This window comes from Drouetiella sp. (assembly GCF_059504425.1).
Genome location: NZ_JCACIN010000010.1, coordinates 1 through 88396, shown reverse-complemented (window position 1 = coordinate 88396; position 88396 = coordinate 1). Strand labels below are relative to the sequence as shown.

The following is an 88396-nucleotide window of genomic DNA, read 5'->3' as shown; positions in this document are numbered from 1 at the left end:
GACTATTTTCCAGGTAGACTGAAAACTAGCTTACATTATCTACAACTGTAATACTTAGGACGCAATGCTAGAAAGCAACGTAGAAACAAGCATGACCCCGATCGCAAAGTTCACCTATTGGAAACCGATCGGGGTTGGTTGCGTCATGCCAGACAGGGCTTGTTGAAAGATCCACGCCACAGGAGCGCTGTATTGCCTAGAAATCAGCCGTACAGTCCCGTGACCAGTCACCTCTGAAAATGGTGCCATAGGTCTTGAAGCAGCTGCCATCATTGGCAGTTTGATTGAACAGCTCTCGCTTAGGCTCCCAGAACAAACCTGTGAGCATTTGTCCCCGAACCCTGATGCTTTGGCTGCCCACAGGCAGTGTGACGGTTTGTTTTTTACCGACCACCAGACCAGAGACTTTGACTTCGTTACGTTGTCCATTGGCGGTGTAGCTAACTTGGTAGTCCGCAACATAGCCGCCCTGGTTAAAGACGGTGACTTTGGGGCCAGACAAGGCTAAGGCAGACATGGAGATTGCAGGAACAGCGGCGAGAATCAAAGCTGAGACTGAAGCGATTTTACGTAGCATGTTGTTTCTCCTAGTTTTGTGTCAGTGTTCTTGGGCTTCTGAGGATAGGAACGATCGAAAGTTTTGACTTATGCAAGGTTAGGAAAAATTAGCTAAAGGTTGCGATCGCGTTCTAGAACGTTCCGAAATGTTTGGAGACAAACCTTGTCAATGACACGGGAAAAAATCCAACCCAGAGCGAGAGATTGAGGACTACCGAATTATGAATTGACCCACCTTGAATATTTAACCGTCTGGGTTTGGCATTCGATAGACAGATTCTGTCTAAGTTTCAAAGCTTTTGCCCGAATGCTGAACCTCTCCAGGTCATGGACTGATTAAATTGTTGTCCAATCATTCCTCTGGATCACCCCGATGGGGGAAGGGCGATCGCTCTTCTCCCAATTATTCTGGAGCTATAGCTGATTGCACAGACAAAACGATGTAACCCCAGTGACACAAACCTGACTACCCTATCGTCTAACTGTTCAGCGTTTACTGAACATTCAGAATATGATAGATTTAAGGTTACAAAAGGTTACACATTCACCTGTCGTCATCGTCTGGGAAGGGGTCTGAAATTGAATAGCGATCAACCCTTTGAGCAAATGCACTTTGTTGAGGAAGTGGGTTTAATGTTTGAGCTGGTGGGAATGCCGCGCATGTCAGGTCGAATTTTTGGCTGGCTCCTGATTTCTGAGCCTCCCCAGCAGTCCAACAACGCGCTGGCAGAGGTTTTGCAAGCCAGTAAAGGATCGATTAGCACCATGACTCGGTTCCTAATTCAGCTTGGGTTGATCGAGCGCGTCAGTATTCCGGGCGATCGCCGTGACTATTTTCAAATCAAAGATCATGCTTGGTCGCAGTTGACCAAACAGCGGCTAGTTCAAATTGGTGCATTTCGCAAGCTTGCCGAGCGCGGGCTAGATCTAATGTCAGCGTTCCCCACTCAGCACAAGCGCCGCCTACAGGAGATGCATGACATTCATGCCTTCTGGGAACGCGAACTGCCCCTGATAGATGAACGCTGGGAGCAAGAGCAGGAAAATCGGCGAATGTCTGAAGGCACCTAAAGTCGGTTCAGCAGGCTGGCAAGTTGACCGAGATTCTGGGAACTCTGGATTCAGCGATCGCAATTCAAATTTCAGCTCAAATTCTCATTCAAATCCTCGTTATTTAATTTGCACCTGAGCTTTATGACCATGCAACTCCCTTTGATTGGCAAACTTCAGCGGCCGAATCCCTGGATGGTCGGGTTAATCCTGACGGGATTATTGGGTACAGGAGGCATTGCCTATTCCGTATTGCAGCAGAAGGCGGCAGTTCCAGATATTGCAAGTCTGACGGTGCCTGTTAAGTCTGAGCCACTACAGGTTCAGATTGATGCTAGCGGTACGGTGCAGCCGATTCAGACGGTCAACCTTAGCCCCAAAAACGCAGGCATTGTAGCCAAGCTGTTTGTAGAACAGGGCGATCGCGTCAGCAAGGGTCAGGTTGTGGCGCGGATGCAAAATGATGACATTGATGCCCAGCTCACGCAGTCTAGAGCTAGAATCGCGCAAGCTGAAGCTAGGCTGGCTCAGTTCAAAGCAGGGAACCGCCCTGAAGAAATTGCCCAAGCTGAAGCTAGAGTCTCTCAGGCACGGGCGCAGGTGACAGAAGCTCAGGCTCGCCTCAATCTGGCACAAGACAAACAGCGTCGTAACCAGTCCTTGGCAGACGAAGGGGCGATTTCTAGCGATCGCTTCAATGAGTTCTCCAGCGAAGTTGCAACTGCCAGAGCTAGCGTTGAGCAGTCGCAAGCCAATCTTGCGCAGTTGCAGCGCAGCCTCGACCTGTCTAGAAATGGCAGTCGTGTGGAGGAAGTTGCTCTAGCCCAGGCTCAGCTTGATGAGGCGATCGGCAATCTGCAGTCAGTGCAGGTGAATCAGGAGGATACGCTGGTGCGTGCCCCTTTTAGCGGCACAATTACCCAAAAGTTTGCCAATGTGGGTGCGTTCGTTACTCCGACAACTTCCGCTTCAGAAGCCACTTCTGCGACTTCTACGGCGATCGTGGCGCTTGCCGAAGGGCTGGAAGTTTTAGCAGAAGTCCCTGAAGTAGATATCCAGCAGCTTCAGATCGGTCAGTTGGTAGAAGTCCGAGCTGATGCCTACCCAGATCTGAAGTTTCAGGGGAAGGTACGGCGAATTGCTCCAGAGGCGGTTGTTAGGCAAAACGTCACCTCCTTCCAGGTGCGGATTTTGTTGGTGACAGGGCAAGAGAAGCTGCTGTCTGGCATGAATGTGGATGTTACCTTCTTGGGCAAGCAGATAGACAGCACTCTGGTCATTCCCACGGTGGCGATCGTCACCCAGGAGGGGCAAACGGGAGTTCTCGTTCCCGACAAATCCAACCAGCCAGAATTTCGTCCGGTGACGTTGGGTGTAGCAGTAGGCAACCAAACCCAGGTGCTAGAAGGAGTTCAGCCTGGAGACAAAGTATTTACAGACATCCCGCCCAACAGCAATTGGGGCAAGCAGGAGTAGCGCATGGATATTCTAGAAAGCATCAGTATGGCGGTTAAAACCCTGACCGCAAACAAGATGCGCAGCACCTTGACAATGCTGGGCATCATCATTGGCAATGCCTCGGTGATTATGATGGTGGGCGTGGGGCAGGGGGCACAGCGCTACGCCTCTGAGCAGTTTGAGTCTCTAGGACCTAACGTTCTGTTTATTATTCCGGGCAGTGAAAAAGCGCAGAATCGAGCAACCGATCGACCCCGATCGCTGACCTTAGAGGATTCTGAGGCGATCGCCTCTCAGGTGCCTACCGTCAGCGCCGTTGCGCCACAGTTGCAGAGTCAGCTCTTGGTCACTTATCGCAACAAAAAGGCAGACACCTCGATCACAGGCATCACACCAGATTTCACCGTCGTGCGCGACTTTAACGTAGCGCGAGGGCGGTTCATTACCGACCTGGATGTACAGCGCCGCAACCGAGTCGTGGCGCTAGGTTCAGACCTGGCGACAAAGCTGTTTGATGGCTCCGATCCGATCGGTCAAGAAATTCGCATCCGCAACATCAGCTTTCAGGTGGTGGCTGTCATGGAGGCAAAGGGCGCATTTTTGGGCAGCAACCAGGACGATGTAGCGCTGATCCCTATTACCACTATGTCTAGCCGCTTGGTGGGACGCACCTCACCCTATGGCACCTCTATCAGCTTTATCAACGTCAACGCTAGGGACGAAGCTTCGATCAATGCGGCGCAGTTCCAGATCACCAACCTGCTGCGACGGCGGCATAAGGTCGTGACTGAAAACGATTTCACGATTCGCAATCAGAAAGACGCGTTAGAAATTGTTGGCAATGTCACCGGAGCTTTGACGCTGATGCTGGCAGCGATCGCCGGGATCTCTCTTTTTGTCGGCGGCATTGGCATTATGAATATCATGCTGGTGTCGGTGCGGGAGCGAACGCAGGAAATCGGGCTGAGAAAGGCGATCGGCGCGGCTCCTAACGATATCTTGACGCAGTTCATGATTGAGGCAATTATTTTGTCGGCGATCGGCGGTCTAATTGGCACCACGATTGGAGTGGGCGGCATTACCCTTGTGGGAGCCGTGACTCCGCTCAAAGCAGGCGTCTCTGTACCTGCGATTCTGGTGGCGGTGGGTGTATCGGGTGGCATTGGTCTGTTCTTTGGCGTATTCCCGGCGCGTCAGGCGGCAAAACTCGACCCGATCGTGGCACTCCGCAGCGCTTAGGCGATTTATAGATAGCGATTGATACATACGGATATTCCATGCAAAAAACGATTATTCGCCTCGAACATATCTCTAAAACCTACGGCGCTGGCGATATCCAGGTCAATGCGCTCTCTGACGTTAATCTGACGATCGAAGCCGGGGAATATTGCGCCATCATGGGTCCTTCGGGTTCGGGCAAATCGACTGCCATGAATGTGATTGGCTGTCTCGATCGCCCCACTTCAGGCGCGTATTTTCTGGATGGTCTGGATGTCTCAACTATCCCAGATGGTCAGCTAGCCAAGATTCGCAACCGCAACCTAGGCTTTGTCTTTCAACAGTTTCACCTGCTGCCCCAACTTTCGGCATTGGAAAATGTCGTGCTGCCCATGGTTTACGCCGGGGTTTCTAATGCCGAGCGGAAGGAGAGGGCTGCCGAGGCGCTGACTCGCGTTGGACTGGCAAATCGTATGGGCAATCGTCCCAACCAGCTTTCGGGGGGGCAACAGCAGCGGGTGGCGATCGCCCGTGCTATCGTCAACCGTCCTGTTGTGCTGCTGGCAGATGAGCCGACGGGAGCGCTAGATTCTCATACTACCCAAGAGGTAATGAATATTTTTGCAGAGCTGAACGCCTCCGGAATTACGGTCGTCATGGTGACACATGAACCTGAGGTGGCGCGTCTAACCCGACGGGTCGTTTGGTTCCGAGATGGGCAGGTGGTTGAGTCGCATCTTGCTCCGACCGAGTTGGGGCATATGTTGGCGGCTTAGAGCGATTGGGGTCTGCGGTGGCGATCGCCCCATCTCAGCCTTGAGTTCATCCAGCTTTTGCTTAGCAGGTTTTGAAGATTGAGAGTAGAGTAAGTAGATATACATAAGCAGATCTACGCACTCGACGGATAAGACTATGGCTAGCAGCGAAGCTCAAAATTCGGGGGCGCTCTCAGGGGGAACACTCTCAGGGGGGTCGCTCTCAGGGCGCGAACTACAAATTGTCGAATTGGTTGCTGCTGGCTTAACAAATCAGGAAATTGCTGAGAAGTTAGAAATCAGCAAGCGCACAGTTGATAACCATATCAGCAACATTTTGACCAAAACTTCAACAGGTAATCGCGTCGCTCTGGTACGCTGGGCATTGCAGTGGGGCAAAGTTTGCATTGATGAGGTCAATTGCTGTACGCTACCCATTTTTACTGCCGATCTGCCTCCTGCCCAGCCTTGAGCCGCTGAATAGCCGCCAATTAACCCGCGATCGCTATGGATACCCCAACGCCTCTCGCCTCTTCTCACTCACCGATTTGCTGTCCTCAGCTTCCCTTAGCGGTCTATCAAGAGGTAGCAGCCCACCTGCGTCAGGTGTTGGAGGTTACGGTAGAGATATTGCCGCAGCAGTCCCGGCAGTTTGACTATGCCCAAAGCCAGGTGGGCGGACTGCAAATTTTGTATGCTTCCCCCGTAGATTCTGCCTCTTTACGGCGAGTCGAACAGATTTTGGCGTATTATGGCGATCGCTACGGAGCATGGCAACCGTTAGAAGAACAGAGTTAAGCAGGGTGAATCCGCAAGTGCTAACCTGCATGACACCCAGAAGAAGCCCCCAAAACTATGTTATGAGCGCCATTCAAGCAACACGCGGCACAAGAGACATTTTGCCAGAGGAAATTTCTTACTGGCAGCAAATTGAAGCGATCGCCAGAGATATTCTGGGCAGAGCGGCCTATCAAGAAATTCGTACCCCTCTATTTGAGCAAACCGATCTGTTTGCGCGGGGAATGGGCGAAGCGACTGATGTAGTCAGTAAGGAAATGTACACTTTCCAAGATCGAGGAGGGCGATCGCTGACCTTACGCCCTGAAAATACGGCAGGTGTCGTGCGCGCCTTCGTGGAGCATAACCTCCAGGCTCAGGGGGGCGTACAGCGGCTCTGGTATTTAGGAGCTATGTTTCGCTACGAGCGTCCCCAAGCCGGACGGCAGCGCCAGTTTCACCAGCTCGGTCTGGAGTCAATAGGCAGCGCCGATCCCCGTGCTGATGCTGAGGTAATTGCCATTGCCAACGACTGGCTTCAGGCGATCGGTCTTGAAAATCTGCGGTTGGAGTTTAACTCAATTGGCGATCGCGCCGATCGCCAAAACTATCGAGAAGCCCTGATTGCTTATCTGACTCCGCACAAAGCCGATCTTGATCCCGACTCGCAGGATCGGCTGACCCGAAATCCGCTGCGCATCCTGGACAGCAAAGATCAGAACACCCAAAAGATCCTGCAAGATGCTCCTAGCATTGTGGATTATCTCAGCCCAGAGTCTCAAACGCGTTTTGAGCAGGTTCAGAGCCTCCTCACGGACTTAGGCGTAAGCTATCGCCTCAACGATCGCCTCGTGCGTGGACTCGATTATTACACCCACACTGTCTTTGAGATTCAGTCCGATGATCTGGGCGCACAGGCAACGGTTTGTGCGGGAGGACGCTATGACGGGCTGATTGCAGAGCTAGGCGGTGCAGAAACCCCTGCTGTAGGCTGGGCAAGCGGCATTGAGCGGCTAGTGCTGCTACTGCAACAAATGCAGAAGCCCCCAGCTCAGGCTCTAGATTTTTATCTGGTGTCACGGGGCGATCGCGCTGAGGCTCAAGCGCTGAGGCTGGCGCAAGCCCTACGGCAATCTGGATTTTCGGCAGAGCTAGACTTAAGCGGCAGTGCCTTTGGCAAGCAGTTCAAAAGAGCCGATCGCAGTGGAGCCGCAGCCTGCCTAATTTTGGGCGACGCTGAAGCCGATAGCCAAACCGTACAGCTCAAATGGCTAGCCTCTGGACAGCAGGCAGCTATTTCCCAGGCTGAACTCTTGGCAGATGCCGACGCATTGCGTCGGCAGATTCGGGATGCTCAAGCTGAAGCATAATACTTTGCCGTAGGCTTACGATTCACACGAAAAAGTTTTGTGGTGTGCCTGGTATAGATATCGCCAGTTTTCTTAGGACATTTAGGGTGGGGCGCGAAGCGCCCCACCCTAAATGTCCCCATCTTAACCGCCTTGGCGGTTGCCATATCTCTACATCGCGTCCTGATATATTTTCCACATCTGAGTATAGGCTTGCTCAATTTGTTGGGCAAAGGCTGGAGTATTCCAGAGCGGAGCGGTCTGGCGAGACTGACGAAGGCGATGGGCAATGTTGCCGCGTAGCGCTGTGTCCTGCCCTAGGCGAATCCCCCACTCAATATATTCATCATCACTCCAGGCAATCCCTTCAGTGATTCCTGCATTGATCATCATGGTGTAGCTGTTACGAGCCGCGAACTGTTCACCCACGCGAGTCACGATCGGTAACTCCATCCAGAGGGCTTCGAGTGTAGTTGTGGCTCCGTTGTAGGGATAGGTGTCGAGAACAATATCGGCTAAGCCCAAGTTGGCGCGGTGAGTTTCGTTAGCGACTACATAAGGCGAAAAGTGAATTCGATCGCGTTCCACTCCAGCATCATCTGCGAATTGATGAAAGAACTCTGCCAGTAAAGCGTGATCAATTTGAAAGTTTTTGACCAGAAAATGGCTGTTGGGAACCGCCTTGAGGATTTGCATTTGCAGCCGAATATTGTCTGGATTTGCCTTTAGCCCGGTCTGAGAATTAAGGTAGACGATCGCTTCTGAAGGAATGCCCAATTGGTCGCGTCGTAGAGAGGGCGTACCCACTTCAAAACCATCTACAGCAATATAGGTGTGGGGCAACCGCCAAATTTTTTCGGCATAGTAGTCTTGGGCAGAGGCAGGTAGCACGTAGGGGTCTGCCAAGTAATAGTCAATCGCAGGCAACCCAGAGGCATCATAGCCCAGCCAGCTCACCTGAATGGGTGCAGGTTTAAGGGAGGTGACGGCACAGCTGCCGAAAGCGGTGATGCTGTCGAGTTCGACTAAAATATCAATGCCGTCTTGATGAATCTGATCGGCAATTTCACCAGCAGAAAAAGGAACGAGATGAAAGCGATCGCCATAAGCTCGAATAAAGGCTTGCTGAATCTGATCGTTAGATTGGCGAGTAGAGTAAAGATGGATGTCGAAGCGCTGCCGATCGTGATGCTGCAATAGCCAACGACAGAGCCAGCCAACTGAGTGCAGCCTCAAGCAGTCTGACAAGTAGCCAATCTTCAGGGGTTTTGTCTCAGTGCGGCGGATGAGATGGCGCTGGGAGTAACGATTGACGCGATCAACATGGTAGGTTTGCAGCTCGGCTTGACTTACGGCTGCGATCTGATTGCGAATGGGACGGTTGACGCTTGGATTATCCTCAAAGTAGTTGAGAATCATCCCCATTGCCATTGTATGGTGAATATTTTTTATCTTTAGTGTATCTGGAATTTTAATTGACTGTAGTAACGCTTTATGTTTTTCATAATATTCATAAGTGTCCTGCCAGGGTTGACAGTTCATGATTAGGCTGGTCAAAATATACTGCGTTACAGTAACCTCCTCTATGATATTGCTGGCGCTTTGTAGCAGCCACTTTGCGAGAGGAAGGCTTTCCAGCAGATCAACAGCATTGCCACTCTGCATGAAAAACACCGCTTTAGACACGACCCTAACATCTTCTGGAGCCATCTTCAGACAGAACTTTGCCAGCTGAATAGCCGTCGCATAATGAGATATTTTATGGCTACGATCGGCGATTTCCATCAATCCACGAATCAGCTCTATCAGTTGCCCTTGGGCTGTAAAGTGAGGTTCGCAAGCTGAGAGAAATTCATAAGCTTTAGGATGTTCGTCATCACTTTTGAGCAGGAGGGATATGATCGATCGCAAGGTTTCCAAAGGCACAGCTTCTGAGGTTGGCTCAGTCGATGTTAAGACTGTAATCGCTTCTTCTACCAGCGCATTGTCCAGGCCAATAGCTCCCGCCTTCAGCCCCGAAGCCAGTGCTTTTAGCAGCGTTGCTCGCTCGTTTCCCGCTTCCAGCCTAAACTCGCGCATGTGCTGATGCAGCAGCCACGCGGACTCGTAGGATTCGTTTGCTTCTTGGCGATCGGCTTCAGCTTGCAACACCTGCAACAGTTCTGCCGTCCATTGCTCTGCCTGTTCAGGCTCGGCTTCCATCAGCGGAGTCATCCAGGTCAACTGCGCCTCAGCTTCCTCTCCTTGAAGCAACAGAGCAAGACCTAAATACCAGTAGAGTGTGGCATTGCTAGGGTCATCAGCGATCGCCTGTTCATAGGCTATTGTCGCTTCCGAATAGTTACCCTGTATCCTGTAGCTATCTGCTTGCAATCGCACGTTGTCTATCATGATTAGTTCTCAATCCACACACCTGTTAATATCTTTCCCACATCTGCTGATAGGCTTGCTCTAAGTTGCGAGTAAATGCAGGAGTATTCCACAACGGCGATGTATGACGCGCTCGCTTTAGTCTATGGGATATCTCCTGACGCAATCCAGTATCCTGACCTAAACGAATTCCCCATTCGATATATTCATCATCGCTCCAGGCAATTCCTTCAGTGACACCTGCATTCATCATCATGGTGTAGCTGTTGCGAGCTGCAAATTGTTCACCCACACGAGTAACAATGGGCAATCCTATCCAGAGTGCTTCTAGGGTTGTCGTTGCACCATTGTAGGGATAAGTGTCTAGCACGATATCAGCCAGGTTCAGGTTTGCGCGGTGGATAAACTCAGAGGGTACGCCCGGTAAAAACCGGAGACGATCGCGGTTTAACCCTACTTCATCGGCAAATTGTCCAAAAAACTCTTCTAACTGAGCTAAGTCAGCACGCCAGCTTTTAATCAAAAAATAGCTATTAGGAACTGCCCTAAGAATCTGCATTTGCAGCCGGATGTTGTGGGGATTTCGCTTTAGCCCGCTCTGGGAGCTGAGATAAACGATCGCCTCTCCGGGAATCCCCAACTGATCGCGTCGTAGGGAGGGCGTATGCACCTCAAAGCCATCGACCGCAATGTAGGTCTGTGGCAAGCGCCAAATCTTCTCGGTGTAGTAGCTCTGTGCCTCCTCTGGCAGAACGTAGGGATCGGCAATGAAGTAATCAATTCCTGGAATGCCTGCTGCATCGTAGCCCAGCCAATTGACCTGAATCGGTGCTGGCTTGAGAGCCATTGTTCCGCAGCCGCTTAAACAGGTAAGGCTGTCTAGCTCCACCAAAATATCAATCTGGTCGGCGTAGATGCGATCGGCAATATCTACGGTGGTAGGAGGCAAATCGTGAAAGCGATCGCCGTAACTCATTCTGAGACCGTTTTGAATCCAGTCGTCAGACGGCATGAGCGAATAGAGATGTACTTCAAAATGATGGCGATCGTGATGTTGTAACAACCAGCGAATTAGCCAGCCGATGGAATGCTGGCGTAAACATTCTGAAAGGTAGCCAATTTTCAGTGGCTTAACGGCAGCCGTCCCCAAAGGCACAAAGGACTGATGATATTGCTTTCCCTGCTGCGCTGCCTGCTGCCGAAACGACGCCTGACAGGCTGCCGCAAATTGGTTCCGAATAGGACGGTTGGTGTGCGGACTGTCCTCGAAGTAGAGCAAAAAAGCTCCCATACCGAGCAGATTGGGTAATGCAGCACGATCGCCCTCATTCAACTTCGGCTCCGCTATGGGGCGAACCGCTCTGCCCTCATCCCCTAGCTCCTTCTCCTCTGGGGAGAAGGGGAACTGATCCTGGCTCCCCTCTCCCGTCGGGAGAGGGGTTGGGGGTGAGGGCATCTTCAGCGATGCCAGCAACTGCTTATGAATTTGATAATAATGCCAGGAGTCCTGCCAACTGCCGCAGGTAGACATCAGAGCCGACAGGATCAGATGAGTTGCCAGCACCCGATCAACATAGCTGGACGATCGCTCCAGACAAGCCGCCGCTAGCGAAATACTCTCGGTCAGATTTTCAGTTAGCCCGGTGTGCTGCATCCAGCTGGCGAGCGGCAGCAGTACCTTCACGTCATCGGGTGCAAGCTCGACGCAAAAGCGCCCTAGATCCACTGCCGTATCATATTGTCCGGCGAGGTTGAGGGCTTGAGCTTGAGCTAACAAGAATTCTATGAGGCTTTGTGATCGCGCTACTTCCAATTCAGGCGATTCTAGCAGCGGACTCATCCAAGCCAACTGAGCGTCAGCACCCTCGCCCTGGAGAAATAGCGCCAGTCCAAGCTGCCAGTAGTGGGAGAGATAGTCTGGCTCTAGCGCGATTGCTTGCTCATAGGCAATTGCTGCCTCAGCATAATTGCCCTGCGCCATATGTTGATCTGCCTGCACAGCTATTTCCATCTTTTAGCCTTTTGCCCTTTCAACTACAATCTTTCCCACATTTGCTCATAGGCGCTCTCCATGTCTTGAGCAAATTGTCTGCCGTTCCACAAGGGTGAAGTGTGCCGTGATCGCTTTAACCGATAAAAAATATCCTGCCTCAGCGCTGCGTCCTGACCTAGCTTGATTCCCCATTCTAGATATTCATCATCATTCCAGGAAATCCCTTCAGTGATTCCTGCATTCATCATCATGGTGTAGCTGTTACGTGCCGCAAATTGTTCACCCACACGGGTGACAATGGGCAATCCTGTCCAGAGAGCTTCTAAGGTGGTCGTGGCACCATTGTAGGGATAGGTATCTAGCACCACATCTGCGATCGCCAGATTTGCTCGATGGACAAACTCAGAGGAGACATCGGGCAGAAACCGGAGGCGATCGGCACTCACGCCTTCAGACTCAGCCACATCTTGGAAGAAAGTTTTAATAAATTCGGGATTGGCTAAAAAGCTCTTAATCAAAAAATAGCTGTTGGGAACTGCTTTAATCACCTGCATTTGCAATCGCACATTGTCAATATTCCGTTTCAAGCCTGTTTGAGAACTAAGGTAGATGATCGCATCCCCAGGAATCCCCAACTGATCGCGTCGCAAGGAAGGCGTATGAGTTTCAAAGCCATCTACTGCAATATAGGTGTGGGGCAATCGCCAGAGTGTCTCAGAGTAATAGCTTTGCGCATCTTCTGGCACAACGTAAGGATCGACAATGAAGTAATCTACACCTGGAATGCCAGAGGCATCGTAACCCAGCCAATGAACTTGAATTGGCGCAGGCTTGAGTGCCACAACCCCACAGCCGCCAAAGTTAGTCAGGCTATCCATCTCCACTAAGATGTCAATTTGGTCGTCATAGATTTGATTAGCAATATCCGCAATGTTGGAGGACACATCATGAAACCGATCGCCATATTCTTGCCGAAATTGCTGCTGAATGGGATCTTGTGATGGTCGAGGCGAGTAGAGGTGAATATCGAAGCGATCGCGATTGTGATACGTCAGCAGCCAACGAGAGAGCCAGCCAACCGAATGCTGCCGTAGAGTTCCAGCAAAATAGCCAATGCGGGGTAAGCGCTTGCGATCGGATGCAGTGAGTAAAAGGGGCGATCGAGATTGGTATTTGCTAACTTCATCGCTCAGGACAGTTCGTAAATGAGACTGAGCAATTTGAGCAATTTGATTCCGTAAGGGGCGGTTAGTTTTCGGCTCGTCTTCAAAGTAGAAGAACAGTGAACCTACGGGAGCTAAGTTGGAGAGAAATCCTAGTTTCTGTTCTACGTCCACTACTTCCCCAATAGCATTTGGCATTTGTGCATAAGACTTAATCAGGGCTTGCAACAGCGCCTTGTAGGTTTGATAAATTTCTACGGCTTGCTTCCAGTCGCCGCCACTATATAGCCAACTCGACAGTAGCGCATTGGTTGCAGAAATTTTTTCTGATGGATTAGTCGCTAACTCTAAACATCTCTCCGCCAGCTTGATGCTTTCTAATCGATCGACAATGCTTCCTCCCTGTAGTTGGTAAATAATATTGAGCAATATTTTGATGTTATCTAGAACCAAAGGGATCGCTAGGTAATTTAGTTTTGAAGCGATCGTGAATTGAGAATTTTGAGAATGTCGCGTAGCAGCAGCTAGCACCCAATCAATCCACTCCGTGAGCTGTTTACCCGACAGGTACGGAATGCAAGACTCCAGAAAATTAAGCGTAGCGGCATGTCCAGGATTGAGCTGAAGCAGCAGTTGGCTGACTTGCAGTAGGCGATCGGGACAAAGAGCTGCCGCAGAAGAAACCGTTTGCAGACAGTGGATTATTTCTGGCAGCAAACTGTCTTCAAAGCTAAATATTTTTGCTTGCAATGCCAACCCCAGAGTTCGCAATAGATTGTCTGTATTGTTAGGGGCAAACTCTCGTAGGTGCTGCCGCAAGAGCCAAGCCGTCTCGTAGTTAGAAAGAGTCTCTTGCCGATCGGCTTCCACGCTCAATACATTGATGAGTTCAAGCGTCAATTGTTCTTGCTGGACTTCCGATTCTGCTTCCAAAATAGGTGTCATCCAGGTAAATTGGGCTTCAGCTTCCTGACCTTGCAAAACAAGTGCTAAACCCAGATGCCAGTAGTAAGAAGCCTGTGCAGGATCGTCTACTAACATCTGCTCATAGTGCTGACTTGCCGCCTTGTAATTTCCTCCTGAGAAATAGATATGGGCTTGTTGTTCTATTTCGGTTAATGAGGGGGCAGTAAGAGAAGAATCAGCATTCATGATTATTTTTCAAAGGGGGATGACCATCGGTGGCTAGCCCGTATTATGCCCTGAAATACAAAAAAGCTATCCAGTGACTCCTGGATAGCTTTTTTAAGTAAGTTGTGTTGTGAAGTATTACGGCTCAACAGCACAGATCTGCGAATACATTTGCTGAGGTTTCAAACCTAGCGCATGTTGTTGTCAGGGGTAGCGCAGGTTGTGTCAGCCGCTCCAAAGGTGATGGCAGGAGCTGTACCACTGGGGGCAGTAGATTGACAAGCGGCTGCGGAAGACTGACCAGTCGTAGAAATTACCTGAACACCACCTGCATAGGAACGCAGCGTGGTTGAATCATTAGGTATCGCTGTAAAAGTGGTGTTCGCTGCTGCCGCAGGGGTAACCGCGTAATCGTAATCAACGGTGGAGGTAGGAATACCAATTTCCAAAGCAGCGATCGTACCTGAAAAAGCGGTCTTCTCAATCCGGTAAGCTTGCTGAGCACGGTTTACGGAACCGACATAGCTCTTGGCTTCAGACTGTTTCGCTTTAGCAGCTTGGTTCAAGAAGGAAGGCAGAGCGATCGCAGCTAGAATACCGATGATGATGATAACGACCAAGAGTTCAATCAGCGTGAAGCCCTGTTCGCCTTTCTTGCGACCGAGCATGTGCTGAAGAAATTTGGCTTGAAATTCAGATTTCATGGGGTGAGTCTCCTTGAGTTGCGGGATTTTGTGGATTTGTAGCTCCTAGGTATAACTTGCCCACCTTTGTCGGATTTTATATCACCCTGCTGAAGAAATTGGAAAATTGATTCTGTCTAGTTGAGCGTTATCTTAGGGCAGCCAGGGATATTGGCGAAAATCGGGCGATCGCTTTTCTAAGAACGCCTGTTTGCCCTCGGCACCTTCTTCGGTCATGTAGTAGAGCATGGTGGCATTGCCCGCGAGTTCTTGCAGCCCCACCTGTCCGTCACAGTCGGCATTGAAGGCGGCTTTGAGGCAGCGAATGGCGATCGGGCTTTTTTCTAGGATTTCCTGCGCCCATTGGATGCCTTCGGCTTCGAGTTGGGCGATCGGCACCACACAATTAACCAGACCCATTTCTAATGCTTCTTGGGCGTTGTACTGGCGACAGAGATACCAGATTTCCCGCGCTTTCTTTTGTCCAACGATCCGCGCCATGTAGCTAGCCCCAAAGCCACCATCAAAACTGCCGACTTTGGGACCTGTTTGTCCAAAAATGGCGTTGTCTGCGGCGATCGTCAGATCACACAATAAATGCAGCACATGCCCACCGCCGATCGCATAGCCCGCCACCAGCGCAATAATCACCTTGGGCATGGAGCGAATCAGCTTTTGCAAATCCAGCACGTTGAGCCGGGGTACGCCTTCCTCATCGATGTAGCCTGCATGACCTCGGACGCTCTGGTCGCCGCCAGAGCAAAAGGCGTGGGTGCCGTCGGGGTGAACGGCTCCCGTCAGCAGCACGACCCCAATGCGGGGATCTTCGCGGGCGTTGATGAAGGCATCGTAGAGTTCAACGATCGTCTTGGGACGAAAGGCGTTGCGCTTGTGGGGTCGATTTATGGTGATTTTGGCGATGCCGTCGGCTTTGTGGTAGAGAATGTCTTCGTAGGGTTTGGCTTCGTTCCAGTCGAGGGGCATGGATCAGAGGAGGAAGGACGAAGCTCATTATCCTCAGCAATGCGTCCTAGATACAACCATTGATGATGATCTAGGTGGGTGATTATCGATCGCGGCTAGTGGTCAAGGCAGTGATTACCATGTAGGCAACCCCCGCAGCCAGCCCAATTTGCCAAGCGTGAGGCACCAAGACATATCTCACCCAATAGCCGAAGCTGTTGGCGATCGCGGCAATAGAGGTTAGACCCCAGCCCAATGCCTGTAGAAGAAAGTAGCAAATGGCGAAGATTCCGGCAGCGCGAACGAAGGGGTTGTTAAACATAAAATTGCTCTATCAATACTGATACCGATTTAAACGAATTTGTGGGCACATCGAACCTCGGAAGGGGCTTGGCATTGCCAAGCCCGTACCGGGATCTGTCGTGGTTCCAATTCAAATTAGTATGACTTTGATGGGAAGTAGCCTGTAAGTTGGTTGTCGATCATCACCTAAGACGTAGCCAGATCACTTGCTGATACGTCGTTAATTTAGCTCTAAAGTTCCCTTAGCAGAAAAATCGATATCGTGACTTTACTGATCCGGCAATTCTCGCTGCACAAATCGCCCCAGGTACAGCACCAAAAATTCTTGAACGGCTTCAGGATGGAGCTGATCAAGGGCTTCCAAAATGTCTGGGATAGATTCAGCTAGAGGATCTCGGAGTTCATTTACCCAATAGTGTACAGTTGAGCGTCCTATGCCCATGGTGATTGCAAGCTGGTTTTGATTAATACCGTAGGTATCAAGAACTTGTTTAAGGGCTTTCCCAGCTTTTCCCATGTACTCGGTTGCGTCAGGAGAGCATAATTCAGCAAATGTTCACAACTAGGAATTTCTGATAAGATAGATTTGTTCCTACTTGTGAGCAAATGCTAAAGACATTTGATCCGAGTTGAGGAGCAAGCTCAGTCAGAAGCCAGTCCGGAACCGTGGAAAGTAAGGGACTGGCTCTGATGTTCCTAGTTGGAGACATTCACCATTATGCCGTATCGGGAACGCCTAAATTACTGGGCGATCGCTCGTCTTTTGCCTGCCCAAAATTGGGTGATTATTGCGCGATTTCATCGACGATCGGATGCTGAGGGGCATTGTGCTTTCTTGAGGCGATCGATCCCTGATGCGCAGTTCAGAGTTGTGTTTGAGCTTGCGGAGGAGGCTTAAAGATACAAACCTACTGCACGACCTGAAATCCAAACTTCGCACCTTGGGGGGCAGCGCTTCCGGAAGCGGCTTCTACTAGAATCGGTTTCTCGGTGCGATCGCCTGTGGGGGTAAATTGCAGTGGCTCTCCGGCGGTTTGGTCGGCAGGGAGGTTGAGCGATCGCAGGGCTTGAAGTACGGCAGGGCGATCGATGGCGGTGGCTAGGGCGGCAGTCAAGGCCTTTGCGGCATCAAAGCTGCTGGCGGTGCGCCAACTTACCTGACCAAGCCAACGCTGAGCTGCGGTTTGGGCGTAGGCATTTTGGGGATACCAGGGCACGGTGAGAACTAGCCCTTTGACGGCATCGCCCCCGTCGGTGAGCGTAGCAGGGTTATAGAGGGCATCGCCACCCAAGAGCTGCATCTGCTGAGCGGCTGGAAGCTGGGCGTTTTCGCGGGCTACGGCGATCGCCACTGAGGTGGTTTTGGTGCTGGGAAAAAGCAGGGCGGCTCGGACGGTACCAGCCGCGCCTGTGACGGAGTTTTTGATATCCAGCGAGGGGCTAGAGAGATCGATGGGGGGCTGGGGCACCTGTCCGCCTAGCTGGGTAAATTTTCCGGTGAAGGCTTGCTGAATGCTGTTGCTGTAGTTGCTGGCAGAATCGTAGAAGACGGCAACTTGCTTGATATTCAGCCTGTTGCTGACATAATCAGCAAGGGTTTCACCCGCGAGTTGATCGGAGGGGACGGTGCGAAAGAAGGTTTTGCCGGAGAGGACGGTGCTGGTGCTTGTGGGGGAAATCATGGCGAGTCCGGCACTCTCGTAGATCGGCAGGGCTTTGGCGGTGGTGTCGCTGGAGTTATGCCCAATTACGCCCAAAATATTGGGGTCGCTTGCCAACTGTTGGGCAACGGCGGCGGCTTGCACAGGGTCGTTGCTATCGTTGACTAACATGACTTCTAGGAGGCGCTGGCTGGCTCCTCCTGCGGTGTTGAACTGGGTTTGAGCATCGGCAACGCCGCGCAAGATTTCCTCGGCTGAGGTTGCCTGGTTGTCGATCGGCACGACTACGGCGATCGTTAGCGGGTTTCCAGTTTGGCGGGCGCGGGCGTTGTTGGCGTAGAGTTGCGGTTCGGGGTCGTTGGGGGAGCTGCGGGTGGCTTTCTCAAAGGCAGTGATAGCCTGGGCGTAGTCTCCTTGGGCAAAAGCTGCGATGCCTCGATCGCGGTCAAAGTTGCCTCGGTAGGTGAATAGAGTGCGTTCGCCGCTGCTGAAGCGATCGGTGGGAGCGGCGGTAAGGGGGGGAGCGGGAGAATTAGGGGAGGGGGAATTGGTGGCGATCGGGGAGGGGGATTTGCCTTGGAGCTGTTTCCACACAAACCAGGCTCCTGCTCCCAAGAGCGCCAGAAGTAAGGCAGTGATTAGTCCTGCGGCAAGTCCTACGCCTGTCCGATTGCCTGATGGGTTGGGTGCGGCGCCTGCGGCTGGGCGTTTGCCTTTGGTTTCGATCGCTTCTCTGGGTAAGCCGCAAATGGCGCAGTCGGGGCCAAAGTTTTCGTAGGGCTGGTGGGCGAAGGCGTTGGGGTAGTCTTTGCCGTCTTTAGGTTTGCCTTCGCAGAGCCAGCTTTTTGAGGTTGTCACGATCGGTTGCCCTGATGAGTGGTGGTGGGGTGTTGGAGAATGCTGAACCTGGGATTTAGGGTAATTAGGTTTTAGGTGATTAGATTATCTCATAATCGTTTGGGGAAACAGCCAACAGCCTTGGGGGTCTCCCCCAAACCCCCGGCAGGGGACGATGCGCGTCCCCCACACCCCCTCCGCATGAGATGGGTGTCTGTAGTCGGGGGCGCTTTGCATTGAGGGGCGATCGGGCGTTTGGGTGGGCAATCAGTCTGGGGCTTAGTCAAGCTTTAGGGTTAGCTGACCTTTGTGAGTTTTGTGCCGCATTTGGCGCAGAAGTTGGAGGTGGCTGGGTTTTTGAAGCCGCAGCTTGTGCAAAAGACTTGGGTTGCAAGATCAACTGCTGTAGGGGGGGCTTTTGCAGGGCTATTACTTACGGTTGGGGGCTGGGAGGGTTCTGGTGATTCTGCTCGGTCTGGGGTTTCGAGGGGGGCGATCGCCGTTTGTAGTTTATTCTGCCGAATTAGCTCCAGCAGAATGTCGGATTCGCGGCGATATTCCAGGCTGTCTTTGCCGCCAGCTTTGGCGAGGTCTTGCTCTCGCTGCTGGAGGTAAGTCATGATTTGCTGAAAGAGGGCCTGTTTTTGCGGTGGGGTTTCGGTGAGGGAGAGGCGGCGCGTCACTTGCTTTTGAATTTCTTCGCGATCGGGTCGGCAGGCCAGCACTTCTAGCACCTGGGCGGCTTCTTCCCAGCTTGAGGCAAGGTCAATATTTTCGGTGCCAATTTCGGTGCCGCGCGTGTAGCGAATCACCTGTTCCTGGGTGCTTTGGTTGACATCTTGCCGCATGACGCGCAGGGCGCGGGCTTGGACGACGAGCCTCAAAATATTGGGATCTTCGGGGAAAACATCCCAGAAGGGCGGCTCTTTTTGGATATGGACGGGAATGGGCAGGTCGCGGTTCTCGCCTCTAAGCTGGGCGCGTTTTGCCAGAATAATTTGCCCTTTCCAGTCCTGGTAGGACTGGCGGAGCTGGGGCATGCCTTCGATGCAGCGTAGGGAGAAGCCGCCGATTTCCTGGACGAAGACGACGCGGTGGCGTTCGTTATCGCCGAGAGGGGTGATGGCATCGCTGCTAGGGACAAACTCCTGAATCATTGGGATCAGCTTTTTGGCGGCTTCGTTGGCGGTGTTGCGTCCGCCGATTAGGGCGACTTTGGTGTTTTGGGCGGGGGTGAAGCCTGCGTCTTGTCCGGTCATGACGGCACGAGACAGCAAGATCATCGGCTTGGATTTGTTGTAGGCAATCCGCAGGTTGTTGGTGATTTCGGCTTCGTCGTTTTTGTAGAGCTTAAAGAGGCGATCGCAAGCCGATAATTCCGTCTTCAGCCGACTGCTTTCAGGCGCTTTGGCAATGACTGACTGGGCGCGATCGTGAATAATTTCGCGGAAGTCGTCTTCCTGCACGTCCGAGAGGCTGGGCAGGTCGAACAGCCGCATTACCTCGTCGTTAGCGCGCGTTTCCTTCCAGAGGGGGCTGGCTTGCCGCAGAATGTCCTGAGACAGGGTGCTGCACAGCCCGTTCATGCCGATTTCGTAGCGGGTTTTGCTGCCTTCGGTGGCTCCGGCTTGCTGTTCGATTAGGTCTTGGTAAAGGGTGTTGAGTTCCTGGCGATCGAACAATTTAATCCCATTAATTTGCAGCGCGTCGGCGTTGTCGGCTTGCTGATTGGCTTGGTTAAAGAAGTGGTCGCGGGTCTGGTTCAGCTTTTGGGTAAAGCGGGCGAAACGCTGTTCTAGGGCCTGCAGGTGCTCTTGCAGACGGGCGATCGCCTCTAGTCCCAAAGCCCGCGACTTGCGTTGAATCGTTGCCGATAAGGTGCCTTCAATGCCCTGGAGCGCGGCATCGCTGAACTCCTCCATCTTGGCCTGCTTGGTCACGCCAAATTTGTCTTTGAAGTGGGTGATATCTTGCAGCGCGGCTTCGTACTGACTCTGGCGGTTGGTTTCGTTGGGCTGCCAGGTCTTTTCCATCTCGCGGCGATAGCGTTCGGCGGCATTGTCGAAGATTTGCCGCACCGCCAGGATAAAGGCATCAGCAAATTTAGGCCCTTGCGTCCGGTCTTCCAAGATGCGGTAAAACTCGGTTTCCAATGCCTTTCTACCCTGCTGAATCACCTTATTGCGGTTGTCGTACATCTTTTGCAGGTAGTCGCCATGCAGCCGCTCGTCGGGGCTGAGTTCGCGGAAGTGCGCGGCGCGGTAGTCGTCTACTTTGGGCTTCAGATAAGTCTCCACAAAAGAAAGGATCTTGCCCTTCTCTGCGCCAATCATGTTCACCCCTTGCTGGGTGCATTGCAGCTTATTGTCGGTAGCAATCTCGTTGCGAATGCTGTTCACCCAGGCAGAAACTTCGGCGGTATAAGGGCGATCGCCAGCCGAGGAAATATCGGTCAGCAGCTCCATATCCGTCAGCCGCATGGTTTTGAGGGCAGCCTGTACGGTTTCCAACATGCTGGGCGGAAGCTGCACGTCAGGATTGAGCCACCAGCGGATAAAGTCTGTGGAGAGGCGATTTGCCATCGAGGTGCGAATCTGGGCGATCGGGATCTCGGCAGTCGAAAGCCCAAAGCTCATAAAGTTCTTGGGATAGCCGCGCCCACCCGGATCTTGCGATGCCCAAGCCGACTTAATGTTGTCGCGGATCGATCGCTTGTGGGGGGCAAAGTCGGAGGTCAAGTCCAGAAAGATATTCTGGGCGATCATTTCCCGCAGCTGCTCTAGCGAAAAATCGGACTCGCCGTTTTTAGTGCCCACCAGATAGGTGTAGTCGGCAGGGGCAGAGGCGTTGCGAACTTCATCGATCAGGCTTGCGCCAAACTGCCCGACATATTCGGTGCGGTGGTCAGAAAAATAGCTCAGCTCCATCAAGGCCGCGTAGCCGTTTGCCAAAACGCGATCGCCCACATCAATGCCCGAAAAGGCCGTCGGCATCGGCACGATCGCTGTCACCAGCGGGCTAGATTGCCCCTTTAGCCAATGCCGCGCACAGTAGCAGAGGTCAATCAACATACCGCTGCCTGTACCGCCCGACAGTGAGCCTGTGACAAACACGTTGATCTGGTTGTTGCTCACTTTCACGCCGTAGCGATCGAGCATGAAGTTTTCTTTGCCCTTGACGCGATCGCAAGCCTGGATAAATTTCTTCTGAATCGCGTGATAGTTGCAAAAGAAGGCAAACCGACCGCAGGCGCGAATCTGTCCGGCTCCTGCCTCCAGGGCGTTGATGTTGCGCTCTAGCTCGCGGGGAAACCAGCTATCGATCCAGGGATAGTTATCCATGTTGGCAATCATGTCTTTTACCTGACTGCCGCTGACGCTCGCCCAATGCTTTTCGGTGTCTTTGAAGGGCGACCCGGCGGCTAAGGGATTGGTGACTTTATAGTCGCGATCGGTATCCACTGTCAAGAAGCTGAGAATAGGGAAGTTCTTCAGGCTGCCGTAGGTTTCCTCGACGAGCCGCCGCACCCGCGACAAAATCTCTGTCCCCGTCCCGCCAATGCCAATAATGACGGTCGGAACCATCGTTTTTTCTTCAACCGCAGCCATGAGGAAGTTCTCCCAACAAATTGTTTAGCTTTGAATGAGGCGATCGGGCGGCAGAACAGATGCTGACCCCAGGATAAGCTTCTATCTTACCGATTCAGCCTCAAATTCGACAGAGTAATGGTTGAGAGCTATCTTTCTATAGCTGGGGCGATCGCCCTTGTGGTTAAAATTGAGGCACTGGACTTGAGAATGCCATGAGAACTTTCACCGCAATTGTTGAGCGAGATGCTGACACCCATCTCTATGTCGGCTATGTTCCTGGCTTCCCTGGAGCGCATTCTCAGGGCGAAACTTTAGACGAGTTACAAACCAACTTGCAAGAAGTAATTGAAATGCTGCTGGAAGATCAGCAAATTGTGTTTAGCACAGAGTTTATTGGCACTCAACAGATTGCAGGGCTATTTCATTCTAGTTAAGTGCTTGATAGGGTAGTTATGTCATCTCTCCAACTGTGATACCAGATGTCCCAACTTGCCATTGTCGAAGCCTTTGCAGACCTTTGTGATACTCGTCGCACAGCCGGACAGCGACATCAGCAGGCACTTTGTCTTGCCCTGTTCACCCTAGCAGTTACGGCAGGGAATCGAGGCTTTTTGGCAATTGGGGATTGGCTGAAAGCGTATCACGTTGAATTAGTTGCCCTGTTTCACCCCCCCAAAGACCGCTTGCCCTCTTACAGCACAATTCGACGGGCACTTTTGCGTCTAGATTACCGCGAGTATGCGGCTCGTTTAGCTCAATTCTTCGGCATCGACCCCTTGCCTGGAGAAACCCTTGCCGTCGATGGTAAAGTGTTGCGTGCTTTTTGCTGCCCCGTCCACACTTGACAGTAACTCACCATTTACAAACATTCTCTTACTGACCATCATCGTAATCAGGCATAATTTCTTCAGCATTCCGCAAGTGTTGGACTGCAAAACCACTCACGCCTAATACAATGATGCCGATTGAGACTATGACATAGAGAAGTGCAATGCCGCTACCTGGGCCGACGCCCAAAATGGGAGAAACAAGTGAGGATAGAGTCCCTCCAGATCTTAGGGATGGCTCAAAAATCTGATCGGCAAGCGGCCCAGCCAGCAGGCTAGCGATCGCCGCAATCACTAGCCCAATGAAGTGATCAGCCGCAAAGACCCGTCCCTGTAATTTTGGAGCAACTTTGGCATACCAAACCGCCGTGTAGGAACTGAAGACAAGCGGTGAATGTAGCGATGCACAAAACTGGGCTGTAAACCAAATCAAAGGTTGCTGACCCATACCAAATATCATGTTGCTCACGCCTGTTCCCACGAATCCGATCAGCATCCCTCGAATTTGAGATCGAAATCCTCCCCAAATACTCAAAATTAGTCCCCCAATGACTCCGCCCACCCCAGAGGCAGCAACCGCCATCCCTAGCACTTGAGCGTTACCCTGCGTGCGAGCCAGGATCATCGGTTCATATAGGGCTTCTCCCAGTTGACTCATAAAGACAAAAGCAGAAAGTACAACTACCATCGACACTAAGCTGAGCCTAGACCCGATGTAGCGAAAGCCAAAGGTGATTTCTTGCCAAATTCCCTCGATTCGCGGTTCCTCTGATCCTGGTTCTGAGTCATTTTTAGAAGAAGGAATACGCACCAGCAGTACCGTAGAGATGGCGATCGCAAAGGTGGCTAAATCAATCAGCGTAATGCCTGATAAACCCAATTTGGGATAAAGTATTCCTGCCAAAGCGGGGGCAACAATCGCGGCACCTGATCCAACGAGTGACCCCATGCTGTTCGCACGGAGATACTGCTGTTTGGGCACAATCAAGGGAACGGTTGTAGTGTAGGTTAGCATCTGGATATGCCCAAAGCAGCCGTAGATTGCTGCAATGCAGTAAAGATTCCAAATCTGTAGATGCTGAGCGGCAGCGAGTAGCCCGACGGAGAGAGTGCAGCCCGCAGCCACTCCATCACTTAGCACTAAGAGCAGCTGACGCGGAACGCGATCGACCAGGATGCCAGAAAATAAAGCAATCCCAATTTGCGGAAGTTGAAAAAAGAAAGCGATTAGAGCGATCGCCGTTACAGATTCTGTAAGGTGCCAAACCCAGAGGGTGAGAGAAAAGTAGGTCATGCCGCTGCCGATGGAAGAAGCCATCTGCCCCAGCCAAAGAATGACAAAAGTACGCACGTTGAATTATTGAAAGTTGCTGTCAGCCTCAAATCCTGAAATGGCGATCGCACTTGCTGCTGCATAGCATGAAGTATGACTAATGCTCAGTAACCAGCGGTCAATTCCAAGCTTTGCGGCGATTTCCTGACCCCTAGCCGACAGGACAATAGTAGGTTCACCCCTGGAAAGCTGTTGGATCTCGATGTCATGCCATAGAAAATGCCAATTTTCTTCAAGATCGAGGATTTTGAGAACTGCCGTTTTGGCGGCAAGGCGACTTGCAAAATACTGCATGGAGTTTGCGCTTGTTTTAGACATTTGGCGTTCTATAACTGTAAAGTATTGCTGTTCAAATCGTTCACCAATTTGTTCTACAAACTCTTTAATTTGCGATACTTTTACAACCTCAACGCTGTTAATACTACACATCAGGCTGTAAAACCAAGTTAGTTAGCATTGTATTCATCTTATTGACCGATTCAACATATTCTTTCTGGGTATCTGACTCAGCCACAATACCTGCCCCAGCGTTCAGATGAATTTCATTGCCGTATTGATAAACCGAACGGATAGCGATGGCTAAATCGGCTGAGCCATTGCTGTCTACCCAACCAATACCGCCCGCATAAATGCCTCTGGGTTCATCCTCTAGGCGATCGATCCAATCCAACGCCCGAAGTTTATCAATACCCGTCACGGTAACGCCGGGAAACAGCACCTTCAATGCATCCCACAGGGTATGGTCAGGCTTCAGCTTGCCGCCTACTCGCGAAGATAAATGCTGCACGCAGCGATATTTCTTGACTTCCATGAAATTGAAAATCTGCACCGTTCCGGGTACACAAACTGAGGTAAGTTCGCTTTGCGCTAGCCAAATAGAAAGGGCATGTTCTTTCACCTCTTTGGCATCCGTAAAGAGTTCAGCTTCCAAACGAGCATCTGCTTCGCTGTCCTCTCCACGCGGACGAGTGGCGGCTAACGGATTAGTGATCACCGCTCCATCTTCGTAAACTTCCATCAGAATCTCAGGGCTGAACCCAACGGCACGCACCTCTCCCAAGTTGAAACAATAGGAACGTGCTGAGTTGTTGGCGGCGGCTCCAACGACATAAGTTCCGAGCAGATCTAAATTGCCAGTCAGCTTTTTCGATCGCGAGATAATGGCCTTGTGCAGTTTGTTCTGTTGAATGGCTTCAATCAGCGTTTTAACCCGCTGAGAATACGGCTCACAATCTGCCGCGTTTTGCTCTAAGCAGATAGGCACGTAGTTGCAGGGTTGGCGATCGCTTTTTATCAGCTCAAGCAGGGGTTCCAGAGGTTCCACACTTCTGACATAAACCCCGGCTGCGGTAAAGCGAAGTTCAGTTTCGGGAACTAAAAAATAAAGCAGCGGCTGCTGAATGGCCTTGGAGTAAGACGAATAGAAGCCAACGAGATCAAACGCTACGTAGCCATAGGCAGTCCAGTGTTTAATCGGCAAAGATCTAAGCAGATCCCCAACCTGCTGGAACGGATCGGTGGCTGCTTCAGTGTGGGTTTTTCCCATACTTTGAAGCTGTACCGTGTCCTGGCTAACCGACACGATCGCCAGCTCATTTCCGGCGATGCGAACCTCATCGTTCTTTTCATACATCACATAATGATCAAAAATCCCTGCTTGCAAGAGGGTCTGTAGAACGGCGATCGCGTTTCTTTTGCCCGGTATAAATGTTTCCTTATAAGTCGTAACAGGCTTTAATTCCGTGACCATTAATTTCTCCTAATTTATTCCTGATTAATCCTGTGTTAGCGGTAATTGGCAATTGCTTTACGATGAATTTTTCCCGTTGGGGTACGCGGTAAATGCTCTACAAACCGGACGACTTTGGGAGCCTTAAAATGAGGCAACCGCTGTTTGGCAAACTGGCAGAGGTTCACTTCCAGTTCGGGCGATGGAGTTTGCCCCGACTTGAGGCTGACATATGCCACGACCTGCGTCAGTTGTTCGCCGTCCGCCGATTCAGGGACGATCGCCACCTCTAACACCTGGGGATGCTGATGCAGGACATCCTCAATCTCCATCGGAGACACCCACTGGCCATTCACCTTAAACAGATCGTCCTGACGACCCATAAATTTGAAATAGCCGTCTGCATCGAACTGATACTTATCCCCCGTTCGCATCGTGGTGCCATAGAGCGCCTGCCGGGTTTCTCGCAGCCGATTCCAGTACCCCAACATCAGGCTTTCGCCGCTCACTACCAGGTTGCCAATTTCACCCGCAGCACAGGGATGGCCTCGGTCATCGAGCACTTGAACTTCGTAACCGGGCACCGGGCGACCCGAAGTGCCGGGTTTGCACGCTCCTGACGGATTCGAGAGGAAGATATGCAAGAACTCTGTGGTGCCAATTCCCTCACAAATCTCCTGGTTATAAGTCTCTTGCCACTGTCGCCAGATGCTTTCAGGAAGTTGTTCGGCGGCCGAAACACATAGGCGAAGGGACGAGGCATCGAGCGGTGCAATCTCCTGTACGGCCAGCAGATTGGCGTAAACGCTAGGAATTCCAAAAAAAACGGTCGGCTTGTACCGCTGAATATCCGCAACAATGTCAAAGGCGTTACTCGCGTCTGACAAAATCGTTGCAGATCCGACTGCCATAGGCATATAAAGTGTATTACCCAAGCCATAGGCAAAGGGCATATTGGCGACTGAATAAGTAATGTCCTCTCGATGCAGTTTCAATGTGGACTTAGCATAATTTTCTGCACAAACCACCATGCTTTGATGCAGATGGATCACCCCTTTAGGCTTACCTGTACTGCCAGAGGTATAAAGCCAGAAAGCAGGTTCATCCCGCAAGGTTTTGGCGCAGGGAACAGCTTCATCGGCCTGCTGGGTAAGCAGAGATAAAAATGGGGTTTCTCCATCCTGGAGCAGCCTGTGCTGCAAGAACGCAGACGAGATAGGAGCCAGTTTCGCTTGCCAATCCTGAGTCGTAATTAACAGCTTGGCGCGGGAGTCTTGGAGAATATATTGCACTTCATCCACGCTACAGGCGGTGTTGATCGGCACAGGAATGATGCCCAGCCAAATGGCACCCCAAAAGGCAAAAACTAGCTCAGGCGTGTCTGGAAGTAAGATGGCAACTCGATTTTCCTGCTCCAGTCCAAAATTTAGAAACACCTGTGCTGCCCGTTGAACAAAGCAGTTCAGTTGGCTATAGGTGTAAGTCTTATCCTGATAAAACAGAGCGACTCGCTGGCTGTTTTCCGCTGCTAGGCTGCTCTCCAGGAAGTATGCCGCCACATTGAAGACTTTGGGTAATCGTTCAGAAATGCTTTCCATTCACTTTCCTTTTAACCTTAGCGCTGCCAAACCGAGAATATGGACGAGGATGTGTTGATCCCATTCGCACCAGGTTGCTATCCAAGTCTCAATGCCATTCTGTTTCGCTTGACTGTCTGCTTCTCCATATAACTCAACTGTCAATTGATCTTGAATTAAAACGGCTTCGATTTCATCCCAGGCAATGTCTACCAATCCAGTTCCTAAAGCCTTGCCGATCGCTTCTTTTGCCGCAAAACAGATTGCGAAGGCGCGATCGCGTTTCGGATCAGATTGACACCGATCCATTTCACCCGCAGTAAACAACAACATTAATGTGTGGCGATCGTATCGCTCGGTGAGTTGGGCAATCTGGGGAATAGACACGATATCAATCCCGACTCCCTTAATTTCAGGCGCTGGCAATTTTAGGAATGATTTATTTGTGAAAGGGGCGCGGAGCGTTCCTCTCACAAACAAATCCTCCCCCAATTGAGCAATGCCAATCTCAGGTGCCATGATTAGGCGATCCCATGATGAGGATGAGACTGGGCAAACTGCGCAGCTTCAATCTGATGACAAACCTGAGTGAGCGTCATATCCTGCCTACTTTCCAACTTCACACTCACTCCCAGCCTCCGTTTCAGTCCTAGAGAAATTTCGACGATTTCAGTCGAGTCAAGCTGGAGATCCTGATGCAGCCACGTCTCAGGGTGAAGCAATTCTTCTGGAATGCCCAAGTCAGTCAGGATGACTTTTAAGGTATCGATCGAATTGATAGGGGTGTCATCTGCCTCACTCATGCCGCAAAATCCTTCAAGACTCTAGTACATCGAAAACCATAAAAAGCTGCGAGACTCTAACTTCGGAATGGACAACCCGCAGCCGCTCGGCGGTTTGGGTCAAGCAACTGCCAACGGCTTTGAGTAAATTTATCCAGCGTGCTTGTTGCCGTACTTCGATCGCAACGTAAGCTCCCCATTTCACCCCCCCCAAATTTTTGGCAAACTGCTTTGTGGGCATGAGATAAGCTAAAATAAGCTGCCACAAAGCTGTCATGCTGAGCCGTAAGCGCCGCAGGCAAAGCCTCAAATACAGGGCGAAGTCGTTTCCAGACTTCAACCAGAGCAGCATGTTCCCAGGACATCAATCCGCTAAAGTCCTGTGATTTCACATGCGGCGGCGACATGGTTGGGCGAACTTGATGCTCATACTCCTGTGGGCTAAAGCTACCTGCTAGCTCCATTGCCGCGCCGGATGCCAACATCAGAGTCGTCGCTGTCTCAAGTTCAATTTGCGCCTGAGCCATGTTGTTGGCCGCGAGGCTGAGTTCAAAGCGACGTAGACAAATAATCAACCCCTGAACATTAATAAAAAACAACCAGTGGCAGTTTTTCCAAATTTGCTGTGGATTAACGTTCGTTATCATAAGATTAAGTATTCAATTCACTCTAAATTGAGATTAAAAACTCTGGCTAATAAGTAGACATAGCCTTTAAATCCTTGTCTTTGTTGTTCTACTTGAGTTTGGTCAAAATCACTCCCGCGATCGCTCAAGATCAGAAAAACTTGATACGCAACTAGGAGGCTCCACACCATACAGACAGCAGGTTCTTGGGTTTGCACATGGCTGACTTCAAAATAGCTGTCAAAGTCTTCAACTTCCCAGGCATTAAGGGGAGTTTGAGTCGAAGAAAGTTGGATAGGAACAACGGCACTGATATCGAGATAGGCTAACTCCTGGTGAATGATTGCGATTGCCTCCTGAACGGAATGTTGCTCTAACGCTTTTAGGAACTGTTTGAGCGATCGCTGTAATTTAACGTTGTCAATATCACTCAAAGGTTGTTGAATCGGTAAATCCCAAGGAACCAGCAAATAGAGTTTGGAGGGAAGAACAGGATAGGTCATGGGTCTGGGAAAAATCCTACTTCCTGGAGTTCGGCAATACTGTCTTTCATGGCCTGGAGAATACGATGAATATCTTCATCAGTGTGAGCCGTTGACAGAAAGCCGCCCCCTTCGCCGCGCAGCAAAATTCCTCGATCGCATAGGTGATAGCGCAACAGGCTAAATCCTGCCATCAAGGGAGCAAGGGTTGCCGGAGCAACGTCTTTGAGAAAAACAGGACTAAAGAACGAACCAAAGTTTGCCATCCGAATCGGCAATTGGCTGGTTTCCAAATACCTATTGAATTGTTCAACGAAACAGGATGTACGCTGGTTTAAATGTTGTTGCAGCATCGGGCCTTGGCGCTTTAAATGCTGGAGTGTCGCCCATGCTGCCGCCATTGCAAGCGGATGTTTGCAGTGCGTTCCGGCAAAAAAGGTTGTCTCGATCGCAGGGTATGAATCATCCCCATAGCGCCACATGCCGCCATCAATTTTATCGAGGTAAGCCGCCTTACCCGCAATCACGCCGATCGGCATCCCGCCTCCAACTACCTTGCCGTAGGTCGCAATATCGGCTTCAATGCCAAACCAAGCCTGTGCACCGCCCAAATGCAACCGGAACCCCGTCACCATTTCATCAAAAATCAACGCAATGCCAGAGGCTTGGGTCAACTGTCTGAGCTGCTGGAGAAAAGCTTTAGGCTGCAAGTCAGGCTGTGCCGTCTGGATGGGTTCCACCAAAACGGCTGCAAGCTGATGCCGATGGGCGTGAATCACCTGAAGCGCGTCAGGGTTGCCATACTCCAGCACTAAGGCATCCTTGGCAACGGTCGCAGGTACACCGGAGGCAATGGGAACGGCACGAGAATTAAAGCGCGTCATCAGGGCTTTACCCGCCAGCTTCGAGAGTCTCTCAGACCCTGTCCTCCGTGCTTCAACTAATACAGCATCGGCATGACCATGATAGGAATGGGTAAATACTGCAACTTTGGTACGCTGCGTTGCAGAACGCGCTAAGCGGATCGCCGTCATCACCGCTTCAGTTCCGGTATTGCTAAAAGCGACTCGCTCTGCCCCCGTCAGTTCACTAATCAACTCAGCCACTTCACCCGCCAATTCCGCCTGAGGCCCCAATGGAATGCCTTTGTCAATCTGCGCTTTTAGCGCTTCCTGAAGGAAAGGGGGACTGTGACCCAAGAGATTGGCTCCAAACCCCATAATCAAGTCAATATACTCATTGCCATCTGCGTCCCAAACTCGCGCACCTTGCGATCGCTCTCCCACAATCAGATAGCACATCTCTTTGGTGGGCAGATCAAACCATTCTGTTTGCCTTGGATCGGCAAGAAATTGGCGGTAGGTTTGGGCGTTTGCCTTTGAAGCTTGGGTTCGCTTGTTGTAGCGATCGATCAAGGCTGCTAGATGCCCCTCTTGGGAATGAAGCTGGGAACTCAGCGTTTCCTTGTGTATCACTTGGCTACTCTGCTCACTCACATTATGCATAGAATTAGGACTTGATGCGGATGGAACCCAAATAAAATTTCCAGCAGATAAGGCTAATTAGTCGAGAAAGATTCGCAAGAAGTAATGAAAGTATCATAGTGGGCTGAAGATCTTCTTTTCTTTGTGAAATGTACTTTTTTCTTCGTGAAACGTACTTCCTGAGAAGTCAACCGTTTAGCGCTCTAACCTTATTACAACAGTCCGGACAGTTTTCAATCACCAACGGTAGAATGCGGGTTTCAGGCTTCGCACTGAGACAACTACTAACGGTAGAATGCGGGTTTCAGCCGCCGTTGCAAAAACTGTCCGGAGTATTGTTATTACAGAGGCTGCTTTCTAAAGCAGGCAAAGATCTTTCGCTCATTCAGTCAGCCGATTTGCAAGCCACAAAGTAAGCAGACTGGGTATTGTTGGGTGCTGATACATTCCCTCGGAAATCGTAGATGGCAACTTGAGTGAATCCTACCTCTTCTAGCGCCGTTTGAACGTCTTGTTTGGCATAAGGTTTGACTGAAAACATCAGGGTTGAAGGGAGCCAATCTTTATCAACTAACTGAAGTAAGACTGAAGGATGTAACGGGCGTAAGACGCGATTGTAGAAGAAGCATTTTAGCTGCATTAAAGTACCTGAATTTGCGGCTTTTGGCTTTAAATTTTGGCTGCTTGGCTGAGTTTGGCTATTCGGCTGAACTTGGCTGTTTGGCTGAACTTGGCTGTTTGGCTGAAATAGCGTGATGGTGAATGTACCTGTTTTATTCTCTCGATCATAAGTCTCTCCCACTGTCCAAGCATATTCAGGATGAAGTTCACCATTGTCAATTTTTATGTTGCGATATCTATCCTCCAACCCTAGATCAAACAAGAAAAGACCCTGATTTTTGAGCGCCCCATACACATTGCGAAAGACTTGCTTCAGTTCGTCCAGACTCATGATGTGATTGAGGGAAGAGTCGGTAGAAATGACGGCATCAAAGGTCGGAGAGAATTCAAAAGAACGGGCGTCTTCTAGAACAAACTTCCCTTGGGGTGCATTTTCACGAGCGTAATGCAACATTTTTTCGGAGCCATCCAATCCTGTGACGTGATAGCCCTTCAAGATGAGTTGCTGTGACACCTGTCCTGTGCCACAACACAGATCGAGAATCTGCCCATTTTCAGGCAAACGGGGCAAGAGCAGCTTTTCCAAAAGAGGCATCAGGTTTTGCAGAGCTAGATGTGCCTCTGACTGGTTGTATAACCAAGCCCAGGGGTCGTAGGCGGTGTAGCGATTTTCTGAGGGCATTACCTTTATTGCTCCTGACGAATAGGGGGAGTTGCTAAAAATCCGGTTTGAATCAAATGTGAGAAGTATTTGTGCAGCAGCGATTGATCGAGAGGGGGACAGGCGATCGCACTCCCTACCAGTCCATCGAGCGTATTCTGACAGTCAAATGTGAGAACAGCTTCAGTCGGCTGCGTTTCGCTTCTTGCCGGGAACAGGGAAACGAGTGGATACAGCGCATGATCTGGATTAGTTTCAGCAATCTGAAGCAGCTTGGTACGCCACTGATCATACGGAAGCGGGTGAATTGCATAACCGATCGATCGCAGTGACTCCAGTAGGATAGCTGAATCAACTGGATGAGGATGAACTAAGTGAAAGGCTTTTCCCTGGGACGTAGACTGTCTTGAGAGATGCACGATCGCCTGACTCGCGTAATCAATAGGAATCATGTCCAGCATGGTCTGATCTTCTGGCGCACTGCCCAACTGCACACAGCCAATAATCAATCGATACAATAAGTCATTTTGATTAAAGACACCCGTTTGGCTATGCCCAGATAATCGCCCCAGCCTGTAAATTGAGATCGGAATGCCGCGATCGCTCCCCATTGCAACTAACCGTTCAGCCACCCACTTGCTCTGGTTATAGCCCCCCCAGGGAATGCGATCGGCAATGCGATCGGCCTCTCGGATCACCTGGATTTCTGGCGCTTGACTGGAGGAAAGAGTGGGCGAAAAAACGCTGGTAGCAGACATAAAATGAACGGGTTTCACTTTATGTTGACAGGCGAGTCGTAAAACTTCTTGAGTTCCCAAAACATTGGTGGCTTTGAGCAAGGAATAGGGAGAGGCGTGATGTACCCAAGCCCCACTGTGATAAATTACATCAACTTGCTCTGCTAGCGTTTGAAACTGGGATTCGGAAAGACCCAGAAGCGGTTGAGACAGATCGCCCAGGACTGGAATGATTCGCGGCTTGAACCGTTCCTGCCACAGCCGATAGGATTCGAGGCAGGTTTGCAGTTTTGTTTGAGCCGACTCGATCGAGGTTGCCCGCACCAGACAGTAGAGTTCCGCCTGAGTTTGTTGCAGGAGTTCGTGGAGTAAGAATGCACCCAGAAACCCGGTTGCTCCCGTTAGAAAAATCCGGCTGGGTGCCACCCTAGTCTGAATCGGTTTCGTTCTTGGGTGAATGGTGGAATCCAGGATGGCCTCAGCGTTGAGGAATGCTAGTGTGTTTTCACGCACCGAGCCTCCCATGATGCGTTCTGCTAAACCTGCCACTGTTGGCACTTCAAACAGGTCTACGATCGACAACTCTATCTGAAACGTCCGAAGTAACCGGGCAATCAACCGGGTTGCCAGCAGCGAATGTCCACCCAATTCAAAGAAGTCGTCATGGATGCCCACCTGCTTCACCTCCAGCACTTGAGCAAAGACCTGTGCCAGAATTGCCTCTGTGGGGGTACGCGGGGCGATAAATGCATCTGCTAGGTCAGGACGAACGGAGTCAGGTGCGGGTAAGGCTTGGCGATCGACCTTACCGTTAGGATTAAGGGGCAGCGCCTCCAAGAAGACGAATGCCGCAGGCACCATGTACTTGGGCAGCTTCTCGGCAATAAAGCGGTGCAGGTCGCTAGTGGTTGGCGTTTGATTGGCAACAGGGACGACATAGGCGATCAGCCGTTTGTCACCGGATTGATCTTCACGGGATCGATCTTCACGGACAATTACCACCCCATCTTGCACATCCGGATGTTGGACTAACAGCGCCTCAATTTCTCCGGGTTCAATGCGGAAGCCGCGAATTTTCACCTGATAGTCGAGACGACCCAGCAGTTTGATGTGACCATCCCGGCGATAGCAGGCTAAGTCTCCGGTTTTGTACAGGCGGCTTCCTAGCTGATCGCTGAATGGGTTAGGGATGAATGCCTCAGCGGTTTTTGCCGGATGATTGTGATAGCCTCGCGCCAAACCAACTCCACCGATATACAGTTCGCCAGGAACGCCGATCGGAACGAGTTGCAGATGGCGATCGAGAATATAAAGCTGCTTGTTGGCAGCCGGACGAATCGTAGGCTGTGCGCCGCTAGCACACTCAACCATGCTGGCGTTGACTGTCGTCTCGGTAGGACCATAGGCGTTGATGAACCGTCGCCCGGTTGACCATTGAGCGATCAGTTCTGGAGAGGGAGCCTCGCCGCCCACCAACACCATCTGTAAGGCAGGCAACGCTTCAGCGGGCAATGCGGCTAGCGCAGAGGGGGGCAGAGTGATGTGAGTAATTGCCTGTTCGCGTAGGAGTCGCAGAAGACCCACACCGGGCAGCAAATCTTCTGAGGTTGCTAAATGCAAGGCGGCTCCACAGCCCAGACTCATCACAATTTCCGGGATCGAAGCATCGAAGCTCAAAGAGAAAAATTGCAGGACACGACTGTCAGGCTGCACCCTACAAGTGCGAATCTTATCTTCCGTCAGGTTAATTAATCCTTCATGCGGCACCAAAACGCCCTTGGGAATTCCTGTTGAGCCGGAGGTGTAGATCAAATAGGCTAGATTCTCGACGGTGACTCCACTCTCAGGATTTTGCTCACGCTCCTGAGCGATGTGATTCCAGTCTGTATCTAGACAGATAGCCTGGGCGGCATGATCGGGTAAGGTTGCTGCTGATGTTCGGGTGGTTAAGAGAATAGGGATTTGCGAATCTGACATCATGAATGCCAGCCGATCTGGAGGATAGGTGGGGTCTAGCGGCAGATAGGCTCCACCCGCTTTGAGAATGCCTAATAGTCCGATGATCATAGAGGGCGATCGCTCCAGGCACAATCCCACAATCGTTTCTGGCTTCACCCCCTGTTTTTGCAAATAATGGGCAACCTGATTCGCACATCGATTCAGTTGATCATACGTGAGTTGTTCATTCTTAAAGACTAGGGCGATCGCCTCCGGTGTTTTTTGTACCTGCGCTTCAAATCGCTGATGCCAGCACTCGTTTTGCGGATAATCAATCTGCGTATCGTTCCACTCTACGAGTTGCTGATGCTGTTCAGATTCAGTGAGTAACGGCAAGTCAGAAATTTTCTGCTCTGGATGCTCGACAATTCCGGCTAATAGACAACAGAGATGCTCTGTCATCCGAGTAATTGTCACTGGATCAAACAAATCGGTGTTGTACTCAAATTGTCCTTTTAGTCCTGAAGTCGTTTCAGCCATGTCCAGGCTCAAGTCCAACTTGGCGGTTGGGTTTTGGGATTGAAGAAACTTCAGCGTCAAATTTGGCAGCTTCAGTTCGTCTTGTGGAAGATTTTCCAGCGCGAACTTGACCTGGAACAGCGGGCTGTAGCTGAGATCCCGATCGGGTTGCAGAGCCTCAACCAACTGTTCAAAGGGGAGATCCTGGTGATCGTAGGCGGCCAACGAAACCTGCTGCACCTGACTCAACAGATCCCGAAAGGTCGGATTGCCTGACAGATTGCTTCGCAGCACTAAGGTATTCACAAAAAAGCCAATCAGCCCCTCTACTTCGGTGCGATTGCGGTTGGCGATCGGTGAACCCACGAGAATATCTTCTTGAGCCGTGTAGCGATAGAGCAGCACTTTGAACGCTGCCAGCAAGGTCATAAAGAGCGTGACACCCGCTTGCTGGCTCAAAGCCTTGAGGGATTCTGTCAGACCCGCGGGTAGCTCAAAAGCGTGGATAGCTCCCCGAAAGGTTTGAATTCGAGGACGGGGGCGATCGCTCGGTAACTGCAAAACGGGCAGATCGCCGCTCAACTGGTTGCGCCAGTAGGACAAATGCGGGTCTAGAACCTCGCCCTGAAGCCACTGCCGTTGCCAGACGGCAAAATCAGCGTACTGAATCGGTAACGCTGGCAATGGGGAAGGCTGACCTGTCGAGAAAGCGGTGTAGAGTGCCATCAGTTCTCGAATCAATACCGCCATTGACCAGGCATCAGAGACGATGTGGTGCAGTGTTAAGAGCGCGACATGCTCTCTGTCATGGAGGCGAACCAGGGTGACGCGCAGCAGCGAATCTTTCGTCAAGTTAAAAGGCTGCTGGGCTTCCCAGTTCACTAGGCGCAGGACTTCAGCCTCCTGCTCTGCTTGTCCCAAGTGCTGTAGATCGATGCGCTGTAGTGGTAGGGGTGCAGGGGGAGAAATGACCTGGACAGGCTGACCCTCTACGGTTTGGAAGGTTGTGCGTAAGGCTTCATGCCGCCGCACAATTTCGTTGAAGCTGCGCTCTAGGGCGATCGCATCCAGCGAACCGATTAAGCGCGTTGCCTCCGGAATGTGATAGAGCGGACTACCGGGTTGCATCTGGTCAAGAAACCAGAGCCGTTGCTGAGCAAAGGAGAGAGGTAAATTGCCCGATCGAACAACGGGGCGAATCGCGGCAGCCGAGGCGCGTGAAGCCGCATGGGCTTGATTCAGAAAAGCGATAATTTCGGCTTTGCGGGCAGAAATTTCAGCTCCTAAGTCGGGAGTGAGAACAGCTTCGGGTGCATTGCAGTGCAAGCGCATCTGATCCGATTCGCCATCTACCCGCTCTAGCCACAGCTTGACATCAAGACTATACAGGTTCGATAAAAAGGTTTCGATCGATTTCATAACTCTATCTCCTTACGACCGTTTCCGATTACAGGCAGAGGGTTTGAGGCTTGGGCAAGCGATAACCGCAGGATGTCAATCCGCTCTGCCAACTCAGCAACAGTAGGTTTTTCAAACAGGCTCCGCAGCGGCAGCTCCACCTCGAAGGCTGCGCGCAACCGAGAGATGACGCGGGTGACGAGCAGCGAATGTCCGCCTAGCTCAAAGAAATTGTCGTGGATGCTGATGGCTTCCAGCCCCAACACCTCAGCCCAGAGGGTGGACAATGTGACTTCTGTAGCAGTACGGGGCGAGACAACATCACTCCCAGAATCACTCCCAGATCGAGGCATCTCCCATTGGGGGAGCAATGCGCGATCGACTTTGCCATTAGAGTTCAGCGGCAGCGCCTCAAGCGGCACGAAAGCCACAGGCACCATATAGTCAGGCAATTTGTCCTGAAGAAACCGACGCAGGTCGCGGGTCGCCCCAAAGGGTTCGGACTGGAGAACTACGTAAGCCACTAAGCACGGCTCTCCTGCCGGATCGGTCTGGATGACAACCACGCTCTCCCGCACCTGCTGATTTAGCACAGCTTCAATCTCTCCTAGCTCAATCCGGAAGCCGCGCAGCTTCACCTGATGGTCGATACGCCCCAAACACTCGATTTGTCCATCTGCCAGAAACCGAGCCAGATCGCCCGTCTTGTACAGCCTTGCGCCAGGGCGATCGCTGAACGGATGCGGGATAAACCGTTCGGCAGTCAATTCAGGACGGTTGAGATAGCCGCGCGCCAGCCCTACCCCCCCGATATACAGCTCTCCCGGAACACCGATCGGCACCGGGTGCAGATGGCGATCGAGAATATAGGCTTGCAGGTTAGCCAGCGGACGACCAATGGCGATCGGCAGCTCCGCCGACTGAATTTGACAGCCTGTTGCCCAAATCGTGGTTTCCGTGGGGCCATATAAGTTCCACAATTCGCCCCCCTTGCACAGCAGTTGATGTGCCAGAGATGGAGGCAACGCTTCCCCGGTGCTAATCATCTTCAAGTTGGGAGTGGGTTGCCATCCAGCGGCAAGTAGTAGTCGCCAGGTCGCTGGAGTCGGGTGAAGAACTGTGGCTTGGCAACGCTGGAGTAAGGCGAGGAGCTGGATGCCGTCTGCCGCCACCGCTCGACTGGCAAGCACCAGTTTGGCTCCGACAGCAAGCGGCAAAAACAGTTCAGATACCGCCACGTCGAAGGAGAGCGGAGTGACGGCCAGCAGCGTATCGGCGGCAGTCACTCCGAGCTGCTGGCAAACGACATGAAGCAAATTCACCACGCTGCGATGCTCAATTTGAACGCCTTTGGGTGTGCCTGTTGAGCCGGAGGTATAGATCACGTAGGCCAAGCTGTCTGGCGTGACTCCACTATCGGGTGGCATCAGAATAGTCTCCGCCGCCGCTGTCGAGCCAGAATGCCCGTAGCGATCGACGCAGATCAATGGAAATTGAACTTGATCTGGCAGTCTGTCTCTCAAATGCTCCTGGGTCAGCAGCAGTGAAACCTGGGCATCTTGTAGCATCCACTCTAATCGCTCGATTGGATAAGTCGGATCAAGGGGAACATAGGCTCCTCCTGCTTTGAGAATCCCCAACACGCCAATCAGCATCTCAATAGAGCGATCGCAACAGATCCCTACCCAATCCTCTGGTTTGACTCCTACTGTTCTTAAGTCATGCGCAAGTTGATTCGCTTGAATGTTTAGCTCTTGGTAAGTTAACTGCTGATCTTCAAATATGACGGCGATCGCATTCGGTGTCCGCTGTACCTGTGCCTCAAATAACTGATGAATACACAACGTTTGAGGATAGTCTGTCTGAGCTTGGTTCCATTGTGAGAACTGTTGCTGTTCCACAGACGTTAATAGCGGTAAGTCAGAAATTGGCCGATCAAGATTTGCAGCCATCGCCTTCAGTAAGGTCTGATAATGTCCTACCATCCGGGCGATCGTGTCTAGCTCAAATAGATCGGTGTTGTACTCGATCGTTCCGACCAGTCCTTCGGTGGTTTCTTCTAACAGCAGCATTAAATCAAATTGGGCTGTGCCGCGATCGGTTTCGATCGTCCTCACCTGCAATCCCGGTAATTCAACGTTCGGAATCGGGGCATTTTGTAGCACAAACATCACTTGAAACAGGGGAGTATGGCTTAAGGAGCGCTGCGGCTGGAGGACTTCCACCAATTGCTCAAAAGGCAAATCCTGATGGGCATAGGCATCTAGAGCCATGTCCCGCACTTGCTCCAATAGCTCTAATACGGTGGGATTATTCGAGAGATCGGTTCGCAGCACCAGCGTATTGACAAAGCACCCAATTAAGCCCTCAACTTCCGTCCGGTGGCGATTGGCGATCGGCGTGCCGACCACTATATCTTCACTGTTGCTGTAGCGTCCTAATAGGACATTAAAGGCAGCCAGCAGCGTCATGAACAGCGTGCATCTGGCTTGCTGGCTTAGGTGATGGAGCGATCGCAATAGTTCTAGGGATAGCCGGAAACTGTGCGTGGTGCCGCGATAGCTCTGAATGGCAGGTCTTGGGCGATCGGTCGGCAATTGTAATTGGGTCGGGGCATCGGCTAACTGCTGACGCCAGTAGCCCATCTGGGCATCCAATACCGCTCCCTGCAACCACTGACGCTGCCAGATGGCAAAGTCACCATACTGAATCGGCAATTCGGGCAGGGGCGACGGCTGCTGTTGACAGAATGCCTTGTACAGCGCAGACACCTCATTGACAAGAACCCCGATCGACCAGCCATCGGCAGCACTATGGTGCATCGTCAACAGCAAAATGTGGTCGCCTGCCTCTAGACGCAGCAGTTTCACCCTCAGGAGTAAATCACGGTTCAGATCAAAGGGTTGCTGTCCTTCTATAGAGATGTATTTTTTGACTTCAGTCTCTTGTTGCGATTGGGGTAACGCACTCAAGTCAATGACGGGTAACGGTAGTGCTGTCGCAGGGGTGACAATGGCGATCGGCTGTCCTTCTACGACAGTTACTTTGGTGCGTAATGCCTCATGACGACGGAGAATTTCGGTAAAGGTTTGTTCTAAGGCAGGGTAGTTGAGCGAACCCTGGAGAGAAGCAGCGGTTGAGAGGTTGTAAAAGGGATTCTCTGGCTCTAGCTGCGCCAAAAACCACAGCCGCTGCTGGGCAAAGGATAAGGGAATCGTTCCTCCGGTGACATGTCGTTCGATCGCGGGTGCTTCCAAGCCTGCTAGAGTCACGGTTTCAATGGCGGCAGCAAGTTGAGCAATAGTAGGCAACTCAAACAGACAGCGCAGCGGTAGCTCTCGCTGGAACACCTGCCGCACCTGAGAGATAATCAGCGTTGCCAGCAGAGAATGCCCGCCCAACTCAAAAAAGTTGTCGTGAATACCGACGCGATCGCAGCTCAACACCCTTGACCAGATGCCGACAAGAATTTCTTCAACTGAAGTCGTAGCTGCATCCGACCCTGATGGAACCAGTGATTTTATTTCTGGTTCGGGTAGCGCTGCCCGATCGACCTTGCCACTGGGGGTTAGGGGTAAGCGATCGATCAGCACGAAGGCAGAAGGCACCATGTAATCGGGCAGTTTTGCCTGGAGGAAGTCGCGCAGGTCAGAAGCAACAGGGCCAATGGATGCATCAGGAACCACATAAGCCACGAGATGTTTGTTGCCCATTCGGTCGTCCCTGACCACCACAACCGCTTCTTTGAGGGCTGAATGGTGGCTCAAGGCGGCTTCGATTTCGCCCAGTTCAATGCGGAAGCCGCGAATTTTCACCTGATGGTCGATGCGTCCCAAGTACTCGATCGTGCCATCCGGCAACCATCGGCCTAAATCTCCGGTTTTGTAGATGACGTCTTGATGATTTCGGACTGATTCAGGATTCGTAAACGGGTTAGGAACAAAGCTCAGATTCGTTTTCGATGCATTCTTCCAGTACCCATTCCCTACTCCAATTCCGGCAACACAAATCTCTCCAGGAACTCCAATCGGCACCAACCGCATTTGCGCGTCCAGCACATAGAGCGTTAAGTTTGCCAACGGTTTACCGATCGGAATCGATCGCTGATTTTCTGGAAGCGGCTGTTCAACAATTAATTGCGTGATATCATCTGCTGCCTCGGTTGGGCCATAAGCATTCACGGCTGGAATGGTGGGATAGAGCGTTAGCCATTGGTTGACCAAGCGAACTGGAACAGATTCCCCCGTCACCATCATCCACTGCAACTGAGGGAGCGATCGCTGCTGCGCTGGCAGCTTGGATACATAGTCGATCAATCCTTGCAGCACAACAGGAACCAGTTCGACCAACGTCAGATTTTCAGCTTGTATCACCTGAAATAGTTTTTCTGGATCACAAACTGTTGCTGTATCAACGATGAGGGTGCATCCCCCAATGAGTAAAGGTGCCAGAAATTGCCAAACTGAAATATCAGAGGAAGCGGGGGCACTTTGCAAAAACCGTAGCCCCTGATGTAACTTCAGCGCATCAAACTGAGCATAAATATGATTAATTGCCCCATCATGTCGAACGATCGCCCCTTTGGGTAATCCAGTTGAACCAGACGTGTAGAGCATGTAAGCGCGATCGGTGCTGCTGTTGCTGCTCTCGATGTTTTCTTCTGAGTATTGGCTAAAATCCGATCGATCATAGAGACTGACTCCTATGAATTGAGATTTAGCTTGATCGTCAGATATCTCTAAGCAGATAACCGATTTCAAGTGAGGATAATGCTCCAGACGCTCAGCCAAATCTTGAAGGCATGAAGCCTCGGTCAAGAGCACCTTAACCTCACTGTTGGATAACATGTACTGAATGCGGTCTAGTGGATAGGTGCGATCGATTGGGACGTAAGCACCACCAGCCTTCAAGATCGCCAGAATTGATCTTAGAAAGTCCAGATTTCGCTCTTGCAGAATACCCACAAAATCACCGTTGCCGATGCCTAGATCACGCAAAAATCCAGCTAATTGATTTGCTCCTGCATTCAGTTCTCGATAGGTTAACGACTTTCCTTGGTAAACTCCTGCAATGCTGTTGGGCGATCGCTCTACCTGTGCCTCAAATAAGCTCTGAATGGTTTGATCGACGGGATATAGCTTAGTATTACTGTTGAATTCCTCTAACAGCTTTTGCGTTTCGTCTGCCTTCAGCAAAACAATATCTGAAACTTTAATCGTTGGATTGGCGATCGCACATTCAATTGTATTCACATAGTGTTTTGCCAATGCTTCAATAGTTTCATCTCTAAAAAGTGAGTCGCTATACTCAATTCTGCCTACAATTTTGGTTTCATTTACGCACCAGGAAATCGTCAGATCGTTGTTTAGCCCAACGGGATGACTATGAATATTTTCCAGTAAAATAATGATGTCATAAAGAGCGCAGCGACTCGACTGCTGCGGTATGTTTAACGCTCCCAACAGCTTGTCTAACGGATACTCTTGATGTGTATATGCTTGAATGACAGCATCTTTTATATGCAGCAGTAGATCTTTAAAGGTCAGTTCATCCGTGAGCTGCAAGCGCAAAGGTAGGACCTGATTGGCCTGATTTGTCAAAGCCTCATCCTGATCGATCGGGTGATAGCAAGGTATCCCAACTATTAGGTCATTATGGTGAGTATATTGGTTGAGCAAGCTGCTAAATGCAGATAACAGCAGCAGATAGATAGAAAGATGAGAGTTTTGACCGAGCTGAATCACCGATTGAGAGAGGCGATCGCCCAACTCAAACTGGATAACTTTGTTTCTCCTGCTATATCGATCGGGTCTGAGATAGTCTGTGAGAATATTTGTCTCCGGCAACTCTCCAGCCAACTGATTAAGCCAATAGATTCTGTGATAGAGCAGATTCTCAGAAATAATAGGATGTGAATTTAGGGTTTTCATCATCGGTTTCATTATTTAAATAGTTTCTTAAACCAAATTGTTTAAACTAAACAGTCATCCAATGCCTGTCTTAATATAGAACAGCCTTTTTGCAAAATTGGCATCTCGATCGTCAAGGGGGGTAACAGTTTGAGAACCGTATCCTGTCTGCCCACCCGCTCAACAATTAAGCCTAGTTCAAAGCAGCGAGAAGCCACTTTTTTGGCAAAGTTCTCACCTCCAAACTTGGCAAGATCAATACCCCAGATCATGCCGATTCCTCGAATTTCTATGTAGGGACTGAGGGGAGCGATCGCTTCTTCTAAAAATGTCTTTAGGAAAGATGCTTTAACACTGACCTCTTTTTCTAATCCCATTATTTCTCGATATTCTAGCGCTGCCGTGCCGCCGACAAATGCAAGCTGATAGCCTCTAAAAGTTCCCGTATGCTCACCTGGCTCCCAAAGATCAAACTCCGGTTTAATCAACAACAAGGACATGGGAAATCCATAGCCGCTGATAGATTTTGAAAGGACAACTAGATCAGGAACAATGTTTGCTCGTTCAAATGAAAAGAAGGGCCCTGTCCTGCCACACCCGACTTGAATATCGTCACAGATTAAGAGAATGTCATGGCGATCGCACAATGCCCTCAGCCGTTGCATCCACTCAATCGGGGCGACTACAATTCCACCTTCAGCCTGCACTGTTTCAAAAATAATGGCGGCTGGTTTTTCAATCCCGGAATTCACATCATTCAGGATAGATTCAATATAGGCGATCGTATCGATTGTCTCCATAAATCCGTAGGGATAGGGCATAAATGTAACGGCATTGGCTGTTCCTCCCATTCCGGCACGAATGGCAGTATTTCCTGTTACCGATAAGCTGCCCAATGTCATGCCATGATAGGCTCCCATGAATGAGAAAATGCCCGGTCTTTTCTTCACTTTTCTCGCCAATTTCAAGGCAGCTTCGACGGCATTGGTTCCTGTAGGGCCACAACACTGAACCCGATAATCTAACTGCTTTGGAAGGAGTACATATTCAGAGAAAACTGTCAAAAATTTCTCCTTTGCAGCAGTATGTAGATCTAGACCGTGGGTGATCAGATCGGCATCTAAATAAGACAACACCTTTTGCTTGATGTAGTCGTTGTTATGCCCATAATTCAGAGCACCTGCGCCTGCCAGAAAGTCGATATATTCTTGCCCAGACTCCGAGTAGACGATCGATGCTTTAGCTCGATGAAAGACTGCTGGGAAACTGCGACAGTAACTTCTGACATTTGATTCACATTGTTCAAAAATACTCATCGTGTTGTTTCCTGCGTGAAGAGAATGTGAAAAGTAGTGTGATTGCCTCAATTACACAAAGCAAAGTCAAACGTTACTTCTTGTTCTAACCATTGCGTCAATTGCTTTTCTGCTGGCGTCAACAATGACAGATCTTTCAACTTCACATCAGGTGTAGCTGCCATGCTCTGAAGCATCATCTCGAAATGCTCTAGAATTCCAGTGATGGTCGTGGAGTCAAAGCGACGACAATCATAGCTGATGCCAAAGACTAGCTCTGAACCGGGATAGCCGACGATCGTCAGAGGATAATTAGTTTTGTAAAAGACCGTAGATTTCTGAAGTTCTAGATCGTTTTCGCCTTGTTTAATCATTTGAGGAGTCGGGTAGTTTTCAAACACCACAATGCTCTCAAACAAAGGGATGCCCCGTGAAACCGGACTCCATCCTTGCACTTCAACCAACGGGCTGTATTCATATTGGCGCATTTCCACCAGTTGAGCCTGAAGCTGCTTCAGCCAAGGCATCAAAGCCTGCTCCGAATGGACATCAACCCAAATCGGTAAGGTGTTGATGAACACGCCTACCATCGATTCGATACCGTTTAATTCTGCCGGACGACCCGACACACAGCACCCATAAACCACCGACTCCTGACCACTGTAGCGGCTGAGCAGCAACGCCCAAGTGGCTTGAAACAGCGTGTTCAGCGTCAGTTGATGGTGACGTGCTAAGGATTGGAGGGCAGTTGTTGTGGCTGCCGATAGCTTAATTTGTTGCTCATCGTACCTTTCTTCCAGGGCAGGTAAGTCCTGACTTTCCAGGTAGGTGAGCGGTGTGGGCGCTTTGATCGGGCTAAGTGCCTGTCGCCAATATTTCTCAGCTTTCACCAGATCCTGCTTTTCTAACCAGGAGAGATAGGTTTTGAAAGGAGCAATCGCTGCCAAGGAGAGATTTTGACCATAACAAAGCGCCTGATAAAGCTGAATCACCTCACCCATCACTGCCGATGTAGACCAACCGTCAAGAATGACATGGTGGACGCTTTGAATAATTTCATAGGATTGATCAGCCAGACGCAGCACCGTTATCCGCATCAATGGAGCTTGTGAAAAATCAAAGCCTCGATCGCGATCGCCCTTCAAAAACGCTTCTAAGCGCTCCTGCTGTTCTACCGGATTGATGCCGCGCCAATCCTGCTGTTCTAGCGGAATAGCAGCTTGCCGATGCACAACCTGTAGGGGTTTATCTGCTTCTTCCCAATAGAAACTTGTGCGTAAGATGGTATGTCGCGGGGGCAATTGCTGCAACGCCCGCTCAAATGCCGCGTGATTGAGGTTGCCCTGCACGCTATAGCCCGTTTGCATGAAGTAAAGCCCTACTTCTGGAGCGTACAAACTGTGGAAGAGAATTCCCTTCTGGATTGGGGTCAGTTCGTAGATGTCTTGGATAGTATCTGTCATTTGTGGATTTTGAATTACGATGTGTCGATGATCTAAGCAAGTATTTTTTGTATTCTCATCGTTGTAATAAATAGAGTTAATTTCGGCGTTTAATTTTGGTCAGAAAGCGATCGAGTGCCTGTTGACTCAAGTTGGCTTCTGAAAAATCAGAAGGGGTGTAGCCGCGTGCTTCTGGAGATTGACAATGGGTGATTAGCGATCGCAATGCCTGCAAAAAGTTCTGAGCCAAAGCCGCGATCGTGGATTGGTGATGGATCGCCTGACTATAGTCCCAATGCAGGTGCAGTTGTTCATTACTGATCCAGCAATTGATTGCCAGCAAATGGCTACGATCGCCCTGTAAGCTTTGGGTCGGCTCACTTGGCTCTTGAACTGGGCAAAATAATGAGGAGTTGGGTAGGCTTTGATCAAATTGTCCCAAGTAATTGAAAATCACTTCCGGTTGCGATTGGTTGTTCAACGCTTCGGTGATTTTCGAATCGTCACTGCAATAGCGGAGAATCCCGTAGCCGATTCCCCGACGAGGAATGCGGCGTAGCTGCTCTTTGATACTCTTCAAGGTATACCCTGGATGAATAGCTGCTTCGAGTTTCAAGGATACCGGAAAAACCGTAGTGAACCAGCCTATGGTGCGCGACAGGTCTATATCAGTCGCATTGACATGAGATGCGATATCCTCTCGCCCATGCCCTTCCAGATCGATCAGGAGGGTGCGATCGCCCGTCCATTGAGCAAACGCCTGCACCAGCGCTGTCAGCAGGACATCGTTGATCTCGGTGTGGTAGGCTTTCGGCACATCTTTGAGTAAGGCTTGGGTGTCCGAAATACTGAGGGTGCTAATGATCTGATCTGCCGAAGCCACGGTATTTTTGCCGTCTGGGCAATCAACGGGTAACGGCGTGAAGGTCGGCTGGACTCGCCAGTAATCCTGCTCTTGCTGGAGGAGAGCTGAATGAGCATACTGCCGCAGCGTTTGCGACCACTGCTGAAACGACGTGGTTTTGGCGGGCAGTTGCACTTCTTCACCGCGACTGAGTTGCTGGTAAGCTGTCTGCAAATCCTCTAACAGGATGCGCCAGGATACCCCATCTACAACCAGGTGATGAATCACAATGAGGAGACAATGGGGTTGATGTTCGCCTAAGTCAAAGAATCCAACTCGCACCAAAGGCCCAGTTGAGAGATTGAGGCTGGTCTGGACTTCAGTTGTCGCAGAGGCTAAAGCGAGTTTTTGCGCTGCTGCTGTCAGGGCTGAGAAATCCCAACGGATTAGGAGCATTGCCGCATCAGGAGGGGCGTAACTCTGCTGCCAGCCAGACTCAGTTCGCTCAAACCGCAAGCGCAAGGCGTCATGGTGGCTCAGCAACTGCTGGAGGGCTTGCTCCAATAGCGTCAGGTCAATTTGCTGAGGGAGTTGCAGCATTACTGCCTGATTAAAATGATGGGGATCAGGTAAATTTTGCTCAAAGAACCAGCGCTGGATAGGGGTGAGGAAGACTGATCCAGTCACAAGTCCCTGTTCAACCGACGTTCCCTGTTTTGTTCCCGCTACCGTTGCTAGTTCAGCGATCGTCTGGTGTTCAAACATCTGTTTTGGCGTGAACTTTAGACCTGCTTGATTTGCCCTAGCAACGACCTGGATACAGAGGATAGAATCGCCTCCCAGTTCAAAGAAGTTATCGTGAATCCCGATTTGCTTCACTCCCAAAACGGGTGCCCAGATTTCTGCCAAGGTGATTTCGATCGCCGTGCAGGGAGCCACAAACGATTGTTCTAACTCAGGTCTAGTCAGGTCTGGATCAGGTAATGCGTTGCGATCGACCTTTCCGTTTGGCAGGAGGGATAAGGTTTCAAGCGACACAAAAACCGCAGGGATCATATATTCAGGCAGCTTTTGTTTAAGGAATTGGCGTAGATCGCTGATAGAAAGTTGCTGTGAATTCGTCACGATATAGGCAACCAGTCGCTGCTCATGCCCCATTTCCCGAACCACAACGACTGCATCTCGCACAGCGGGGTACTGACTCAGGGCGGCTTCAATTTCTCCCAATTCGATGCGGAAGCCTCGGAGCTTCACCTGATGATCGATCCGACCGAGATACTCGATATCGCCATTGGGCAGGTAGCGCGCCAAGTCTCCAGTTTTGTAGAGGCGTGCTTCTAGTTGAGGATCAAAAGGGTTGGCAATAAACTTTTCGAGGGTCAGTTCTGGACGATTGAGATAGCCTCGTGCCAACCCTGCACCCCCAATGTGCAGTTCACCCGAAACACCGATCGGAGTCGGTTGCAGATGCTCATCCAAGATATAGGCTTGCGCGTTGGCAATGGGGCGACCGATCGGCAATGTCTGTTGAGCAGAGCTGCCTTTGCCAGTCCAGTAAGTGGCATCAATACAGGTTTCAGTAGGGCCATAGAGATTGAAGAATTCCACCTCTAGACTCGCCAATAAACGCTTTTGGAGAGCGACCGATAACGCTTCACCGCCGCAGAAGATCCGCTTTAAAGTGCGACAGGTTTCAAGCCCACCCTGCTCTAAAAGCATTCGCAGCAAGGATGGCACCAGTTGCAGCGTCGTCACCCGATGCTCAGCAATGGTTTTGATCAGGTAGTTCATGTCTTGATGCCCTCCAGGCTGCGCCATCAGCAACGATGCCCCTGCCAACAGTGGAGCGTAAAACTCCCAAATGGATGCATCGAAGCTGAAGGGCGTTTTTTGCAGAACGATATCTGCATCTGTCAGCGGAAAGGTCGTTTGCATCCAGTGCATGTGATTACAAATGGCGCGGTGCGACATCATCACGCCCTTGGGCTGCCCCGTCGATCCAGAGGTATAAATCACGTAGGCAAGATGCGAGGGGTTCACCTCACTGACTGGATTCTTGTCGCTCGCTTGGGCGATCGCTCCCCAATCGGCATCTAGGACAATCCGATCCGCAGGGTGGTCAGGCAAGGTTTTTGCAACCTGTGCATGAGTTAATAACACAGACACCTGAGCGTCAGACAGCATCCACTCCAGGCGTTCTTGAGGATAGGTGGGGTCTAACGGAACATAGGCTCCGCCTGCCTTGAGAACGCCCAATAAACCCACGACCATTTCCAGCGATCGCTCCAGACAAATGCCCACGAGAGTTTCTGCTCCAACGCCCCGCTGTTGCAAGAAGTGTCCCAGTTGGTTCGCTCTGGCATTGAGTTCTCGATAGCTTAACTGATCATTTTCAATGATTACGGCTACTGCATCAGGAGTGCGTTGCGCCTGTGCTTCAAATAACTGGTGCAGACACTGCTCCGGTAGGTACTCGATCTGCGTGTCATTCCACTCCACTAAAATCTGACGAGACTCTACCTGCGTGAGAAGTGGTAACTGTGAAATCTGTTGCTGAGGATTCGTTACTATTCCGTCGAGTAAGGTCTGGTAATGTCCTGCCATGTGAGCGATCGTCTCTGGATCGAACAGATCGCTGTTAAATTCCAATTTCCCAGACAATCCCTCTGCCGTTTCTACCATCGATAGGGTTAACTCAAACTGAGCTGTACCGCTGTCAGTCTCAAGAGGAGTCACCGTTAAGTTGGGCAATGCGATCGCAGGTAATGGCGCATTGTGTAAGACAAACATCACCTGAAACAGGGGTGTGTGACTCAGCGATCGCTCAAGCTGTAACGCTTCTACCAATTGCTCAAAGGGCAAGTCTTGATGAGCATAGCCCTCGAGGGCGGTTTCTCGTACCCGATCGAGTAATTCCAGAACCGTGGGATTTTCTGAGAGCTGGGTTCGCAGCGCCAGGGTATTGACGAAGCAGCCGATTAAGCCCTCAATTTCGGCATGGTGGCGATTGGCAATGGGTGTACCCACCACAATATCCTTGCTGTTGCTATACCGTCCTAACAAAACCTTGAAAGCAGCTAGGAGCGTCATGAATAAGGTACATCCGGCTTGCTGACTCAGGCGGCGGAGCGCTTGCAATAACGCTGGCGGTAGATCAAAACGGTAGCTGCTTCCTCGATAGGTTTGTAGGCTGGGGCGGGGGCGATCGGTGGGTAATTCCAGCACTGGCGCGTCTTGCAACTGCTGACACCAGTAATTTGTTTGGGCTTGCAGCACGACTCCCTGTAACCACTGGCGCTGCCAAGCAGCGAAGTCGCTGTACTGAATCGGCAGGTCAGGTAAGGGAGACGGGCACCCGTCACAGAATGCCGTGTAAAGCACCGTCACTTCATGGATCAGGACACCGAACGACCAGCCATCTGCGGCAATATGGTGCAGTGTCAACAGCAAGATATGATCCTGTTCGGACAGGCGCAGCAGGCTCACGCGCAGCAGGGGAGCACGACTGAGGTCAAAGGGGTACCGAGCCTCTGTTGCAATCCATTTCTGGACTTCAGCCTCTTGCTGAGCCTCTGCTAACTCGCTCAAATCAACAGGCGATATCTGGAGCGTTGTAGAGGGCATAACGACGGCGATCGCTTGACCATCTTGGGTTTCAATACGGGTTCGCAGCGCCTCATGGCGACGGAGAATTTCATTCAACGTCTGCTCCAAAGCACGGAGGTTGAGTTGTCCCTGAAGAGAAACAGCGATCGGCAGGTTGTAGAAGGGGTTATCTGGCTCTAGCTGTGCCAAAAACCACAGGCGCTGCTGAGCAAAGGATAAGGGAACCGTTTCAGTAGAACGGGGTTGGATAGGAGGAGCCTTTAAGCCTGTTTGAGTAGCGGCGATCGCCTGGGATAGCTGGGCAATAGTAGGTAACTCAAACAGACGGCGTAGGGGAAGTTCAATCTGAAATAGCTGTCGGATTTGAGAGATCACCTGAGTTGCCAGCAAGGAGTGTCCGCCCAACTCAAAAAAGTGATCGTGAATACCAACGCGATCGATCTTTAGAACGCTTGTCCAAATACCCACAACCATCTCTTCGATAGGATTTGAGGGAGTACTGTCGGTGGATACCCTTATCAGTTGTTCTAAACCTATTTCTGGTAAAAACTTGCGATCGATCTTGCCATTTGGAGTCAGAGGGAGCTGCGCGATCGAGACAAAGGCAGAAGGCACCATATAATCGGGAAGCTGCTGCTGGAGAAATTCACGCAGTTCGCGGATGGCAACTTCCCCCTGCGGAACGATGTATGCAATCAGGCGGTTGTCACCCAATGGGTCTTCCTGCGCCACTACTACCGCTTCTCGAACCGTAGAATATTGGCTCAGGGTGGCTTCAATTTCTCCCAATTCGATGCGGAAGCCTCGGAGCTTTACCTGATGATCCATCCGACCTAAATACTCGATCGCACCATCTGATCGGTAACGCGCTAAGTCACCCGTTTGGTATATTCTGCCCCAGGTTGGATGCAGTATAAACTTTTCGGCTGTCAACTCAGGACGGTTGAGATACCCTCGCGCTAATCCTACGCCGCCAATGTGCAACTCACCGGGAACACCCACTGGCACAGGCTGTCCCTGGCGATCGAGCAGATAGATTTGGGTATTGGCGATCGGTCGTCCGATGGGGAGAATCGCAGGGAAGCGATCGCCTTTCTCTAGGCAGCTAACCGTAGACCAAACGGTAGTTTCTGTTGGCCCGTAAAGATTCCAGACCGTTGCTGCCTTCTCTAATAGCGACTCGGCTAACTCCCGGCTGAGGGCTTCACCCCCACAAAGAATATTTAAATCTTGCTTGCCCTGCCATCCCGACGCTAACAGCATTCGCCAAGTTGCCGGAGTTGCCTGCATCAGCGTGGCACCGCTGGAGTGGAGTAAATCGCTCAGTTGCTTGCCGTCCATAGCCGCAGAACGACTGGCTAAGACTAGCCTTGCTCCCGTTATCAGCGGCAGATACAGTTCCAATCCTGCGATGTCAAAAGAGACAGAGGTGACAGCCAGCAGAATATCGTTGGCAGTCAATCCGGGTTTCTGCTGCATAGAAGCGAGGAGGTTAACCATACTACTGTGGGCAATTTGTACTCCTTTGGGTTTGCCCGTAGAACCAGAGGTATAAATGACATACGCTAAATTGCTGGGATAGGCAGAAGCATGAGGATTCTCTTGACTATGCTGAGAAATAGTAGCCCAATCGCTGTCTAAACAAATCCCCTGAGCATGATGATGGGGGAGGCGATCGAGCAGTGCGGATTGAGTTAGCAGAATGGGCATCTGAGAGTCGGAAACCATCCACTCCAATAGCTCTTGGGGATAGCTGGGGTCAAGGGGAACATAAGCTCCTCCCGCCTTGAAGATGCCGAGCAGCCCGATCGCCAGATCGAAGGAGCGATCGCAGCAGATGCCAACTAGCACATCTGTTCCCACCCCCAAAGTTTGCAAGTAATGCGCCAGTTGATTAGCTTTGTGATTAAGTTCTAGATAGGTTAATGACTGATTTGCAAACACAATTGCGATCGCATCTGGAGTGCGTTCAACCTGCGCTTCAAACAATTGATGAATGCAGACTTGCGGATAGTCTGTCTGGGTCTGATTCCACTGCAAAAACTGCTGGTGTTCAGCTTCCGTTAAGCAGGAGAATTCTGAAATTCGCTGCTGGGGGTTGAGAGCGATCGCTTCCAGTAACGTCTGAAAGTGCCCACTCATGCGGCGAATTCTGTCTGCATCAAACAAATCGGTGCTGTATTCCCAACAGCCCACTAATCCCTGATCTGTCTCTGTCATATCCAGACGAAGATCCAATAGGGCGCGACGGCGTTCCACATCCAACGCGGTAATGGTTAGACCTGGTAACTCAAACTGCTCTCTGGGTGCATTATGTAAGGTGAAGGATACCTGAAACAGGGGATTGTAGGGGGCATCTCGGTCTGGCTGTAGCGCTTCCACCAGTTTTTCAAAGGGTAAATCCTGATTTTCATATGCCCCTAGCATCACTTGCCGTACCTGCCCCAACAGTTTCTCAAAAGTTGGGTTGCCCGAAAGATTGGTTCGCAACACCAGACTGTTAACGAACATGCCGATCAACCCTTCAATTTCTGCCCGATTGCGGTTGGCGATCGGTAAACCAACGATCAAATCTGCTTGTCCTGTGTAGCGATAGAGCAGGAGATTGAACGCCGCCAATAGCGTCATGAAGAGCGTCGCTTCAGCCTCTTTGCCAGTAGCTTTCAGCGCTTCAGTCAATCGCTGGGGCAGCAAGAAAAATACCGTTGCGCCCTGATAGGTTTGGGCAGACGGGCGGGGGCGATCGCTCGGCAGTTGCAGCAGGGGCGGAGCATCGACCAATTGCTGCTGCCAGTACGCAAGCTGAAACTCTAGGGTGTCTCCCTGTAACCACTGCCGTTGCCAAGCCGCAAAATCGGCGTATTGAATCGGTAATGCCGATAGAGAGGCTGCGTCCTGGTCAGCCGAAAAAGCGGGATAAAAGGCGGATAACTCGCGAATCAGAATGTCGATCGACCAGCCATCAAAAATAATGTGATGAATGGTGAACAGCAATACATGCTCCTGTTCACCCAGTTGGAGCAATGTCCAGCGCAACAGCGGAGCGTCAGCCAGATTAAACGGACATTGGCTTTGCGCGATCGCCAGTCGTTTAATTTCCGGCGCGGCATCGGGTAACGCGCGCAAGTCTACTGTGGATAATGGAATAAATAGATCTAGAGCAATCTGTTGAACGGGTTGTCCGTCCAAGATCTCGAACGTGGTGCGGAGCGCTTCGTGGCGTTGCACGATCGCATTCAGACTCTGCTCCAGAGCAGCGATGTTGAGCGAACCTGTCAGTTGCAAAGCGGTATGTTCATTATAAAAAGGATTGTCGGGTTCCAACTGCTGAAGAAACCACAATCGCTGTTGAGCAAAAGATAGAGGAGAAGGTTCTAGGCTGAAACGTCGAGAAATCGCTGTCATATTAGTCCCAACGTTAGCCCCAACATTGCCCCGCAATCGGGCTTCTAGGAGCGCCCGTTTCGCGGGTGAAAGTTTAGAACTTCGTGTGAATAGATCCTCTTTGTTTCTGCTCATTTATTTTAAAGTTCAATAATAATAATGAATAAACGAATGACGAGACTAAACTCTATCGATCGCGAATCTCAAGGTTCATATAGTTGGGATAGGGTTGAATATGAGTCAAATCATGTTCAAACATGACTCGATTCCCGGTCTTCTCAATTTCCTTAAAGCCTGCAAACTTGTAGGTAATGTACATTATGCGGTTGCGATCGTTGGCAACAAATTCAGCGCAAAGACGAACGTTATGCTGCTGGGCAAGCTGCATCAAATAATGGAGCATGACTGTGCCGACGCCTCTGGACATGACTCGGCAAGACATGAGCAGTAATTTAATTGTCCATAGGCTGACTTGACAGTCTACCAGCACTAATCCGATCGTTCCATAAGTTCCATATTTATCGTTCAAGCTGGCGATTAATAGCTTGTGCTGATCAGACTGTCTAAAGTAATCGAGTTCTTCGTAAGAGTAAGTATAGCCAGTGGTGTTCAACTGGTTCGTTCGGACTGTTAATTCTTCAGCACGCTGTAGATCGTCTTCTTGAGCAGATGCGATCGTCAGGCTCATCTTAAGAGTGGCTAAAAACTCTGCTGAAGAGCCAACAAATTCTTCCTCTTCCTGCTTACGCTTAATGTCACTGAGATACATAAGTCGTCTTTGTTTAGCATCCTCTGTGATAAAGCAAGGATTCATTTCCGGCATCTCCAAAAGCTGTTCCAGATTGGCGGCATCAATACAGAGAATATCCGGCAGGGAGAAGCTAACTTCTTCACGTTCAAAGGGCTGATCGTCGATAAAGGCGATCGAGTCAACGCCGATATTGATCGATTGCGCAATTTGTTGAATGGAAGAAGATTTAGTGTTCCAGTTGATTTGGGGATAAAGAAAATAGTCATGTAATCCTAGATCCTCTAGTTTCGACATTGCTTTGGCGTACTCGTTTTTGCTGACTAGGGATTGCAAAATACCTCGACTGTCCAATGTTTTGATGATGCTCACCACATCCTCGCGCAAGAAAACTTGCTCATCTTCCAACAACACGCCGTGCCATAGGGTATTGTCTAAATCCCAAACGACACATTTGATCGGTTTAGAGGAATCTCGTTTATTTTCTGATTGCCCTGACGTTAGACTGATCATGGCTTAAACCCTTGCTCCTGATTCTGAGTATCCAGACTGGGCGATTGTCATTTGTTGAATCTGGGTGCTGCCCTCAATAATTTCCATGATTTTGGCATCTCGAAAATACCGTTGCACCGAATAGTCACTGCTGCAACCGTTGCCACCATGAATTTGCACTGCATGGTTGGCGGCTTGAGTTGCCGTTGTTGAGGCAAAATATTTAGCGATCGAGGTTTCCATAATGGATTTAGGATCACGATTCTCTTTCAAGTAGCCCGCTTGATAACACAACAATCTTGAAGCCTTCACATTGACAATCATCTCGGTAATCATTTGTTGAATGAGGGGATGGTCTTTTAGAGGCTGACCAAACTGTTGACGTTGACTTGTGTAGTGCAGGCAGGCTTGTAGGCACGCCTGGGCAATCCCGACACATCCCCAGGCAACGCTGTACCGTCCGTAATCGAGGGCAGATGATGCGACATGGGACAAGCCCAATCCTTGTCTACACACCAGGTTTTCCTGCGGAATTTTACAATCCTCCAGGTGTAATTCTGCTAACATCGATGCTCTGACCCCTAGCATTCCAGAGATAGGTTTAATGAAGAGTCCTGGACGGGTGTTTTCGACTAAAAAAGCAGAGGGTTTGCCCTCACACTGGGCAAACAGTAAAAATACATTAGCAATTTGCCCGTAAGTAATCCATTTTTTTTGTCCATTCAGGAGATAAGCGTTTCCAGAAATCGTTGCAGTTGTCTCGATCGCTTTGGCATCGCTACCCACATTCGGTTCACTCAGGGCAAAGGCCGCGATCGCCTCACCGGATGCCAGCTTAGGCAACCAAACCTCTTTTTGTAAGGAACTTCCCCACTTAGACAAGGCATAAGCCACCATGCTATGAACCGTCAGCAAACTCCTAAGCGACGAGCATCCTCGTGCTAGCTCTTCGTTCACAAGACCAAAGGCGATCGCATCCATGCCACTGCCGCCGCAGATTTGGGGTAACACAGCCCCTAGATATCCTCGCTGAGCAAGCTGTTGAATCACATGAGATGGAGTCTGTTCTTCACGATCCCATTGATCGGCATAAGGTGCGATCGATTCATCGACAAATGCCTTGAATTCAGAGCGATATTTTTCTTGCTGAGGGGTCAATTCTATCTTCATCATGTCACCTGGGCGTTGACGAATTTCATTCTTATTTCCCGCTTAAGCACTTGTTCACCTTTTAAGTAGCTGCAATTACGGTAGTCTTGCGTTCTAGCAAATGAGCGATCGCATTAATTGTTCTAAAGTTATCTAGATCCAGATCTTCGTTTTCGATCGTCACCTGAAATTCTTTTTCTATGAATAATATGAGCTGCATGGCGAACATTGAATTAACAAATCCGGCGGCAAAAATATCGTCATCCTCTTGCAATTCATGGTTGCCAAAAAACTGGGAAAGGAACGTTTTGATTCTGTCTTTAGCATCTTTCATGGTGAGTAACTTGTTGAAAAATTTTGGTTACTTAGCTTCTTTAGTAGTCTGGGAATCTAATAGTCAGGACTTGCTGTAGGTGTGAAATCCCTGCCCACTTTTTCGACCATATAAACCCGCATCGACCATTTTTTTAAGCAAAGGACAGGGACGATATTTACTATCATTGAAACTTTCGTATAAGACTTCGATCGAAAACAGAATCGTATCTAACCCAATTAGATCAGCGGTTTCTAAAGGCCCCATCTTGTGACCAAAGCAGGTTTTGAAAATTTTATCTACGTCTGATGCTGAAGCCACCTGATCATGTAACAGAAAAATAGCTTCATTAATGGTCAGCATTAGGACGCGATTCGACACAAACCCTGGCGCATCATTGACCAGAATCCATTCCTTTCCCATTTGAGTGAGTAGCCCTTGAGTCGTCTCAATGGTGGCATCAGAGGTGTGATAGCCGCGAATCAGTTCAACCGTTGGCTTTAGCGGTACGGGATTCATGAAATGAATGCCAATTACTTGAGGCGATCGCTGAGTGGCTGAGGCAATGCGCGTGATGGGGATGGCAGACGTGTTAGCGGCAAAAATAGAGGCTTTAGGGCAAATGGCATCCAGTTTTGCATAAACCTCTTTCTTAAGATCCCATTTTTCTGGGATATTTTCAATCACGAATTCCGCAGAGTCTAGGAATTGATCGTTAGTGGTGAATTTGATACGTGACAGAATATCGTCAAGATTATCAGTCTTCTCTTTTCTATTAAAAAGAGTTTGAAAACGAAGATTGTTTCTAATTTCTTGTTTGGCCTGTTCCAGAATCTGATCAGAAACATCCAGCAACAGCACTTGATGACCTGTTTGGGCAAGATTTTGTGCTACCCCAGCCCCCATCACTCCTGCTCCAATCACACCAACGACTTGAATAGTCATCTTCTCGTTTACCTCCAGCTAGCTTTTGCTATTTTTTATGGATTAGCCAAAATTAATTTTTCTGCGTCTGCTTCACTCAATGCTTCTAACTCTTCAACCAGTTTTTCTTCAATTAATAAAGCCAGCTCGGCAATGGAAGGAGACTCTAAAAAGGAACGCAAAGAGACTTCAACCTGAAAGTCTTGCCGCAGTCGGGAAACTAACTGGGTCGCCAGCAGTGAATGTCCGCCCAAATCTAGAAAGTTGTCATAAATTCCGACGGATTCGATCGCCAGAAACTCTTGATAAAGATGAGTGAGCTGGTGCTCGATCGCTGTGCTAGGTGCCACATAAGCCGTCCTTAAATGCGGTCGGGGGTGCGTTGAGGTGACGTGCCCTGCTTTTTCCGTGAAACTGCCTAAGGCAAAGGTTTCATGTTGCTCAATCACAGCCTGGAGGTTACGGGTGGATACCACGACTTGGGGAAGTTGACCCGACAGAATGTGAGTGAACGCCTTAATGCCCTCTTGAAACGTGATGCCGTATTGCTGCCGCATTTGCTTAAACTCAGCTTGTATATCTGGCGCAAAGGACAGCAGTGAATCTTGCCAACTGTCCCACTGCCACCAATCCCAATTAATAGAGATCGTCCGCCGTTGATGTCTAGCAGCATCGTCATGGGCAAAGGCATCTAGGAACGCATTGGCAGCACAGTAATCCACCTGCCCTAATCCGCCATAAATGGCAGTTAAGGAAGAACACAGCACCCAAAAATCTAGCTGAATATCCTGCAAGACTGCTTCTAGCACGAGGGTACCTTTGACTTTGGGGTCAAGCACCTGTGCCGCCAGTTCAGCAGTCTTAAGCTGCATCAAGCCCGCCCCTGGAACACCTGCGGCGTGAATCACACCGTGAATTGTCCCGAAGCGATCGCGCACTTGCTTAACTGCCGCTTGCATTTGTTCGAGGCTGGTCACATCGGCTTGGATCACGAGCACCTCTGCTCCCAGATCCTCTAGATGCTGAACTTGCTCGATCTGGGTGCGAATGGGGTTTTTCTCGTCGTGGCAGCATGACTGCCATTCAGATCGAGGCGGTAATCCCGATCGCCCAATCAGCACCAGCTTGGACTGCACGGTTTCTGCAAAGTATTGGGCGATCGCCAATCCGATTCCTCCCAATCCGCCTGTAATCACATAGACTCCGCCTTGCCGGAGCTGAGGGGTACACAGGACATTATTTTTCACGGGTACTGGCTCAAAGCACTGTATCCATCGACGATTCCCACGATGAGCAATGAACGGGTTAACAGGTTCAGCAACGAGTTCTGCCATCAGTAAATTGATCAGGTTTAGTCCTTGCTGTTTTTGCCACTCTTGGGAATCAGGCAGCGTTATGTCAATACTCCGACAGGTGATGTTGGCATATTCCTGGGGAATGACTTTACAGAGACCTAAAATTGTTGCTTTCTCAGGACATAGCTGATCTTCATCTGTTATCTCTTGAAGATGATTGGATATTACATCTATTTGAATAGAACGAGAAATATTTTGGTCTGCTAGAGCCTGCACTAGAAATAGAAGACTGTAAAATCCCAGTGTCTGAGATTGTTCCAGATGCTCAAGTCTTGCCAATCGCTCCTGATTTGAAGTGGCGTTCCACAAATGAAGAATACGTTCAGGACTTTTATCTAAGCCGCAAATGGTTTTGAGAAGGCGATCGTAATCTTCTTTGTTGACTGGATTAATCCTATAGTCCCGCTCACTGAGTTGGCTAAATTGCTCTCCTATGGTGACAGTGATGATATTTTGATAGGCGCGATTAAGCTGTTCTATAATTCGCGCACCGACTCCACAAGGATCAATAAACACTAGCCAGCATTGGGGCTGAGTCGCTAATTTTTCGGGTTCAAACCAGGCCAGCGGTGCAGCTCGTTTCCAGGAAGGACAATGAAACCACTGCGCCATCTCTAGCTTTTGCGTGAATGCTGCTGGATTCAGGTGGGTATTGCCTGTTGGTTTAGGGGGATCGATCCAGTAACGCTGGCGCTCAAAGGGATAGGTGGGTAGCGGCACGCGATGACGATGCTCATGGGCATGAAACTGCGACCAATCGATCGACAGACCTGAGAGCCAAAGTTGTCCTAATGTATTCAGCAAGAAGGCAGAATCGGACTGTTGATTATAGGCATCTCGCAGCGAGGGCAGTACCACTTTTTCCGTCCTCTGGGTACTTTCCAGGCATTGAATTGCTAGACTGCTCAACGTCTGTCCGGGGCCAATTTCCAGCAGAATCGGCTGGTGCTGGTTCCACAAGGCAGTTATCCCATCGGCAAAGCGAACGGGCTGGCACAGATGCTTTGTCCAGTAGCTTGGATCGGTAGCGGCGGCAGTCGTCATCCAAGTTCCCGTGACATTCGACACATAAGGAATCTGCGGTGCCTTGAGATTAAGCGTTTGGGCAACGGTTGTGCAGGCAGCGGCGATCGGTTCCATCTGGTGAGAATGGAAGGCATGAGAAGTCTGCAACCGCCGACAGGCAAGCCCCTGTTCAGCGAGATCGGCTGCTAACTGATCAACGGCAGCGATCGTCCCAGCAATGACGCAGAGATTGGCTCCATTAATTGCAGATAAGGAGAGATTTTCATTTAGGAAGGGAGTGATCTCAGCTTCGGACAGCGGCACTGCCAGCATGGCTCCACCGGGCAACTTCTCAATGATTTGAGCGCGGTTAGCCACTAGAGTTAGAGCATCTTCCAGAGACAGCACCCCCGACAAACAGGCGGCTACATATTCCCCAATGCTGTAGCCAATCATTGCTACAGGACGAATGCCCCAGGACAGCCACAGCTGAGCCAGAGCGTACTCAATCACAAAAATAGCGGGTTGAGTGAAACGAGTTTGATTCAGGGTTTGCGTTGCTGCATCGGTGGGTTCTGCTTTGCGACCTAGCATCTGACGCAAATCAAAGCCCGATTGGGGAACGGTTTGCGCTAGAGCTTGATTTCGGGCGGGATACAGAATGTCTCTCAGATCAAGACCCATCAACGGCTGGAGGAACTGACAGCAGCGATCGACCTGTTCTCGAAAGGTCGGCTCAACCTGATAAAGCTCCCACCCCATGTTGACATACTGCGTTCCCAATCCGGTGAACATGAAAGCGATCGGGCGATGACTCTTCTCCTGTACGCTAGTCAGAACGCGTTTGGGATCTTGGAGCGCATGAATAGCATCTTGAAGATCTCGGCAAACCACAGTCTGTCGGTGGGCAAAAGGCTGACGACCGACTTGCAGGGTATAAGCCACATCTGCCAGGTTGAGGTCAGGATGGTGCTGGAGGTGTTCAGCCAAATTTGCAGTCGCTTGCTCCAATGCTGGACTCGTCTTAGCCGATAATGTCAGTAACTGCCAGGGGCGATGCGACGCAGAGGTTGAAACGGGGGGTGCCTCTTCGAGGACTACATGAGCATTAGTGCCACCAATCCCAAAGGAACTGACTCCAGCGCGACGGGGATGCCCATGCGTTTTCCATTCTCTCAGGTGAGTATTGACGTAAAAGGGACTGTTGACAAAATCAATTTCGGGATTGGGTTGTTCAAAGTGTAGGCTAGGGGGAATCTGTTTATGTTTCAGGGCTAGAACCGTCTTGATCAGACCTGCGACCCCAGCCGCAATTCCGAGATGTCCGAAGTTACTTTTCACCGAGCCGATCGCACAAAACGCTTTTTGGTCGGTCTGGTGCCGAAACACCTGGGTTAGGGCTGCGATTTCAATCGGGTCTCCCAATGCAGTGCCGCTGCCATGCGCTTCGATGTAGGTGAGGCTGTCTGGAGTCACCCCTGCGATCGCCTGAGCCTCTGCAATCACGGCTGCTTGCCCTTCTGGACTAGGAGCTGTATATCCTGCCTTCAATGCCCCATCGTTGTTAACGGCTGAACCTTTGATCACCGCATGAATACAGTCTCCATCGGCGATCGCCTCTGACAGTCGCTTCAGGACGACGATGCCAACCCCGTTGCCGAAAAAACTTCCCTGCGCTTTTGCGTCGAAGGTACGGCAATGTCCATCGGGCGAAGCAATTCCCCCCTCCTGATAGAAATATCCCGTTTTTTGAGGTACCGTGACGGAAATGCCTCCGGCTAAAGCCAGATCGCATTCACCATTCAGCAAGCTTTGACTAGCCAGATGCACTGCCACCAACGAGGTGGAACAGGCCGTTTGCACCGTGACAGAGGCTCCCTTTAGGTTCAACTTGTAAGAGACGCGGGTAGAAAGATAATCCGTGGCGTTGCCCAAGAAGGTTTGTAAATCTGGGAAGCCTCCAAAGGTCGGACCAATTTGATGGAGCAGATACGTGTTGGTTTCTGCGCCTGCATAAACCCCGATCGCCCCTGCATAAGTTTCCGGGTTGTAGCCCGCCTGTTCGATCGCCTCCCATGCCGATTCTAGAAAGAGCCGATGTTGCGGGTCCATGCGTTCGGCTTCTTTTGGGCTGAAGCCAAAGAACTCTGCATCAAAGCGATCGATGTCTGAAAGAATCGACTTGGCTTTGACGTAATTCGGGTCGCTCAGCGCTGTTGGATCGATGCCTGACGCGAGAAGTTCCTCATCCGAGAAAAATGAAACGGACTCTACTCCATTTCGTAAATTCTGCCAGAATGTATCGATGTTGGCGGCACCAGGGAATCGACCGGATATGCCGACGATCGCAATGTCTGAACCATTTTCTGCACCATTTGTAGCTTCGGATAAATTCACGTCACTCATTTGAAATTTTTACAGGGGGATTTTATAAAGGAGCTGATTAAATGTGTATCTATCTCGACTGTTTTCGTTGTTCTCTGATGGCTTGGCGATCGCTGCGTAACTTTGCACGCTCATTGCCTTGTTCTGTGGAAGTTTTTGTCTTTTTGTTGTGACTTAAGTAGTTAGCCAGCGAGTGAATGGTTGGAGATTTAAACAAGTCAACGATCGGGATATCTTGATGCAAGAGGGCTTGCAATTTGGCTTGAGTTCTGACCATGAGCAGAGAATTTCCGCCCAATTCAAAGAAGTTGTCGTAGATTCCTACTGTTTCGAGCTGCAAGATTTCTCGCCAAACGCCCGCAATCAGTTGCTCAGACTCGGTTTGGGGAATGACATAGGCTTGACGCACTTGCGGCAGCAGGTCGGGTGCTGGTAATGCTAAACGGTTGACTTTTCCGTTGGAGGTGAGCGGCAGGGCATCCAGCACGATATAGGCAGAAGGCACCATGTGGCTGGGGAGTTTTTGCTGCAAAAAGTGGCGTAACTGATCTGCGATCGCCTCCGGCTGCCGATCGGGGACAGGCTGCAACCATTGGGTCATCCAACTGGGTTCTATGCCGCCCCCGACAAAGCTATGCAGCAAAATTTGGCTGGATTCTAGAGACAGCAGCTTGCTCAGCCCTTCCTCTAGAGAACCAATGGGACACAGCCCGATCGCCTGTTCAGTTGCCGCTTCCATTAGTAGCTGACTGATGTAGCCCGCTTCCAGTAAACAAAAATCCCTTGCTAGCTCCCCATACATCGGCGCGATCGCCCTCAGTTGCCCAATCAAAAATAGGGAAAATGCAGATTGCTCAAAAATCGGCTGATTTTTGCTGTCATAAATCTGGCTGGTCATCTCGCTTGCCGCATTCAGGTAGGCTAGCCGATGATCAATTGGATGGTAGTAGTAAAACCCAGCCTCTAGCCCCTGAATGCGATCGGGTTTAACAAACAAATAGGCTTGGATTGGATAGAGTCCTCCAGCAGAGGCATAGCGATATTTCGGCAATGGAGATCCATCCACCGTGATCGGCAGCAAAACGCTGAGCCATTGCCCTAATTGAGTTAAAGACAAGGGGCGATCGAGAAATTGGCGATAGCTCTGACGCTGTAGGTAAGCCTGTATCAGCGCAGCATCCCGCTCAGGTTGGGGCAACTGAACCGTGGGCTGCGTCGGCTGAAACTGCTGTAATCCTAACTGCTTTAGCTTAAATTCAATCCGCTCTACTGGGTCAAGCAAGACGCCTCCAAGGGGATTAACCCTATCCGCCAGCTTTGGCAATTCTGGCTTCTGGGATGGATTGGCGGACTGGTCGATAGACTGATCAAGTACTACATAGGCTGCTAAACCTTGCGGGTTCGACGGTTCGCCAACGGCGGTGACCACTGCCGATCGCACCCGTGGATGCTGGGTCAAGGTTGCTTCAATTTCACCCGCTTCGATCCGCTGTCCCCGCAGCTTAATTTGGAAGTCTACCCGTCCTAAAAACTCAATGTTGCCATCTGGCAGATAGCGCCCCAGATCCCCAGTGCAATAGAGGTGCTCTCCGGTACGAGGATGAAGGGTAAAGCGATCGCGCGTCTTCTCTTGATTGCGCCAGTAGCCTTTTGCCACCTGCACTCCGGCACAGTACATCGTACCGGGCACCCAAGTCGGACAGTTTTCTAGAGCTGCGTTGAGAATGTAGTATTTTGAATTGGACATGGGCTGACCGTAAGGAATACTCTTCCAGTCGGGGTCAACCTGTTCGATCAGATAGCCGATATTCCAGATGGTGGTTTCCGTCGGCCCGCCAATGCTGAGAATCTGTATTTGCGGCACTAAGGCTCTCAACCGTTGCGGCAGCGAAACGGGCAGCCAATCTCCTCCCAAAATTGCCAGTCGCAAGTTGGGAAAAGATGCGGCTTGCGGCTCAACGGCATCCACCCACATTTCCATCATCGCCGGGACTGAATTCCACAGCGTTACCCGATGGCGAATCATTAAGTCAGCCCAATGGTGAGGATCTTTAACCGCATCTGCATTGGGCAGAACTAGCGTACCGCCTGCACTCACCAGACCAAAGAGGTCGTACACTGACAGATCATGATTGAGCGCGGTTAACGAGAGAATGCGATCGCCAGAATTTATCTGAAACCGCTCATTGGTATAGACGACTACATTCACTACATTGCGATGGGTAATCATCACGCCCTTGGGCAGTCCGGTGGAGCCAGAGGTATAGATGACGTAGGCTAAATCATCCAAAGTTTGTACGGGCTGAAGCGGTGCGGTGCTCTCGGCAGCGAACTCACCTGTATCGAACTCACCTGCATTAAACCCACCTACATCGAGACACAACCGCTTCACATTGTTCGTCCAAGGCAGGTTAGGTTCCAGCCAAGATTGAGTCAGCACAATATTCACTTGGCTATCTTCTAGCAGGTATAAAAACCGTTCCTGGGGCAAGGTCGGATCGATCGGCACATAGGCTCCACCTGCCGCCAAAATGCCCATGACCGCAACGATTTGCTCCCAGCCTTTTTCCATCACCACGGCTACGAGCTGATTTGGTGTCACCCCCAGCTGGCGCAACCGATGCCCCACCTGATTCGATCGCCAGGATAATGCTTCGTAAGTAAGGGTATGAGTAGATGTCACTACCGCTGCCTGTTGCGGCTGCCGAGCCACTTGAGCGGCAAACAGCTGATGGAGGAGTTGATTAGGGAGAGCGATCGTCTGGCTATTCAGAGCAAATCGTTGCTCTAATTGAGCGGGAGGGATAAGCGGTTGTTGGGTGTCTTGCCAAGCCGTCTCCTCTGAGGCGAGACGCTGCAAAAGGCGACAGGCGGCATCAAACATATCCTCTACCATCCCCTCTGGGAAAAGGTCAGCAACCACCTGCCAGGTGTAGGTGAGGGAACCGTCTGCATCCGAGTAGTAGATGTTGTCTAGCCAGACTTGCGGCGTTTGATAAACGCTGTAGACCACTTCGCCTAAAGGAATATCGCCAACGGTTTGCTGATGGCTTAAGGCTTGCGGCGTTATTTCCTGCGGAGTCGTGGTGAAGACGATCGGCATGGCGCTGCCGCTAGCTTTCCCTTGCTGCTTCGCCAACTCCCGCAGCAGCCGCACCCCACTCACCGCATCATGCTCCAGATCCTGCCAGAGCTGCGTCTGAATTCGCTTGGCGCGGGCAGTAAACGGTTCATCTACCGAACAATCTACTTCCAAGAGGGTAAATGACGCTAACTCGCCCATAATGTCGTTGACTTGCGGGTGCAGGGGCAGGCGATTAAAGCGTGGCACATTCAGGGTAAATCGTGAGCTTTTGCTCCAGAGATGGATCACCTCAGCATAGACAGTGAGGAGGGTACAGGCTAAGGTCAGCCCAGCTTGGGCGGCTCGGCTTGTCAATTGCTGAAGCGCCTGACGCTCCAGGGTGTACTTAAAATTGACGAATCGCGGGGTTTTTAGAGCGGCTGGATTTTGTGCCAGCGGTAACTCTGGCGGGGGCGGCAGGGTGGGAATCCGGCGCTGCCAGTATGCCAGGGATTTTTGGTAAAAGGGCGAGTTCTCCAGGGCGATTACCGCTAGCACATAGTCTCGGAAGGACAGATCCAGCACTGGCATCGGGGCAGTCGGAGCCTCATACAGAGCTTTCAACTCGCGGAACAAGAGCTGTAAACTTCTGCCATCCAAACACCAACCCTCTAAACTGATGTGGATTCTGGTGCGCGTTTCATCTAGACGAGCGGCAAGGATCTCAAATTGCGGCCACTGTTCTAGGGGCAGCATCTGGTGAGAGAGGCGATCGCGAATGGCAGCAGATTGCACCCTAACCGTCTCAGCCTCCTGATCCCGCCAATCGAGTTGTTGAATAGCATAAGGCGGCACCTGCGCCAAAATTTGCTGTTGCCCATCCGGTAGAACAACGGCACGCAGCATATCATGACGGTTAATTAACTGATTCCAGGCGTGGCTAAATCGCGCCAGATCGAAATCATTGATCTCAATCTCGGTGTAGCTGTGGATCGAGACATTTCCCATATCAAAGGAATCCATTCTGCCGATCCAATATGCCTGCTGCATCTCGTTGAGCGGAAACGGCTGATGGCGATTGTTTTGATCGGGGACGATCGCAGGTAAATCCAATCCTGCCGCAGAGGGTTCGCTCAGGCTCTGCAAAAATGCCAAAATCTCTGGCTTGCGCTCGGTGAGCTGCATTTGCAGATCCGGCGTTAAAACTTGTTTGGGGGCATTACAGCGCAGACGATCGCCATCAAACCAGAGCTTGATGCCCTGTTCACTCAGATTGAATAAAAACTCTGCAATGGGTGGGTTCATAGTTCGATCTCCGCGCGATCGTCCGAGTCTGCATGGATAGGGGACTGCAAATTATGGGCAACACAGCGAATCCGCTCAATGTACTGAGCGATCTCAGCCACTGTCGGTTGTTCAAATAGGACGTTCATCGAGAGATTGACCTGAGCGACTCCACTCATTTGCGCCATCACCTGAGTTGCCATGAGGGAATGTCCGCCTAATTCAAAAAAGCTATCGTGGATACCGACTGGATCAATGCCCAGAAACTGTTGCCAGATTTGGGCGATCGCCTGCTCCAGTTCATTGCGGGGCGGTACATAGGCGTAACTCAAGGACGGTCGTGGATAGGTCGAAGGGGTGGATTCTTTCCGATCTTGGGATGCTGAAGTATCCAGGGAGGTGAATAAGGTGTATTCTTGCTGATCCATATCAGCGAATAAATCGGTGGTAGATACCAGCACTTGAGGGAACGAACTCCCCACAATTCGACTGAAGGCTTTGATTCCTTCTGAGTCGGAGAGGCCATGTTTAAGCAAGTCTGCCGACGAGGAAGAATGGGGCTGGAGTTGCGCTAATTTTTTCGCCGCTTCGACCGCTATGCCCCCCTCTTGCCAGGGAGAGATCCAGTTAATCGAGATCGTGGGTGTACCCGCATTCACAGTTTTGTAGTGAGCAAAGGCATCCAAAAAAGTGTTGGCGGCAGCATAGCTCATCTGACCAAATACTGGGTTGATGGCAGCCCGTGATGAGCAGCAGATGAAGAAATCTAGCTGAACCTCTTTGAAGATGGCATCTAGCACCAGCGCGCCTTTCACTTTAGGCGCTAGAACTTTTTCCGCATCCTCAGCAGTGGTTCGTCCGATCGCTCCCTCCTTGAGAATGCCTGCCGCATGAATCACGCCATTAATTTGACCGAATCGCGTCTGAGCCTGAGCGATCGTCTGTTGCATCGGTTCGAGCTGGGTCACATCTGCCTCTGTCACCCAAACCTCGGCTCCTAGGTCTTCCAGCTGCTTGAGCTTGCGAATTTTATCGCTGACCTGATCGTCCTTGTCATGCGTTGTCAACCAGGTTTCCCAATCCTGGCGATCGGGAAAGGCTGAACGTCCGATCAGGATCAGTTTCGCTTGGGCAGTCTGTGCCAAATGGGATGCCAGAGCAAGTCCGATCGCACCTAACCCTCCAGTAATCAAATACACGCCGCCTTGCCGTAGCCGTGACGTACCCTCAAACGTTTCATCCAGTCGAACGGAGTCAAAAGCAGGTATCCAGCGATGTTTACCTCGGTAGACAATGATGTCGTCAGAAGTATCCGCTCTGAGTTCTATCAACAGGCTGTCTATGAGTAACTTTAGTCTGCTGTCTGTATCGGGCAGCAGCACATCAATGCTGCGACAGCGAATGTTGGGATATTCTTGCGGAATCACTTTAACTACACCGAGTACCGTTGATTTTTCAGGAGATATTGGTTCTTCTCCCGTTACACTTTGGAGATGATTAGAAACAACCGCTAGCTGCAACGCCTGTGTCACGTTCTGTTTACCGAGTGCCTGTACCAGAAATAGCAGCGAATAGAATCCTGTGACTTGAGTCTGGTCAACGGTTTCTAGCAGTGTGGACACTGTGTCATGCTGGATAGTCCAGAGATGAAGAATCTGGGTGGGTATCCAATTTTGAGCTTGTAGTGCCTTGAGCAGCGCATCATAATCATCTCGGTTCTGAGGGTTGAGCGTATACTCCTGTGGACTGTCGAGCGTCTGGTTCTGGCAAACAAATTGTTCCCCTATTCCAACCGTAATTACATCCTGACCGTCATGCTGCAATTGCCGCAAGAGTTGCGCTGCCAAATCGCACTGATGGCGATCGCCAAACACCAGCCAACGCTCTGATTGAGGGGTTTGTATGCCAAACTGAAACGGCTGCGGCAGCAGCGCACGTTTCCATGTCGGAACATAGAACCAGTCTGCTAAATCTGGCTTTTTGCCTGAGCGCACGGAATGAATCGAATCGCTCGGCTGCAAGGGTGCAGTAAATGCGGCAGGGACGGATGGGCTGGCAGATGTGGCAGCCTGAGCAATTAATAGGCGTTGTCCGAAGACATCCGTTTCCAAAAATGCTGCCACCTGCACAAATCCGCCGGCTTGCAGGGCATCCTGCCACTGTTCCTGAGATAAATAAGGATTTTTCAGGCGGTGGGCTTCGTCCTGTGCTGGATTCATCAGCAACGCCCAAGTCATATAAAAATCTGGAGTTTGCTGCGTTTTCTCCCAGACTAAGAGAAAGCCACCAGGCGCTAGTAACTCATGAATTTGCTGAAGCGACGCTTCGATATTCTTAGCAATATGTAGAGACTTGACCGCGATCGCCACATCGACACTATGTTTCGCAAATCCCTGCTCCGTTAGCGGTTGATCCAGGTCTAGGGCACGACAGGCGATCGAGGCATACTGACTAAATCTCTTGCTGGCCTCATGGAAGAAGGAGTTACCAACATCGGCAAAGCAATAATGGGTTTGTGACAGCGGCAACAGCGGCAGCAACTCATCGGTGATGTGACCGATACCGCTGCCGATTTCCAAAATTCTCAGGTGGGCGATCGAGGGTAATGACTCTACCGCCTGTTGTAGAATTGCTCGAATTATCTTGCTGTAGTAACTGTGTGAAGGAAATTCTGAAGCTAAATTTTCTATTGAATCGAGTAGGGGATATATTCCCCGCCGCTCTGCGGCGAAGCTTTGGGGCTTGCAATCCGAATCTCGTATTCGGGAGAAACTCTGCTTCCATACCCCGTCCGCTTGCGGCGGGGTTCTTGATTTAAAGTCATAGAGTAATCCTTTGAAGAGCGTCAGCGGTTCTGTCTTGCCAATCAGCACAGACCTTAAATTTTCACCACAGCGTTGAACTAAATCTATGACCTGCGGAGAATCTGCCCACTCGACTCGGACTGTTTCTAAAAGTGCATTCACAGACTCTAAAGAACAGGAAATCAGATGGGTAAAGCGTCCCTGATCCTGCTGCAAATGACCCTGCTCTACCAAAACCTGCAACCATTGAGAGACTAAGAGTTGATATCGAGGTATGATGCCATACCGATCGAATAACTCCTGATCAGAATAGGTTTTGTTGATATCGCTAAAGGCACCTAAACTCCTCAGTGCTAGGTTAATGTAGGCAAGTGACAACTGCGCCAATCCTTGCTGATTTGCCAAGTACATTGGCTGATCCACTGTTGCGGTTGTATCCTGCGCTTGACCTGCCTCTAGCAAACAGTTCCATTGTTCTGACGCAGAAATCAAAGGCTGAAATGCCCTCGACTGAGTGGAGGGAGGAGGGGGGTCAATCCAATACCGCTGGCGCTCAAACGGATAGGTGGGTAAGGGGAGACGATCGCGCTTCTCGTGCTGATAGAATCCCGCCCCATCCACCTGCACCCCCGCTAGCCAAAGGCGACCCAACGTGTTGAGCAGAAATGCCATATCGGACTGTCGATCGTGAGGATGGCGGAGCGACGAGAAGATAGCTCTCCCCTCTGCTTGCTGTTTCGTGAGAGTAGCCAACGTTCGACCTGGCCCGACCTCTAGAAAAATTCGCGTTGAATCCTGCAATAGCTCGGCAATGCCTTCAGAAAATCGCACGGTCTGACGCAGGTGCTTTGCCCAGTAAAGCGGATCGGTGGCATCGGTGGCAGTCATCCAAGTGCCCGTCACATTTGAGATCAGCGGAATTTGGGGAGGATGGAGTTGAATGTGCTTAACCGCTAGCGTGAACGGTTCAGCGATCGCCTCCATCATTTCAGAGTGAAAGGCATGGGAGGTATGAAGACGACGAACATTGACCCCTTGATCCGTTAGTTGACGTTCTAGGGATTCAATGGCTTCTACCGTTCCCGAAACCACATTTAAAGCAGGACTGTTGTTGGCTGCGATCGAAAGTTTTTTACCGCTCTCCCGAATAAGCCGTTGAACATCGTCTAATAACAACTCGACGGAGAGCATGGCTCCCTTCGGCTGCTGTTGCATCAATTGTCCACGTCTAACCACCAATGACAAGGCATCTTCAAGGGAAAAGACTCCCGCCAGACAGGCTGCCACATATTCCCCAATACTGTGCCCAATCATCGCTACGGGCTGCACGCCCCATGACATCCACAATTGTGCTAGCGCATACTCGATCACAAATAGAGCGGGTTGGGTAATCGCAGTTTGCTGCAATTGTTGCGTTGCCGTTTCAACGTTTTCTACGGTGGGGTAGAGAACCTGGCGCAAATCAAAGCCGAGTTGGGGATGGAGTAGGGTGCAGCATCGATCGCACACTTCCCGAAAAGTTGGTTCGCACTGGTAGAGTTCCCGCGCCATATTTACATATTGTGCGCCCTGACCCGTGAACATGAACACAACCGGGCGATCGGAATCTGGATCAATCAATCCATACTGAGGTTCTCCTAATGATTCCACCGCCTCATCTAAAGTTGAACAGACTGCTACACGACGATGCTCAAACGCAGTACGCCCGATCTGGAGTGTATAGGCAACATCGGCTAAATTGAGATCAGGATGCTGTTGTAAATATTGGGCAAGATTGACGGTAATGGCATCAAGTGCCGAACGAGTTTTCGCCGAAAGCAGCAATAGCTGATGGGGTCGCGACGGACTGGAAACTTCTGGAGGTGGAGCTTCTTCTAGAACCATATGAACATTGGTGCCGCCAAAGCCAAAGGAGCTAACCCCCGCTCGCCGGGGACTATCCTTGACGTTCCACTCCGTCAGCTTCGTATTGACGTAAAACGGACTATTGGCGAAATCAATCTCTGGGTTGGGGGTCTCAAAATTAAGGCTAGGGGGCAAAACTTTGTGATGCAGCGACAAAACGGTTTTGATCAGTCCGGCCATGCCTGCGGCTGCATCTAGATGTCCCACATTGGTCTTGACCGAACCAATGGCACAAAAGCCCGTGTTCGCCGTCCCGATCCGAAAAGCCTGCGTCATAGCAGCCACTTCGATGGGATCACCCAAGGCCGTGCCAGTCCCATGCGTTTCCAGATAGCTAATCGTGTCTGGCTCTACCTCCGCCATAACCTGAGCAGCGCGAATCACCTTGGCTTGTCCCGCTTGACTGGGTGCCGTATAGCCCACTTTCAATGCCCCATCGTTATTGATGGCAGACCCTTTAATCACGGCATAGATAGCATCCCGATCGGCGATCGCATCCTCCAACCGTTTTAGCACCACTGCGCCCAGTCCATTGCCGCCTACAGTGCCGTTGGCTTTGGCATCAAACGCTTTGCAATGTCCATCGGGTGAAACAATCTCATCAGGCGATAGGGTCAATTCAGTTTGCGGGACTTTCACAGCAACACCCGCCGCGATCGCCATGTCGCATTCGCCACTCAACAGACTTTGACAAGCTAAGTGAACCGCGACGAGCGAACTAGAGCAGGCAGTGCCAACACTGACACTCGGCCCTGTCAGATTCAGTTTGTAAGAAACGCGGGTGGGCAGGTAATCTTTGTCTACCCCAATCAGCGTTTGCAAAAATCCCTTGGATGCCATCCATTCTGGGTTCGGACTGAGGTTATGGAGCAAATACGTCCCCATGCCCACGCCTGCATAAACGCCGATAGATTTCTCCTCAGTGGCAGCGGTATAACCCGCATTCTCTAATGCTTCCCAGGCGCATTCCAAGAACAACCGATGCTGTGGGTCCATACTTTCCGCTTCTCTAGGATTGAAGCCAAAGAATGCTGCGTCAAAGTATTCAATATCGGTTAGAACAGCACCCGCTTTGATCCGGCGATCGTCTTGATGAGATGGCGCTGTTGGTGATGGCTGCTCTGCGTTAGAAAGAACTGTGCTAGAAAAAGCTGAGACTAATTCTACTCCTGCCTTTAAATTTTCCCAAAATTGATCAAGCGTCTGGCTGCCGGGAAATCGTCCAGCAAGACCAATAATCGCAATCTCTAACCCGTTGAATTGAGTATTCATCCACAAACTCTTTGATACTGCTTAGACTATGCAATTCTTAAGAAATTTAGGTCTGCTTGGATTGTTTCAGGCGCTGTTTGAGACGATCTTTTCCTTGGGCTAACTTTTGTTCTCTATCGGCGATCGGCTGCATGAACACAGGAGCAGATTGATCTTGATTGAGGCGCTGAGCTAATGTTTTCACCGTTGGGTAATGAAATAAATCGATCAGCGAAATTGACGTTGTTTCATCTGGTAATGCGTTGAGAAGCGATCGATACACTTTCGCCAGCAATAATGAGTTTCCTCCCATATCAAAGAAGTTATCATTAACGCCTACTTTGGATAGTTCCAGAATGTCTTGAAAGATGGCGACCACCGTTTGCTCCAGTTCATTGTTAGGGGCAATATATGTCGCCTCTACGGCGTGAATTTGAGCGTCGTGCAGGAGTAATTCATTGCGATCGACTTTGCCATTGGTTGATAGCGGGAATGCGTCCAAAAACACAAACGCCGATGGCACCATATGAGCAGGCAACTTCTGATGGAGGAACTGCTTGAGTTCTTCAGGGTTAGCGATGAATTGGGAAGTGGTGGATTCAGAATTAGTCACCACATAGGCGACTAGCCGATCAGGATGTGGCGTCACAGCAACAATCGCCGATCGCACCTGCGGATGCTGGGTCAAAGTTGCCTCAATTTCACCCGCCTCAATCCGCTGTCCCCGAATCTTGATTTGGAAATCGACGCGTCCCCAAAATTCGATCTGTCCATCGGGCAAATAACGACCTAAATCTCCCGTGCGGTAGAGTCGCTCTCCCGTGTGAGGATGGGTGATAAACTGAGCGCGAGTCTTTTCTTGATCGCGCCAATAGCCTTTTGCCACCTGCACTCCGGCACAGTACATCTGACCAGGAATCCAAACCGGACAGTCTTCTAGAGCGTCATTCAAAATGTAATATTTTGAGTTTGCCATCGGCTGACCATAGGGAATACTCTTCCACGCTGGGTCAACCTGTTCGATCAAATATCCAATATTCCAAATGGTGGTTTCCGTTGGTCCGCCAATGCTGAGGATTTGCGTAGTAGGCACTAACTTTCTGAGGCGATCGGGTAAGGAAACGGGTAGCCAATCACCTCCTAAGATCGTTAACCGCAGACTGTTGGGGAGGTCGATCGCCTGTTCTTCAGCCTGGTCTACCAGCATCTCCATGAGAGCGGGAACGGAGTTCCACAGCGTCACCTGTTCGCGTTCCATCCAGGCTGCCCAGTGGCTAGGGTCTTTGACAGCATCCGCGTCGGGCATGACGATCGCACCCCCCGCGCTCAGCAAACCAAAGATGTCGTACACCGATAGATCGTGATGCAGTGCGGTCAGAGCCAGAATTCGATCTTGGGCATTCACCTGAAAGCGTTGGTTAGTGTGAACCACGACATTCGCCACATTGCGATGGGTGATCATCACGCCTTTGGGATTGCCCGTAGAACCGGAAGTGTAAATGACATAGGCTAAGTCATCAGCAGATTGGACAGACGAGAGCGGTTCTACACTCTGCCGATCGAAGTCACCAGCATCGACGCATAGGCAGTGAACGCCTTCAGGTAACTTCAGTTTTTTTACCAGTCGAGATTGAGTCAGAACGATCGTCGCCTGACTATTCTCTAGAAGATATCTTAGACGTTCCTGTGGCAAGGTGGGATCAAGGGGCACGTAGGCGGCTCCAGAGGCCAAAATACCCAGGACGGCAACGATTTGCTCCCATCCTTTCTCCATGACGATCGCCACCCCTTGATTAGGAACAACTCCCAACTGACGCAATCGATGTCCGACTTGGTTAGCGCGATCGGACAATTCTTGATACGTCAAGATGCATTGCGAGGTGATGACTGCCGGATCGTTTGCGTGAATAGGAACTTGCTCTATAAATAAATCATGTAAGAGTGTATCTGGAATAGGTGCATCTGTCGCGTTGACTGCCTCTCGTTGCAACCGTTGAGCTGGAGGCAGGAGGGAGCGCGTTGTTTCTACCCAGCTAGATTCAGTGTGGGCGAGCTGCTTGAGAAGCCGCCCATAGGACTCAAACATGGCATCAATTAGCCCCTCTGGGAATAATCCCTCTACCACATCCCAATTAAAGGTCAGCGTCTCTTTCTCCTCCCAAACTTGCACATCCATCCAGGCTTGAGAGGCTTGGCTAATGCCATAGACCCTCTCGCCAAAGTGGCTAAAGGTTAGGGTTTCCTGTCCCAGAGAGCGGAAGCCCAGCGTACTCGTGAAAATGATTGGCATCGCACTTGGCGGCGTGCCTTGTTTCCGAGCAAGCTCTCGGATCACCCGCACCCCACTAAAGTATCGGTGTTCTAAATCTTGCCAAAGCTGCTTCTGGAGACGAATAGCTCGATCTCTAAAAGAGGCGGGAGTGGAATGATCGATCGCTAAGAGCGTGACGGAGGTGAAATCGCCAATCAGGGAGTTGACTTGCGGATGCAGGGGCAGCCGATTGAACAGGGCAAGATTGATTGTAAATTGTGGGTGCTTGCTCCAAGCCGCCAGGATTTCGGCAAAAGCTGCTAGCAATAGTGCAGAGGGCGTTAAGCCCATTTGTGCCGATCGCTGCTTCAACTGCTGCCAATCGGTTTGTTCTAATCGAGCTTCGTAGCGCTGACTCCGATGCTGCTTCAGATCTTTAGGGTGTTTAGCCAGCGGTAAATCGGGAGCGGCAGGTAAAGTATCCAAACGGCTCAGCCAGTATGCCTGCGATCGCGCATACAGTTCCGTGGCTTGCAGCGCTTGCTCAGCCAGCACATAGTCGCGGAACGAGAGTTCTAATGGGGGTAATATCGTTTCAGGCTGTGCATCCGGATGCGTGTATAATTGCGCCCATTCATCAAACAGACGGAACAAACTCCAGGCATCAAACACCTGCAAATCGTAGCTAATATGCAGTCGCACCCTGTCTCCATCCAGGCGCGTTGCACAAAATTCAAACAGCGGCCACTGATCAGCAGGCACCACCTGATGAGAGAGGCGATCGCGAATTTCTTCCAGCGTTTGGCGAACCTGATTTTCCGCCTTTCCTCTCAGATCGGACACCTGCATTTGATAAGGCGGTACGGTCTTTTGCACCTGTTGCTGACCATCTGTTAGGACGATCGCCCGCAGCATATCATGGCGATCGATCAGCGTTTGCAGTGCGGCATTCAGTCGCTCCAGGTCTAAGTTCTGTCCTTCAATTTCGTAATAGCCATGATTGGCAACTTCTCCTAACTCCAATACGCCGCTCCTTCCGACCCAGAAGGCATATTGCATATCCGTTAGGGGAAACGGTTCATAGCGTGATTCAGACAAGGGCGTGAGGCTTGGAAGGGCGGCTCCACTGCCAACCTGACTGTTTAACAACTGGATAATCTCTGCCTTATGCTCAGCGAGTGCGCAGCGCAGTTCGGAGGTGATCGCGCCTTGCGGAGCGTCAACCTCCAGTGAATTGCCGTTGACAGCAAGTTTGACACCGTTGCTAGAGAGAGTCGTTAACAGTGAATGTAGTTCCATATTACAGACTCAATGTTTCTCGGTATTCTGCGGGAGTATCGGCAGTAGAACTTGAATTCGGTGCAGTTAAGCTGGCTAAGATCAACTGGTTAAGGACTCGTTCTGCAAACTGGGCGATCGTGGTTTCACCAAAGAACTGTTCCATTGGTACTTGCACCTGTAGATCTGTTTCAATCCGGCTTTTCAGCGTTAGTGCCAGTAAGGAGTCCAGCAATGTAGCAAAAGATTGTTGAGACGTGAGCTGAGTTGGGGGGAGTTGCAACGAGGTTGCCAGCCAGTTCAGAAGATAGGCTTCTAGCCTCTGCTGTCTTTGCGTTGGCTCAGCCTTTAGCAGTTCTTCTCTAGAGAGTATGCCTGAATCGAAAGATTTTTCTGCTACATCTGCCCCGGCGCAAAGCACCTTTTCTTGCTCTGCGGTAACGCGCAGAGGCGGCGCAGGCATTGTCCCTAATCCCGCTTTTCCCCAACGCATCACGGTAGCGCCAGCCGTTGCCCCTGCACCATTCGTGTAAACGAGAACGAGGTCGTTTTCGCGCAGTTTGCCTGATGCAGCCGCGTGGTAGAGATTGGCGATCGGCAAAACCGCCCCCACATTGGCGTATCGCGGATAAAGGTTGATCGTCCGGGCTGGATCGATCCCCAAGGATCGAGCACAGACGCTGGCGTACCAGGCTGTGGGCGTATTAAAGGCAAAAAAGTCGATTTGATCAAGCTGAACGCCCGCCTTTTTGACGGCCTCTTCGCAGCAGGTGCGGACAAACGCTACGGCAGTTTCAGCGATCGCACTGGCATTCTCCCCCGTTCGAGTCCGCATCCGAGGCACGCCTTGGGCATCGGCAACTAGCTCATGCGCGTAAGCCCCGCACGTCTCACGGGTGCTGATGAGAGAGATACTCAAAATGCCCTGATTGGGCTGGAGCGAACTGACCACCAATGCCCCCACCCCGTCTCCCATCGACCAAGAGAGGGTATCGGCTTCATCTACCGCACGAGAGCCAAATTGTGAAACCACCACTAGCGCATTACGATACTCTCCTGCCTGCACCAAGCGATGGGCAGTTTGCAGAGCAACTAACGCACTCGAACAGGTAGATTCCAGATTCCAGGCAGGACAGCGTAATCCCAACTGGCGGGCAAGATAGGGCGCGTTGCCGCCAAGCTCTGAAAAGAGGGTGCTAGCGATCGCCAGCTCAATGTCGTCAGGGCAAAGGTTCGCTGCCGCCAGCGCGTCTTGAGCGGCACAGCACTCCAGCATCAGGGGTGACTCCGCTTCAGCCAAAATTCGTCGCTCAACATTGCCCCGGAACGGATCATTTAAGTAAGGCGCTACTTCCTGTGACCAGATATCAAGCTCAGGATTGCTGTAGGAAGACCGAGTTTTGGATGAGCGAACTCTTTTAGCCTGAGCGTTAGCCAGCTCTGGAAACGTTTCGTACCAATACTCGTTTGTCCGAATCACGCTTGGAAAGCTGACAGCCAGCGAACAAATACCAACGGCGGAACCCGTCATGCGATCACTCCGATGAAGGGTGGTAAAAAAATCTTGTAGAAGGTTTAACTTAGGGGGCAGTAGCCGCTCAGGTTAGCTGTGAACTAATCATGGAGATTAGTAATCAAGAATCTTTTGCAAATAGTGACATGAAAATAATAGGGGGCTGAAGCCAGGGTTTTCTTTGTAAAGTGGACTTTTTCCTTTGCAAAGCGGACTTTTGTCGCTAGAAGCGCTGACTGAGCTGATAGGCTTTTGGACTCACAGCAAATTTGCGCCGGAAAGCAGTGCTGAATGCCTCTGGATTGCTATAGCCAATGGTGGTTGCGATCGCCGCAATCGAAAGATCTGAGTCGTGCAGCAACTGTTTAGCCTGCTGCATCCGATAGTCGTGCAAATACCCAAATACAGTGGTGCCAAACAGCTGACGAAACCCTTGCTTGAGCTTACGATCGTTGATGCCAACTTGACGGGCTAATTCAATCAGTGAAGGGGGCTGGGTAGAGTGTTGAATGAGAATTTCTCTGGCATGGTGAAGCTGCTCAATATCATCTGAACGCAATAGGGCTTCTCTAGATAAACTGAGTTCGGTAGAGCGATCTGTTGCAGTCCAATGGGCAAATTGAAGTGTCAATAATTCTAAGGCTTTACCCTCTAGATAAAGCTGTTGCATGATGCCCTGATACGGACAGTGGATAATCTGCTGAAGGACTTGCTGCATAGAGAGCGTAGTCTTTCCTAACGATTGGTGAAACCGTTGAATCACATTGGACTGCATGAGTGCCTGCAACGGTCTAGGTAAATCATTGCCAGCCCAATTGAAGGATCGAAAGTAATCGACCTCGGCATAGATCATCACCACCTGATTAAGTTCATGAGCTTGCCATTCTTCAATCTCTTTTACATCAGGTAAGTGGTAGAGATAATGACACCCTGCTACTTCTTCGTAATCGGACTGAATTCCTGAAATCCCTTGAGTCTGCACTCTAGAAGAGCCAGACAGATAAAACTTGGCAGTCAAGGGAAAGACAGGCGCATGCTGTTGCTCCATCTGGGTTGTTTCCCAGAGTTTGCCGTTGCGAATATGCAGGGTTAGCCCCCCTCGCAGGTGAATGATGCGATCGCCTCCAGACCCAAGCTGTTTCGGCAGATTAACTCTCACTTCTGACGCTGTTCGTTGGAAAATCGATTCGCCCTGCTGCTGAGCTTGCTCAAACAGAGCGTCTAACTCTGCTGTTGTCAGTATGTTTGTCCTGCTTGCTGAAGGAATCGCAATTTTCATTCAGAGTCTGTTCCAGCTAGTTGCAATTAATTCTTATTAGTCTACAGTACGATTGACGCTTTATAGCAAATCTCTGTTGATCATCAATGGTTTTTAGGGCGTGCAGAGCGCGCCCTAAAACTCTAAAGCCTAATTTTTCCCGCGCACTGCGCGGGAAAAATTAGGCTTTAGAACTGTATCCATTACGCTTAGAACATTTTTGTGGGCGCGCTCCACACGCTCACAAAGCAGGTGTTAACCGTTCGACTAGCAGTGCCGACTGATGGCAGCATTAAGCGCTTGCAGAAGTGAAGCCTGCCTCGAATGGATGAAAAAATGATCGCCTGGAAGCATTTGCAGGGAAAAGGTCGCACGGGTGTATCCGCGCCAAGCTTCTAAATCATTGATGCTCGTTTTCCAGTCCTGCAAGCCACCAAATACCGTGATGGGGCAATCTAAAGGGAATTGATGCGTGTGAGTATAAGTTTCAACCAAGGCAAAATCAGCCCGTAGAGTCGGCAGCAGTAGCTCCATCAGTTCAGCATTTTGCAGGATGATTTCCGGTGTGCCGTTATAGCGACGCAGAGTATCCAGAAATTCCGCTTGGGGTAAAGCATGGATGGGTAAATCTTGATCGGGTATATGGGGTGCCCGATGACCTGATATAAACAGATGAGTAGGGCACAGATTATGATTCTGTCGCAGAGCCTGCCCTAACTCATAGCTAATCAATGCTCCCATACTGTGACCAAAGAAGGCAAAGGGCTGAGTCAAGCTGGGTGACAGAGCAGTTTTTAAGGCATGAATCAAGGGTTGTATGCGATCGAATGCTGGCTCCATTAATCGCGTTCCATGTCCAGGAAGCTCAATAGAATAAACTTCGACACGATCGAGGATATGATTTGACCAAGTCCGAAAGACGGATGCATTACCCCCTGCGTAATGAAAGCAAAACAACCGCAGGTCTGCATCTGGATTAGGCGTGATGCATTTAATCCAACGATTGAGCATGTGGGGAGTAAAGGTCATAAGTCAGTTAACAGCTGGTCTTGAAGTTCCTTAAGATATAACTCGGTACCAATGGAACCGGGCAATCCCAAACAGAGATAGGCAGGAACAAAATAGACCCGCCCAGATTTGCTGGCTTGTAAGGATTGGGCAATTGCATTTTTTTGCCATGCCTGCTTTAAATTCGCCAGTTGGTGTTCTTCAAAGTCACCTGCACCCTTGAATTGCTTGAGTTCGCTAAAATTGCTGCCTAGCAGAATGATTGAGTCAGCGTCATTCAATTGCGGCAATGTTTCTAGAGAAATAGGCACCAGTGAGTTGGCTTCAGAGCTATCGAATCCGGGCGGAGCCACAAGTTGAAATCCTAACGATTCTATGAGGGAACTGCAAAGCCCATGAGCAGCGTTGCCTAAATTAATTTCCTGTAATTGACCTGAACTGAGCAAGAGCAGTTTGGGATGGCTAGCAACAAGTGGGGCAAAGGCAGCACGAGCCGACGCAATTCGCCGTTTTGTTGCTGCCAACAAGGGTTTAACTTGATCAGAACGCTCAACGGCTTGGGCGATTGTCCTCAAACTCGCTTCCGGATCAGCCCACTTGAGCAGTAAGGTGGGAGCCATGTTAGAAAAGGTTTCATACTGGCTGGCATTACTACCCGTACCCAAAATCAGATCGGGCTGGATCTTGAGCATGGCTTCGATCGAAGGGCTAGATGATAAGCCAACATTGGCCAACGGCTGAGTGATTTGACGACCCAGATAAGGAATTTGTTGACTGGGATCGTCATAATCTCCCTGATGCAGCATCATGTCATCCGCAAATCCGGTTGGCTGAACACCCAAGGTAAGCAGAGATTCCAGGACGTAGGGACCCAGTGCCACAATCCTCTGGGGCTGACCACAAACTTCGGTTTCGCCTAGCTCATGCCGAATCATCCGACAGTCGGTTAGGCCAGAGGATGAGGGACGGGTAGGATTAACGGCTGGATAGTCGCCCTGGCAGGCGGCGATCGCAAACGCTGTCAATATGGCGAATATTAGAAGCCGAATCATTGTAAGAGGTAGATTTGAGGTGAGGTCAAAATTCTACTGAAATTGAGCCAATCACACTGAGCGGAGCGCCGGGTTCAATTCCACTGGTTCTACTATTTTGAGTAGCTGAAATATAGTCAATATCAAACAGGTTTTTAACGTTGACTGCAAATCGCCAGTTACTGCGTCGATAATAAACGGCAGCATTGGTGAGAAAATAGTTGTCCACCTGAAAACTATTGGATAAATCACCTTCGCGTTCCCCCACAACGTCAAATCCAATACCAAATCCTAATCCCTGTAAATTGCCCCGTTGGATCTCATAGGTCGTCCACAGACTGGCACTGTGTTCAGGCGCATTGAAGAGGCGGTTGCCTTCAGGAATCGAGTTATCGTCTGTCACTTCCGCATCAATGTAGGCATAGGTGACGATCACATTCCATCCCGGCAAAATTTCTCCCACCACATCCAGTTCAACTCCACGACTGCGCTGCTCTCCCGTTGCCACCGAGGAAAACGGATCGCCAGGATCAGGCGTGGCAACATTCTGTCGGGTAATATCAAAGTACGCCAGCGTGACTAACAAGTCGCCATCAAGAAGTTCTGCTTTGGCTCCCACTTCATAGCCCTCGCCCCGCTCAGGGGCTAGAGGATCGCCTGAGGATGTTCTGGCTGTGTTGGGGGTAAACGATTGGGAATAGCTAGCGTAAAGCGAAACTTCTGGGATGGGTTGATACACAAGTCCGAACCGAGGAGTCCAGGCCTGATCATTTTGAGTGGTTTCAGAGCGGTTAGGGGCGAAAGCAGCCGGGTAGTTGACTATGGTTTGCTCTACGGTGTCATAGCGGATTCCTGCCAGTAAGATCAAATTATCTAGAAATTCAATCTGGTCTTGCAGATAAACGCCGAGCCTATCCGTTTGGGTATCTACATTGAATGCCAGCGGCAAGTTATCAAGGCTAACGTCGGCAAACGCTCCATAATCAGGGTCAAAGATATTCAGGGGCAGAGGGGTAGAGGTATCAAGCCTCGTGACATCTCTGTCGTCTGTTCGATTCAGATCAACGCCAAATAGCAGCGTGTGGTCGATCGATCCAGTCGCAAATTCTCCGACGACATTGGTTTGCAGCGAATAATTTTCAGTGTCGAAATTTTGCTCTCCTGCGAACCGGGTCACAATGCCAGTCGCTTCGTCAAATCCAAATGGAATGGCACCCACATCCAGAAGATCGCGATTGGTATACCGAAAGGCATTGCGGATTTGCCAATCGTCGTTAAAGCGATGTTCCAAGTCATAGCCAATATTGAGGAATTCGCTGTCCGTAAAATCATCAGGTTCGCCAATAATCCGCTCAAATGGGACATCGACGACACCACTGCCGAAGGCAACTAAACCATTATCAAGCGGTGCCTGTTCATTGGTGTATTCCAAGTAGGCGTTTAAATCCGTGCGCTCCCCAATCTGCCAGCTTAGGGCAGGGGCAACAAAAGCGCGATCGTATTCTTGATCGAAGTTTGTAAATCCATCACTATTCTGATACAACGCATTCAGTCGGTAGAGCAAGCGTCCATCTGAGGTTAAAGGACCCGCAATGTCCATTTGAGGTTGAAACAAGCCTCGATTTCCAGCTAGCAATCCGAATTGATAAAATGGCTCTGCTAGGGGCTGCTCTCTGACCAGGTTAATTACCCCCCCTGGCTGAATCTCTCCATATAAAATTGAAGCTGGCCCTTTGAGGACTTCTATCCGCTCAAGATTGGCGGTTTCTGGGATTGACCCCTCAAACCCCCCGAAGTCTCTGAAGCCATCCAACAAAACGGGAGCATTATCAAACCCTCGAATATTGAAATTGAGGTTTGTGTTGCCAGATGTGCCAGCCGTCGTCACACCGCTGACGTTGTTCAGTGCTTCATCCAGTCGAATCACCTGCTGGTCTTCCAGCACCCTACGGGGAATGACCTGAATTGATGCGGGGACATCTAAAACGGGCGTATCTGTCCCTGTCGCGGTACTCGCCTCTGGAACGAAGTATTCTTCCTGTTCGCCTGTGACAACAATTTGAATAGAATCATCTGCCCCAGTTTCAGCAGTTGAAGTTTCTGGCGTTACGCTCAACGTCAGCATAGATGATTCAGAAATAATCTCAACCTTGGGTGGGGCATCAGTTCCAGTAATGGCAACTCGTACCCGATTACCTGGAAGATTGGTGACATTGACCTGTGCAATCCCAGCAACTGGGTTGCTGGCAAGAAGCTCATCACGGTCAGGCAGTGCCAGCACTGCATTAGCAATCTCAACAATCAGTGCATCGCCTATCACTAATGTTGTGGGAAACAGCTCGCCAGACGTTTCCAGAATCAGTCCAAGCGCTCCTTCAGTCGTGTCTAATCGGATGCCCGTAATTTCTGCTATGGCAGCTTGATCAACAGCTTGGGTAATTTGCTCAAGCTCTTGATCAAGGGTAGTCGGTTCGCTTTCATTCTGCTTCAGATACAGAACCTCTGAGGCAGAAATATTTTCTGCTGCCTGTGTATTAGCTTCGTGGCCGATCGCCGACTGACCTAGCAACAGAAACAGCCCAATGGCCAATTGAACTGATCGCCCCATCCAAAACATGCAAGCCCTCGCAATCATATCCTCGCACTCCCAGCCAAAAGTCAAACCAGACACTAGAGCACCTCAACAATTAAGAAACTTTCTCAACAAGAGGCACTAAGTAACAGTAGGTGATTTGGAGACCGTTTTTCTTTGTCAAACGGAGTATTTTCTTTGTGAAATGGGACGAAGTCTATTCCACAATTACGCCTTTGTTATGGAGTAGGAAGGACTTCTCCAATGTTAGGCTTGCTTTGAATTCTCCGTTGCTGTCGCCTTTCGGTTTCAAGAGTGCATTTGGGCATAGCGTAGTTCTGTTGACTTAGGGGGGCAACAGGAACCTCTGAAGCTGAAGCAGCTTTCGGTGGAACTTCATAAGCAGGTATGGGAGAAGCCTCATAGGTTGGTTCAGGCAGTAGTTCATTGGCAGGTTCGGGCAGCAGCAAGTTGGCAGGCCCCGGCGACGGTGCAGCGGCAGCAGGTGTAGGGAAATCTGATGACGGCACAGACTCTAATACTGATGGTGCAACCGGATCAGGTGAGGTAGCTGCCTCAGGTGTTAGCGCAGCGGGTGACTCAGCTGCTGCTCTGGCGGGGATCCTGATGAGGCTCTAGCTGCACATCTCCTAGAACAGACTCATTGGGTGTAGGTGCGCTTGCAGGAGAAGTTTCCGTAGGTACAGCAGCTTCACTAGGTGGCACTTCCTCAGCCGCGACTGGCGGTAATGGTGGAATACTAACCTCTCGGCGATCGCCCCGTTCTTCTGCCTGTCGGTTAAAGTCAGAACCATCGATTATTATGATGTTGTACCCCGAAAACTAGACAAGCTAACTCAATTACGTAGGGCTATAGAGCTTTTGCTGTTGCTGGAGATGGTGGCTTTTGTAACCAAACTTCTTCTGCTGTTTGCCCTATCAAATAGATGGCTGACACTAGGGAGATTTACCCTGGCTGCTTGTCTCTCTAGCAAAAGTCCCCGCTGAAGTTGACGGCTTCACTGGGGACTTTATTATGGTCTGCTTGTACAATCCGACACTAATGTCTCTGAATGATGTCATACCAATTTGAATTGGAACCACTACAGATCCCGGTACGGGCTTGGCATTGCCAAGCCGCTTCTGAGGTTCGATGTGCCCATAAATTCGTTTACAGCGGTTTGCGCTTGATTAAGTATGGGTTATTTTTGTAGAAGCCGCGCTCCGCGCGGCTTCTACAAAAATAACTGTGGTTTATGCAATTGAAAATTGCTGTAAGTTGGTAGCATTTTGGTGTCTCAGTTCGTGCGGACAAGCGTGACTTTTTCTCAGTCAGAGATTCTAGCCAGCCTTACAGAATAGCAGAAATTTCCTTCCAGTAAATTCGTTTGAATGGCTCCTGCTCTCCCAGCTGATATTGATTGAGCAAACCCTTACTACGAACCGTGATCATGGTTCCTTGCTTAATGACGATCGTCGCATCATCAGCAATGTTCTGAGTCAGCATCATCTCTATCTCGGTCGGTTCATTCAGAATCACAATGTCACTCTTGTCATAAAACATGCCCTGCTCCTCAAGTATCCTTTCAGAATACTCAGCAATCAATAAATCTAGTTTAGGATTGCGGAGCAAGCTTTGTACTTTAGTACTATAGCTGCCAATCATCTGCTTTTCACTGCGATCGACAAACACGCCCTCTTGGCAGATGGCACCGATCGCCCAATGGGGATGCTTCACGGAGATATCGTCAATCAACTCCTTCAGTTCATCTACAGGAATGTAGTTAAAGCTAAGGATAGGAATTCTGGATTCCTCAGCTGATGCAAAGAAGTTTTCAATAATTTCCCCACCTACATCTACGCTTTCTCCTACGGCAGGTCGTAAGTGCATATACACACCGGGTGCTGAGTTAATCTCAACGATGCCAAACTTGCCCTCTTTCCAGGAGCGAGAAATGTCAGGAGTCAGGACATCAATGCCCAGGCATACCAATTGAAAATGCTGAGCGATATCCTGCGCCAAGATGATGTTGTCAGGATGCAGCTTAAGAGTTGCGTCTAGACTCGTGCCCCCCGATGACAAATTCGCCACCTTGCGCAGATAGATCTGGCGATCGCGCCCTGGCACACTATCCAACGTCAAGCCTTGTTCTGCCAAGAAATGCTCCATTGAATCATCGCTGATGATCTTGCCCAGCGGAGAGGTAGGCGTATCGAGTCGTTCGGGTTTGGCGTTTTCGTCTTCAATGAGTTGAGCAATCGTGGATTTGCCATCGCCTATCACTGAGGCCGGATGACGCTCGGTTGCCGCAACAAACTTGCCGTTGACGCACAGCAAGCGGTGGTCATTGCCATAAATATGCTGCTCCACAATTACTCGGATCGGCTCCCCTTCTGGATGCGCTTTGACGGCGCGATCGAATGCTCGCTCAGCTTCGTCATCGGTTTGCACCTCTGCCGTCACCCCAATCCCTTTATGACCCACAACGGGCTTGATGGCGACCGGGTAGCCAATCCGCTGCGCTGTTTCCAGCACGGCTTTTCGAGTTGAGACAATCTCTCCTTTGGGCACGGGGAAGCCCAGCGTGGCTAAAAACGCTTTGCAGTCATCCTTGCGAGTCGTGAAATCGGAATCGAGATGGCTGTCTGCATTAAAGGTAGTGGCGATCCCGCGCACCTGCTTACTGCCATAGCCATACTGCATCAATCCTTCGTCAGGCAGATAAAAGGTGGGAATACCTCTAATGTACGCTGCATTCAACAGCGCATACACCGTCGGCCCGCCATAGGACGATCGCCGAAATCGATTCTGCAAGATCTGAATTTGTCCATCCAGGTTGAAGTAGCGATCGCGGGAAATATCTTCAAACCAATCCCAGACGGCATAAACTACGCCCCGGCTGGTAGATTCATGCAGGGACTCAATGGCGATCCGGGTTGCCTTGCCTAGCGACTTGAGGCTATGGCGATCGCAGCGCAGATCCATTTCTAGCTTGCCTAATTCAACCGCAGTCTGGGCAAACAGCTCGGCATGAGACTCAAACGATCGATCCCTAAACTGAGGAAAGCGTTGTGAAATCCAGTCTACGTAAGCTTTGATGGGCAGAGGCTCGCCGTAGCCGCTCAAGGCAAAGTCAAATACGAAGGCTCCGCTTTGCAAATAAGGATTAGGACCTAAGTAGTGCTTGAAATGGAAAACGTCGAAGATATCGCTGGCTCTGGCGTTAGCGGGTTGGCGGGAGTCAATGTCTGAAACCATGATTCAAAAGGATTTGAGGGCTAGTCATTTATCTATCCTGACACAGCGCTTGAAAAGACGAGGCAGGTTGTAAGGGCTGTGAGGCTGCTGTGACGCTACACATGGCGCTACGGTGGACTTTACCTTACTTTATCACCTGTAGCTGATGCGATATCCTAGAAATACACCTCAGCTTGGAGCCATCTCAGCATGGTTGACGCTACGCCCAAACTGTCACAGCCGATTCATATGCCACTTGACTGGCAACCGTTGCCCCCAGATAATCTCATCTTCGATGATGGAGAACCCTTGGAGACTAATCGACACCGCATTGCCATGAACTTGTTGATTCGATCGCTGCCTCAAGCCATGGGCGAGCGCACTAATTACTTCACGGGCGGCAATATGTTTGTCTACTATAGTCGCAATCAAGCAATGAATCGTGACTTCCGAGGTTCCGACTTTTTTGTGGTGCTTGATGTAGAGAGCGATCGTGAGCGACAAGGCTGGGTGGTATGGGAAGAAGAAGGTCGCTATCCTGATGTGATTGTGGAACTGCTCTCATCCAGCACAGCAAAAATAGATCAAACGATTAAAAAAGATCTTTACGAACGGATTTTCAAAACGTCAGACTACTTTGTTTTTGATCCCTTTGATGCGAGTTCGTTTGCGGGCTGGACGCTGGTGCGTAACCAATATCAGCCTTTGCAGCATGACGATCGCGGATGGCTCTGGTGCGAGTCACTGGGCTTGTGGCTGGGTGCTTGGCAGGGTATAGTCGATCGAGAGCCGACAACGGGTAGCTGTCACTGGCTGCGTTTTTATAATTCGGCGGGTGAACTTGTGCCATTGCCTGAGGAGGCAGCACAGCAGCAGCTCTCAGACGTGCAACAGCAGCTCTTAGGCGCGCGACAGCAGCTCTCAGACGCGCAGCGAAAGATAGACCAGGAAAGACAGCAGCACGAGGCTTTGATCGCTAAACTGCGACAGCGAGGCATCGATCCTGATGATCTTTAGGCAACCATACGCTGAGTTTTCATCTGGCAGAGGGTTTGCTGTGAAATGCCTCTCACAACAAACCCTTTAAGTTGCCTCACTTTTCAGATTTTTGCCCAGTGCTAAGCCGTGCAAGCCGCTCCTGAACATTAATCCCTAATCGGTTCAACATCCGATTCACGGCACTCATCACAGCTAGCAAAGCAGCCGTTGTGAAGTTTGAGTCAATGCCCACGCCGCAGACTGAACTTGTCCGATCGCCTATCCGATCGCCCATCAACTCAATATAGGCGATCGCCAAAGCATCACTCCCTCGACTGAGCGATCGCTCCTCATAATGCTGAATATTGAGACTCGCGTTTAAAGCAGGGTTAAGCGCGTTCATTAAGGCATCGATCACGCCATTGCCGTGACCTGTGAGGCAATAGGTTTGATCTTCATTTTTCACCAAAACTGAGATGATCTGTACTTGATCTTCCGACCAATTTACTGAAGCTGCCGGGGACAAATCATGAGACACATACTTCAACGGAGAATGAATCTTGAGATACTCGCGATCGAATAATTCCCAGAGCATACCTGCCGTCATTTCTGTACCGTTCGTATCCATCACCTGCTGCACCACTTGGCTAAATTCAATCTGCAATCGGCGCGGTAACACCAAGCCATATTCTTGCTCTAACAAGAAAGCAATGCCGCCCTTGCCAGACTGGCTATTCACCCGCACCACAGACTCATAGCTACGCCCTAAATCGGCTGGATCGATCGGCAAATAAGGGATTTCCCAGAGGTCATCTGGCTGCTGAACGACAAAGCCTTTTTTGATTGCGTCTTGATGCGAACCCGAAAAAGCCGTGAATACTAAATCACCGACATAGGGGTGGCGTGGATGAATGGGGAGTTGAGTGCAATGCTCGACCGATCGCGCCACTTTGTTAATGTCCGAAAAATCAAGCTGGGGATGAATGCCCTGCGTGTAGAGATTTAACGCCAACGTCACCAAATCCACATTGCCTGTACGTTCGCCGTTGCCAAACAAACAGCCCTCAACGCGATCGGCTCCTGCCATCTGTGCCAGTTCAGCGGCGGCAATGCCCGAACCGCGATCGTTGTGGGGATGGACGCTTAAGATGATGCGATCGCGGTAAGCCAGATTGCGGTGCATCCACTCCACCTGATCGGCATAGACATTGGGCGTTGCCACTTCAACCGTAGCAGGTAAATTAATGATAGCTTTTCGGTCTAAGCTGGGTTGCCAGACATTGAGAACGGCATTACAAATCTCTTGAGCAAAGTCTAGCTCTGTGGCGGTAAAGGTTTCGGGCGAATACTCAAAGCGCCAGTGAGTTTGGGGTTGTTCTGCGGCAAGTTGACGACATAACAGAGCGCTGGAAACCGCCATCTCAATAGTTCCGGCTTGATCGAGTCCAAAAACAGCGCGCCGAAAGACGGGAGAGGTAGCATTGTATAGAACCCATTTGAGATCTTAAGAAGATGCTGCAAGCCTCTTCACCATTAG

The 88396-nt window shown here is 50.5% G+C and carries 50 protein-coding genes and 2 pseudogenes; 11 read left to right on the top strand and 41 right to left on the bottom strand.

Annotated elements, in window-relative coordinates; all coding sequences use genetic code 11:
* Nucleotides 1-196: 196 nt before the first annotated feature.
* Complete coding sequence (locus AC5JMP_RS02505; protein ID WP_495849849.1) at nt 197-577, bottom strand: thiol-activated cytolysin C-terminal domain-containing protein; 381 nt, start codon at nt 575-577, stop codon at nt 197-199.
* A 560-nt stretch (nt 578-1137) separates the two neighbouring features.
* Between AC5JMP_RS02505 and AC5JMP_RS02500 the strand changes: the two genes are divergently transcribed.
* The 7 genes from AC5JMP_RS02500 to hisS all read left to right on the top strand — a co-directional run bounded on the left by AC5JMP_RS02500 (nt 1138) and on the right by hisS (nt 7186).
* Nucleotides 1138-1629 (top strand): GbsR/MarR family transcriptional regulator, encoded by a 492-nt coding sequence (locus tag AC5JMP_RS02500; RefSeq protein ID WP_495849848.1) that lies wholly within the window; start codon nt 1138-1140, stop codon nt 1627-1629.
* A 129-nt stretch (nt 1630-1758) separates the two neighbouring features.
* Nucleotides 1759-3084 (top strand): efflux RND transporter periplasmic adaptor subunit, encoded by a 1326-nt coding sequence (locus tag AC5JMP_RS02495; protein WP_495849847.1) that lies wholly within the window; start codon nt 1759-1761, stop codon nt 3082-3084.
* A gap of 3 nt (nt 3085-3087) precedes the next feature.
* A complete protein-coding gene (locus tag AC5JMP_RS02490) occupies nt 3088-4305 on the top strand; it encodes an ABC transporter permease (protein ID WP_495849846.1) in 1218 nt (405 codons plus the stop codon).
* A gap of 38 nt (nt 4306-4343) precedes the next feature.
* A complete protein-coding gene (locus tag AC5JMP_RS02485; protein ID WP_495849845.1) occupies nt 4344-5060 on the top strand; it encodes an ABC transporter ATP-binding protein in 717 nt (238 codons plus the stop codon).
* Nucleotides 5061-5196: 136 nt separating this feature from the next.
* Nucleotides 5197-5511: a photosynthetic electron transport-dependent transcriptional regulator PedR gene (pedR, locus tag AC5JMP_RS02480; RefSeq protein WP_495849844.1), complete on the top strand. Its 315-nt coding sequence runs from the start codon at nt 5197-5199 to the stop codon at nt 5509-5511.
* Nucleotides 5512-5546: 35 nt separating this feature from the next.
* Nucleotides 5547-5837 (top strand): hypothetical protein, encoded by a 291-nt coding sequence (locus AC5JMP_RS02475; RefSeq protein ID WP_495849843.1) that lies wholly within the window; start codon nt 5547-5549, stop codon nt 5835-5837.
* A 62-nt stretch (nt 5838-5899) separates the two neighbouring features.
* Nucleotides 5900-7186 (top strand): histidine--tRNA ligase, encoded by a 1287-nt coding sequence (gene hisS / locus AC5JMP_RS02470; protein WP_495849842.1) that lies wholly within the window; start codon nt 5900-5902, stop codon nt 7184-7186.
* Between the two features lie 150 nt (nt 7187-7336).
* Here the strand turns inward: hisS and AC5JMP_RS02465 are convergent, their stop codons facing one another.
* The 7 genes from AC5JMP_RS02465 to AC5JMP_RS02435 form a co-directional block, all read right to left on the bottom strand.
* On the bottom strand, nt 7337-9556 hold the full coding sequence (locus AC5JMP_RS02465) for an O-linked N-acetylglucosamine transferase, SPINDLY family protein (protein ID WP_495849841.1): 2220 nt from the start codon (nt 9554-9556) through the stop codon (nt 7337-7339).
* Nucleotides 9557-9581: 25 nt separating this feature from the next.
* Nucleotides 9582-11534, bottom strand: a complete 1953-nt coding sequence (locus AC5JMP_RS02460) for an O-linked N-acetylglucosamine transferase, SPINDLY family protein (RefSeq protein ID WP_495849840.1) — start codon at nt 11532-11534, stop codon at nt 9582-9584.
* 35 nt (nt 11535-11569) lie between these two features.
* Nucleotides 11570-13843: an O-linked N-acetylglucosamine transferase, SPINDLY family protein gene (locus AC5JMP_RS02455; RefSeq protein ID WP_495849839.1), complete on the bottom strand. Its 2274-nt coding sequence runs from the start codon at nt 13841-13843 to the stop codon at nt 11570-11572.
* Nucleotides 13844-14010: 167 nt separating this feature from the next.
* The gene (locus AC5JMP_RS02450; RefSeq protein WP_495849838.1) at nt 14011-14526 is read right to left on the bottom strand and encodes a type IV pilin-like G/H family protein; all 516 of its coding nucleotides are present in this window, start codon (nt 14524-14526) and stop codon (nt 14011-14013) included.
* 132 nt (nt 14527-14658) lie between these two features.
* Nucleotides 14659-15489, bottom strand: coding sequence for a 1,4-dihydroxy-2-naphthoyl-CoA synthase (menB, locus tag AC5JMP_RS02445; RefSeq protein WP_495849837.1), 831 nt, complete (start codon nt 15487-15489; stop codon nt 14659-14661).
* Between the two features lie 82 nt (nt 15490-15571).
* Entirely contained in the window at nt 15572-15790 is a 219-nt protein-coding gene (locus AC5JMP_RS02440; RefSeq protein WP_495849836.1) for a hypothetical protein, read from the bottom strand.
* Nucleotides 15791-16039: 249 nt separating this feature from the next.
* Nucleotides 16040-16288 carry a helix-turn-helix domain-containing protein gene (locus AC5JMP_RS02435; RefSeq protein WP_495849835.1) on the bottom strand — a complete coding sequence of 83 codons (249 nt, stop codon included), beginning with the start codon at nt 16286-16288 and terminating at the stop codon, nt 16040-16042.
* Between the two features lie 201 nt (nt 16289-16489).
* Between AC5JMP_RS02435 and AC5JMP_RS02430 the strand changes: the two genes are divergently transcribed.
* Nucleotides 16490-16669: a hypothetical protein gene (locus AC5JMP_RS02430; RefSeq protein WP_495849834.1), complete on the top strand. Its 180-nt coding sequence runs from the start codon at nt 16490-16492 to the stop codon at nt 16667-16669.
* A 10-nt stretch (nt 16670-16679) separates the two neighbouring features.
* Here the strand turns inward: AC5JMP_RS02430 and AC5JMP_RS02425 are convergent, their stop codons facing one another.
* Together AC5JMP_RS02425 and AC5JMP_RS02420 are read right to left on the bottom strand one after the other, a co-directional pair.
* A complete protein-coding gene (locus AC5JMP_RS02425; protein ID WP_495849833.1) occupies nt 16680-18290 on the bottom strand; it encodes an ABC transporter substrate-binding protein in 1611 nt (536 codons plus the stop codon).
* 275 nt (nt 18291-18565) lie between these two features.
* Nucleotides 18566-21877, bottom strand: a complete 3312-nt coding sequence (locus AC5JMP_RS02420) for a tubulin-like doman-containing protein (RefSeq protein WP_495849832.1) — start codon at nt 21875-21877, stop codon at nt 18566-18568.
* 194 nt (nt 21878-22071) lie between these two features.
* On the opposite strand from AC5JMP_RS02420, the gene AC5JMP_RS02415 reads away from it, so the two are divergent.
* On the top strand, nt 22072-22293 hold the full coding sequence (locus AC5JMP_RS02415) for a type II toxin-antitoxin system HicB family antitoxin (RefSeq protein WP_495849831.1): 222 nt from the start codon (nt 22072-22074) through the stop codon (nt 22291-22293).
* Between the two features lie 45 nt (nt 22294-22338).
* A complete protein-coding gene (locus tag AC5JMP_RS02410; RefSeq protein WP_495849830.1) occupies nt 22339-22704 on the top strand; it encodes a transposase family protein in 366 nt (121 codons plus the stop codon).
* 28 nt (nt 22705-22732) lie between these two features.
* Here AC5JMP_RS02410 and AC5JMP_RS02405 read toward each other — a convergent pair whose 3' ends face one another.
* The 30 genes and pseudogenes from AC5JMP_RS02405 to AC5JMP_RS02260 all read right to left on the bottom strand — a co-directional run bounded on the left by AC5JMP_RS02405 (nt 22733) and on the right by AC5JMP_RS02260 (nt 85902).
* Entirely contained in the window at nt 22733-24037 is a 1305-nt protein-coding gene (locus AC5JMP_RS02405) for an MFS transporter (RefSeq protein ID WP_495849829.1), read from the bottom strand.
* 6 nt (nt 24038-24043) lie between these two features.
* Nucleotides 24044-24448 (bottom strand): holo-ACP synthase, encoded by a 405-nt coding sequence (locus AC5JMP_RS02400; RefSeq protein WP_495849828.1) that lies wholly within the window; start codon nt 24446-24448, stop codon nt 24044-24046.
* Entirely contained in the window at nt 24441-25769 is a 1329-nt protein-coding gene (locus AC5JMP_RS02395; protein WP_495849827.1) for a salicylate synthase, read from the bottom strand. The genes AC5JMP_RS02400 and AC5JMP_RS02395 overlap by 8 nt, the downstream gene beginning before the upstream one ends.
* A gap of 35 nt (nt 25770-25804) precedes the next feature.
* A complete protein-coding gene (locus tag AC5JMP_RS02390; RefSeq protein ID WP_495849826.1) occupies nt 25805-27346 on the bottom strand; it encodes a benzoate-CoA ligase family protein in 1542 nt (513 codons plus the stop codon).
* Complete coding sequence (locus AC5JMP_RS02385; RefSeq protein ID WP_495849825.1) at nt 27347-27844, bottom strand: holo-ACP synthase; 498 nt, start codon at nt 27842-27844, stop codon at nt 27347-27349. It abuts the gene before it with no gap.
* Nucleotides 27845-27846: 2 nt separating this feature from the next.
* Entirely contained in the window at nt 27847-28128 is a 282-nt protein-coding gene (locus tag AC5JMP_RS02380) for an acyl carrier protein (protein ID WP_495849824.1), read from the bottom strand.
* Between the two features lie 56 nt (nt 28129-28184).
* Nucleotides 28185-28754, bottom strand: a complete 570-nt coding sequence (locus tag AC5JMP_RS02375) for a 3-methyl-L-tyrosine peroxygenase-related protein (protein ID WP_495849823.1) — start codon at nt 28752-28754, stop codon at nt 28185-28187.
* A 17-nt stretch (nt 28755-28771) separates the two neighbouring features.
* On the bottom strand, nt 28772-29236 hold the full coding sequence (locus tag AC5JMP_RS02370) for a hypothetical protein (RefSeq protein WP_495849822.1): 465 nt from the start codon (nt 29234-29236) through the stop codon (nt 28772-28774).
* On the bottom strand, nt 29233-30720 hold the full coding sequence (locus AC5JMP_RS02365) for an aspartate aminotransferase family protein (RefSeq protein ID WP_495849821.1): 1488 nt from the start codon (nt 30718-30720) through the stop codon (nt 29233-29235). The genes AC5JMP_RS02370 and AC5JMP_RS02365 overlap by 4 nt, the downstream gene beginning before the upstream one ends.
* A gap of 364 nt (nt 30721-31084) precedes the next feature.
* A complete protein-coding gene (locus AC5JMP_RS02360; RefSeq protein ID WP_495849820.1) occupies nt 31085-32002 on the bottom strand; it encodes a class I SAM-dependent DNA methyltransferase in 918 nt (305 codons plus the stop codon).
* Nucleotides 32003-32007: 5 nt separating this feature from the next.
* Entirely contained in the window at nt 32008-36594 is a 4587-nt protein-coding gene (locus AC5JMP_RS02355; protein WP_495849819.1) for an amino acid adenylation domain-containing protein, read from the bottom strand.
* Nucleotides 36594-42506: pseudogene (locus AC5JMP_RS02350) on the bottom strand (amino acid adenylation domain-containing protein); the annotation flags it as partial. The gene AC5JMP_RS02355 and the pseudogene AC5JMP_RS02350, both read right to left, overlap by 1 nt.
* Nucleotides 42507-42544: 38 nt before the next feature.
* Nucleotides 42545-43798 carry a diaminobutyrate--2-oxoglutarate transaminase gene (gene ectB / locus AC5JMP_RS02345; RefSeq protein WP_495849818.1) on the bottom strand — a complete coding sequence of 418 codons (1254 nt, stop codon included), beginning with the start codon at nt 43796-43798 and terminating at the stop codon, nt 42545-42547.
* 47 nt (nt 43799-43845) lie between these two features.
* Entirely contained in the window at nt 43846-45240 is a 1395-nt protein-coding gene (locus AC5JMP_RS02340; protein ID WP_495849817.1) for a condensation domain-containing protein, read from the bottom strand.
* 76 nt (nt 45241-45316) lie between these two features.
* Entirely contained in the window at nt 45317-53074 is a 7758-nt protein-coding gene (locus AC5JMP_RS02335) for an amino acid adenylation domain-containing protein (RefSeq protein WP_495849816.1), read from the bottom strand.
* 166 nt (nt 53075-53240) lie between these two features.
* The gene (locus AC5JMP_RS02330) at nt 53241-54314 is read right to left on the bottom strand and encodes an HAD-IIIC family phosphatase (protein WP_495849815.1); all 1074 of its coding nucleotides are present in this window, start codon (nt 54312-54314) and stop codon (nt 53241-53243) included.
* A 3-nt stretch (nt 54315-54317) separates the two neighbouring features.
* Nucleotides 54318-55463, bottom strand: coding sequence for an acyl-CoA dehydrogenase family protein (locus AC5JMP_RS02325; protein WP_495849850.1), 1146 nt, complete (start codon nt 55461-55463; stop codon nt 54318-54320).
* A gap of 61 nt (nt 55464-55524) precedes the next feature.
* Nucleotides 55525-55776 carry an acyl carrier protein gene (locus tag AC5JMP_RS02320; protein ID WP_495849814.1) on the bottom strand — a complete coding sequence of 84 codons (252 nt, stop codon included), beginning with the start codon at nt 55774-55776 and terminating at the stop codon, nt 55525-55527.
* Nucleotides 55777-55839: 63 nt separating this feature from the next.
* A complete protein-coding gene (locus AC5JMP_RS02315) occupies nt 55840-56700 on the bottom strand; it encodes a 3-hydroxyacyl-CoA dehydrogenase family protein (RefSeq protein ID WP_495849813.1) in 861 nt (286 codons plus the stop codon).
* Between the two features lie 35 nt (nt 56701-56735).
* Nucleotides 56736-61445 (bottom strand): type I polyketide synthase, encoded by a 4710-nt coding sequence (locus AC5JMP_RS02310; RefSeq protein ID WP_495849812.1) that lies wholly within the window; start codon nt 61443-61445, stop codon nt 56736-56738.
* 49 nt (nt 61446-61494) lie between these two features.
* Nucleotides 61495-65793, bottom strand: coding sequence for an amino acid adenylation domain-containing protein (locus tag AC5JMP_RS02305; RefSeq protein ID WP_495849811.1), 4299 nt, complete (start codon nt 65791-65793; stop codon nt 61495-61497).
* Complete coding sequence (locus AC5JMP_RS02300; protein ID WP_495849810.1) at nt 65790-71753, bottom strand: SDR family oxidoreductase; 5964 nt, start codon at nt 71751-71753, stop codon at nt 65790-65792. The genes AC5JMP_RS02305 and AC5JMP_RS02300 overlap by 4 nt, the downstream gene beginning before the upstream one ends.
* 46 nt (nt 71754-71799) lie before the next feature.
* Complete coding sequence (locus AC5JMP_RS02295; RefSeq protein WP_495849809.1) at nt 71800-75282, bottom strand: non-ribosomal peptide synthetase; 3483 nt, start codon at nt 75280-75282, stop codon at nt 71800-71802.
* A 1-nt stretch (nt 75283) separates the two neighbouring features.
* On the bottom strand, nt 75284-76792 hold the full coding sequence (locus tag AC5JMP_RS02290; protein ID WP_495849808.1) for a 3-oxoacyl-ACP synthase III family protein: 1509 nt from the start codon (nt 76790-76792) through the stop codon (nt 75284-75286).
* Between the two features lie 205 nt (nt 76793-76997).
* A complete protein-coding gene (locus AC5JMP_RS02285; protein WP_495849807.1) occupies nt 76998-78053 on the bottom strand; it encodes a helix-turn-helix transcriptional regulator in 1056 nt (351 codons plus the stop codon).
* A 246-nt stretch (nt 78054-78299) separates the two neighbouring features.
* Nucleotides 78300-79061: a thioesterase II family protein gene (locus AC5JMP_RS02280; RefSeq protein ID WP_495849806.1), complete on the bottom strand. Its 762-nt coding sequence runs from the start codon at nt 79059-79061 to the stop codon at nt 78300-78302.
* Nucleotides 79058-80092 carry an ABC transporter substrate-binding protein gene (locus AC5JMP_RS02275; RefSeq protein ID WP_495849805.1) on the bottom strand — a complete coding sequence of 345 codons (1035 nt, stop codon included), beginning with the start codon at nt 80090-80092 and terminating at the stop codon, nt 79058-79060. Before AC5JMP_RS02275 ends, AC5JMP_RS02280 begins: the two co-directional genes overlap by 4 nt.
* A 25-nt stretch (nt 80093-80117) precedes the next feature.
* On the bottom strand, nt 80118-82742 hold the full coding sequence (locus AC5JMP_RS02270; RefSeq protein WP_495849804.1) for a TonB-dependent siderophore receptor: 2625 nt from the start codon (nt 82740-82742) through the stop codon (nt 80118-80120).
* Nucleotides 82743-82882: 140 nt separating this feature from the next.
* Nucleotides 82883-83173: a hypothetical protein gene (locus tag AC5JMP_RS02265; RefSeq protein WP_495849803.1), complete on the bottom strand. Its 291-nt coding sequence runs from the start codon at nt 83171-83173 to the stop codon at nt 82883-82885.
* An 821-nt stretch (nt 83174-83994) separates the two neighbouring features.
* A complete protein-coding gene (locus tag AC5JMP_RS02260) occupies nt 83995-85902 on the bottom strand; it encodes an ATP-binding protein (protein WP_495849802.1) in 1908 nt (635 codons plus the stop codon).
* Between the two features lie 189 nt (nt 85903-86091).
* On the opposite strand from AC5JMP_RS02260, the gene AC5JMP_RS02255 reads away from it, so the two are divergent.
* Nucleotides 86092-86898 carry a Uma2 family endonuclease gene (locus tag AC5JMP_RS02255; protein WP_495849801.1) on the top strand — a complete coding sequence of 269 codons (807 nt, stop codon included), beginning with the start codon at nt 86092-86094 and terminating at the stop codon, nt 86896-86898.
* 76 nt (nt 86899-86974) lie between these two features.
* Here the strand turns inward: AC5JMP_RS02255 and AC5JMP_RS02250 are convergent.
* Nucleotides 86975-88348, bottom strand: a pseudogene (locus tag AC5JMP_RS02250) (2-isopropylmalate synthase); the annotation flags it as partial.
* Nucleotides 88349-88396 lie beyond the last annotated feature (48 nt).

Bases quoted from the DNA above. Each gene is read 5' to 3' on its own strand.
- AC5JMP_RS02505 (WP_495849849.1), bottom strand. From the start codon at position 577: ATGCTACGTAAAATCGCTTCAGTCTCAGCTTTGATTCTCGCCGCTGTT.
- AC5JMP_RS02495 (WP_495849847.1), top strand. From the start codon at position 1,759: ATGCAACTCCCTTTGATTGGCAAACTTCAGCGGCCGAATCCCTGGATG.
- AC5JMP_RS02490 (WP_495849846.1), top strand. From the start codon at position 3,088: ATGGATATTCTAGAAAGCATCAGTATGGCGGTTAAAACCCTGACCGCA.
- AC5JMP_RS02485 (WP_495849845.1), top strand. From the start codon at position 4,344: ATGCAAAAAACGATTATTCGCCTCGAACATATCTCTAAAACCTACGGC.
- pedR (WP_495849844.1), top strand. From the start codon at position 5,197: ATGGCTAGCAGCGAAGCTCAAAATTCGGGGGCGCTCTCAGGGGGAACA.
- AC5JMP_RS02475 (WP_495849843.1), top strand. From the start codon at position 5,547: ATGGATACCCCAACGCCTCTCGCCTCTTCTCACTCACCGATTTGCTGT.
- hisS (WP_495849842.1), top strand. From the start codon at position 5,900: ATGAGCGCCATTCAAGCAACACGCGGCACAAGAGACATTTTGCCAGAG.
- AC5JMP_RS02465 (WP_495849841.1), bottom strand. From the start codon at position 9,556: ATGATAGACAACGTGCGATTGCAAGCAGATAGCTACAGGATACAGGGT.
- AC5JMP_RS02455 (WP_495849839.1), bottom strand. From the start codon at position 13,843: ATGAATGCTGATTCTTCTCTTACTGCCCCCTCATTAACCGAAATAGAA.
- AC5JMP_RS02450 (WP_495849838.1), bottom strand. From the start codon at position 14,526: ATGAAATCTGAATTTCAAGCCAAATTTCTTCAGCACATGCTCGGTCGC.
- menB (WP_495849837.1), bottom strand. From the start codon at position 15,489: ATGCCCCTCGACTGGAACGAAGCCAAACCCTACGAAGACATTCTCTAC.
- AC5JMP_RS02440 (WP_495849836.1), bottom strand. From the start codon at position 15,790: ATGTTTAACAACCCCTTCGTTCGCGCTGCCGGAATCTTCGCCATTTGC.
- AC5JMP_RS02435 (WP_495849835.1), bottom strand. From the start codon at position 16,288: ATGGGAAAAGCTGGGAAAGCCCTTAAACAAGTTCTTGATACCTACGGT.
- AC5JMP_RS02430 (WP_495849834.1), top strand. From the start codon at position 16,490: ATGCCGTATCGGGAACGCCTAAATTACTGGGCGATCGCTCGTCTTTTG.
- AC5JMP_RS02420 (WP_495849832.1), bottom strand. From the start codon at position 21,877: ATGGCTGCGGTTGAAGAAAAAACGATGGTTCCGACCGTCATTATTGGC.
- AC5JMP_RS02415 (WP_495849831.1), top strand. From the start codon at position 22,072: ATGAGAACTTTCACCGCAATTGTTGAGCGAGATGCTGACACCCATCTC.
- AC5JMP_RS02410 (WP_495849830.1), top strand. From the start codon at position 22,339: ATGTCCCAACTTGCCATTGTCGAAGCCTTTGCAGACCTTTGTGATACT.
- AC5JMP_RS02400 (WP_495849828.1), bottom strand. From the start codon at position 24,448: ATGTGTAGTATTAACAGCGTTGAGGTTGTAAAAGTATCGCAAATTAAA.
- AC5JMP_RS02395 (WP_495849827.1), bottom strand. From the start codon at position 25,769: ATGGTCACGGAATTAAAGCCTGTTACGACTTATAAGGAAACATTTATA.
- AC5JMP_RS02390 (WP_495849826.1), bottom strand. From the start codon at position 27,346: ATGGAAAGCATTTCTGAACGATTACCCAAAGTCTTCAATGTGGCGGCA.
- AC5JMP_RS02385 (WP_495849825.1), bottom strand. From the start codon at position 27,844: ATGGCACCTGAGATTGGCATTGCTCAATTGGGGGAGGATTTGTTTGTG.
- AC5JMP_RS02380 (WP_495849824.1), bottom strand. From the start codon at position 28,128: ATGAGTGAGGCAGATGACACCCCTATCAATTCGATCGATACCTTAAAA.
- AC5JMP_RS02375 (WP_495849823.1), bottom strand. From the start codon at position 28,754: ATGATAACGAACGTTAATCCACAGCAAATTTGGAAAAACTGCCACTGG.
- AC5JMP_RS02370 (WP_495849822.1), bottom strand. From the start codon at position 29,236: ATGACCTATCCTGTTCTTCCCTCCAAACTCTATTTGCTGGTTCCTTGG.
- AC5JMP_RS02365 (WP_495849821.1), bottom strand. From the start codon at position 30,720: ATGCATAATGTGAGTGAGCAGAGTAGCCAAGTGATACACAAGGAAACG.
- AC5JMP_RS02360 (WP_495849820.1), bottom strand. From the start codon at position 32,002: ATGCCCTCAGAAAATCGCTACACCGCCTACGACCCCTGGGCTTGGTTA.
- AC5JMP_RS02355 (WP_495849819.1), bottom strand. From the start codon at position 36,594: ATGAAATCGATCGAAACCTTTTTATCGAACCTGTATAGTCTTGATGTC.
- ectB (WP_495849818.1), bottom strand. From the start codon at position 43,798: ATGAGTATTTTTGAACAATGTGAATCAAATGTCAGAAGTTACTGTCGC.
- AC5JMP_RS02340 (WP_495849817.1), bottom strand. From the start codon at position 45,240: ATGACAGATACTATCCAAGACATCTACGAACTGACCCCAATCCAGAAG.
- AC5JMP_RS02335 (WP_495849816.1), bottom strand. From the start codon at position 53,074: ATGACAGCGATTTCTCGACGTTTCAGCCTAGAACCTTCTCCTCTATCT.
- AC5JMP_RS02330 (WP_495849815.1), bottom strand. From the start codon at position 54,314: ATGATCAGTCTAACGTCAGGGCAATCAGAAAATAAACGAGATTCCTCT.
- AC5JMP_RS02325 (WP_495849850.1), bottom strand. From the start codon at position 55,463: ATGAAGATAGAATTGACCCCTCAGCAAGAAAAATATCGCTCTGAATTC.
- AC5JMP_RS02320 (WP_495849814.1), bottom strand. From the start codon at position 55,776: ATGAAAGATGCTAAAGACAGAATCAAAACGTTCCTTTCCCAGTTTTTT.
- AC5JMP_RS02315 (WP_495849813.1), bottom strand. From the start codon at position 56,700: ATGACTATTCAAGTCGTTGGTGTGATTGGAGCAGGAGTGATGGGGGCT.
- AC5JMP_RS02310 (WP_495849812.1), bottom strand. From the start codon at position 61,445: ATGAGTGACGTGAATTTATCCGAAGCTACAAATGGTGCAGAAAATGGT.
- AC5JMP_RS02305 (WP_495849811.1), bottom strand. From the start codon at position 65,793: ATGAACCCACCCATTGCAGAGTTTTTATTCAATCTGAGTGAACAGGGC.
- AC5JMP_RS02300 (WP_495849810.1), bottom strand. From the start codon at position 71,753: ATGAATACTCAATTCAACGGGTTAGAGATTGCGATTATTGGTCTTGCT.
- AC5JMP_RS02295 (WP_495849809.1), bottom strand. From the start codon at position 75,282: ATGGAACTACATTCACTGTTAACGACTCTCTCTAGCAACGGTGTCAAA.
- AC5JMP_RS02290 (WP_495849808.1), bottom strand. From the start codon at position 76,792: ATGACGGGTTCCGCCGTTGGTATTTGTTCGCTGGCTGTCAGCTTTCCA.
- AC5JMP_RS02285 (WP_495849807.1), bottom strand. From the start codon at position 78,053: ATGAAAATTGCGATTCCTTCAGCAAGCAGGACAAACATACTGACAACA.
- AC5JMP_RS02280 (WP_495849806.1), bottom strand. From the start codon at position 79,061: ATGACCTTTACTCCCCACATGCTCAATCGTTGGATTAAATGCATCACG.
- AC5JMP_RS02275 (WP_495849805.1), bottom strand. From the start codon at position 80,092: ATGATTCGGCTTCTAATATTCGCCATATTGACAGCGTTTGCGATCGCC.
- AC5JMP_RS02260 (WP_495849802.1), bottom strand. From the start codon at position 85,902: ATGGTTTCAGACATTGACTCCCGCCAACCCGCTAACGCCAGAGCCAGC.
- AC5JMP_RS02255 (WP_495849801.1), top strand. From the start codon at position 86,092: ATGGTTGACGCTACGCCCAAACTGTCACAGCCGATTCATATGCCACTT.